General features: G+C 48.1%; 82 protein-coding genes and 1 pseudogene (2 of these 83 only partly in view). 32 read left to right on the forward strand and 51 right to left on the reverse strand.

The genetic code is table 11. The annotated features are described in order from the left end of the window. From tnpC to AYR61_RS00980, 8 genes are all read right to left on the reverse strand, one after another. On the reverse strand, positions 1–1,260 hold the 5' portion of the coding sequence (tnpC, locus tag AYR61_RS00945; RefSeq protein ID WP_225356495.1) for an IS66 family transposase. Its footprint begins 345 nt before the window's first position; 1,260 of the gene's 1,605 nt are visible here — the first part of the coding sequence; it begins with the start codon at positions 1,258–1,260; the stop codon falls past the left edge of the window. A 69-nt stretch (positions 1,261–1,329) separates the two neighbouring features. Continuing rightward, entirely contained in the window at positions 1,330–1,683 is a 354-nt protein-coding gene (tnpB, locus tag AYR61_RS00950; protein ID WP_054712984.1) for an IS66 family insertion sequence element accessory protein TnpB, read from the reverse strand. Beyond that, a complete protein-coding gene (locus AYR61_RS00955; protein ID WP_054712986.1) occupies positions 1,664–1,855 on the reverse strand; it encodes a hypothetical protein in 192 nt (63 codons plus the stop codon). Before AYR61_RS00955 ends, tnpB begins: the two co-directional genes overlap by 20 nt. A gap of 595 nt (positions 1,856–2,450) precedes the next feature. Further along, the gene (locus AYR61_RS00960) at positions 2,451–2,993 is read right to left on the reverse strand and encodes a TetR/AcrR family transcriptional regulator (RefSeq protein WP_065901014.1); all 543 of its coding nucleotides are present in this window, start codon (positions 2,991–2,993) and stop codon (positions 2,451–2,453) included. An 83-nt stretch (positions 2,994–3,076) separates the two neighbouring features. Continuing rightward, positions 3,077–4,297, reverse strand: coding sequence for a multidrug efflux MFS transporter (locus tag AYR61_RS00965; RefSeq protein ID WP_056987584.1), 1,221 nt, complete (start codon positions 4,295–4,297; stop codon positions 3,077–3,079). A gap of 353 nt (positions 4,298–4,650) precedes the next feature. After that, the gene (locus tag AYR61_RS00970) at positions 4,651–5,439 is read right to left on the reverse strand and encodes a DUF975 family protein (RefSeq protein ID WP_065901025.1); all 789 of its coding nucleotides are present in this window, start codon (positions 5,437–5,439) and stop codon (positions 4,651–4,653) included. A 281-nt stretch (positions 5,440–5,720) separates the two neighbouring features. After that, positions 5,721–6,047 (reverse strand): AzlD domain-containing protein, encoded by a 327-nt coding sequence (locus tag AYR61_RS00975; protein ID WP_056987583.1) that lies wholly within the window; start codon positions 6,045–6,047, stop codon positions 5,721–5,723. Continuing rightward, on the reverse strand, positions 6,034–6,741 hold the full coding sequence (locus AYR61_RS00980; protein ID WP_065901028.1) for an AzlC family ABC transporter permease: 708 nt from the start codon (positions 6,739–6,741) through the stop codon (positions 6,034–6,036). Before AYR61_RS00980 ends, AYR61_RS00975 begins: the two co-directional genes overlap by 14 nt. A 217-nt stretch (positions 6,742–6,958) precedes the next feature. Between AYR61_RS00980 and AYR61_RS00985 the strand changes: the two genes are divergently transcribed. Further along, positions 6,959–7,969, forward strand: coding sequence for an aldo/keto reductase (locus tag AYR61_RS00985; protein ID WP_065901031.1), 1,011 nt, complete (start codon positions 6,959–6,961; stop codon positions 7,967–7,969). A 633-nt stretch (positions 7,970–8,602) separates the two neighbouring features. Here AYR61_RS00985 and AYR61_RS00990 read toward each other — a convergent pair. The 6 genes and pseudogenes from AYR61_RS00990 to AYR61_RS01015 form a co-directional block, all read right to left on the reverse strand. Beyond that, positions 8,603–10,825: an alpha-galactosidase gene (locus AYR61_RS00990; protein ID WP_065901036.1), complete on the reverse strand. Its 2,223-nt coding sequence runs from the start codon at positions 10,823–10,825 to the stop codon at positions 8,603–8,605. A 674-nt stretch (positions 10,826–11,499) separates the two neighbouring features. Then, positions 11,500–13,409, reverse strand: a pseudogene (locus tag AYR61_RS00995) (glycoside-pentoside-hexuronide (GPH):cation symporter). Positions 13,410–13,642: 233 nt separating this feature from the next. Continuing rightward, complete coding sequence (gene ppdK, locus AYR61_RS01000) at positions 13,643–16,282, reverse strand: pyruvate, phosphate dikinase (protein WP_065901039.1); 2,640 nt, start codon at positions 16,280–16,282, stop codon at positions 13,643–13,645. A gap of 590 nt (positions 16,283–16,872) precedes the next feature. Further along, positions 16,873–17,484 carry a helix-turn-helix transcriptional regulator gene (locus tag AYR61_RS01005; protein WP_054709700.1) on the reverse strand — a complete coding sequence of 204 codons (612 nt, stop codon included), beginning with the start codon at positions 17,482–17,484 and terminating at the stop codon, positions 16,873–16,875. A gap of 192 nt (positions 17,485–17,676) precedes the next feature. Continuing rightward, positions 17,677–18,654 carry an aldo/keto reductase gene (locus tag AYR61_RS01010; RefSeq protein ID WP_065901043.1) on the reverse strand — a complete coding sequence of 326 codons (978 nt, stop codon included), beginning with the start codon at positions 18,652–18,654 and terminating at the stop codon, positions 17,677–17,679. A 338-nt stretch (positions 18,655–18,992) separates the two neighbouring features. After that, entirely contained in the window at positions 18,993–19,454 is a 462-nt protein-coding gene (locus AYR61_RS01015) for an AP2 domain-containing protein (protein ID WP_054709697.1), read from the reverse strand. Positions 19,455–19,696: 242 nt separating this feature from the next. On the opposite strand from AYR61_RS01015, the gene AYR61_RS15270 reads away from it, so the two are divergent. Both AYR61_RS15270 and AYR61_RS01020 read left to right on the forward strand, forming a co-directional pair. Further along, complete coding sequence (locus AYR61_RS15270) at positions 19,697–19,852, forward strand: hypothetical protein (RefSeq protein ID WP_169790389.1); 156 nt, start codon at positions 19,697–19,699, stop codon at positions 19,850–19,852. Between the two features lie 87 nt (positions 19,853–19,939). Then, complete coding sequence (locus AYR61_RS01020) at positions 19,940–21,472, forward strand: multicopper oxidase family protein (RefSeq protein ID WP_054709694.1); 1,533 nt, start codon at positions 19,940–19,942, stop codon at positions 21,470–21,472. A gap of 772 nt (positions 21,473–22,244) precedes the next feature. On the opposite strand, the gene AYR61_RS01025 is transcribed toward AYR61_RS01020, so the two are convergent. The 3 genes from AYR61_RS01025 to AYR61_RS01035 all read right to left on the reverse strand — a co-directional run bounded on the left by AYR61_RS01025 (position 22,245) and on the right by AYR61_RS01035 (position 26,700). Beyond that, complete coding sequence (locus AYR61_RS01025; RefSeq protein WP_056987586.1) at positions 22,245–24,842, reverse strand: ABC transporter permease; 2,598 nt, start codon at positions 24,840–24,842, stop codon at positions 22,245–22,247. A gap of 9 nt (positions 24,843–24,851) precedes the next feature. Further along, a complete protein-coding gene (locus AYR61_RS01030) occupies positions 24,852–25,553 on the reverse strand; it encodes an ABC transporter ATP-binding protein (protein WP_054709692.1) in 702 nt (233 codons plus the stop codon). 178 nt (positions 25,554–25,731) lie between these two features. Then, entirely contained in the window at positions 25,732–26,700 is a 969-nt protein-coding gene (locus AYR61_RS01035; protein ID WP_065901045.1) for an NAD(P)H-dependent flavin oxidoreductase, read from the reverse strand. A gap of 166 nt (positions 26,701–26,866) precedes the next feature. Here AYR61_RS01035 and AYR61_RS01040 point away from each other — a divergent pair, with 166 nt between their 5' ends. Continuing rightward, the gene (locus tag AYR61_RS01040) at positions 26,867–27,802 is read left to right on the forward strand and encodes a LysR family transcriptional regulator (protein WP_056987577.1); all 936 of its coding nucleotides are present in this window, start codon (positions 26,867–26,869) and stop codon (positions 27,800–27,802) included. 683 nt (positions 27,803–28,485) lie between these two features. Here AYR61_RS01040 and AYR61_RS01045 read toward each other — a convergent pair. From AYR61_RS01045 to AYR61_RS01065, 5 genes are all read right to left on the reverse strand, one after another. Then, the gene (locus AYR61_RS01045; protein ID WP_065901047.1) at positions 28,486–29,274 is read right to left on the reverse strand and encodes a hypothetical protein; all 789 of its coding nucleotides are present in this window, start codon (positions 29,272–29,274) and stop codon (positions 28,486–28,488) included. A gap of 179 nt (positions 29,275–29,453) precedes the next feature. After that, a complete protein-coding gene (locus AYR61_RS01050) occupies positions 29,454–30,290 on the reverse strand; it encodes an undecaprenyl-diphosphate phosphatase (protein ID WP_318529592.1) in 837 nt (278 codons plus the stop codon). A 219-nt stretch (positions 30,291–30,509) separates the two neighbouring features. Next, positions 30,510–31,397, reverse strand: a complete 888-nt coding sequence (locus AYR61_RS01055) for a 3-hydroxyacyl-CoA dehydrogenase (protein ID WP_054709676.1) — start codon at positions 31,395–31,397, stop codon at positions 30,510–30,512. A gap of 286 nt (positions 31,398–31,683) precedes the next feature. Then, positions 31,684–32,475 carry an alpha/beta hydrolase family protein gene (locus tag AYR61_RS01060; protein ID WP_156652880.1) on the reverse strand — a complete coding sequence of 264 codons (792 nt, stop codon included), beginning with the start codon at positions 32,473–32,475 and terminating at the stop codon, positions 31,684–31,686. A 164-nt stretch (positions 32,476–32,639) separates the two neighbouring features. Continuing rightward, positions 32,640–34,016, reverse strand: coding sequence for an FAD-dependent oxidoreductase (locus AYR61_RS01065; RefSeq protein ID WP_065901051.1), 1,377 nt, complete (start codon positions 34,014–34,016; stop codon positions 32,640–32,642). A gap of 386 nt (positions 34,017–34,402) precedes the next feature. On the opposite strand from AYR61_RS01065, the gene AYR61_RS01070 reads away from it, so the two are divergent. Continuing rightward, on the forward strand, positions 34,403–34,858 hold the full coding sequence (locus AYR61_RS01070) for a MerR family transcriptional regulator (RefSeq protein ID WP_056987572.1): 456 nt from the start codon (positions 34,403–34,405) through the stop codon (positions 34,856–34,858). A gap of 38 nt (positions 34,859–34,896) precedes the next feature. Here AYR61_RS01070 and AYR61_RS01075 read toward each other — a convergent pair whose 3' ends face one another. Then, positions 34,897–35,268, reverse strand: a complete 372-nt coding sequence (locus tag AYR61_RS01075) for a PaaI family thioesterase (protein WP_065901055.1) — start codon at positions 35,266–35,268, stop codon at positions 34,897–34,899. 34 nt (positions 35,269–35,302) lie between these two features. Between AYR61_RS01075 and menB the strand changes: the two genes are divergently transcribed. Then, a complete protein-coding gene (gene menB, locus AYR61_RS01080) occupies positions 35,303–36,124 on the forward strand; it encodes a 1,4-dihydroxy-2-naphthoyl-CoA synthase (RefSeq protein WP_065901058.1) in 822 nt (273 codons plus the stop codon). A 12-nt stretch (positions 36,125–36,136) separates the two neighbouring features. After that, positions 36,137–37,552, forward strand: a complete 1,416-nt coding sequence (locus tag AYR61_RS01085) for an o-succinylbenzoate--CoA ligase (RefSeq protein WP_065901068.1) — start codon at positions 36,137–36,139, stop codon at positions 37,550–37,552. A gap of 495 nt (positions 37,553–38,047) precedes the next feature. Here the strand turns inward: AYR61_RS01085 and AYR61_RS01095 are convergent, their stop codons facing one another. The 3 genes from AYR61_RS01095 to AYR61_RS01105 form a co-directional block, all read right to left on the reverse strand. Beyond that, positions 38,048–39,001: an aldo/keto reductase gene (locus AYR61_RS01095; RefSeq protein WP_056987408.1), complete on the reverse strand. Its 954-nt coding sequence runs from the start codon at positions 38,999–39,001 to the stop codon at positions 38,048–38,050. Between the two features lie 431 nt (positions 39,002–39,432). Continuing rightward, positions 39,433–40,398 (reverse strand): beta-galactosidase small subunit, encoded by a 966-nt coding sequence (locus AYR61_RS01100; protein WP_054709667.1) that lies wholly within the window; start codon positions 40,396–40,398, stop codon positions 39,433–39,435. After that, positions 40,379–42,274 (reverse strand): glycoside hydrolase family 2 TIM barrel-domain containing protein, encoded by a 1,896-nt coding sequence (locus AYR61_RS01105; protein ID WP_065901084.1) that lies wholly within the window; start codon positions 42,272–42,274, stop codon positions 40,379–40,381. Before AYR61_RS01105 ends, AYR61_RS01100 begins: the two co-directional genes overlap by 20 nt. Positions 42,275–43,116: 842 nt before the next feature. Between AYR61_RS01105 and AYR61_RS01110 the strand changes: the two genes are divergently transcribed. From AYR61_RS01110 to AYR61_RS01120, 3 genes are all read left to right on the forward strand, one after another. Further along, entirely contained in the window at positions 43,117–44,742 is a 1,626-nt protein-coding gene (locus AYR61_RS01110; protein WP_054709660.1) for a peptide ABC transporter substrate-binding protein, read from the forward strand. Positions 44,743–45,262: 520 nt separating this feature from the next. After that, complete coding sequence (locus tag AYR61_RS01115; RefSeq protein ID WP_083215440.1) at positions 45,263–47,824, forward strand: DUF5776 domain-containing protein; 2,562 nt, start codon at positions 45,263–45,265, stop codon at positions 47,822–47,824. A 150-nt stretch (positions 47,825–47,974) separates the two neighbouring features. Next, on the forward strand, positions 47,975–48,370 hold the full coding sequence (locus tag AYR61_RS01120; protein ID WP_054709654.1) for a hypothetical protein: 396 nt from the start codon (positions 47,975–47,977) through the stop codon (positions 48,368–48,370). 95 nt (positions 48,371–48,465) lie between these two features. Here the strand turns inward: AYR61_RS01120 and AYR61_RS01125 are convergent, their stop codons facing one another. The 5 genes from AYR61_RS01125 to AYR61_RS01145 form a co-directional block, all read right to left on the reverse strand. Continuing rightward, entirely contained in the window at positions 48,466–49,008 is a 543-nt protein-coding gene (locus AYR61_RS01125) for a phosphoribosyltransferase family protein (protein WP_054709651.1), read from the reverse strand. Between the two features lie 3 nt (positions 49,009–49,011). After that, positions 49,012–50,088 (reverse strand): hypothetical protein, encoded by a 1,077-nt coding sequence (locus tag AYR61_RS01130; RefSeq protein WP_054709649.1) that lies wholly within the window; start codon positions 50,086–50,088, stop codon positions 49,012–49,014. A 138-nt stretch (positions 50,089–50,226) separates the two neighbouring features. Further along, positions 50,227–52,548, reverse strand: coding sequence for a KxYKxGKxW signal peptide domain-containing protein (locus AYR61_RS01135; protein WP_065901093.1), 2,322 nt, complete (start codon positions 52,546–52,548; stop codon positions 50,227–50,229). A gap of 641 nt (positions 52,549–53,189) precedes the next feature. Next, positions 53,190–54,023 (reverse strand): ethanolamine ammonia-lyase subunit EutC, encoded by an 834-nt coding sequence (gene eutC, locus AYR61_RS01140; RefSeq protein ID WP_225356496.1) that lies wholly within the window; start codon positions 54,021–54,023, stop codon positions 53,190–53,192. A 23-nt stretch (positions 54,024–54,046) separates the two neighbouring features. Next, the gene (locus AYR61_RS01145) at positions 54,047–55,435 is read right to left on the reverse strand and encodes an ethanolamine ammonia-lyase subunit EutB (RefSeq protein WP_065901095.1); all 1,389 of its coding nucleotides are present in this window, start codon (positions 55,433–55,435) and stop codon (positions 54,047–54,049) included. Positions 55,436–55,841: 406 nt separating this feature from the next. On the opposite strand from AYR61_RS01145, the gene AYR61_RS01150 reads away from it, so the two are divergent. Continuing rightward, positions 55,842–57,503 carry an amino acid permease gene (locus AYR61_RS01150; protein WP_082615632.1) on the forward strand — a complete coding sequence of 554 codons (1,662 nt, stop codon included), beginning with the start codon at positions 55,842–55,844 and terminating at the stop codon, positions 57,501–57,503. A gap of 622 nt (positions 57,504–58,125) precedes the next feature. Here AYR61_RS01150 and AYR61_RS01155 read toward each other — a convergent pair. Further along, positions 58,126–63,561, reverse strand: coding sequence for an Ig-like domain-containing protein (locus tag AYR61_RS01155; RefSeq protein WP_065901103.1), 5,436 nt, complete (start codon positions 63,559–63,561; stop codon positions 58,126–58,128). An 830-nt stretch (positions 63,562–64,391) separates the two neighbouring features. Between AYR61_RS01155 and AYR61_RS01165 the strand changes: the two genes are divergently transcribed. Further along, on the forward strand, positions 64,392–65,153 hold the full coding sequence (locus AYR61_RS01165) for a serine hydrolase (protein ID WP_056987401.1): 762 nt from the start codon (positions 64,392–64,394) through the stop codon (positions 65,151–65,153). A 200-nt stretch (positions 65,154–65,353) separates the two neighbouring features. Here AYR61_RS01165 and AYR61_RS01170 read toward each other — a convergent pair whose 3' ends face one another. Next, positions 65,354–65,827, reverse strand: a complete 474-nt coding sequence (locus AYR61_RS01170) for a Dps family protein (protein WP_056987400.1) — start codon at positions 65,825–65,827, stop codon at positions 65,354–65,356. A 597-nt stretch (positions 65,828–66,424) separates the two neighbouring features. Here AYR61_RS01170 and AYR61_RS01175 point away from each other — a divergent pair. Next, entirely contained in the window at positions 66,425–67,777 is a 1,353-nt protein-coding gene (locus tag AYR61_RS01175; protein WP_065901111.1) for a gluconate:H+ symporter, read from the forward strand. A 430-nt stretch (positions 67,778–68,207) separates the two neighbouring features. Continuing rightward, positions 68,208–68,825 carry an isochorismatase family protein gene (locus tag AYR61_RS01180; protein ID WP_054712280.1) on the forward strand — a complete coding sequence of 206 codons (618 nt, stop codon included), beginning with the start codon at positions 68,208–68,210 and terminating at the stop codon, positions 68,823–68,825. A gap of 505 nt (positions 68,826–69,330) precedes the next feature. Here the strand turns inward: AYR61_RS01180 and yjeM are convergent. After that, the gene (gene yjeM, locus AYR61_RS01185) at positions 69,331–70,818 is read right to left on the reverse strand and encodes a glutamate/gamma-aminobutyrate family transporter YjeM (RefSeq protein ID WP_054712284.1); all 1,488 of its coding nucleotides are present in this window, start codon (positions 70,816–70,818) and stop codon (positions 69,331–69,333) included. 322 nt (positions 70,819–71,140) lie between these two features. Continuing rightward, positions 71,141–74,071, reverse strand: a complete 2,931-nt coding sequence (locus AYR61_RS01190; RefSeq protein WP_065901114.1) for a mucin-binding protein — start codon at positions 74,069–74,071, stop codon at positions 71,141–71,143. A gap of 660 nt (positions 74,072–74,731) precedes the next feature. On the opposite strand from AYR61_RS01190, the gene gshAB reads away from it, so the two are divergent. From gshAB to AYR61_RS01210, 4 genes are all read left to right on the forward strand, one after another. After that, the gene (gene gshAB, locus AYR61_RS01195; protein WP_065901117.1) at positions 74,732–76,255 is read left to right on the forward strand and encodes a bifunctional glutamate--cysteine ligase GshA/glutathione synthetase GshB; all 1,524 of its coding nucleotides are present in this window, start codon (positions 74,732–74,734) and stop codon (positions 76,253–76,255) included. 718 nt (positions 76,256–76,973) lie between these two features. Further along, a complete protein-coding gene (locus AYR61_RS01200; protein ID WP_065901130.1) occupies positions 76,974–77,966 on the forward strand; it encodes a ketopantoate reductase family protein in 993 nt (330 codons plus the stop codon). 400 nt (positions 77,967–78,366) lie between these two features. Beyond that, on the forward strand, positions 78,367–78,777 hold the full coding sequence (locus AYR61_RS01205) for a peptide deformylase (protein WP_054712293.1): 411 nt from the start codon (positions 78,367–78,369) through the stop codon (positions 78,775–78,777). 1,202 nt (positions 78,778–79,979) lie between these two features. Then, positions 79,980–81,188, forward strand: coding sequence for an LCP family protein (locus AYR61_RS01210; protein WP_065901133.1), 1,209 nt, complete (start codon positions 79,980–79,982; stop codon positions 81,186–81,188). A 380-nt stretch (positions 81,189–81,568) separates the two neighbouring features. Here the strand turns inward: AYR61_RS01210 and AYR61_RS01215 are convergent, their stop codons facing one another. The 3 genes from AYR61_RS01215 to AYR61_RS01225 all read right to left on the reverse strand — a co-directional run bounded on the left by AYR61_RS01215 (position 81,569) and on the right by AYR61_RS01225 (position 87,539). Further along, a complete protein-coding gene (locus AYR61_RS01215) occupies positions 81,569–83,203 on the reverse strand; it encodes a peptide ABC transporter substrate-binding protein (protein ID WP_065901136.1) in 1,635 nt (544 codons plus the stop codon). Positions 83,204–84,055: 852 nt separating this feature from the next. Then, entirely contained in the window at positions 84,056–85,465 is a 1,410-nt protein-coding gene (locus AYR61_RS01220) for an APC family permease (RefSeq protein WP_065901138.1), read from the reverse strand. 964 nt (positions 85,466–86,429) lie between these two features. Then, complete coding sequence (locus AYR61_RS01225) at positions 86,430–87,539, reverse strand: lactate oxidase (RefSeq protein WP_056987380.1); 1,110 nt, start codon at positions 87,537–87,539, stop codon at positions 86,430–86,432. A 192-nt stretch (positions 87,540–87,731) separates the two neighbouring features. Here AYR61_RS01225 and AYR61_RS01230 point away from each other — a divergent pair, with 192 nt between their 5' ends. The 3 genes from AYR61_RS01230 to AYR61_RS15275 all read left to right on the forward strand — a co-directional run bounded on the left by AYR61_RS01230 (position 87,732) and on the right by AYR61_RS15275 (position 90,087). Next, positions 87,732–88,268, forward strand: a complete 537-nt coding sequence (locus AYR61_RS01230; RefSeq protein ID WP_054708815.1) for a TetR-like C-terminal domain-containing protein — start codon at positions 87,732–87,734, stop codon at positions 88,266–88,268. Between the two features lie 105 nt (positions 88,269–88,373). Continuing rightward, positions 88,374–89,402, forward strand: coding sequence for an amidohydrolase family protein (locus tag AYR61_RS01235; RefSeq protein WP_065901149.1), 1,029 nt, complete (start codon positions 88,374–88,376; stop codon positions 89,400–89,402). A gap of 85 nt (positions 89,403–89,487) precedes the next feature. Continuing rightward, complete coding sequence (locus AYR61_RS15275; RefSeq protein ID WP_065901152.1) at positions 89,488–90,087, forward strand: hypothetical protein; 600 nt, start codon at positions 89,488–89,490, stop codon at positions 90,085–90,087. Between the two features lie 635 nt (positions 90,088–90,722). Here the strand turns inward: AYR61_RS15275 and dltD are convergent. The 7 genes from dltD to AYR61_RS01275 form a co-directional block, all read right to left on the reverse strand. Further along, positions 90,723–91,985 carry a D-alanyl-lipoteichoic acid biosynthesis protein DltD gene (gene dltD / locus AYR61_RS01245; protein WP_065901155.1) on the reverse strand — a complete coding sequence of 421 codons (1,263 nt, stop codon included), beginning with the start codon at positions 91,983–91,985 and terminating at the stop codon, positions 90,723–90,725. Next, positions 91,982–92,215: a D-alanine--poly(phosphoribitol) ligase subunit DltC gene (gene dltC, locus AYR61_RS01250; RefSeq protein WP_054708825.1), complete on the reverse strand. Its 234-nt coding sequence runs from the start codon at positions 92,213–92,215 to the stop codon at positions 91,982–91,984. Before dltC ends, dltD begins: the two co-directional genes overlap by 4 nt. A gap of 11 nt (positions 92,216–92,226) precedes the next feature. Continuing rightward, positions 92,227–93,444, reverse strand: coding sequence for a D-alanyl-lipoteichoic acid biosynthesis protein DltB (dltB, locus tag AYR61_RS01255; protein WP_065901156.1), 1,218 nt, complete (start codon positions 93,442–93,444; stop codon positions 92,227–92,229). Further along, on the reverse strand, positions 93,437–94,924 hold the full coding sequence (dltA, locus tag AYR61_RS01260; RefSeq protein ID WP_056987381.1) for a D-alanine--poly(phosphoribitol) ligase subunit DltA: 1,488 nt from the start codon (positions 94,922–94,924) through the stop codon (positions 93,437–93,439). The genes dltB and dltA overlap by 8 nt, the downstream gene beginning before the upstream one ends. A gap of 32 nt (positions 94,925–94,956) precedes the next feature. Beyond that, positions 94,957–95,145, reverse strand: coding sequence for a teichoic acid D-Ala incorporation-associated protein DltX (locus tag AYR61_RS01265; RefSeq protein WP_054708830.1), 189 nt, complete (start codon positions 95,143–95,145; stop codon positions 94,957–94,959). A gap of 1,037 nt (positions 95,146–96,182) precedes the next feature. Then, positions 96,183–97,571, reverse strand: a complete 1,389-nt coding sequence (locus tag AYR61_RS01270; protein WP_065901157.1) for a sensor histidine kinase — start codon at positions 97,569–97,571, stop codon at positions 96,183–96,185. Further along, positions 97,568–98,263 (reverse strand): response regulator transcription factor, encoded by a 696-nt coding sequence (locus tag AYR61_RS01275; protein ID WP_065901159.1) that lies wholly within the window; start codon positions 98,261–98,263, stop codon positions 97,568–97,570. The genes AYR61_RS01270 and AYR61_RS01275 overlap by 4 nt, the downstream gene beginning before the upstream one ends. Positions 98,264–98,439: 176 nt before the next feature. Here AYR61_RS01275 and AYR61_RS15670 point away from each other — a divergent pair, with 176 nt between their 5' ends. Continuing rightward, complete coding sequence (locus AYR61_RS15670) at positions 98,440–98,565, forward strand: hypothetical protein (protein ID WP_263850007.1); 126 nt, start codon at positions 98,440–98,442, stop codon at positions 98,563–98,565. Between the two features lie 202 nt (positions 98,566–98,767). Here the strand turns inward: AYR61_RS15670 and AYR61_RS01280 are convergent, their stop codons facing one another. Beyond that, complete coding sequence (locus tag AYR61_RS01280) at positions 98,768–100,546, reverse strand: ABC transporter ATP-binding protein (protein WP_065903696.1); 1,779 nt, start codon at positions 100,544–100,546, stop codon at positions 98,768–98,770. Positions 100,547–100,993: 447 nt separating this feature from the next. Between AYR61_RS01280 and AYR61_RS01285 the strand changes: the two genes are divergently transcribed. The 4 genes from AYR61_RS01285 to AYR61_RS01300 all read left to right on the forward strand — a co-directional run bounded on the left by AYR61_RS01285 (position 100,994) and on the right by AYR61_RS01300 (position 104,354). Continuing rightward, complete coding sequence (locus AYR61_RS01285) at positions 100,994–101,719, forward strand: hypothetical protein (RefSeq protein ID WP_083220015.1); 726 nt, start codon at positions 100,994–100,996, stop codon at positions 101,717–101,719. Continuing rightward, positions 101,716–102,549: a glycosyltransferase family 8 protein gene (locus AYR61_RS01290; RefSeq protein ID WP_065901162.1), complete on the forward strand. Its 834-nt coding sequence runs from the start codon at positions 101,716–101,718 to the stop codon at positions 102,547–102,549. Before AYR61_RS01285 ends, AYR61_RS01290 begins: the two co-directional genes overlap by 4 nt. Before the next feature lie 150 nt (positions 102,550–102,699). Continuing rightward, complete coding sequence (locus AYR61_RS01295; protein WP_191982267.1) at positions 102,700–103,497, forward strand: glycosyltransferase family 8 protein; 798 nt, start codon at positions 102,700–102,702, stop codon at positions 103,495–103,497. Further along, the gene (locus AYR61_RS01300; RefSeq protein ID WP_065901164.1) at positions 103,494–104,354 is read left to right on the forward strand and encodes a lysophospholipid acyltransferase family protein; all 861 of its coding nucleotides are present in this window, start codon (positions 103,494–103,496) and stop codon (positions 104,352–104,354) included. The genes AYR61_RS01295 and AYR61_RS01300 overlap by 4 nt, the downstream gene beginning before the upstream one ends. Before the next feature lie 589 nt (positions 104,355–104,943). Here the strand turns inward: AYR61_RS01300 and AYR61_RS01305 are convergent. Beyond that, entirely contained in the window at positions 104,944–105,969 is a 1,026-nt protein-coding gene (locus AYR61_RS01305; RefSeq protein ID WP_065901166.1) for a threonine aldolase family protein, read from the reverse strand. A 208-nt stretch (positions 105,970–106,177) separates the two neighbouring features. Between AYR61_RS01305 and AYR61_RS01310 the strand changes: the two genes are divergently transcribed. Beyond that, positions 106,178–106,813 carry a nitroreductase family protein gene (locus AYR61_RS01310; protein WP_065901173.1) on the forward strand — a complete coding sequence of 212 codons (636 nt, stop codon included), beginning with the start codon at positions 106,178–106,180 and terminating at the stop codon, positions 106,811–106,813. A 135-nt stretch (positions 106,814–106,948) separates the two neighbouring features. Here the strand turns inward: AYR61_RS01310 and AYR61_RS01315 are convergent, their stop codons facing one another. Together AYR61_RS01315 and AYR61_RS01320 are read right to left on the reverse strand one after the other, a co-directional pair. Then, positions 106,949–107,416 carry a prolyl-tRNA synthetase associated domain-containing protein gene (locus tag AYR61_RS01315; protein WP_065903697.1) on the reverse strand — a complete coding sequence of 156 codons (468 nt, stop codon included), beginning with the start codon at positions 107,414–107,416 and terminating at the stop codon, positions 106,949–106,951. A 24-nt stretch (positions 107,417–107,440) separates the two neighbouring features. Then, positions 107,441–107,947, reverse strand: coding sequence for a transcription repressor NadR (locus AYR61_RS01320; RefSeq protein WP_065901175.1), 507 nt, complete (start codon positions 107,945–107,947; stop codon positions 107,441–107,443). 137 nt (positions 107,948–108,084) lie between these two features. Here AYR61_RS01320 and AYR61_RS01325 point away from each other — a divergent pair, with 137 nt between their 5' ends. The 3 genes from AYR61_RS01325 to AYR61_RS15435 all read left to right on the forward strand — a co-directional run bounded on the left by AYR61_RS01325 (position 108,085) and on the right by AYR61_RS15435 (position 110,613). Then, complete coding sequence (locus AYR61_RS01325) at positions 108,085–109,500, forward strand: nicotinate phosphoribosyltransferase (protein WP_065901178.1); 1,416 nt, start codon at positions 108,085–108,087, stop codon at positions 109,498–109,500. A 144-nt stretch (positions 109,501–109,644) separates the two neighbouring features. After that, complete coding sequence (locus AYR61_RS15430; protein ID WP_225356497.1) at positions 109,645–110,226, forward strand: alcohol dehydrogenase catalytic domain-containing protein; 582 nt, start codon at positions 109,645–109,647, stop codon at positions 110,224–110,226. A 12-nt stretch (positions 110,227–110,238) separates the two neighbouring features. Continuing rightward, positions 110,239–110,613, forward strand: a complete 375-nt coding sequence (locus AYR61_RS15435) for a zinc-binding dehydrogenase (protein ID WP_225356498.1) — start codon at positions 110,239–110,241, stop codon at positions 110,611–110,613. Positions 110,614–111,085: 472 nt separating this feature from the next. Here the strand turns inward: AYR61_RS15435 and AYR61_RS01335 are convergent, their stop codons facing one another. Continuing rightward, complete coding sequence (locus tag AYR61_RS01335; RefSeq protein WP_054708867.1) at positions 111,086–111,754, reverse strand: hypothetical protein; 669 nt, start codon at positions 111,752–111,754, stop codon at positions 111,086–111,088. A gap of 341 nt (positions 111,755–112,095) precedes the next feature. On the opposite strand from AYR61_RS01335, the gene AYR61_RS01340 reads away from it, so the two are divergent. Further along, positions 112,096–113,157: an Ldh family oxidoreductase gene (locus tag AYR61_RS01340; RefSeq protein WP_065901181.1), complete on the forward strand. Its 1,062-nt coding sequence runs from the start codon at positions 112,096–112,098 to the stop codon at positions 113,155–113,157. 84 nt (positions 113,158–113,241) lie between these two features. Here AYR61_RS01340 and AYR61_RS01345 read toward each other — a convergent pair whose 3' ends face one another. Further along, entirely contained in the window at positions 113,242–113,625 is a 384-nt protein-coding gene (locus AYR61_RS01345) for an acylphosphatase (RefSeq protein WP_054708869.1), read from the reverse strand. 701 nt (positions 113,626–114,326) lie between these two features. Between AYR61_RS01345 and AYR61_RS01350 the strand changes: the two genes are divergently transcribed. Beyond that, positions 114,327–115,343 carry the 5' portion of a Na+/H+ antiporter NhaC family protein gene (locus AYR61_RS01350; RefSeq protein ID WP_065901184.1) on the forward strand. It continues 240 nt past the right edge of the window, so the window shows 1,017 of its 1,257 coding nt (coding positions 1–1,017); the start codon lies at positions 114,327–114,329; its stop codon lies off the right edge, out of view.

Genomic DNA, 115,343 nt, shown 5'->3' on the forward strand with positions numbered 1-115,343 from the left:
GATTCGGCTCAGATACATGCGTTGATCAGCCGCGTAAGTCACGGCTTTACCTAGTCGGGACTTAGCTAGCCCGTCATAGTGATCGACCCACTGCCAGAACTGTTTTAAAAGCGGTCTTATTTTACTACGCCGACGTCGCTGGCGTACTCGTGGAGAAAAGTGTTGCCAGGTCTTTTCGAGTCGAAACATGCTGTTGATCAATCGCAAGGGTGTTTCAACGTACTGTTTATCGGCATCAAACGCATCTTTGAACTTTCGCCGGACGTGCGCCCAACAGCCGACGCGCTTGATTGCCTGATCACCAAGCAGATTATAGCCCGCATATCCGTCGCATTGTAACACACCTTGATACGTGCTATAGAGTTGTTTCTGCGCGAATGAACCAGCTCTGGTCTGGCTATAAGCATAGTACACAATCCGATTGGTTAGCTTCAAAGGGATGGTCGCGACCCACATGTAAGATCTTGACTTTGCTGCCCGACCAGGCTCGTTAATAACTTGGATTAGTGTTTCATCACCTTGAAGGTGATGACGGGCAATTAATTCTCGGTGGATCAGACCATACAATGGTTCTATCAGTTGGCTAGTTTTGATGATCCAATTAGCTAAGGTCCCCTCTGAAACATTAAAGCCGCCCTGTTTAAGGGCTCTTTGTTGTCGATACAAGGGCAGATCTAACAGAAACTTGTCACTGATCACATGCGCTGCCAGCGATGCTGACAATGGACTATGGGCTAATAAACCATGCGGCGCCTGGCTCTGAAACATATAAGTAAGGCCAGTTTGTCTTTCACATTCACTGCAGGTGCCAGTTTCTATGTAGATTCTTTTAACGTACAGGCGTCCCGGTTCGTAACAGACTTCTTGGCGGACAAATTTTTTGCCGACGATGAGCCAGTCAGAGTGTCCGTGAGGACACTGACTGGCATCGAATGGAATTAAAACGTCCTGAACCGGCAGGTCAGGACTGATTGTTTGTTTGCGTGTCTTCTGTTTCGACCTGATCTTGGTTATTACTTGGTAGGTCTCTTCGCTTTGGTTCCCAGTTTGCTCTGGTTCGGTAAAAACACCACTTTGTCCGAATAATGACAATTGATCAGAATTAATTCTTTCAGAGCTTTGGCCATAGATCTTTTTGGTTAAAAATGCCACCTGTTCTTCCAGAAGTAGAATCGTCTGTTTTAGTTCGTGCACTTCTTGTTTTAGCTCAGTGTTCTGTCGAATTAGTTCGGCTTCAATATTTTTTACGTGCTTAGCCATCGCATTCACTCCTTTCCGTATATAAGAGTTGTTGAAATGAGTTTACCACTCGCTAAACGGGTTTAAAAGCTATTTTTTGTGACCCGGTGGGGTCACTTGATGAATGGTCGACTCCAGCGACCACCCGCTCAGGAGACGAAGTAACTGTTTGGGATTTAGCTTACGAATTGCAGCTTGATCAACTGGCCATTGGAGTCGACCATTCTCAATTCGTTTGTATAATAACAGGAATCCGTCACCATCCCAGTACAGTGCTTTGAATCGGTCTTTACGACTCCCGCAGAACAAATATAACGCGCTGTTATATGGGTCCAAATCAAATTGATCTTGAACCACCCCAGCTAGACCATCAATTCCTTTTCTTAAATCTGTTTTTCCGCAGACCAGAAAGATCTGATGAAGCTTATTTTGGTCGATTATCATCGCTAAACACCGCCTTTAGGAATGCATCTAAAATATAACCATTAATGTGATTGTAGATAATGACAGATTTGTTGGTGCCGACTTTGATGTGCATTGCTTTCGTCGTAACCGTTGGTTGCGACTGTGGCGTTTGACCCATGCGAATTTGAACAATATCAGGTTTTTCAGTCATAAAAAATTACCTCACCAATTTTATTTGATGAGGTAATCGTAAATCATTTTAGAGTTGATTTGAATACGGTCGGTTATCTACTGCTTACGTGAGAAACGCTGTTGTGTTGGGGATTGGATAGAAAAAGCGTTCAGAATGGTTTTCTGAACGCTTTTTTCTAATTTATTTTTCTATTGGTAATTGCTTAGGCTGGGAAAGTGTGTGGTTAGTGAGTGTTTTCTTGGCAAGAATGCCAAAACGTGTTCCACAAGCGGGGCTAACGTGTAACGGACTCTGGCAAAAAAGTCAGACCCAGGATTGTACTTTCTATCAGCCGACTGGTTACGGCTACTGACTTTCTTGGCAACCGTGCCGAAACGTGTTCCGCAAGGCAAGAGGCGACCATGTAACGGTCTCTGGCAAAAAAGTCAGACCCGGGATTGTGTCTTTTTGGTCCGCCGACTGGTTATGGTTACGGCTTTCTTGGCAACCGTGCCGAAACGTGTTCCGCAAGGCAAGGGATGGCCATGTAACGGACTCTGGCAGAAAAGTCAGACCCGGACTTTTCTGCCAGAGTCCGTTACATTCTGCCCCTTAACCGCCTTGCTCCACACTCTTACTTTGTCAACTTCCCCACAATATCCGACATTGTATCTTCAAGCTCTTGCTTATCGATTTTTTCAACGTCGTTTTGCACATAATACTCCATGACGCCCATCATCATGCCTTCTACGACACTGATCATGAGGTCTGGGTGCTCCGCCGTTACCATGAGTTGGATCATTGGGTCCGTGTCCGTTGGAGTCTCCTTGACCCTTCTATGGACCATATCCCACAAAATCTGGTTTAAGATATCATTTAAGTTTGACCGGCTTTGGCGACTTGGTGACAAGTGCCGCAACAGTGGCCAGTATGCTTCCACATAATTCACAAATTGGTTCATCAGCGCTTGGTCTGGAACCGATTGGCTGATGGTGCTTTCAATCGCGTTAAACAGCAGGTCGTTTTTGTCCTTAAAATACCGATAAAAGGTACTGCGGGTCACAAAACTGGCATCCGATACTTTTGAGACACTGATGGTGTCAAAATACTGTTCTGCTAATAAGTCTAAAAACGCAGTAATAATTTGATGCCGCGTCCGTTCTTGTGCTCTGCCCATAAATTGACACTCCTACTTATTAATTTAATCCAAATTCAATTTTACTGAATCGCTGTGACGCTTTCAAGTGATTGTCTCGTTTCTTACGCGGTTTTAACCGTTTTCCGGTCGTGGCGATACGCCAATCCCACGACTGCCAAGTTAATGAGAACCAATCCAGTAGTCATTAAGAAAACGTAACGGTAGTCTAGAACACCAGCTACAAGTGAGGCAAGCATTGGACCGACAACCGACCCAATGGCCTGTGAGGACTGGTTGTAACTAAAGATTCGACTGATGGCTTCCGACGGTGTATCCAGCGTCATGACCGTTTGGGTAACTGGTAGTAACGCTGCATCCGAAATCCCCACCAGAAACCTGAAGATGCCCAGCGTGAACACACTCGTCACAAAGTACATCGGCAGGAACATGCAACCGCAGAAAATCAATCCGGCAATGAGCACCTTCTGTGGGCCAATATGATCACTTAGCGCCCCAAGCCGGGAAGCGGCCAGCAGAGTGGCAATCCCGGGCAGCGCGGCAATCACCCCACTGGTCATGGCAACGTTGCCGTGACCATGCATCAGTTCTTTCACAAACAAACTGATAATGGGATTGATCGACGTTGTTGCGGCTTGAATCAGCATTGATGAAATAATCATCGCCCAAACAATACTCTTGTGTTTGATGCCCGCAAACGCGTTTTTATTGGCCAACGGGTTGTGCACGTCCATCGGCTTAAAGTCTTCCTTCACGAAGAACAGCGTCACGATTGTCGCAATAAACATCAGGCCCCCAAAAATAAAGAATGGCACTTGATATCCGAATAAGCCGGCAATGTAACCACCAAAAATTGGGCCGATCAATTGACCGCCGATATTGCCAGTAGTGAGCGTCCCCATCGTCTGACCGCTCTTATCATTCGGTACCTCACTAGCAATCAGCGCATACGCGTTGTTGATGTAGCCCGAAAAACAGCCCTGTAATAACCGCAGTCCAATCAGGACCCAGACGTTTGGCGAAAAGCCCGTTAACGTTGCTGTAATGGTCATCCCAGCTGCCGCGCGCATCAACATGGGTTTCCGGCCAGTCCGGTCAGCCAGTTTGCCCCAAAGCGGGGACACGATGGCTTGACTTAAAAACGTGACCGAAAACGCCAACCCGGCGTATAAGTTCAGTTGAAACTTTGAAAAATGATCCATGGTGCTAATAAAGAGCGGCAAGAATGGCAAGCTCATACTAGCACCGGCACCCGTAATAAAGTTACCCAGCCACAGCGCATACAGGTTTTTTTGCCACTGTGGCTTTCGATTTGTGTCAGCCAATTTTTCTCTCCTAATTAAATTAATCCTGATTAGTGTATCATGGATTAACGTTTGAGATAAGGGCGGTCAGAATCGAGTTTGGGTTGTAACCGTACCACTGACTGGCTAAAACAAGACACTCGTCTTAATTTCTAATCGTTAAAATTTGTTTGCTTGGCTACCTTGCCGAAACGCGTTACAGAAGGCAGAGGGCTACAGCGTAAGCCGACTCTGGCACAAATGCCAAACCCGGCATTTCTGCCAGAGTCGGCTTACGCTCCGCCCTCTAAACGCCTTCTTCCACGCTCTGCCTCACAAAAAAGACCCGCTGGTGACACTTAAACAAGCGTACGAACAGGTCTTTATTTTTGCTACTAGTCGTCCTTCGGCGTATCAGTTGGTTTATCAGCATCTGGTTGGTTATCAGGCGCCGTTGTCTCATCCGTCTCTGATGGTGTGTCACCATCGTCGGCAGTCGTTTCATCGACTGGTGTTTCTTCACCAACGACCGTTACGGGCTCGTCCGTGGTCTCACGCTGACCATCAGCTAGGTGCACGTAATAGTTTGCCATGGTCTGCTGATAGTATGGTTCTACCCAGAAGAATGGCAAGATAACGATACATGACAGCCACCAGAGAATGAAACTCAGTTGGAGCACAAAGTACTCTGCCTTGTGTCCGTCCATCATCTCACGACTCTTCGTAATGGCTTCTAAAAAGCTGATCTTGTGGCCCTGGTCTAAATAGTCACGATAAATATAAATCGCTTGAGAATAAGAAAAGCTCTTAATAATACCAGGAATAACAAATAGCAGTGACCACAGGAACGTTAAGATGAACATGACGATCGATAAGCCAATCGTCCCGATGAAATAGTCCCCTCGGTTGGCGATGGTAAACGACTTGCTAACGGGCGCTTCATAGTCCCCGACCCCACGCGCAAGGTCAATCATGACAAAGGTGATACCGACCATGAGCAATGAGCTGGCAAACGTAATGATCCACGACCAAGACAAGGTCTGGGTGTTATCAACCCGCTCAATGGTCTGGGTAATGCCTGAGGCAATATCCAAAATATAAAATGGTAGCAACAAGACCAAGTAAAACTTAAAGTGTCCATTCAATAAGTCCTTGGCCTGTGCCTTTAATTCAGCACGATCCATGAGTCTTCCCCTTTCAAAACTTCACTGTGTTTTAAGTGTACCAAACTTTTTTCAAAACCCCTAGTAACTAGACGATGTCAACGATGCTTAGATTTTAAGACACGTACTATTCCCTGATATAACACCGTTTTTCAAAAATAACCTCCCTCATAATAGTGCCCTTACCAAGCCCTTCAAGCAACCATTAATTCCCCTTAAATTTGTCGGTAAATAGCTGGGTTCACGCCTTAATAACGCAAAAAAGCCTGATTCGTTTTTTTAAACCAGACTTTTTTCAGCATCTACATCACGAATTTGATGACACCCAGTGAAATGACGCCGACGATCACAATGATCATTAAATTTTTAGAAATCACCGCGCTAATAACGGTTGGCACACTCGCAATGACATTTTCAACATTGAGACTTGGCAGCGATCCTAAATGTTGCACGAGGAGACTCTCTACCCAGAGCGCTGTCATAATACTAATTGGCACAAAGCTGAGAAAGTTGACCACGATCTTGGGTAACGTAAACTTCTTCAATAACACGAACGGCAGGATTCGAGAAAGCCAGGTCACCAGACCGCTGAATATAATCACCAGTAAAACGTACTTATCTAAGGACATGTTTTAAAGTCACCCCAAACGTGCACCCTAACAGGGCAGCAATTAATAGTAGGATATTTTCTGGAATAACCGCGAGTCCAAGGTACATTACCACGGCCACAAAGCCCACAACGCCCAGTTGAATCCCCAACCGGATCGTTTTGTCAGTAATGATCTGCAAGTACAGCAGCCCAATGAACATTGCGACCAGCGCAAACCCAAGGCCAAACTGTTCCGGATTCGTAATGAGATTACCAAGCGCCCCACCGATACCAGAGGCGGCAAACCAGGTCAAATAAGCCGTTAAGTTGGCGCTATTAAACCACGAATAGGAAAGCCGGTGGTCCGTGTAATTCAACTTATTCATACTCAACGCAAAGGTCTCATCGGTCAGCAATGTCCCGATCCAAACGTTCCGCAATAGACTTTCCTTTTTCATGTACGGCGCGATAACGGTGCTCATTAGTATCATTCGCGAATTCACCAGAAAAACGGACAGGACGATGGATAAAATATTAGCGTGCAGCGCGGCCATGCTGACGATTACAAACTGGGCTGACCCCGCATATGTAATGAGTGACATGAGTATGATCTCCAGCACACTCAAATGGTTGGACTGGCCAATGATCCCAAATGCTATCCCGATGCCAATGTAGCCGAATGCAGTTGGAATCGTGTCTTTAAACCCGACCCGGGCAGTTAATTCACCGGTCATTTTCATCATCCCTTAATTTAGTCATAGTCCTATCTTATGGGACGAGGGTCAGTCATGTCAACGGTAATTGTCGAATTGATCATCCAATTATCGGGCACGAGTCTAGGATAAGATTAATATTCAATAAGAACAGTTATTTCTGGCAAAGGTCGTCCCAGCAGTTTACACAAGTGTATACTGAATGTAACCGATTTCTTATTATGAAAGGGGAACATTCATGTATACAGCAAATCCAACCCGTTACGACAAGATGGTCTACAATCACCTTGGCAATAGCGGTCTTCAACTCTCCGCCCTTGGACTCGGGCTATGGCACAATTTTGGCAGCGTCGATCCGTATGACAATCAGCGCGCCATCATTCAACAGGCATTTGACCTGGGCATTACCTACTTTGACCTCGCCAATAACTATGGCCCCATTCCCGGCAGCGCTGAAGAAAATTTCGGCCACATTTTGGCGACTGATCTTAAACCCTACCGCGACGAGATCGTCATCGCTAGCAAAGCCGGCTACGACATGTGGCCCGGCCCGTATGGGAACTGGGGCTCGCGCAAATCGATCATTGCCAGCGCGGACCAATCCCTGAAACGCATGGGACTGGACTACGTGGATATTTTCTACACGCACCGGCCAGATCCTAATACGGACGTCTTTGAAACGGCCCAAGCGCTTGACACCTTGGTTCGTCAAGGTAAGGCACTTTACGTGGGAATCTCAAACTATAACGGCGCCCAAACCGAAGCCATTATGAAATGCTTCAAGGAGCTGCATACGCCGTTTGTGATTCACCAGCCGCGCTACAACATGTTTAACCGGCAACCAGAAACTGACCTCTTCCCCGTTCTGAAGGCAAACCATAAGGCCGCGGTCGGCTTCAGTTCTCTGTGTCAGGGCCTGCTGACTGATAAATATCTCAACGGCATCCCGGAGAATTCCCGAGCTGCCAGCAGCAACAGCCCATTCCTGCACCCAAGTCAGGTTGAACAGACCTTAAAGACCGTCAAGGCGTTAAACGAGGTGGCACATGCCCGTAACCAAGCCTTGGCAGAAATGGCGCTGGCATGGAACCTGCGCAATCCAGAAATGGCCTGTGTCCTGATTGGGGCTAGTCGACCTGAACAGTTGTTGGATAATGTGAAGGCACTGGATAACCTGGCGTTTTCTGATGATGAGTTGAGTGAGATAGATCGGATTTTGGGGGAACAGGATGGGGTGAACTGGGGCTAGAGTGTGGAGCAAGGCGGTTAAGGGGCAGAATGTAACGGACTCTGGCAGAAAATCCTGGGTCTGGATTTTTTGCCAGAGTCCGTTACATGGCCGCCCCTTGCCTTGCGGAACACGTTTCGGCACCGTTGCCTAGAAAGTTGTCGCGAGAACACCTTCAGAATCAAGCCACGCAATTCTGAATTTCATAGATTTAAATGAATTAACTTATATTCAAAGAATTATCGACAAATAAAAGTCAAAAAAAGGAATCAGGCAATTGCTCGATTCCTTTTTTGGCTGTAAAACTGTAATTTATATTTGCTATATTACCAAAATTACATAATTGGCAAGCCGATGGATTTAACTGGCATTTATTTAGAGAAGTCCTTGCGATGTTGTCCTATGCTTCATAGCCGAAACGTGTTCCAGAAAACAGAAAGCTGCGTGTAAGCCAACTCTGGCCAAAAAGTCAGACCCGGACTTTATGGTTTTAGCTCTCGTGCCGTCCTTGCGACGTTGTCCTATGCTTCATAGCCGAAACGTGTTCCGCAAGGCACGGGGCTAACGTGTAACGGACTCTGACCAAAAAGTCAGGCCCAGACTTTTCGGTCAGAGTCCGTTACACACCGCCCCTAAACCGCCTTGCTCCACACTCTAAACTTCATCCACCAAAAACAACCGCGAACTAAAATCCGCATCCTTCCGTGAACCAGCCGTCCCATCGAAATTATGGTCCAGAAACAATCCTGCGTTCATCAGTTCGTCACCGTAGTATGTCCGCTGACCCTCATTCACGCGATACTGCTTATCTGGATCCAGCCCCTTCAGCTTCAATCGCAGATATGGTGCGTTTGGTCGGTTCAAGATCTGATACCGCACAGCGATGGCATGGCTCTTCGTTTCATCGACTGCGATCCAGCTCATCACGTTATGGTCCTTTTCAAACGGACTAGTGATTCGGTACAGTTTCCCGAACTGGAAAACGGACCGATGTGCCTTATAGAACGCGACCTGGTGCTGAATCGTTGCACTGTCGGCTACTGATAACTTGGAGATGTCCAGTTCATAACCGAAAGCACCGAAGAACGCAACGTTCGCTCTTGTTTCAAGTGGCGTGTACCGGCCAATCTGTTCGTTTGGCGACACCGACACGTGAGCACCCATCATCGACTGCGGATAGCCATACGAGGTCCCATACTGAATCTTGATCCGCTCAACGGCATCCGTATCATCGCTAGTCCAAGCTTGAGGCGCGTAGTACATCATCCCAAGGTCAAACCGCCCGCCACCAGAAGCGCAGGATTCAAACAACACATCAGGAAACGCCTTTGTCAGTCGCTCATACAGTTGGTAAACGCCTAAAATGTAACGGTGCGGCAACTCTAACTGTTGATCCACTGGCAAGCTGCAGCTAAACAACTCTGTGATGTAGCGGTTCATATCCCATTTCACATAGTCAAGCTTCGTATCCGCCATGACCTTGCTCATCATGTCATACAAGTAATCCACAACTTCTTGCCGACTAAAATCAAGGACGTATTGATTCCGACCCGGCGTCATTCGCCGATCTGGCGCGTGAATCACCCATTCTGGATGCGTGCGATACAGCTCACTGTCAATCGAAATCATCTCGGGTTCAAACCAGAGGCCGAATTGGAGGCCTAGGTGATGCACCTTCCCCGCAAAATCGCCAATGCCATTGGGTAACTTGCTGTGGTCAACGAACCAATCACCTAACGAGGTGTGATCATCATCACGGTGACCGAACCAGCCGTCATCCAGCACAAACATTTCAATGCCAAGTTCCTTTGCTTTACGCACGATCTTCAGCAATTTTTCTTCATCGAAATCAAAGTATGTCGCTTCCCAGTTATTGACTAGAATCGGCCGTTCCTTCTTCACATACTGTGAGTTCACTAAATGTTCTGAATAGAACGTCGCCAGTTGTTGACTCAATTGGTTCATCCCGTTCGCAGTATAACTGAACACACACTCAGGCGTCTGAAAACTCTTGTCTGGCATTAACTGCCAAGCAAACGTTTCAGGATTGATACCAACCAACACCCGTGTCGTGTCATAGTGATCCACTTCGACTTGATCTAAGAAGTTCCCAGAATAGACAAGGTTAAACCCAAAGACGCCGCCAGCATCCTCAGTCGTTTCCGGTCGGGCAAGCATCATAAATGGATTTTGCTGCGGACTCGAGGATCCACGAACACTGTCAATGGCTTGAATGCCTGAGCGCAAGTGCGTTCGGATCAGATGACGTTCACGCGCCCAACCGCCTGAGAATTGCACCATATCATAGTCGGCGTCAGGCAGGTCTAACTGCCCACTCAAGGCACTGTTGAGTGTCACGGCATCAGTGCCGTGGTTGAGGAAGGTTGCGCTGCGCACGATCACATCCTGATTGGGAAAAACCGTGTAGTTTAACGCAATCTCAAGTTTCGTCACTTCGTCATGCAGATAAATGACCAGGGTCTCAACATCATCACCACTGTCGTCAAAGGTCGAAGGAAAGCCCGTTAAACGCTGTTTGCCCTGTTTAACTTCATAGTGATCGTAAATAAAATCAGTGATCCGGCTGCCATTTGTCTGTGTTACCTGATACGCTGGCCGGTGATAATCACCGGTACCAAACGCGGCGTACTCTTGTTTGATTGCATCCAACTGATACGTTGGCTGGTCTAACGCATACGCTGGCATGGAGTTTTTCAGCTCACGCTTCGTTAAATTCGCGTACTCTGGCCGAACATGAACCTGACTGCCATAGTACAACTGGCCTAACTGACCGTTAGCTAACACTTGAAAAATATAACTTGTAGTTGCTGTCTGTAAGTGGAATAACTGGTGTGCTTCATCAACATGAATTGCCACAATGATTCCTCCTAAAATTTATTTACGTCTCCATTATCAAGCCAATTACCCCTAATCTCAATCCTGAAATTAGGGGTAATTGGTGGTTAAAGCTCTAAATTACCGCTGCGTTGCGCTGTTCGGCCCTGCCGGCTGAGGTGGGGTCGCTTTGGGGGAGTTGTTGAATGTCTGTGTAGAAATTCAAGTATCTCAACGTCTCCCGTATTAGTAACCGACCAAGATACGGTCGCCAACTAATACCGACACCACAGCCTGCAATGCCGAACAGCTCCACTACGCTACATTGTGGAACTGTCCCAGCAGATAACAACCCAACAAATTTCTATCGTCCATTCAGGTGATGAGTTGTCATTACTTCCCCGAACAACGTTTGAAGCATTGCTGTCCATAACCTTAGTTGCAGTCGAGGGCGGATTCTCTTCGAACTCGGGTTGCTGCAATTGGTCATGCTTAATCAGCGGTTAAAGTAAGCGCTATGTGAGTGGAATGAAGCAATTTGGCACGGCATCGTGGTGTCGATGGCACTTGATGGCCGTATTTTGGCCATTTAGTGCCATGCGAGTCGAATGAGATCCACTCGAGAGCTGCGCAGCAGAAATCGAGTTAGCTCATTCGCGAGCCACTTCGATGCCGTGCCAAATTGCGGAATGCAACGCACTCTCCCCCTGGATTAATTAATCCGTTGAAACAGTCAGCAGCGTTTCCCCATGGGCAATCAAACCAGTTACATGTGTCAGGGCGAGATTCTTGGCGTGGTCGGTCATGACGACCATGACGGTGTCATCGTACCCGGCTTTTTCAATGGCTGGCCGCCAGAATTCAATCAGGAGGTCGCCCTTTTTAACGTGCTGATTCTTTTCAACGTAGGACACAAATCCAGTACCGCGCATGTTGACTGTGCCAATACCAATGTGGATCAGGGTTGCGACACCGTTTTCCGCTACCAACCCAATTGCATGCCGCGTCGGGAACGTCACCTTCACATCGCCGTCAAAAGGCGCATAGATGCGACCATCACTTGGTTTGATGGCAATCCCCTGACCCATCTTACCAGAAGCGAAGTTTTCATCTGAAACCGTGTTGAGTGGGACTAACTCGCCGTCGATCGGTGCTGCGTAGTCAAGAGCGATCGCACCATCCGTAGCGCTAATGAAGTCCACGTCTTCCCCTAATGTCTTGCCCCAGGTCTTTTCAAGTTCTTCAACGATCTTAGCGTGTTCCGCTTCATCAGGGTCACCTTCTTAAAGAAAATGAACGTCCCAAGCAGGACAAGCGCTAATGGCACACCAAACATCATAAGTTTAAAAACCGTGTGACCGTGCGTTGTAATGTTAGAAGCTGAGGCGCCGGCAGTCATTCCTGCCCAAACAGCTGTCAGCCCAACGACACCGTTGGAAATCGCGCCACCCATTTTGTCCAGTAGCGGCCGAACAGAAAGTGTCAGTGATTCGTCACGATGGCCGAACTTTAACTGGCCGTATTCAACAGAGTCGGTGATGATCATCAAAACGACTAAGAAAACGAGTGGTTGTGGAATGTAGAACAACACTGCCGCGAGGAGGACAAGGGTCAATGAGTTGCCGGCAAATAAGAAAATGGCAAGGGCAACGACCATGATACTGATGGAAATAAAGAACACGTTTCGTCGACTGAACTTCTGCGCCATTGGTGGGAAGGCCAGCACGGCGAAGATCCCGATCACTGCGTTGATGGAGGCCAGAATACTAAACTGCGATGCATCCCCTAAAATGTAGGTGAAGTAGTAGAGTTCCAGCGCGTTGGTGATCTGAATACCTGACGTGTACAGTGCGTATGTCAGTGATAACCACATTAACTGGTCGTTTCGGGTCAGTACCTTTAAGACGCCTCTAAACGTGGTCTTCTCCTTGTTTTTCCGCAACTCTGAATGTTTTTCCTTCGTTCCTAGGCCAACAACAACGGCCGAGACAAAGGACACCGTCGCAACGACCAGAGCAAAGGCGAACCAACCGCGATTGTCCCCCTGACCATTGTTGGACACTTGTGAGAACATCAGCACAATCGGCATCACCATAATACCGACAATGTTGGAGCCGATATTGGACCCAACCCGCGCATAGGTCGCGGTTTTTTCACGTTCCCGCGAATCAAAGGAAATGGCGGGAATCATGGACCAGAACCCGACGTCTTTAAACGAGTAGAAGATGTCCATCGTGATGTACAGAATGGTAAAAATCACCAGGTACAACATTGGGTTGGAGGCGTTCAGGCCACCCATGTTCGTAAATAAAATGGCGATCGTAATGGCACTGATCAGGCCACCGCCAACGATCCACGGCTTGAAATTCCCCCAGCGCGTCGACGTATTGTCGATCGTGTTCCCAATGAATGGGTCGATGGCGAGTTCAACGAACCGTAAGATCATAATGATCAGCGTGATATACCCGATCATTTTGGCCCCGTTAGCGCCCGAACTCTTATCGAACAGGTGCGCCGTAACGAACATAATGAAGTACGTTGACAGTGTTGCGTAAAACATATCATGACCAAACGCCCCAAACGCGTATGAGAGACGTGAGGTAAGGACTTGTCCTTTTCTTTCCATGAGAAACTCCTCTAACTAAACAGTATTGTGGTTCGCGTGAATAATGTGGTGCAAATAAGTGCAACGCGGTACCGATAATAATGGGCTGTCGCAGGTACCGCGAGTGCCTGCTAGGCTGCATCACTGCAGGATAAGCGGGCGTGGGCTTGTAGCTGACTGTTACCGACAACATCGTTTATTAGAAGGTTCCTAACACAAGTGTAATCGCTTTCAATCAACTTAACTCCTCCTGATCAGACAGTGGCCTTCTTCAGGGCTTGCGTCGCCTTTAGGGTGGCCTGTGCCGAAGCTAGGCGTGCCACTGGGACCCGGTAAGGCGAACAGGATACATAGGTAATGCCAATGGTGTTGAAGAACCCAATTGATGCCGGGTCGCCGCCAACTTCGCCACAAACGCCAATTGGCAATTCGGGCTTGGTACTGCGCCCCTTTTCAATGGCGATCTTCATCAACGCACCAACCCCTTCAACGTCCACCGTCTGGAACGGATCCGCTGGCAAGATACCCTGCTTGATGTATTCAGGCATGAATGAGCCAACGTCGTCACGTGAGTAGCCAAAGGTCAGCTGAGTGAGGTCGTTTGTCCCAAAACTAAAGAAGTCCGACGCTTCAGCAACCTGGTCTGCGGTCACACAGGCCCGCGGCATCTCCATCATCGTGCCAACCGTGTACGCCAATTTAAAGTCCTGGTCAGCCATCATCGCTGTTAATTGATCTTCAACAAGCTGGCGGACCCATCCCATTTCTGACTTCGAATCGGTGAGCGGAATCATGATATGCGGGTGCACTTCAAGCCCCTCATCATGGAGTCGCAACACTGCCGTCATAATGGCCCGAACCTGCATCTGATAAATGTCCGGGAAAGTAACCGCCAGCCGGTCGCCCCGATGTCCCAGCATGGGATTCAATTCCTTCAGGGCGTTGGTACGGTCGCGTAATCGTTCGGGCGTAATGCCGGTTTGGTGCGACACCGCCTGGATCTCATTTTCATCGTGTGGCAAAAATTCATGCAGCGGCGGATCAAGCAGTCGAATCGTAACTGACTTATCGCCCGCCAATTTGTACAACTGGTAGAAATCGTCCTGCTGCATCCGTTGCAGTTCAACCAACGGCGCCTTTCTGCCTTCAGCATCCTCAGCTAAGATCAACCGGCGCATTTGCAGGAGCCGTTCTGGTTTAAAAAACATGTGCTCCGTTCGCGTCAGCCCGATGCCATCAGCATCAAAATCGAGCGCTTTTTGGAAATCTTGCGGCGTATCCGCATTCGTATAAACGCCCATCGAGGCTGTGTCCTTGGCCCAGTCTAGCAGGGTCGACAGGTCGCCCTTCACCGTGGCATCACTGGTTGCTAACTGACCTAAATACAGGTCACCAGTGGTACCGTTAACCGAGACCCAGTCGCCTTCGTGAATCTCTTGATGATTCACTACGGCCTTTTTCGCCTGGTAATCAACCGTGATCTCATGAGCACCAACCACCCCCGTCGATCCCATGCCACGAGCAACCACCGCTGCGTGCGAGGTCATCCCGCCACGGGAAGTCACGATGGCTTTGCTGGCAATCATCCCCTCAATGTCTTCCGGCGAGGTGTCCTGACGCATCAAGATCACCTGTTTACCCGTTTCAGCAGCAGCCTTTGCTTCAGCAGCCGTGAAGTAAACTTGACCAGTCGCAGCGCCTGGTGACGCTGGCAGCCCAGTAGTGAGCACAGTTTGTTTGGCTAGGGTTTCTGGATCGAATTCAGGGTGCAGCATTGCTGAAACAGACTCTGGATTGATCCGTAATAGTGCTTCCGCCTCGCTGATGAGTCCCTCATGCACCAAATCAACCGCAATTTTGACTGCCGCATACGGCGTTCGTTTCCCATTTCGCGCCTGCAACAGGTAGAGCTTGCCGTGTTCGATCGTAAATTCCAGATCTTGCATATCGCGATAGTGCGTTTCCAGTTTGGTCGCAATCGTTGCGAACTGGGCGTACATCTCCGGCATCTCTTTTTTGAGCACATCGATCGACTGCGGGGTTCGAATCCCGGCCACCACGTCCTCGCCCTGCGCGTTCAGCAGGTACTCGGCGAACAGCTGCTTCTCGCCGGTTGCGGGGTTACGGGTGAAGGCAACGCCAGTTCCGGAATCCTCACCAGCGTTCCCAAAGACCATTTCTTGAACGTTCACCGCAGTCCCCAGGTCTTCAGCAATATGATTTTGTTTGCGGTAGACCTGAGCCCGGTGGTTATTCCAGGATTCAAACACCGCATTGATGGCGGCCAATAGCTGGTCCTTAGGCGCCTGTGGAAACTCGGGGACGTTATCCGTGCCATACAGTGCCTTGAATTGTTGGACGATTTGTTTAAGGTCCTCCGCTGTCAGTTCAAGGTCGCTGGCATAGCCGTGCTGCTGTTTGATGGTGGTAAGGATCTGGTCAAACCCATCCTCGGACAAGCCGTACACCACATTGCCGAACATCGCAAGCAAGCGGCGATAACTATCGTAGGCAAACCGCTCGTTGTGCGTCAGGTCAGCGAGTGCGACAACGGTCTCATCATTGAGACCAATGTTTAAAATGGTATCCATCATCCCCGGCATCGAAATGGCGGCACCGGAACGGACAGAAATCAGCAACGGCTCAGTCTGGCTGTTAAATGTCTTGCCAGTAACCTGTCGCAGCTGATCCAGTGCGGTATCCAGCTCCGTCAGTAACGCGTCACTTAGCTTCTGGTGTTCTTGATAATCATGACAAGCTTCCGTTGTTAGCGTGAAGCCGTGAGGGACTGGCAAACCCAGGTTGGTCATCTCAGCAAGGTTGGCACCCTTCCCGCCGAGCAACCCACGCATATTCATATTACCTTCCGAAAACGCATAGATTTGTTTTGTCATATAATCACTCTTTCTGCAAATAACACGTTATATTTTCCTGATTACACTTTATATTAAACGTGATTAAAAAACAAGGTATTTTCGATAGAAGATGCTTCAAGCGTTGACATAATGGGATATGTAAATTTTAGAGGTGGTTTAATTATTACGTTATGTTTTTGGAAACAACTAACTGTTATGACATTATTATTGTTTGGTTGGGAAATAGCGGTGTTTTTCATCGCACATTTTTGGCGTTTAGTTGTTTTCAAAGGGAAAATAAAAGTGCATGCGATTGGATTCGCATGCGGCTTTTTGACTTTTTGATTGTGATAATTCTGATTTACTTGGGTTGATGGCTTTCTTTGCTGCTTTGCCGAAACATGTTCCGCAAGGCTGAGGGCTACTCGTAAGCAACTCTGGTCACAAAAGTCAGACCCGGATTTCCTCGCCATAGTGCCTGTTGCGACGAGCTTTCTGACCTCATAGCTGAAACGTGTTCCGCATGGCTGAGGGCTACTGCGTAAGCAACTCTGGTCAGAAAAGTCAGGCCCGGACTTTTCTGACCAGAGTTACTGACGCTCCGCCCTCAAAACGCCTTGCTCCACACTCTATCCCTGCTCAATAAAATACTGAAAAATCCGATTCTTAGTAATTCTTCCAACCAATTTTTGCGGATCCTGCTTATCCACGATTGGCAGTGAATCCACCATATGCGTCAGCAACAACTGTCCCACCGCTACGAGCGTCATTTCCGCTGTCACCGTCACAATGTTTGGCATTCTTGTCATAATGACACTCACCAGCATCGACTCGGCGTTGTTGTTATTAAAACTGGCCCTTAGCAGATCCTTTCGTGACATCAGACCCACTAACCGGCCGTCCTGATCCACGACGTACAATGAGCCAACATCGTCTAAAAATAACTTGCTGACTGCTTCCGCCAGCGTTGCGTTATCCCGAATGGTCACTGGTGCCTGCATAATATCCGCAATTGGTTTTTCAAACAGTTCGCCGTAGTTTAATCCGACCTGTTGTTCGCCGCGATACACATAACCCACCTTGGGTCTGGCATCTAAGATCTCCACGGCCGTTAACAGTCGCAGATCACCACGGATCGTTGGTACGCTCAGATTAAGCTGGGTTGCAATCTCTTCACCAGTCAACGGGCTGGTTTCCTTTAACATTTTGATAATGGTTTGTTGCCGTTCTGTGAGTTCCACAATTCCGCCCCCGCGTCCTGCTGTCGTAACGGATGATCCGATTCTCTTTATCCCGGCAGCACATTTAATACCGCAATTATAACATTATTATGACGTTCTATTACAACTGATTCCTCATTTTGAACCAAAAATAACCGTGACCCTCGCTGATAGCGGGATTTCACGGTTACTAAGAGTTAAACTACAACTAGTTTACCAGAGATAATCAACGGGATTCTTAATTTCGGCATCGTAAATATCTTGAACGATACCCATTTCCTCAGCCGACAATGCAGGTAAATCAGATGCCCGCGTGTTGCGCTCGATTTGGCTTGGTGTGCTGGCGCCCGGAATGACGGCAGATACAGCATCATACATCAAAATGTAACGGAGTGCCTTTCCAGCGAGATCATCAGTCCCAAGCTTAGTCTTTAAGTCTTGGGCGGCTTTCACACCAGTCAAATAATCAACCCCGGAGAAGGTCTCACCCTTATCAAATAGCTCACCGTTTCGGTTGGTTGTCCGATGATCTTCGGGACCGAATTGAGTATCAGCCGTAAATTTACCCGTCAAGAGGCCACTGGCCAGCGGCACACGTGCGAGAATGCCGACGTTATTTTTCTTTGCGAGGTCAAAAAACAGCTTTGCTGGACGTAATCGGAACATGTTGAAGATGATTTCAACTGCTGAAATGTCATAGTCCATTGCCTTAATGGCTTCTTCGACCCGTTCAACACTGACACCGTAATTTTTGATCTTACCACTCTTTTTCAGATCGTCTAAGGCAAAGAAGACTTCCGGATCGTAGTAACTCATCATTGGCGGACAATGTAACAGCACCATATCCAGAGCATCAACGCCCATATTTTCTAATGATTCATCCACGTAACGACGCAGGTGTTCCGGGTTGAAATGTTCGGCAGTCAACGGCATTTCCTTACGGCCAATCTTCGTCGTAAAGTGCACATCTGGATGTGCGGTGACAAACCGCCCCACAGCCTGTTCACTGTGCCCGTCCTGATAGCCATCCGCTGTATCAAAGAAATTCACGCCCTGCGCATATGCTTCAGCTAACGTGTCGTCGGCATCCTTTTCACTGAATGGATCACCCCACTTGCCGCCTAATTGCCAAGTGCCAAGTGATACTTCACTAATTTTAAAACCTGTTTTGCCTAAGGTTCGATAGTTCATATTTAAGTTCCTCCCGTGTATGTCTTGTGGGTCTATCATCGCACAATTTACAATTCTGTGAAAGGGGTTTCTGAAGGTGTTTTCCTTGTGTTAACAAGTGCTTTTTAATACCACACAAAAACAGCAACCTGGAGAGGGTTGCTGTTTTTGTGGTGTTGGTTTGGATGTTGGTTTGTGTTTTAAATCTGGTGGTTTTGGCTTTCTTGGCCACCGTGCCGAAACGCGTTCCAGAAAACTGAGGGCTAATGCCTAAGGGACTCTGGCAAAAATGCCCAAGCCCAGGCATTTCTGCCAGAGTCCCTTAGGCTCCGCCCTCAAACCGTTTTCTTCCACGCTCTCTACTTCAAATACACCCTCTCCGCTTCCTTCCTTGCCTCAATCGCTTCTCCCATAGTCGGGAAGCTCTTCATCAACACGTAATGCTTATGCACCATCAATCTTGCGAACCACTTGCCCGTTTGTTTGTCGAATGACACCCCCACGACACCGGACTTGTTTCTGCTTGATTGACGCACTGAGCTGTACGCCACACCTTTTTTGGTCGTCAGCTGATCCGTTTGGCCAACATAATGTTGGAACTGATCATTTTGACGCACCCGCTTTTTCGATAATTCTCGTCGTAAACAGCCGCAGCTCTTTGTTGTTCCTGAGCGTAGCCGGACCCCATCAACCACTACCCGCTCGCCACAGTCGCACTGGCACAACCACATTGCATTCTGGTTGACCGCGTTGCGACCGCCAAATTGAAGGACCACTAACCGGCCAAAGCGCCGGTCGGTCAAGTCAATTCGCTTGCTCACGATGGGTTACCTCTATTCTTTTTTGCCGTAATCAATCTGCGATACGGTTTCGGTTTTCAAGTTGACTTGAATCGCCAAGAAATATTATGACATGTCAAAAACACAATTGCAATCGCATTTTCAGGTTTTATTTCAGAATAATATCATATGAAAATTCAGGCCTTGAAACTTAGGATGGATGCGTTATAATTTGTAATGGTTCTAAACAAGAAAATGATACAGGTTAATTAAGGAGGCATTTGATGTCAAAGTTTTGGTCCTGTTTCTTTTTTGCGTTCTATCTGGTTTTGATCTGGGCTGTTTTCACGATGCACACCATGTTTGCCATGCAGCTGATGGCGATCGGTATGTTGCTGGAAGCAACAATTGGCCTTGTCCACGCCTTTCGACCTAGGTGAGCCACGCTCATTTCACTACGTCTGTGCGTTGTGTTAAATTGAAACTGATGTTGATTTAAAAATTGATTCTATACTGGAGGATTTTCTATGACAGAAAAAGTCTACACCGACTACTTCTATAACGAATCGGCCTATAACACGCATGACGGCGGCTATATTCCGCTGGAAGTGCCCGACATCCCGCAACAACCACTTCGGATTCCTGAGTTGTTAAAACCAGATCAAGAAACTGATACAGATATGTACTACACCTTGACTGCCCAAGAAGGCGAAACTCAGCTCTTACCGGGAGCTAAAACAAAGACCTGGGGCTTTAGCGCGCCACTTCTAGGCAAAGCCATTGTGATGAAAAATGGTAAGACAATTCACATGCACCTGCAAAACCATCTGCCTGAAATGACCACCTTTCACTGGCATGGCTTAAACATTCCGGGTCCAATTGAAGACGGTGGGTGTCACGCCCCCGTCTATCCCGATGGCCACCGCGACATTCAGTTTAAGATTCACCAACCAGCTGCAACGGTCTGGCTCCACGCGCATCCGTGCCCAGAAACAGCCTACCAGGTCTGGCGCGGACTTGCCGCACCAGTCATCGTCCAGGATGATGTCGAAGCCAAGCTGCCCTTCCCACGCAACTATGGTGTGGATGACATTCCACTCATTTTACAAGACCGTCACTTCCATGAAAATAATCAGTGGGATTATCGTGCGGATTATGATCCTGATGGCGTCCAAGGGCCAACACCCATGATCAACGGGACGATCAACCCGTACTTTGACGTCACCACCCAACGACTGCGGTTACGGATTCTCGATGGTGCCAACCGGCGCGAGTGGCGACTGCACTTTAGCGACGACCTTGAATTCACCCAAATTGGCTCTGACGATGGCATTTTACCAGAACCCGTCCACTTTACGCACTTAATGACGACCTGCGCGGAACGTCACGAAATCATCGTCGATTTCAGCAATTACAAGCCTGGCGACGAAGTCATTCTCTATTCAGACGACACACCGTTGGTCCATTTTAGAATTCACGAGTTCGCACCTGACCACACACAGTTGCCAGAACACCTCGTCGATATTCCAGATTACGAACCAGACTTGCCGCTACATAAGGTAGTCATGTCTGGTATGGATGAGTACGTGATGATCGACGGCAAAAAGTTCAGTATGCAGCGAATCGACTACAAGATGCCGATCAATAAGACTCAGCTTTGGGACATTACGAATACAAATGACATGGATGGCGGCATGATCCATCCATTCCACATGCACGGCCTGGCCTTTACCATCGTGTCGAGAAACGGCCACGCTCCTTACCCAAACGAAAGGGGACTGAAGGACGTCATCGCGGTCAACCCCGACGAACATGTGGTGATCAAGGTACGCTTTACGGTCCCTGGCGTCTTCATGTACCACTGCCACATCATTGAGCACGAAGATGGCGGCATGATGGCCCAGATTCAAGTCTACGACCCAAAGGACCCAGATAAGCAATACGACCTCATGGATCACGAAACCTTGATGAAGGCCTTCGCGGAGGAACGTGGTGTGGATATGAAGGACCTTTGGTTAGGTGGTATGGGGAGTTATGAGAAGATGGGGATGACGATGTAGAGAGCGTGGAAGGAGCCCTCTGCCTCCTGGAACGCGTTTGGGCAATGTGAACAAGAAGCACGTCGCAAGCCCTACTCATCAGATTAAATCTCAATACACAAACCCACTTAACAGATTTGACAATAGTATCAAAGAACCCAAAAAGGTTCAGTGAAAATGCCAACCGGCACTCTTCACTGAACCTTTTTCTTTTAACAACGATTTAATTGTTTTATTCTTTTAAGTCATTTTCCAGACTCAAGGATTGCGTTAAGGACTGAGGGTTATCTCTGTGTGGTTTTTACTGCTGGCTTTCTTGGCCTCTGTGCCGAGACTTGTTCGGCAAGTAAGACTGTGTATCGGACTCTGACCAAAAAGTCAGACCCGGGATTTTGCGCCTGAGTGCTCAAGTCGACGCGCTTGGCCCTTCTCTAGTGGAAACGCGTTCCGCAAGGCAAGGGGCTACTGTGTAACGGACTCTGGCAAAAAAGTCAGACCCGGACTTTGCTCCTGAGTGCATAAGTCGACGCGCTTTGCCCTTCTCTAGTGGAAACGCGTTCCGCAAGGCAAGGGGCTAACGTGTAAGGGACTCTGGCAAAAAAGTCAGACCCGGGATTTTGCACCTGAGAGCGTAAGCCGACGCGCTTTCCCCATCTCTAGTGGAAACGCGTTCCGCAAGGCAAGGGGCTACTGTGTAACGAACTCTGGCAAAAAAGTCAGACCCGGACTTTTCTGCCAGAGTCCGTTACACTCCGCCCCTTAGGCGCCTTGCTCCACGCTCTGCCTTCACGCTCTACTCACTTGAACTCAAAGCCCCCACCATATCAATCTTCTGCAGTCGCTTATGCGTCACAAACATCACAATGGCCGTAAATGCCGCCATCAACACAGTTGCGACGATGAAACCTGTCAGATGGATCGTTAGTGGGAAAATGACCTGAGCCGTCGCCGCCTGCTTCATGATATACCCTGTCAGCAGTTCGCCGACGCCGTAGCCCACGATAATGCCGGCAATCGTCAGCACGATATTTTCGCGCACAATGTACATTGTCACTTCGTTATCGTAGAAGCCCAGCACCTTAATGGTCGACAGCTCACGGATTCGTTCCGACACATTGATATTGGTCAAATTATACAGCACAACGAATGACAGGATGCCTGATAGCAAAATGAAGATGGCCACCACCGGTTTTAGCGATCCAGACATCGTCGAAACTGTCGTCTGCTGATCCTTGGTGTAGCTGGTCCCCATAACACCACCGTGATTAATGAGCTTATGCGCCAGAGATTTACGTTGTTTGTCAGTTTGATGATTAAACTGGACCAGCAAAGTATTCATGGTTGGTGTTTCATGCAACAGCTGTTTGTATGCCGCACGGCTGAGATACATAAAATGCCCCATGTAGTTTTCGGTGATGCCCGTCACCTTAGCTGTGCCCTGCTTGTTGTCGGTGGTCGTGACCTTAATGTGGTCGCCCACTTTGACGTGCAGCAGGTCCGCTGTCTTTTCAGTGAGGACAACACCATTCTTCGGCAGCGACAATGATTTACCAGTGTTGGCGTTTCGAACCGTCACGTAGCGTTTAAACTGGGCAACGTTGTCGGGTGCGTAAATGTTCACATCATTGACCTGGTGCCCATTTGTCTTGAGGTCGCCCACGTTAGCGGCAACGTCCGTGTGGCTGTGGTACTGGTCGTTGTTGTTCAAAATCTGATCAGCCTTATCTTCCTGCCCAGCCGTGCGCAGACGCATCGTGGCTTGGTAGTGGATAATGTCGTTGTACTGTCGGGTTCCGCTGGCGCCGATTGAATCCTGAATCCCAAAACCGGTCAGGATCAGTGCGGTTCCGCCTGCGATCCCAATAATGGTCATGAACATCCGTGATTTAAATCGAAACAGGTTCCGGTAACTCACTTTTCGGTTGAAGCTCAGCCGATTCCAGAGCGGTGTGATGCGTTCAAGCATGATTCGTTTAGCCGATTTTGGCGACCGTGGCCGCATCAGGTCTGCCGGTCCTTCCGTCAGTTCACGCCAAACGACATAGGCAGCTGCACCCACCGTGGCAATCATAGAAAAGAGTAGCGCCCAGCCAATATCGCCCCACTGAAATTTCACGACCCATTTCAACGGAATGTACGTCTTGTATAAGGCCAGCACGATTCGCGGTAACGTGGTGTTCCCAATAAGAGCACCAAGTACCGTCCCAATCAGACCCGCCGTTAACGCATAGGCCAAGTAGTTTTTCGCAATAGCCCACTTCGAATAGCCCAACGCCTTAAACGTCCCAATTTGACTGCGGGCTTCTTCGACCATCCGCGTGATCGTCGTAAAGGTGATCAGCGCGGCAATGAGGAAGAAAAACACCGGGAAAACGTTGGCAATGGCCGCAATCCGGTCGGAACTTTCACCATAGGCTTGGAACCCTGGCAGATCATTGCGGTCCTGCCACGTGTAGGTGGTTTTGCCAGCCGCCAGTGCCTTAGTCTTCGCGGCTTTCAGCTGAGCGGCCTCCTTGGTCAGGGTAACATCTTGTTGTCCCGCCAAATTAGCGGCACTGCCCCCCTGTTGACCGGCTTGTTGCAGCTGCTTCTTAGCAGCAGTGATTTTGGCTAACTGTTGATCAAGCGTGACAACTGTATTGCCAAGAAGGGCCTTCGTCCGTGATGCTGCCCGGGGCTTGAAGACCTTCTTAAGGGCGGTCACCTTAGCGTTAACTGCGTCACTGTAACCATCCGTAAAGGTGCCCTTTGACTGCAGATTGTGAAACCCAATGTTCAGCATCATAGCCACTTTCAGGTTCATCTCACGCTGCGGGATATAGGCGAGGTAGCGCACAGTGCCATCGCCAACATCGGCCGAGCCTCGGGTGGAATCGTCAATGTACATCGGCGAATCCGCAAAGCCGACGATCTTGTAAGACCGGTGTTTGAGTTTCGCTGATTTACTGAAGGTATACGTTTGGCCGAGCTTATACCCGTCGTTGTCCTTCGCCAGTTCATCTAAAACGATTTCGTGCCCGTTTCGTGGCATGTGCCCTGAGCGAAGGGACAGTTTGTTGTAGCGCGCGTCCTTGGTGTAACCGTACAACGCCACAGCGGCCTGGTCTTTGCCACCGACAACATCCTTAAACTTAACCAGCTCAGCCTTCGCACCAGCCACTTTCTCAGCCAGTTGAACGTCTTTGTGCGTAAACCCAGTAGTCGAAAACGCCTGCACGTCGCTGAGTTTCGCATCCTTGACCGTTTTATCCGCAGAATCGTTTAACGTCGGACCCGCTGCCTTAATGCCAACAAAAATTTGGACACCCAGCAAAATAATTAAAATGATCGCGATAAATCGGCCCTTACCGTGACTGATCTCACGCCACATGTTCTTAGTCATTGGTTTCAATCTCGTCACCTACCATTCAATCTCATCGATAGGTGTTGGGGTCGGATTATCCTCAACGCTGCGCACTTTAGCATCGTTAATGCGGATGACCCGGTCAGCCATTTTAGCGAGCGCCGCGTTATGCGTGATGATCAACACCGTTTTACCCTCTTGGCGGCTGGCGGACTCTAATAATTTGAGCACTTGCTTACCAGTCTTATAATCCAGAGCACCTGTGGGTTCATCACACAGTAACAGTTTCGGATTCTTTGCCAAAGCCCGGGCAATGGCGACCCGTTGCTGCTCACCACCGGAAAGCTGCGATGGAAAATTATCCAATCGCTCGCCCAGCCCCACTTGTTTAAGCACCGTTGCGGCATCCAACGCATCGGCTACGATCGAAGAGGCGAGTTCAACGTTTTCCTTGGTCGTTAAGTTCGGAATCAGATTATAAAATTGAAAAACAAACCCAACGTTGTGCCGCCGATATTCGGTCAGTTGTTTATCATTGAACTTAGCAATATCAGTCCCATCAATGATCACTTGGCCATCGCTTGGATTGTCCATCCCGCCAAGAATGTTTAGAACGGTCGACTTCCCCGCACCACTTGGCCCAAGGATAACGGTCAGCTGACCCTGTTCCGCTTCAAAAGAAACATCATTATTGGCAATAATTTGGGTCTCACCCATTTGATAACGTTTAAATTCATGTTTAACTTCTATGTAAGCCACGAAAAATCCCTCCATCATACTCACGCGTCTTAGAACTATTAAGGCGGTAAATGAAAGGCCTGACAACCGGTAATTCAGTGGGTTAATGATTTTTTAAGTCTGGCAGGTGGGTACCAAACCGCATTAAAAAGGGACTTGAACGGCCAACATTCACCGTTCAGGTCCCAAATATTACAGTTTAGTCGAGGTCAGCAGTCAGTGTGTCAATGATCGCGCTGACTGGCTTAATGTCATGAATTAACGAAATCCCGGTGCCGACTGAAATATAGCCTTTGTCAATATCACCGTCCAGCATCCCGACCTTCATGTTTCGAATACCGCCTTGTAACTTCGCCAGTTCTTCACGCGTGGCGCCTTCGGCATCGCGCTTGACGAGCTCATCAGCTAATGCGCCAGGCAGTGACCGGTAGTAGGATGGCCAGGTCTTGTACATGCCGAGGTCAACGGCATTGTTGGTGATAATAGCCTGCTTCACATTATCGGGCACCCGACACTCCTGGCTGGCGATGAAGGCCGTGCCACAATAGAGGCCTTCAGCACCCAGATCAAAGGCTGCCTTTGCGGTGCGGGCGTCCGAAACGGCCCCGGCTGCCAAGACGGGAATAGAAACAGCATCCGCCAGCATCGGCACAATTGAAAAGGTGCCGATCACGCGACCAGGCAGGGTACCACCCTCATCAAAGCCGGTGGCAACGATGGCATCAGCGCCAGCTGCCTCGGCCTGTTGTGCGCCTTCAACAGTTGGATTCAGTTCCCGATAGATGACTTTCATATCGTGAGCCTTCATGTCTTTAATCAGGTCAGTATCGATCTCACCTGAATAAAGAGCAACGGGGACGTGTTCTTCGTAAACAACTTTTAAAATGGGTTCCGCAAATGTATTCGGGAAACTGGTCATCCAGCCAATGTTAACGGCAAACGGTTTGTCACTCAGCTGGCGAACTTTGCGAATCTCGTCACGCATCCGTTCTGCTGTTTCACCAGGATCAGGTGTGACCGTTGTTTGACCAGCGTTGAGGCCAAGGACACCCATTCCGCCCGCATTGCCAACGGCAGCGACTAGTTTAGCATCCGTCAACCAGGCTAAGGCACCCTGAATCACTGGCTTTTCAATTCCTAACACATCACAAAGACGATTTTTACTCATTTTAATAGGCCTCCTATATTACTAAAAAGAAATAATAACTTGTCAACGTTGATTGTTCATTAATGAACTTCTATGGTACAATGCCATTATTAATTGGAGTGTCTCAAAAGTCTAATTCATATTTTGAAAGTCATTATTACTTTTTAGAAATAATGGGAGGCAACTGATGCACAACACGCAACTCTTACTTAACATTTTGAATACGGTCCGCTATGAGGACACCCTCACCACAGTGGCTGCCCGCCTCTATTTGAGTCAACCCTACGTTTCCAAGATCATCAAGGAAGCTGAACAAAAATATGGCATGACACTCATTTTGAGAAACAAAGTGCCAATCACGCTAACCGACGCGGGTACCGTTTTGTTACAAAGTCTTACCCAAATTGAAAATACGAATCAAGCGTTGGCGCAACGACTAGAGACGCTCAAGCGTCACGAAAATGAGACCATCAACATTGCGTTTAATCAACCCGTTGCCAGTGCAGAATTGGCCCAACTTGCAACGCAATTAAAGGCCAGTTTTCCAGACAACCGGTTGAATTTCTTTGAACGGAGTACCAGTAGTTCGGAAAATCTACTGCTGAGCCAGCAAATGGATATCGTCGTGGGTCCACGCCAAAACAACCCAGCGTTTGTTTGCCAGTCGCTGGACCAAACTCAAGTCGGCTTTTTAATTTCAAACGAGTGCCGCGTCTATGAACCAGGCCGGTTTATCTACCCCTATTCCGCTGCCGACCTCAGTGAACTTAGTCACTATGACTATATCGGATTGTCAGACCGCTCATTGCTTCAACAACAGCTCAACGCGTTATTTGAACAGCATCACATTCAAGTTGAAGAAATTCTAAGTCTACCGGATATCTTTACGGCAACCCGCGCCGCCTATGATCTCAAAACAACCACGTTGACAACGATGGCCATCGCAGCCACCGTTATTCAACCGGATGAGCCCTATAATCTCATGATGTTGCCACCTGAGATCATCGCGCTGGATAACACGGTCATCCACACGAATAAGGCCAGTACCCTAGTTGCGGCTTGTAGTCATGCGCTTTGGCAGCTATTGTCTCAAACACGATCTGCATTAGTCGACAACCGGTAACGCTGTGATTACTGGAGCACTATGACCAAACAAAAGACTCATCATTTTTTAGACTGCCGCGCCGTAACGCGTTCTGCCGCACTCATCAAAAAAAGTCAGCACCCAAGTCATTGACGCGACTTGATTACTGACCAGTACCGTTATAGAAACAATGTTGCTTCATTCAGTTCTCCAACTAGTATCCTTTACCGAAGTGACGTCTGCAAAATAACAATCAGGCTCCCCAGCCTAACAGTCAACAGGTCGTCCAAAGTAACGTGCGTAAGTTTGTGGGTGTCACGTCCCTATAACCTGGCACTCGGTGAAACCTACTCATGCCCCCGCTAAATCCCACTAACAGGGTAACTACATGCATTACCTATTCCCCAGCACACAGTTGCTGTTCTTAAGTCAAACAACTGGTGGTGAACTTGATCACGGTCATAGTATAACATCTTGTGAACTGTTTAACAATAATTATTTTTACAGAATTGTTGTTTTGTCTTGTTGTTGTTTGATTGGGGTGGAACAGGTTTGTGGCTGTGATTTTTTGATATGGCGCTTGGCTTTCTAGGCTACCGTGCCGAAACGCGTTCCAGAAGGCAAAAGGTTGCACACAAGCAGACTCTGACACAAATTCCAAACCCAGGAATTTCTGTCAGAGTCTGCTTGTGCTCCACCTTTTAACCGCCTTCTTCCACGCTCTACTTCCTTCTATCATCAAACCCACAAACACTCACCAACCCAATCACACCAGCCAGCAATCCCCAGCCGCTAAATGACGCGATACTGCCCGCTGCTTCGCTAGTTTGGGGCAACGTCTTATTTGTTGTTGGCGTGACCTTAATGCTTGGGTATGCGTCGGGTGTAGTTGCAGCGTATGAACCCTTGGCATTTGAAGAGTCCTGCTTTACTGTTGTCACCTTACTCGACCGACTTGTTCCTCGAGTTACAGGTTGTTCCTGCTGGTCAGACGACTTAGCCGTTGCACCTGATGCTTTTGCGGTTGTTGTACCAGGCGTCACCACAGTCATAATATCCGACGTCGTTTGCCCACTCGTCTGTGCCAGATCTGCCGTTTTTTCAACGGTAATTGTGGCAGCACGTTGTCCGGGTTGGATAAACCCATAATATGTTCCACTTAGCAAAGAATACCCAGCAGGCACAATACTAGAAACACTTGGCAGTAGCTGACCCACCGGCCCATTATAATAAACCGGTGATCCAATCAGCCGACCAGCAGTGTCCTGAAATGTAATCGTCAGACTGCCCATCTTCGCTGCCTGTGTCGTCGTTGTTTGCGTGCTACTAGCCGCTGCCGTTTGGGCTTGCTGTGACCCACTTGACATGCCTGCTTGCGGCGTGGGTGTCACCGCCAAGCTTGTGTTGCTCGCAGCATTAGTTGCTGCTCGCCCCGTTATGGTACCAGTAAGACCCAAGCCGAATAATACAGCTGTTCCGAGCACAAGTCCCCGTTTCAAAATCACCCTCATGCCTGCTCCTCCTTCTTTCCAGCACTGCGTCTAATTCCCCCGAATGAACCGCAACTGCTGACCGATAAATGATGGTTTCATTATGGCATGAAATATCAGTAATAGCTAGCTTAATCAAGGGATTTAGCCGGGTAAATTTTACTATTTATATTTTGAAGCACGTAGCCACTGTTCACCGATTATTTGATAAGCTGTTGAAGACCAAAATAGCCAAAAATGATCAGGCCTAATGCAATTCGGTACCACCCGAAAATTTTAAAATCATGGTATTGAATGAACCGCATCAAAAACTTGATCGCGGCGTATGCAACAACGAATGAGACAATCACACCTACTGCTAAGACAAAACTCTCTGGGCCAGTCAGATGATTACCATGCAGGGTAAACTTAAGCACCTTCAAGGCGCTGGCGCCAACCATGGTTGGAATCGCCAGAAAGAAGGAGAATTCTGTGGCAACAAACCGACTCGTTCCCAGTACCATGGCGCCCAAAATAGTTGCGCCTGAACGCGACGTCCCAGGCACTAGCGATAAGAGTTGGCAAAGACCGATCGTAAAGGCGAGTGGTAGAGAGAGACGGTTCAGCGCTGTTGTTTTAGGTCTTCGATTGGCGTTGATCTGCTCAACGACAATAAATAGCACACCATACACGATCAAAGTAGTCGTAATGACTGGCCAGGTGGTCAGATGTGCATCCATGAAATCGTCGACGAATGGCCCAACCACTAAACTGGGCAACATCGCAACCACCACTTTTACCCAAAGTACCCAAGTCGCATGACGTTCGGTCGTTGTCTTACCGGGTGCGATTGGATTCAACTTATGAAAATACAGCACGACAACAGCCATGATGGCGCCAAGTTGAATGACAACCATGAAGAGGTTGATAAACGCGACAGGCTCATGAAGATGGATAAAGGCGTTCGCAAGGTAGAGGTGGCCCGTCGAACTGACGGGTAGAAATTCAGTAATCCCCTCGATCACACCAAGAATAATGGCTTGCATTACAGTTACTATCATAAAAATGGGTCGCTCCTTTAGCCTATTTTTGTGGGTCACTCTATAACTACGCAATGTATCGTGATTGTTCGAATTTTTTTTCAGACCATTAAAAGCACAGAAAACCGTAAACAAGCCACCTGCACTACGCTGTTTTCTGATGAGAAAACCAGCCTGGTTCAGGTGGCTTATTTATGCTATCTAACGGGTATCAGTAAGCTTGTTACCCCAGACAGTCTATGCCAGAAAATCCGTTTGTTGATAAGCCGGGTCTGGATACGTGTAGAATCCATGACCGCTTTCCAACCCCAAATTACCGTCATCGATCATCTGCTGCACCTTGGCTAACGTCTTCTTAAACGCTGGATTGTCGCCCTGACGTTCCTGCGTGATATTGAAGAAGGTGCGTAAGCCAACAAGGTCAATCGTTGCGAATGGCCCCATGGGTGCCCCGCCATCGATCATCCAGGTCTTATCCACTGTCTGCGGTGTCGCAATATCTTCGCCCCAAAGATAAGCGGCGTTTTCCAGGAATGGTGTTAACAGTGAATTTAAAACGTAACCCGGCTGTTCTTTTTGCACCACGATCGGCACCATCGAAATCTCATGCGCAAACGTGGTTAACGTAGCGATGACCTTCGGATCAGTCCCAGGGTGGCCCATAATCTCAGCCGTATTATGCTTCCAGATCTGGTTGGCAAAGTGCAAATTAGCAAACTGGCTCGGCCGGTCTGTCTGATCTGCAAATTGCGATGGCAGAAAGGTAGATGAATTTGACGCAAAGATCGTTCTGGCATCGGCAATGCCCGAAATGAGATGGTAAAAATCGGTTTTGATAGTGGTCACTTCAGGAATTGCTTCAATAACCAAGTCGACATTACCGAACGCAGTGTTTGGGTCACTCGTAACCTGTATCCGCGCATGCGTCTCGTCCAGGTCTGCCTGAGTCGCATGCATATCGCCCTGATACGATGCGTCCAGCCGTTGGAGTCGATTCTTTGCCGCGGTCAAGGCCTCGTCATTGATATCATAAATCGTGACGTGCTTACCAGCATATGCTGTTTGGTACGCAATTTGACTGCCCAATGTGCCGCCACCAGCAACCGTTACCGTTTGAATCCTCATATCGTTCACCCCTATGTGTAGTTTTGGAAATTAATTCCAACCTCACTGTAGCATAATTAGTTAACCCCATTCATTAACTAGCCATGATAATTAACTGACAGTCCGGCCATTAAAAAACGGCCGAGCAATCAAATAGCCACGGCCGTTTCTTATTTCATTAGTTGTCTCAGTTAGTCCAACCGTTCAAAAGGTTGATGGTTAAACAAGTTAACTAGTTTTTGTTTCTCAGTAATTTCTTAGAGAATTTAAGAATTATCTTAGCGATTCATTAAATACGCATAATGTCTTATTTTTCTAAATGAGCATCTAAAAACAGCATTGTCTGGTTAAAAACGTCATCCAAATACCCCTTAGCGTGCCGCGTTCCCGGAATCATCATCATCAGCTCAAACGGTCGTTGATGATACGTCATCGCTTGCGCAACCTGTAACACGCCGCTGGTAGGCACAAATTCGTTTAATGAGTTCGCCAAGAATAGCGGCCCCGTCGTGTCGCTAATGCGATGCACCGGCGTTGCCGCCTGCCACTCAGAGGTTTCACCGTTAAAGTAGTTGGTCACAAACCACTTATAAAAACTGTCGTTGTGCCCGTCCTGATTAATCTGGGCGCTGGCCGTGCTGTTGAAACTGCTCGTGTCACCCTCTGCCGCAACAACATCTTCGTGGTGCTCAAGCCAGTCATCAATGTCGAGAATACCAGATAATGACACCGCAGGCATCCCCGTTTGAATGGCTAATTCAACCGACATGTTTCCGCCGGCCGATGAGCCGACAACAGCGGTTTGTTGCGGCAGATCCTGAGTCTTCAGCCAGGCTACCAGTGTCGCCATGTCTTCTAAGGGTGCCGGGTAATAAGCTTCAGGTGTAATCCGATAATTCGGCACCACTGCCGCATAGCCGCCAGCAACCAGTCGTTCAGCCCAGTCAGCATCCTTGCCCTTGTCTCCGCGGAACCAGCCACCGCCATGAATATCAATGATCGTCGCCCGTGCTGGTTTACTGTCATCGTAATAAAGATCTGTTTTTAACTCGTGCTCTGGATCGTACACTACGTCAGTTTTTGTAATCAACCCCATCAAAATGCACTTCCTTTCAGATTTCACAGTGAGTATCGCGCGATTAGCTGACCAGGTCAATAATTTGAACTTGGTTATCGTTGACCTAAATGTCGTAAATAAGGGCATCAAAAAACAGCCATCAGGATTTAATTCCGCCTGACAGCTGCTAAAATGATCGTTTTATTTTATTTAGTAAATTCTGGTTCGCCCAGTGCGTGTTGTGCAGCTAGGTTCAACAAGCTCCATTGACGATCAAAGCCTGGTTGGAAGAAGAAGTCAGCTTGTGCGAGGTCTTCCAAACGCAATCCTTGTTGCACAGCCAAGGCAATCACGTTCTCTTGAGCCGTAATGTCATAGGTTGATAAGACGGCACCACCCAAGATCTTGTGAGTCTGTGGGTCAAAGTCTAACCCAACATAGACATCCGGGTTGCCCTTTTCAGTAGGGACATAAGCTGGCCGCAAGGTATCCTTGTAGAAGGAAGTCTTGATGGTCACACCAGCTTTTTTAGCAGTGGTTGTGTTTAAGCCAGATGAAGCAAAGTGGTAATCAAACACACTCAGTGCTGATGAACCGACCACACCTTGGAATGGTACTGAAGGTGTGTTTTCGAAGATGTGATCGACCACGTAACGCGCTTCACGACGAACGACAGTGGCCAAAGCAATTGGCATCTTGGTTTGAGCAGGGATCGAGTAAGCTAACACAGCGTCACCCATGGCGTAAACGTCAGGAACGTTTGTGCGCAGATATTCATCCGTTTCGATCCAGCCACGGTCATCCAAATCGATGGTTCCCTTTAACCAAGCAGTGTTTGGCTTAACGCCGGCTGCTTGAATGACCAAGTCACTTGGATATTCAGCATCGCTCGTCTTCACAGCGGTAACCTTACCAGAACCTTCATAGGATTCAATGTGGGCGCCCGTAACGACGTCAACGCCCTTATCAGCTAATTTCTTAGCCAAAACATCGGTCAAATCAGCATCCAGGTAGTTGCCCAGAGGCCGGTCGATCATGTCGATCAAGGTCACGTGCTTGCCGGCTTTGGTGCTGGCCTCAGCAGCTTCAACACCAATGTAACCAGCACCGATAACGGTAATGTTTTTAACGGTTGGATCAGCGAGCTTTGCCTTGATCTTTTCGGCCCAGTCCTTACCCCGCATCAGATAAACATTTTCCAAATCGTGGCCAGGAACCGGTAAATCGTTTGGCGTTACCCCTGAACTCAGGATCAACTTATCGTAGTCATAATTCTGCGTTTCGCCAGACTTTAAGTCCTTAACAGCAACCTGCTTGTGATCAGTATCGATCTTGGTTACTTCGTGGTTAGCGTATACTTCTGCGCCGCGTTTTTCCAGGTCTTCTGGCCGGAAATTACGGACGTCATTGACATCTGTGACACTGTTTTCAAGATATAATTCCATCCCACATGACATAAATGAAATGAAGTCGCCTGCTTCAAATAATTTGATGTCGAGATCTTTATACTTGCGTGTTAATTCCAAAACAGATTGGTGACCACCATGTGATGCACCAACAACAATAACCTTTGTCTTTGACATAAAAATATAGCCTCCCAATGATTCGTCAGCCCACTAATCCTGTCAGCCCGCTCACGAACCAGCTTTTTCGTTTCGCCTTCTATGTTAGAATGATTCTAAACAATAGTCAACCGCTTTCAAGAAAAAATATGAATAAGTTTCTTATTCATATTTTATATCGGAATTTCAAACCTACTCCGTTGTAACTGTCGCTTTGTTCTGTCAGCCTGCTAAAATCACAGCATAATCGACTTCATAGCCTACAGTTAAACCGCTTTCTTGAACACTCTTACCTTAACACACTATATTCCAATTTTGCAAAACTAAATAACACACAATGTAAGTTTACTTAGAGTCGACTCTAAGTGGTAAACTAGACCCACTACTACTTAAGGGGGAAACCACCCATGATGTATTCAATCGGGCAAGTTGCTGAAAGATCAGGCCTCAGCAGCTACACGCTGCGCTACTACGACCACGAAGGCCTCATGCCCTTCGTTCACCGCAATAAAGCTGGTCGGCGCGAATTTTCTGAGCATGACCTTGATTTCATCGACCTCATTACGTGTTTAAAAGGCACTGGCATGCAGCTTAGCGAAATCCGAAAATTCGTGGAAATGTCGATGGCTGGCGACGAAACGTTAGCCGACCGTTTGGCCATTTTTAAAGCTCAGCAAGAAGCCGTTCACGACCAAATGGCACAGCTGCAAAAACATCTCGACAAACTCAATTTTAAAGTACGCTACTTCGAAGCTGCCTGTGACGCAGGCACTGAGGATGCGGTCATCGCGAACTGCGACATTCCGAATTCGCCCATCACAATTGATGACTCAAAACGGGTTAAACCAAACAAAGTCAGCTAATCAAAAATGGCCCGGTACATTACGCACCGATGCCATTTTTAGGCTGGTTTGACCGTGACCGCCAACGTCACCGTACTAAAGCTGGTCAAGGTTTCTCCGACTCGGGTCTCAACCTGCCAGACCTGCGTCGTGCGGCCAATTCTAATTGGCGTCGCGCTGGCAACGAGCTCGCCAGTTGCAGCTGGTTTTAAATGATGCGTATGCACATCCAGCCCCACCGCAACGTGCGTGTCATCCAAATTTGCGTTACCACCGATGGACGCAGCACTTTCTGCTAACACAGCGTTAATGCCGCCATGAACGATTCCGTACGGTTGTTTAATCGCATCCGTTATATTTAGTGATATAATAACGTTGTTTTTTGAAACTGAAACCTGCTTTATCCCTAACGTTTCTAATAAATTATGCATCATAATAACCTCAAATCTGAAAGGATGAGTTAAATTGACATCAGTGACATGGGAGACTGTAAAAACCTACGACTGGATCTTCTTTGAACGCGCAGATAAAATTGCGAAGATCACCATGAACCAGCCCGACAAATTGAATGCGTTTACGCCTGGCATGGTTCAGGACATGATCGACGCGTTTACTTACTGTCGTGATGATACCACAATTGGCGTGATTATTTTAACCGGTGCGGGCGACAAGGCCTTTTCTTCCGGTGGCGACCAGTCCGTTCGCGGCAACGGCGGGTATGTCGGCAACGACCACATTGCCCGACTCAACGTGCTGGACCTGCAACACCTGATTCGGATCATTCCAAAACCGGTCATCGCAATGGTGAAAGGCTGGTCAGTCGGCGGTGGAAACATTCTCCAGCTGGTCTGTGACCTGACCATTGCTGCTGACAACGCCCAGTTCGGCCAAACTGGTCCCAAGGTCGGTAGTTTTGACGCCGGCTACGGTTCCGGCTATCTGGCACGTGTCATCGGCCATAAACGGGCTAAGGAAGTCTGGTTCCTCAACCATTTCTACAGCGCGGAAGAAGCCTACCAAATGAACTGGATCAATAAAGTCGCCCCACTGGCTGACGTCGAATCTGTCACGCTGGACTGGTGTAATGAAATTTTGACGAAATCACCGACTGCCCTGCGGTTTATTAAGGCAGCCATGAACGCTGATACGGACGGTTTGGCCGGGTTGCAGCAACTTGGCGGTGACGCGACGATGCTGTTTTACCAAACGGATGAGGGTAAGGAAGGCCGCGATGCGTTTAACGAAAAGCGCAAGCCAGATTTCGATAAGTACCCAAAGTTCCCATAGGAAGGCGATCGTTTGGATAATTGGTTATGTAAACAAGCACGCCTCAGCCCTGACCGAATCGCGGTGACGGACGGCAAACAACAACTGAGCTTTCAGGCGCTCGCGACTGATGCCGGCCATATTGCCGGTCAATTAACCGCCAACAATATCCCGGCTCAAACGCGGGTCGCCGTTCTAGCAAACAATACACTGGCAGGCTACCGAATCGCCATGGCGCTCCTAGGCTCTGGTAGGACGATCGTCTGGCTCAACAAACGGCTTACGACGGCGGAACTGTTGCGTGAATTTGTCGACTGCCAGGCCAGCACTTGTCTAGTCGCAGACGATTTATGGCGGACTGATTTTCCTGAGGCGTTTATTCAATTCAGTGTTTTATTGGCAACGGCCGCCGATCCCGAATCATTGCAATCAGACTTTGATCTGCCGCAAGTTGCCAGCATCATGTATACTTCTGGGACAACGGGTGCCCCAAAAGGTGTCTTACAGACGTTTGGCAACCATTACAATTCAGCTTTAGCTTCAGCACTGAATCTTGGTCTGACGCCAAATGATGACTGGCTCTGTGCGGTACCGATCTTTCACATCAGCGGTTTTTCAATCATGATGCGCGGACTGATCTACGGCATGACGGTGCGCTTAACTGAACGGTTTGACGCTGAAGCCATTAACACGATTCTGGTCAACGAACCGGTCACTGCAATGTCGGTCGTCCCCTACATGCTGAAAAAGTTATTGGCGTTTCAAGAAACGAACTCAGCCCCATATAATGCTCACTTTAGAACCATGTTGCTTGGTGGCGGGCCAATTGATCGCACCACGCTTAAACGCTGCGAGCAGCTGCATATCAGCGTTGTCCAGTCGTACGGGATGACGGAGACGTGTTCGCAAATCGTCGCGCTAAGCAACCAGGATGCGGCCGCTAAGATTGGGTCAGCGGGTCAGCCGTTATTTAGCACGCAACTCATGATCAGCGATGACAACGAGATTCTGTTGAAGACCCCCGCCCTGACGCCAGGTTACCTCAACCGGCCAACCGCCCTATTTGACAAAACAACTGCGGATGGTTGGTACAAAACTGGCGATGTGGGTCAACTGGATGACGATGGCTTCCTCTTTGTCGACGGCCGGCTGGATGACATGATCATTTCGGGTGGCGAAAATATTTTCCCGGATGAGATTGAAGCAGTCTACCAAAACTGCCCCGGAATCCGTGATATTGCGGTGGTTGGCGAACCCAACGACACTTGGGGCATGGTACCCGTAGCGTTCGTGGTGGCAGATGAACCGCTGGACACGCTGACGTTTAAGCAGTATGGTCGCGACCATTTGGCCCACTATAAGGTGCCAAAACGGTTTATTGCGATTGATGCGCTGCCGGTGAATGCTGGTGGGAAGGTGCAGCGGGTGGTGTTGAGGAAACTATTGTAGAGTGCGGAGGAAAACGGGTTGAGGGCGGAGCCTAAGCCAACTCTGGCAGAAATGCCTGAACTTGGCATTTTTGCCAGAGTTGGCTTAGGCTCCGCCCTCAGTTTTCTGGAGCACGTTTCCGCTCGGTGGCCTAGAAATGCCTTCAATACTAACTTTAAATCAAAAAACAGTCTCGAACCGACAATCACATGTCGATCCGGGGCTGTTTTTAGTTTTTAGCTACTTTAATTTTTAGCTTTCTTGGCTACCATGCCGAAACGTGTTCAGCAAGGCACGGGGCGGCCATGTAACGGACTATGACCAAAAAGTCAGAACCGGACTTTGGTGTATTTCTGCTATGAAGTGGTCTTGGCAACGTGCGCTACTTTTACATTGCTGAAACGTGTTCAGCAAGGCACGGGGCGGCCATGTAACGGACTCTGGCAAAAATGCCAAACCCAGGCATTTCTGCCAGAGTCCGTTACATTCTGCCCCTAAACCGCCTTACCTCACACTCTACGGCAAATCATTCCCAGCCGCAAAATACAAATCATACCACTCCTGCTTCGTCAGCTGAACATCGGCACCGGCAATACTTTCTGTCAGGTGTTCCTTGTTCATTGACCCCAAGATCACCTGCATATTTGCTGGGTGACGGAGGATCCAGGCCGTTGCAATACCGTTTTTGGTACTGCCCTTTGCATCAGCCAACTCTTGGAGCTTCTTGTTTAATTCAGGGAACTTTGGGTTATCAATATATGGACCTTCAAACAGGCCATACTGGTATGGAGACCATGCTTGGATCGTCATGTTGTGTAACCGTGAGTATTCAATCATGCCGCCATCGTGGTCGACACTGGCATCGTCTTCCATGTTCACGTGCAACCCGGCACGAATGGCGCCAGCATGCATGACACTAAACTGCAACTGGTTCACCATCAATTTTTGGTCAACCGCAGATTGAATCAGGTTAACCTGGTTAGGGTTACAGTTAGAAACACCGAAGTGGCGGACTTTGCCAGCCGCCTGCAGTTCGTCAAATGCCGCAGCAATTTCGTCTGGTTCCATCAGTGGGTCTGGTCGGTGTAACAGGAAAAAGTCCAAATAATCGATCTGCATCCGTTTCAAAATACCGTCGACAGCTTCAATCAAATGGTCCTTAGAAAAATCATACCGCATCCCAAACACAAGGTCATCGTGACTGCGTTTAGGATCTAAAATGATGCCACCCTTTGACTGGATGATCAGGTCTTCACGCTTAACGCCAGCTTTCTTCAACGCTTCGCCAAAGACCTCTTCAGATTGACCTGAGCCATAAATATCAGCTGAGTCGATAAAGTTAACACCGTGATCATGAACGGTGTCCAAAACGGACGCAGCCTCATCAGAATTCAACTTCAGCATGCGCATGATGCCAAGCGCAACGGCTGAAGTCTTTAAATTGGAATTGCCAATCGCAACTTCTTTCATATCTGAAACCCTCCTAAATAGTGAAGTTTCTTTACACCGTATATTATAGGAGTTAGAGGGTACTGTAAGTCAAGTAGAGTGTGAGGCAAGGCGGTTAGAGGGCTCCTGTGTAAGTAACTCTGGTCAGAAAAGTCCGGGCCTGACTTTTTTGACCAGAGTTACTTACACAGGAGCCCTCTGCCTTGCCGAACACGTTTAGTCTATATATCAAGGATGCGTAGGAGCCGGCACCACTCATTTACCGAACACCCTAAAAGTCCGGGTCTGACTTTTCTGATCAGAGTTGCTTACACAGAGGCCTTCTACCTCGGTAAACACGTCACGACAATATAAAAGATAACCCTAGCATCCTAATCCCCCACCTGACACGCAACCCTCCCACCAAAAAAAGAGCAGCAACCAAAGTCACCGCTCCAAAAATACCTATCTAATTACTGCTCAGGTCCATCGATCACAAACCCAAACGCAATATCCTGCTCAGCACTCACATGGTATTGCTCCTCCACGTCAGCACCCCAGGAATCGATCCCACCAACACCACGAGTCGCACCGTAAATCGTCAGAATGGTCCGACGTTTCAATGGCAGTTCCTCGATATGTGTCGCGTTTTCCAGTTCTTCAGGTGTGTAGGGCAGACAGCTAAATGCAAACGGCTTGTTAGCCTTGCTGAAGTGCAATGAGAAGTTGGCACGCGAGGTATCAGCGTTGTTTAACGTTTGGTCGCGGTTGACTGTCACACTGTCAGTCGCCATGTGCATGCCGCATTCCTGTGGCACCATGTAGGGTGAAACGGGCAGGCCGTCAACGTGGTAGGTGCCGGGAACGCCGCCAGCCATCCGGTCGGGATAGGTTTCGCCTGACAGCCCTTGGTAGTCGAACCCAGTTGCGGCCGTGGGCATGGTGAAACGCAATCCAAAGACGGGCAGCTGTGGCAGCCCTTTGGCACCATTGTAGTAGGCGGCCACTTGGATGCTGCCGGAACCGTCGACCGTGTAGCGCACTGTTACAGTAGTAGCGGGGGTCGTGGTCGTTTGATACGTGTATTCAACTGCGGCCTCATCCGCGTATTCCTGATTTGAGTATTTGTTGTTTTCTGGTGAGATCGGGAACCCCACACTCTGGCCGTCGATGAAGACTTCGATCTTCACACACTGACTGAACATGTCAGCCGCTAACCATTGGGCAGATTTTACGTAGAACTGGTTACCACGATCATTATCCGTTGTTGCCCGCCAAAATGCTGGGCGCGGGATCCGGTAACACCATTCCTTGCCATTTTGAACAAGTGATTCCAGACCACCCCGGTCATAGCTAAAGATATAGCCGAAGTTGGTGCCACGCAGGCCCAACGAGGCATCACCAAAGATCACCTTTACCTTAGTTGATGTGTTTGCCATAGTAGTACTTCACCTCCTGCATTGCTGGTTTTGGTGTCCGGTCTGCAAATAACAGTCCGTCACCTGAGAATTCATAATCTGAATGGCGATCATCAAAGTCCCCGCCGTAACGAAGCACTGGTTCGCCAGTCACTTCGTCTTCCGTCCACAGCGCTTGGTCGATGTAATCCCAGATAAACCCGCCTTGATACATTGGATACTTATCAATGAGCGCATCGTAGGAACTCATGCCGCCAAGGGAATTGCCCATGTCATGCATGTATTCACAGTTCACAAACGGCTTTTTCGGATCATTTTCAAGATACTTCGCAATTTCGACTGGCGGATCATACATCATGGATTCCATGTCAGAAATCTGATCCTCGTACTTTCGATTACGACAGACGCCTTCATAGTGGGTCAAGCGGGTGTCATCGTGGTCCTTGTAGAATTTATTCATGGCCGCAATATCATCGCCGGCATAAGATTCGTTCCCAAGGGACCAGAATAGGACAGCCGTGTGGTTCTTAAAGGCTTCATAGTTGCTGCGCGCCCGGTCAATAACAGCGGCTTTCCACTGTGGCACTGACCCCGGTACGTTGTAGGACGGCTCAACTGCACCCATTTTCTGCCAGGAACCATGTGATTCCAAATTATTTTCAGCCATCATGTAGATGCCCTCGTGGTCACACAGGAAGTACCACGGAATTTGGTCTGGATAGTGACACGTCCGAACCGCGTTGATGTTGTTATCATGAAAGACCTGCATGTCGTAATGCATATCTTCATCCGTCACAGCGCGGCCCCGTTTTGCATCCCATTCATGCCGATTGACACCGTTAATAATGATCCGGTTACCGTTTAAGAGCATGATCTTGTTTTTGAGTTCAACCTTACGGAAGCCAAAGTCATATGGCACGACCTCAAGTGTCGTCCCATCCGTTGTTGTGAGTTCAATTTGTAGATGGTACAGATAAGGATCCATGTGATTCCACAAATGGACCTTTTTGAAGACGTTATTTTCAAATGTCACTGATTCAGCTGCTGGCTTCGTGAGTGATAAGACTTCCCGCCCGTCGCCATCCGTGACCTTGACGCGGATCTCAGCGGCTGGTGCGTCGTCCGTTTGTGACAGTTTAAGCGCCAAATTCAGCTTGCCGTCGGTGTAATCAGCTGAAACATCAGGTCGAATCGCCAGGTCTTCTAGGAAGACAGCTGGTTTGCCAGCCAACCGGACACTACGGAAAATACCGGAGAACCGGAACATATCCTGGTCCTCAATAAACGCTGCAGTACTGCGTTTAAAGACTTCGACCGCCATCAGATTCTCGCCGTCTTTCAGGTACGGCGTCAGATCAAATTCAGACCGGGAAAAACTATCTTCAGCGTAGCCGACAAATTGCCCGTTGAGCCAGAGATACATCGCTTCTTCAACACCGTCAAACTGCACGATTACCCGCTTATCACGCAAAGCAGGGTTCAGGATAAAGTTGGTGACATAGGCGCCAACCGTGTTATCTTCACCTTCACTAAACATGCCCTTACCGGTATCGCCATCACCCAGCGCATACGCTGGCCGCCGGAAGTCTTTACCTTCCCACGGATAGGTCGTGTTAATGTATTTTAACTGTCCGTATCCGGCAATCTCAATGTGACCGGGGACAGTAATGGTATCAAAATGAGTCCGGTCATAATCCGGGTCATAGAACCCAACTGGCCGCTCCTGTGGTGTTTGCGCAAATTGAAATTGCCAATCACCATCTAAGGACTGTTCTAAGCTCGATTGCCTAGTTGTCGCTTCCGCCGTGGATTGAAACCCACGGTGGTCGCTGCGAGCAGGTAACTGGTTCACCCGAAACGTTTCCGGATCGTCCAGCCAGCTAATTTCTGCTTTCAAAAAAAGGCCTCCCTTTATATCTCTAGTGTGAGAAACTAAACGACTTGGATGTGACGTTTCACCACCTCTTTCAAGAAATGATGAAGCGCTTACATTTAATATGATAAACTTTTTAGTAAAAAATTACTAGTAGAGAGTGGAGCAAGGCGGGTCAGGGGCGGTGTGTAAGTGACTCTGACCGAAAAGTCCGGTCCTGACTTTTTGGTCAGAGTCACTTACACGTTAGCCCCGTGCCTTGCGAAACTCGTTTAGACACGGTTGCCGAGAACCACATCACTATTACTTCTCATTAGAATGAACCGACATAGAGCTACCTGACTTTTTGGTCATCGTCCACTACACGTTAGCCCCGTGCCTTGCGGAACTCGTTTCCGCACGATTGCCGAGAACCACATCACAATTACCTCTTATTAGTATGGGACAACATAGAACTACCTGACTTTTGGTCAGAGTATCCTCCCCGTTAACCCACGCTCCGCGAAACTAGTTCAGACTCGATTGCCTAACACTGCAAATCAAACCCAATAAAACGCAAAAAAGCACTATCCAACCTAGCATTTCCCAGTCTCCGCACATTGCAATCCCCTACCCATGAAACATGTTTAACCAAATACTGCCTCAAATCACATCAGCACCCTCCTAATATTCTTTTAATATTAAATAATGAATATTTACCCAATAAATACCGAATTCAAGCCATTTAATAGGCCTACAACACTGAATACTGTAAATTTTTATTATTTTACTGCTTAACAATTCTCAAATGTGTGGTAATCTAACATTAAATAAAAATTAAAATATTATGTGATGTCATTGTGAATGTGTGTGAGGAGGACCTTTTTATGAACGTTAAGCATAAATGGCTAGCGACAGTTGGTGTTGCTGGTGCGGCGTTATTGTTGGCAGCCTGTTCTAACAGTAGTTCTAGTTCCAAAAGTAAGTCGATCACGCTTTCGACTGATAGTGAGATTTCAACAATGGATCTGTCAAAATCTACTGCACTGGGAACGTTTAACATGTTAAACAATACCGAGGAAGGCCTGTACCGTCTTGGCAAAAATAGTAAGACGGAAAAGGCAATCGCGAAGACGCTGACCAAGTCAAAGGATGGTAAGACTTACACGATCACCCTTCGTCACGGGGTAAAGTGGAGTAACGGCGACACCGTGACCGCCCACGACTTTGTTTACTCGTGGCAACGGACCGTTGATCCAAAAACGAAGTCCCAATATGGATATCTTTTTAGTGGTATCAAGAACGCAGATGCCATTCAGGATAGTAAAAAGGCAGCCAGTACTCTAGGAATCAAGGCTTTGGGGAAATACAAATTGAAGATCACCCTTGAACAACAGATTCCCTATTTCAAACTCTTGCTTGGGTTCCCAGTCTTCTTCCCACAGGATCAAAAAGTGGTCGAGAAGTATGGTGCTAAGTATGGGACGCGCAGTGACAAAATGGTCTACGATGGCCCGTTTAAGCTCTCCAGCTGGAACGGGACCAGTACAGCATGGAAGTTGACGAAGAATAACACGTATTGGGACAAAAAACATGTCAAACTCAACACGATCAACTACCAGGTCACAAAGGACCCGCAAACCGGCTTGAACCAATACAACTCGAAGAAATTGATTGCCACCAACATTACTGGGAATCAGTCCAAGAACTTGAAGAACAACAAAGCGTTGACGAATTTGCCAACATCAAGTTCTTACTACCTTTCATTGAACCAAAAAATGAAGCTGTTTAAGAACCTGAAGATTCGGGAAGCCATTTCGATGGCCGTTAACCGAAATACCCTGACGCAAAAGGTCTTAGGCGATGGGTCGTTTAATAACGGGAGTTTCGTTTCAAAGGGCCTGGCCGTTAACCCGAAGACGGGAAAAGATTTTACATCTGATGCCACCACCCCTGCTTCCATGAAGTACAACCCAACCGAAGCTAAAAAACTTTGGAAGGAAGGTCTGAAAGAGACTGGGATTTCGAACCCGCACATCACACTGTTAGCTGGTAATTCTTCGGACACTGAACAAGTTACCCAGTACCTGCAAAGTACTTTGGAAAAGAATTTGCCAGGCCTGAAGATAACGGATAAGAACATTCCGTCACAAACGGTATTAGCTGAGCAATCACAACATAACTTCCAGATGACCTTGTCAGACTGGTTCGCTGATTTCTCAGACCCAATCACCTTCCTGAACATTTTGACCACCAACAACGCAAGTAACCAGCCACAGTGGTCAAACAAGACATACGACAAGTTGATTAAGGCCTCCTCAACAACGGACGCCAACGACCCAGAAGCGCGTTGGAACGACATGGTCAAGGCGCAAAACATCCTGTTGAAGGACCAAGGTATCACCCCACTCTATCAATCAGGATCACCGTGGATGATCAGCAGTTCATTTAAGGGCTGGATCTATAATTCAGCCGGTGCCAACTGGAATTTGAAGGAGGCTTATACGAAGTAGAGTGCGGAACAAGGCGTTTTGAGGGCGGAGCATAAGTAACTTTCGGCATAAAATCCCTGGGCTTGGGATTTTGTGCCGGAAGTTGCTTATGCAGGAGCCCTCAGCCTTGTGGAGCACGTTTCAGCTATGTAACTTTCAACAGTAAAAAAACCATTCAAAAAACTGCATACCAAATGCATACAAGAACAGGCCTCCTCACCATCATTTTCGGTGAGGAGGCCTGTTCTTGTTTACCAAACCATAACTACCCATTTCTATACTATTAAATGACAAAATTCAAAATAATATAATTCACAACACCCTCACCAAATACTAGTGTGTAACCATCTTAAAACCCCAACATAACTATCACTAACTCACCCACTATTTACCCCGATTTGCATCAATTATCGTTGAACTGTTGAACATTATTTTTACCGGTTTCCTTTAATTGCTTTTAAATTTTTCCTAAGTTAACATTATTTCTAGGATTACTGGAGAAGTAAACTTAATCCAAAAATATGTATAATTCGGGGGAATTATGATGAAACACAAAACAGCAACAATTAGGATTGCGGGGAAAGTCGGTTTAGTCACTTTGGTAAGCGCTTCGATACTGGGTGCTGGGGAACTCGGATCGACGCAGTTGGGCCACAAATTAGGGTTGAACAACACATCGTTAACTAAACCAACTGTGGCAAAAGCAGACTCGAACAACACGTTTACCTATGATGGCCAGTCCATTACTGTAACGAGTATTTCTGAAGGTGGTACCGTGACACCAAGCAGTACTGTCGGCTCAGATGGTACCCTTAACTATGTTATGTCAGTGCCGATTGGTCATACAATACAAGCCTCTGACTTCATTTCGGCACAAGGAACTGTTGGAGACAGCACTGATGCTCAAGCGTTGACTGCAGATCAAATTAATGCCGCAGTGGCTGCTGGCGTCATTGATGTCAGATACAACCAATCAACAAACATGGGCTATGAGGGTGCTGCGGTATCTGGTTGGGTATACTTTAACGGTGCTGAATACATGCTGTTCTCTTACTCGGCAAGCGCAACGGTTCCAGGAAACGCACAAACCTATACTGATAGCCAGGGCATCATCTATAAAGTTTTTACTGGTGATAGCGGCGATAATATTGCTTACATCAGCGGTGGAACGGCGGCTGCAAAAAAAGGCACCAGCCTGTCAATTCCAGCTACCGTTGACTATAACGGCACAACTTACAAGGTCACAAGTATCCTCAGTAAGGCTTTTGCGGTTGCAAAGCCGATTACAACTTTAGACATGTCTCAAGCTACAAATCTACTCAGCATTGGCCAAGGTGCCTTCATGCAGACCCAAATTGGTCAAGTTATATTACCGGATTCTGTCGTTTCGTTAGGTGCTAACGTTTTCATGAACACAAGTTCTAATACACAATTTATGACAAAATTTGACGGTGGAACAGTTCTAACCATCATGGGTCAAATGGCTTTGGCTGATAATGCATTGAATGATATTACCCTTCCTGCTGATGTGACTTATGGTTCCAGTGCTTTAGGATCTCAGTCACCAACAAAAACGGCCTCAACAACTCCAACCACTGGTCAAGCACTAATAACCAGTACCACTGGCGGTCTACAACTGCCGCTTTCTCAACTCATCACGCTTAATGTTGGCGGGGAATCACAAGTTAATCAGATTGCTGTGAGTGGTATCAAAGGCACTGGTGTCACCTATAACCAAACAACGCAAACTTTTACTGTGGATCCAAGTGTCACCAGTTTTAGCTTTGGGTTTGGTAATTTCTTCGGCAGCTCACTGCCAGGCGGTTACGGCGGTACCTACACCGTCACAGTCAACAACGGTGCAGATACCGTCACACCACAAGACCAGACCATCGATCCAGGTGCTACTCTTCCAGACGCAGCTTCCTACATCAGCTCGATTACCGATGCAAACGGCAATTCGGTTGATCCTGCTACTGCAGCGAGTGACGGCAGCTTAAAGATCACTTATCCAGATGGCACGCCTGATACGAATACGCCGGGCACATACGAAGTTGACATTACCTATAACGATGGCACAAACACCTACAGTGCCGTTGCCCACTTAACGGTCAGCGCACCAGCAGACAGCAGTTCATCAAGCAGTGACAGCTCGTCAGACAGCAGTAGTTCATCAGATTCGAATAGCTCCTCCGACGGCAACAGCTCATCTGACTCAAACAGTTCATCAAACGGCAACACCCCCACCGGTACCGGCAGTTCATCAAACAACAATGGCGGCACTGGTAACAACGGCACAACCGGCAACGGTGGCACCGACACAGGCAGCTCATCCGCAAACAACGTTTCATCAAGCAGCTCGTCCAGTTCAAGCACCACGGGCACAGCAACTGGTACTGATACTGAAACGACAACGTCAGCAAATACCGCTTCAATCGGTGAAAAGGTCTACGCTAAAAAGGCACTCAACCTTTACAGCAAGCCAACGTTCTCGACTAAAAATCGTGTGACCGGTTACGCCAAAAAGACGCGCATCTACGCCCCAATTTTCACCATTAACGGCACGGCAAAATCAGCCAACGGTGTATTGCGGTACAAGGTCACAACTGAGTCTGGCAAGAAGGGGTACATCACGGCGAACGACAGCTACACTGCCCCACTTTACTGGCAAGGTGGCTACAGCAAGCTTTACGTGATCAACCCTGCTGGCACCTACGCCTACAAGACACAGACCTTCAACAAATCACACCGGGCAACGTTGCTCAAGCAAGGGACCGCAGTTAAGGTGACCAAAGTGATCAAGAGCGGCCTTACCACCCGTTACCAGTTAACCAACGGTACCTACATCAGCGGCAACAAGCAATGGACGTCGCCAACCAAGCCGACTTTCCCGGCTAAGGTCGCCAACCGTGGAGCGTTAAATCTCTATTCAGACAAGAATTTGACTCACAAGATCAAGCACTATTCAACGAAGCACGTCTTCACCGTTCAAAAGTGGGACTACTCCAATGGTCGCGCTCAGCACAAAGGTAATGCGTTGCGTTACAAGGTTGCTGGCGGCTACATTAGTGGTAACTCAGCCTTAGTAAAGGCAGTTAAATAACCTATTTAATCACACAAAAACACCCTTGGCTCAAACTGAGTCAGGGTGTTTTTTCGTTTTGCCAACCAGTCAATCCTCATTTGAAGCTATAATAAAGACAACACTTCATTTGAAAGGACCCTGACTACGGCATACTTCTGGCCGCTTATCATGACCATCATCGCAAATGCAGGCTATCACCTGTCCGCACGCAGCGTTTCCAGTAAGGTTGACCCCCTCTTTTCCGTGGTGGTCACTTACGCCGTTGCGCTAGTCGGATCATTGATCTTATTTTTCCTCAGTCATCACCACACCATCGTTACCAATGTGAAACAACTCAACATCGCATCGGTCACCATGGGGTTGGCCATTATCTTCATTGAATTCGGCTACATCCTCTGTTATAAGGTTGGGTGGTCAGCGGGCACCACGGCCGTGACCGTTAACATGGCGATGACCGTTATTCTGATTCCGATCGTGATCGTTGTTTTTCACCAGGGATTTACGGTTAAGAATGCGATTGGTGTTCTATTAGCAATTGTGAGCTTGATTTTGATGAATAGTTAATTATTTTGAGGTATTAAGTGGCTCTTCTACATTTGGAGGAACCGCCTAAGTCTCCTTTTTTTGGGACTTTCTCGGCTACCGTTTCCGGCCACTCTCTAAAATAAAGGCAGCTTCCCCAAAAAGTGGATGTCTTCGCGGTCAGCAGCATCCCCTTCAGCCAGAATCGCCAGCTGCTTAACCACTTTGGCGCCAACCTGATCTAGTAGCTGATGTGCGGTCTCAATTGACCCGCCGCTGCTGATCACATCATCGACAATAAGCACACGCTTCCCCGCCAACAGTTTAGCATCCGTCCCATCCAGTACCAATTTCTGGTCGGCACTGGTTGTAATCGAACTGACGGGCATGTCAATTGGATCAACCATGTAATCCTTCTCAGACTTCCGTAAAACGATATAGCGGTCGTGATGCGTCAGCCAGCTAAGCTCTTGAGCCAACGGAATGCCCTTACTTTCAATGGTGACAATGTAGTCGAAGTCGACATCCGCCACACGTTTCGCCAACTGTTCCGCCGCGTAATGCGTCAACTCGGCGTCGCCTAACAAAACGAACGACGCAATGGTCACCTGATCATTAATCGGAATCAACGGTAATTTGCGGGTCAACGGCCCTAGTTTTAAGTCATACGTCTCGGTCATTTTTTACACTCCTAAGCCAACAAGTGGCAAGACAAATTTCAACACAGCACCAGTCATCAAACCGGCAAATGGATCGAAGACCGCAGTCACAACAAGTGTGATGGCCGGTACCATGATGTGCGCACCGCCCAGGGCCGCAGCCGCGTCTTCTGGAAAGATCACAACCGCGCCAAGAATGAACAAGAACCCGGCAATAGAAGCGCTCGGCACATAGCGACCGATTTTTGGCAACCAGCCCACCAACAAAATAACGGCCATGATCAGCATCATCATAATACCGGCAATCACGGGTTCTGGGGCACTTGCGGTTGCGGAAATAATACTTTCAACGGGCGCCCCGCCCAACAGACTAGTGCCCATATCTGCCAAAGCCTGCGTGCTCGTTAGTAAGTTCAAGTTAACGGGATTCGGTTTGATACCAGTCATTTGTCCGGTGATCAGCCCGTAGGAAATGTTTGCGCCGATGTTCAGGCACGCTAGACTCAGCGCGCCACGAATCACATTTCGATTCACAATCGGCTTCGATAAAAAGAACCGCCGGGCAGTTACATGTTCCGGCAGATCAGCGCGATAATGCTCACCGAACGCCGCGTAAAGGCTAGACAAGACAACTGACAGGACAATCGTCCACACGAGATCCTTGGTCAGGATATAGGTGACAACCGCGACCGCAATCGATAACCAACCCGTTCGTTTCTCTGTTTTGGTCATGTCGATGGCAATCTTAGCCAGCATAATGCCGACCCCTGCCATCATGCCGGACATAATGTCATTCCCCAAAAGGCTCACGATTTTGGATAGCGAGCCCGTCAGCCCAATCACTAACATGATGATGGACCCACCGAAAATAATGGATGTTCGCTCACGGAATGTGCGTCCAAGGTTACCCGTTAACGCCAGTGACTCGGCCTGAAATGAAATTGGTGCAACGGACCCGAACGCGCCGTTGACTGCCGATGCTAAAATGAATGAAAAACTCGTTGGGAAAACCGCGAATCCAAGGGTCATTGCCATGATACCTTGGGGCAGCCCATTGAGCACCACCCCGATTGCGGCGAGTAGATCAGCTAACCAGTGCATGAAATTCCTCCTAATGAAACAAGTTCGTCTCTCACCGTTAGTTTACCGCAGATTAGTTTAAAAATGAAGTTCATTTGAACTAATTAAGAACGTAAATCGTTTTATTAGTCTTTATAGTTCGTGTCTATCTACAAATGTTCAAAAAATAAGCAAAACAAAAACCCAGACAACAGTAGTCGTAAAGGCTTCGTTCATGTTAGCAGCCAGCGCATCAGCAGCTGATTGACCTGATTGGCCAGTAATAACAGCAGATGCAATGTAACCGGCTGGTACTGTGTTAGTGCTTACAACAGCTTGTGGCTTTTCAGCTAAGGCTTTGAATGCAGCGTCAACATCCTTTTGTGAGGCATTTGGGTCAGCCAATACTGTATTAGCAGAAGCTAAGGCGTTTGCGTTTGAAGGATCAGTTGAGGCGTTAGCAATAGCAGCTTTCAAACTAGCCTTGTTGACGTTTTGGTAAACGATCGAGGTGTTTGAATCAGTGGTTGCACCGTAGATGTTGGTAGCAACTGCAATCGTTTCACTCGTGAATGAACCTGGTGTGTTGGTTGACAGATCAGGGTCAGTGTAAGTGATTGGTAATGCAGTGTCGATTTGAACACCCAGACCACCACTGATAGCAGTTTGTACCCAGCCATTCAAGCTGGTTGCTGATTGTGAGTTCAGGTTACTAATAGTCGTAATACCGTTAGCAACAGTGTTTGTAATGCCATTCAGAACAGTAGTGATTGCATCACCAACAAGTCCTAAACCTTGAATGGCATTGTCGCCATTGGCATCTTCCAAAGTCCCTGACAGTGCTTGGAGACTGTCCTTAACACCAGTGGTCCAGCCAGTGATGTAAGTGTTGATAGCGTTAGATACGATAGTTGACAGACTATCAGTCGTCAAAACTTCGTAGGTCCCGTTGCCAAGGTCAACAACTGGTTGAAGGGTGGTAATTGAAATCCCCTTTGAAGCAAGTTGAGTAGCTGAATCAGTCATTGAAGTGATTTCAGCTTGTGCTTGTTGGATACCAGTAGCGTAACGTTCCAATGCTTCCTGAATACCTTGGATCTGGGTAGTGGTACCAGTGGTACTGATGCCCAGCGTATTTAATAATGACAGAATTGGTGCAGCGATTGTGTTAGCACCAGTAATGGCACCGTTCAAGGTATCAGATGCGGTGTTGACTAAGCCAATAATACCGCTACCTGCACTTGCAAGTGAGTTGTCAACGCTGTTAGCAGCGCTGGTAACAGCGGAGAGGGCATTTTGCAATCCGTCACCAGTAATGGTTGTTGTCACAACGGCTTCACCAGTGATCTTGTCACCAACAGCGTACTTTTGTGCGATTGCTGGGTCAGTGATCTGGAAGGTTTCACCAGTTGATTCATCCTTGATGGTCAAGCCAACTGAGCTGGCTTCAGTAACATCAAAGGTACCAATGTTGGCATTAGTTGCAATGTCAGTTGGTAACGTAAAGGTGGTCCCGCTTTCGTTGCTGCCTAATACAGAAAGTGAGATACCTGTGTTTTTACCAGAAGCATACAGAACAGCTGCCCGCGTTTGTGGGTTAGTTGAATCGGTTGAAACGGCACCTTGATCGTTGATAATATCAGCGGCAGTACCGGCAACCGTCTTACCATCCTGAATGGTCGTCCCGGCTAAGTTATCGTTTGAGCTATCAGTAACGTTCAAGTCACCGTAGTCACCGTTTACCCGGTCGTTGGCATTGTTAGCGTTAGTCACGCTTGATAAGTTGCCACTGGCATCAGTTTGGCCTAAGCCAGCTGTTGCACTGTTATCAGCAGTTGTTGATGAAGTGCCGCCAATGGTCGTTTTAATAAGTGCTGAACCTGTAGTTGGATCGACAGCGGTTGCTGCGTCTGAAGTCTTATCTGCACTAGTCGTCCCATTTGAGTCAATGGTGTTTGGCACTGATTTGATTTCAGTTGTTGATGTGGTCTTAGTTGCTGAACCTTGGTCAGTTGCAACGGCTGGTGTTTCGTCGTTCGTTGCAGCGGCCTTAGCAACTGGATCAGTTGGTGTCGTTACGACAGCGGCTTGCTTCGTTGTTGAAGCTGAAGCAGCTTCACTAGTCCCAGTTGTGCTTGCAGCTAGTGCTTGTGCGACAGGGGCAGCTGATTGTGATGATGAGTTAGCTGTGGCTGCAGATGAGCTTTCTGAGCTAGCAGCTGAATTAGTTGAAGCTGAAGATGATGAAGCAGCTGCTGGTGCTGCACTCGAAGTGCTTGATGTCGTGCCAGTTGTTACAGTAGTAGCTGGTTCAGTAGCCGTTGCAGTATCGGCGTGAACAGCTGGTGCTCCCAAGAACGCAATCCCCAGTGAGAACGTTGCAATTCCGGCGACGAGCCATTTTGAACCGCCCTTGTACATCCGGTAATGTACCTTCTCGTTATCGTTAATGGTAGCTAAGTGCCGATTATTCTTCGACAAATTCTTTGAACCTTTTCCCATTGTGTTTTCCTCCCTCGAAAATCCAATTACTCCTAATTGATTTACCGTGCGATGATGAGATACAGCCTACTTCATCGCGTGCACCAAGAGACTAGGTTGTAATCCCTTACGCAGTCTTAATGTACCAAATATTATAAAAAGTTTATATAGTTTTTAAGAGCTTTTTTATGTAAAACTAGGGTGCGATTCAATAAAAAATTAGAGAATTATATAAAGAAATAATGGTTTTATGGTTTTCTTCAGTTCGTCATTATTCTAATAAATTAATAAACGACTTTAAAAATTACCATTTAATCTGTTGGGTATCTTTTGCTTAGTGTTAACGATCCACTAAAATACTGACAAATTAAGGTTTTTTCGACACAGTGTTGTATTTCTTATCAACGTCAAAATAAACTTCAGTTTGCGAATTGTTTTTAAGCCTAATTATTCGCTAACTGAGTCAAATTTATTGGTTACAATTTGTAAATACTATTTTTATAAACACTATGTACGATTATCGATGATTAATGGTCACGTGATTCTACGAAATTAAACGTCAAATATTATAAAGTGTCATCAAACTAAATTGTGTTTATTAAAAAACAAACGGCCTTAACAGTTCTGCCTATCCGCAGTATCTGTTAAGGTCGCTATTAATTTCAAGCAAGTGTATTCAATTTTAGCTGTCGACTGCCCAGTTCAAGGCCCGATGTTTTTTCGGTCAACATTTGGACAATAACTGCTGCAATGGCAGTACCCGCTTTAGTTGCTGGAATGCCATCAGGATGAATATTCGAGATCACGGTTCGCCGTGATTCCGGCATCCCCACAGTAGGTCGATACGCCATGTAGGCGCTCATCGACTTCGCCGTGACCAGGCCGGGGCGTTCGCCAATCAGCAGGCACACAACATCAGCCCTCAAAGCTTCACCCAGATAGTCTTCAGTTGCTACCCGCGCATAGCGGATAAAGGGAATCGGTCCCACTTTGATGTGGTGGTGTGCCAATTCACGTTTAATCACTGGAATTGTCTCACGCACATTGGCTTCGATTGCAGCCGAGCTTAGGCCGTCACCCACGGCAATGAGCACGCGAGGCGGTTTTGGATACGCGTGTCTGACTTTATCCAGCATGGGTGCCGTTATGGCGCGGCCATGGTCTGGTCGTTTGAGATACTCAGTTTCCGTCTGGCAAGTCGACTGAATCGAAATGAATCCCATTTTGTCAATAAACGCCGGCGCCACGTCCGACCAAACAGCATCCTTAGCTGCTGCGTGATCTGCGCGTAATCTAAGCACAGACCGTGTCGTATACCTAGTACCAACCCGCCCCAGTCCTAGTCGGGCATGGGTGGTTTGTTTTAACGCTCGGTAACCCGTAGCGTTGGTCGAATCAGCAACGTCAAGTACCGTCTGTTGCGCAATCGCTCGAATATCAATCAATGCGCCGTCTTCATCTATCGGAATTGGTGCAATTTTCGGTGGTATCAGCATAAGCATGACCTCCTCTTTCTTCATTAAATGAGTGTCCCGTCAGCAACGTGATTCAAAAATAGTGAGGCATCGCCAGCGTGAGCGGTTAGCTGGCCATCGCGGGTAATGCCCATCCGTTCAAGCCAGTCCGCAAACGGTTTTATGGGGCTCGTGCCCATCAGTGCTCTCAACGTGGCCGTTTCCTGATACCCAGTTGACTGGTAGTTCAGCATGATATCGTCCGCTTGAGGGACGCCCATCATGTAGGTGCACCCTGCAGAAGCAAGCAACACCGCCAAATTTTCGATATCATTTTGATCAGCCGCCATGTGGTTGGTGTAGCAGACGTCACACCCCATCGCCAGGCCGCTTAATTTACCCATAAAATGATCTTCCAGGCCGGCCCGAGTGACCTGTTTGGCATCATAGAGGTACTCCGGGCCGATGAACCCGACCACCGTGTTCACGATAAACGGATCGTAGTGGCGAGCAAATCCATAACAGCGCGCCTCCATCGTGACCTGATCATTACCGAAATGAGCATCCGCTGAAAGTTCTGACCCCTGTCCCGTTTCAAAATACATAACGTTAGGACCGGTCGTTTCTAGCATGTCATGCCCCATTTGGTTGGCATCGGCGAGGAGGTGCGCATTAATGCCAAACGCAGTGTTGCCCTTCTCTGAACCGGCAATCGACTGAAAGATCAGTCCAGCCGGCGCCCCCTTTTCAATGGCGGCCATCTGGGTCGTCACGTGGGCTAGCACACAGGTCTGTGTTGGCACTTGCCAGTCGTCGATAAAGGATTGCATCCGATTAAGGATCGCAGTCACATTGTCTGCCGAATCAGTCGCTGGGTTCACGCCGATCACAGCGTCACCGATGCCCATGCTCAACCCCTCCATCGTTGACGCCATGATCCCGCGTACATCATCCGTTGGGTGGTTAGGCTGTAGGCGTGACGAAAACGTTCCCGGCAGGCCAATCGTTGTATTCGCTGTTTTTTCATTAATGATCTTTTTAGCTGCCATAATCAGATCCATGTTCGTCATGAGTTTGCAGACAGCCGCAATCATTTCTGAGGTCAGTCCCCGCGAAATGGTGTGAATCATCTGGTTATCCGTATCAAGTGCAAGCAACCATTCGCGCAGTTGTTCCACCGTCCAGTTTTTGATCTGGGAAAACACCTCGGCATCAATGTCGTCAATGATGAGTCGTGTCACTTCATCGCGGTCATAGTCAACGGCCGGATGTTCGTAGAGATCATTCAGTGTGAGCTGTGATAACACGATCTTTGCCGCCACCCGTTCCTGCATGGTGGCAGCAGCAACACCGGCCAGCTGGTCGCCAGACTTTTCTTCATTGGCTTTCGCCATCACGTCCTTCACTGATTGAAACGTATACCGTTTTCTCGAGAGTGTGACTTTTAAAATCATCTGCTCACCTTCCTATTCAGTTCGACTAACGCGACCCTAGTGGCAGCGGTCGTTTTAACCGGCAGTTTGGGTTGTGCCGTTGTAGCAGTCCCCCCACTGCAAACAATACTAATCATTTTAAAGATTTTGAGGATGAACGTGTCCCCATCCGTCTTCTATGTCATAAATCATAACATGAAATTTTTTGAAAATCAACAGATTTATTCATTTTATTTTAATCTAATTTTAATCAAATTGCTGAAATTATAAAATCATTTCCTTATATAGCAAGCTTTCATGTTTATTTCATCATTTGCATTTATAATAACAGATTTTCAAAATAATATTGCAATCTAATTTTAATGTTATATAATCTAACACGTAATCAATTAAATGTCCGACCTGTTTGTGAAAGGAATGTGATTGAATGGTTTATTTAGGAATGATGATCCTGGTACTCACACTTGGCATGATGGTCTTTATCATGAAAATAGCTAGCCAGTCGGTACGCCGGTGGAAGTCGGCTCAGAATAGTGCGGCTGGTCCTGCAAAATCGTTTGGCTACAAGCAAGAACTCATGCGCGACATGGGCGGATTCTCCAACTTCTCAGTTTCCTTTTCAATTATTTCGATTCTGACTGGTGCCGTTTCCTACTACGGTTACGGGTTTACTCAAGGCGGCCCAGCCATCATGGGCATTGGCTGGCCGCTCGTGACCTTCTTCGTCCTGTTTGTCGCTGCCGCAATGGCCGAACTGACTTCAGCAATTCCAACATCTGGCGCAATTTACCACTGGGCAGCAATTCTCGGCGGTCCAACCTGGGGCTGGTTCACTGGCTGGTTAAACATTGTCGGCCAGGTCACCATCGTGGCCGGAATCGACTACGGGTGTGCGACGTTCTCATCAAATCTGATCTTTGCCAACCCCAGCAAGATGCAATTTCTGTTGACCTACGCCGTTATTCTCGCGAGTCACGCGCTGCTGAACCACGTGGGGATCAACGTGGTGTCAAAACTCAATTCCGTTTCCACTATCTATCACGTTGTTGGCGTCTTTTTAATCATCGGTGTCCTCTTTATCGCCGGTCCGACCCACCATGTCAGTTATCTGTTCACAACTTTTTCAACCGCGACGTCATCTAACATGCCATACTGGGGTGCCTTTCTGATTGGCCTCTTACAAGCACAGTGGACGTTGACCGGGTATGACGCCTCAGCCCACACTAGTGAGGAGACTTTGAATCCCCGGGTTCAGGCACCATGGGGCGTGTTCCTCTCCGTCGCTATTTCTGGGATCTTTGGGTTCGCACTCCTAGCGCTGGTCACCCTATCGATCAAGAACCCCACGGCTGTTGCAGCCGCCGGGAACAACGCGTTCATCGTCGCTATTCAGCAAGCAGTCGGCTCTCGCTTTGGTGGCGTGCTGCTCTGGCTGGTCACCATCGCCATGTGGTTCTGCGGGTGTTCCTCAATCACCTCATCATCGCGGATGGTCTACGCTTTCAGTCGCGACAACGGGTTACCGTTGTCTCACTATTGGAAACGCGTGTCAAAAAAATTTCACACCCCAGCCGTCGCCATTTGGCTGATTGCAGTCATTGCCTTTTTGGCTGGTATTTCCGATGGCATCTATGCCGTCATCGGCACTATGAGTGTGATTGGGCTTTACAGCTCATACTGTATTCCCATTGCGCTAAAACTACGCGCCCAATTTCGCGGCATCTGGACCAGCAAAGAAGATGGGCCTTGGCACCTCGGTAAATGGAGCATCCCCGTTGGCACCATCGCCTGTTTGTGGATCGGATTTCTCATTATTTTAATGGTCGTTTCGCCAACAAACGTTCAACTGACAAGTCACTTGGTGTTGCATTACGCGACTGGCAAGATCATTTTCGCCGTCCTTGTTTTGTTGGTGATCAACTACCTCACCACAGCTCGAAAAACGTTCACTGGCCCACTGTTAGGATCGTATGAATCACTCAGTCGACAGCTTACAAACAACCAAGCTGCAACCCCGTTAGCACAACAGTTAACACCCCATTTTCAACTCAAACGCGATTTATCTAATCAAGAACACCACCAGAACTAAGACCAAACAAAAACCACCCGCAATCAAATTGCAGGTGGTTTTTGCGGCTGTTATCTGAGGGAACAACAGCCAATAGTAGTTGGTAAATATGCACTCAGTAGGCAGAGTGCCTGAGGTCAACTCCAGTCATATTTTTCATCTAATTGGTACTGGAGGGATTGTGGCACCCAGCGTCTAATGACAATCACGAGAGATATTCAGTAACGCTGTTTCGACGATCTGGATGCCCTATCATAAACTTTAAAGCGATTTTAGCTACTCGATCAGGAATAGGAAAGATGTTGCAAACCTTACAGTGTTGTCGTCACATTAACCACTCAGCTGGGGGCTGAATGGCCAAGTGCCAAAAACCGCCTAGAGTTGATCTCAACTGTGATAGCGAATTGGCGTCTTCGTTACCAACACCCGTATTGTAACAAAAATTAAATACTGTTTGAGTATGCCAACAGAAGTTTATTATCGATAATTTAGTTTAGGGGGTTAAAAATGATGGAATACCGGACAACGATGTGCCGGTTATTTCCCCACATCAAAAACCACAGTCAGCCGAATGGCCATCTGTGGTTTCCTTTAGCAGCACTGCCTGAGGGAGCAGCCGCTAGTTTTTAAAATAGTCTTCCTATTAGTTACGACGTTTCTTGGTTCCAGCAAGTCCGAAGAATGAGAGAATGGCCCCAAGTAAGCCTAGGATGGCCAAATTATTCTCAGCCTCATCCGTTTGCGGTAACTGGTTGGCTGTGTTAGCAGTACCGGTTGATGCTGCATCCGCATTGCCAGTATTAGCCGCCATTGTCCCAGTAGTTCCTAATTGCGCGTTTGACGTTTGCGCACCATTAGCTGACTGACCAGTTGTGTCACCAGCTGCCGTTTCAACTAATCCATTGCCGCCATTACCTGAGACATCAGTTCCGGTAGTTGCACCTGAACCAGTATCAGTGCCAGTGGTATCACCAGCGTTTGACGTATCGATTCCGGTATTACCCGTATCGGCCGGCGTTGTATTGGTATCAGTTTGACCAGTCGTCCCGGTTGGCGTCTGACTAGTTGCGGAACCGTTGTTGCCGCCAGTTGTGTTCGTGGCTGAGCCATTACCGCCTGTGATCGTTCCGGTAGTGCCGCCGTTGCCGCCGTCACCAGGAACTTTAGCGGTCACTTGGTCGCCACCCTCAGGTTCAATTGTAATTGGATCACCCGGGTCAACATCGGTAGCTGAAACTGGAATCGTGAAGGTCCCTGAACCAGTAGTTTCACCATGGGCAATCGGGTTACCAGTCTTGTCGTAAATCGTGATTGGCGTATTTGGCGCTGATTTACCAGTCACTTGATACCCATTGTCCTCATTACCAGTAACTTGTGGATTATCAATGGTTGGGTCGCTTGGCACGTTAGCCGTTGCTGGATCGCCGCCGTCCGGTGTTGCCGTAATCTCTTCGTTTGGCGTGACGTCCTTCGCATTGATTGGAATATCAAAATGACAATTTTCGTCTGAAGTGCCAGTACCAATAACCTTACCGCTTGGATCAGTCAGAGTAACTGGTGTCTTAGGATCAGTCTTACCAGTAAAATCGTACCCATCCGTTGAATTTCCAGTAATATTAGGAGTCTGAATCACTGGTTTATCACCATCTGGTACAGTCAACTTGGTTGGATCGCCATCCTTTGGTGTCACCGTAATTGGGTCACCTGGGTCAACGTCACCTGGGTCAACTGGAATTGTAAAGGTACCAGTGCCATCCGTTTCGCCAGTTGCGATTGGGTCACCATTCTTATCCTTAACCGTAATTGGTGTGTTCGGGGCTGACTTACCAGTAATTGTGTACCCAGTCGTTGGATCACCAGTAATACCAATTTCAGTAATCACGGGAACATCCGTATCCGTAGGCACTTTCAAATCAACCGGATCGCCGCCCTCTGGCGTTACGGTAATTGGGTCGCCTGGGTCAACGTCCCCTGGATCCACTGGAATCGTAAAGGTACCAGTACCATCGGTTGTCCCGGTTGCGATTGGGTCGCCATTCTGATTCTTAACCGTAATCGGCGCGTTCGGGGCTGATTTACCTGTAATTGTGTACCCATTCGTTGGATCACCAGTAATACCAACCTCAGTAATCACAGGGACATCCGTATCCGTTGGCACTTTCAAATCAACCGGATCACCGCCCTCTGGCGTTACGGTAATTGGGTCACCTGGGTCAACGTCTTTTGGATCTACTGGAATCGTAAAGGTACCAGTACCATCGCTTGTCCCGGTTGCGATAGGGTCACCATTCTGATTCTTAACCGTAATTGGTGTGTTCGGGGCTGATTTACCTGTAATTGTGTACCCATCTGTTGAATCGCCAGTAATAGTGGCATCCGTTGGCACAGTCAGATCAACTGGATCACCACCCTCTGGCGTTACCGTAATCGCTTCGCCTGGGTCAACGTCCTTTGGATCGACCGGAATCGTAAAGGTGCCGCTGCCATCGGTTGCCCCGGTTGCAACTGGAACGCCATCTTGCCCCTTAACAGTAATTGGGGTGTTTGGTGCTGATTTGCCAGTTACTGAGTACCCGTCTGTTGAATTACCGGTAATTCCGGCATCAGTAATCTCTGGCGTGTCAGTATCGGTATCAGTTGGTGTCGTCAGGTCGTCTGGAACCTCCGCCGTAGTTGGTGTCCCATCCTCTGGCGTGGCAGTTACTTCTTCCCCTGGTGTCACGGTTCCAGTAATCGGGATATCAATGTTTCCTTTGCCATCTGAGTTGCCAGACCCGAGATCATTGCCATTCGGATCAGTCAGTGTCACTGGCGTATTGGGATCGGTGGTGCCGGTGAAATCGTACCCATCCGTCGAATTACCAGTAATCGATGGGTCATTGATTTCTGGTTTATCCGTATCTGTATCAGTGTCAGTTGGTGTCGTTGGGTCGTCAGGAACAATCGCTGTCGTTGACGTCCCATCTTCTGGCGTGGCAGTTACTTCTTCCCCTGGTGTCACGGTTCCGGTAATCGGGATATCAATGTTTCCATTGCCATCTGAGTTGCCGGTGCCAAGGTCTTTACCATCTGGATCTGTCAGCGTCACTGGTGTATTTGGATCGGTGGTGCCGGTGAAATCGTAGCCATCCGTCGAATTACCAGTAATCGATGGGTCGGTAATTTCTGGTTTATCCGTATCTGTATCAGTGTCAGTTGGTGTCGTCGGGTCGTCGGGAACTTTTGCCGTTGTTGGTGTCCCATCCTCTGGCGTGGCTGTGACTTCCTCTCCCGGTGTTACTGTGCCAGTAATCGGGATGTCAATGTTCCCATCGTCATCTGAGTTGCCAGTGCCAAGGTCTTTACCCTCTGGATCTGTCAGCGTCACTGGTGTATTTGGATCGGTGGTACCAGTGAAATCGTACCCATCGGTCGAATTACCAATAATCGATGGGTCATTGATTTCTGGTTTATCCGTATCTGTATCAGTGTCAGTTGGTGTCGTCTGGTCGTCTGGAACTTTTGCCGTTGTTGGTGTCCCATCCTCTGGCGTGGCAGTTACTTCTTCCCCTGGTTTCACTGTTCCAGTAATCGGGATATCAATGTTTCCTTCGCCATCTGAGTTGCCGGTGCCAAGGTCTTTACCATCTGGATCTGTCAGCGTCACTGGTGTATTTGGATCGGTGGTACCAGTGAAATCGTACCCATCGGTCGAATTACCAGTAATCGATGGGTCAGTAATTTCTGGCGTATCCGTATCAGTGTCAGTTGGCGTTGTTGTATCAGCTGAAATTGTAATCGTGCTAGCAACAGCGTCTAACCCTGTAACTGCATAATTGCTGCCCAATGCTGTCACTGCGGACTTAACTTTTGCTTGCCCTTCTGTATTCAATGTGTATGTTGTAACGGAATTGCCATCAGCATCAGTGGTCGCATCCGAGTAATCGAAGTCGCCAGAGGTCAACGTAACAGTTAAGCCATCAACATCCGTTGTAAATGCTTTGTCAGTGTTGGCGTCCAAAGCTTCCTGAGCCGTTTGACCAGTAGTTCCAGTAATTGGCGTAGCAGCAATGTGCCCAACCACTTCCGTCCCATTTGTAATGGTAACGTTCAGTTGTCCTTGAGGGTCAAGTGCCAGGTATGCCTTGTCCACATCTTGTTGTGAGGCATTTGGATCTGCTTGAACTTCTTGGGCAGCTGCTAAATTAGGATCACTGGAAGCAGCATTAGCAATTGCATCCTCTAACTGTGTTTTATCCACGTTTTGGTAAACAAGCGTTGTGTTGGATGCTGTTGAAACATTGTATAGCTTAGTTGACGTTTTAATTGTTTCACCAGTAAATGCGCCTGGCGTATTCTCTGACAGATCTGGGTCGGTGTATTCGATTGGTAAAGCAACTGTTTGAGAAACACCGACACCACCATCAATAGCCTGGGTAATTGCATCACCAATACCACTTGTAGCGGCAGAACTTAGCGCATCAATTGGTGTTGTAATTGCGGTTGCAAAGGTTTGAGCAGCAAGCTTAATTGCCGAACCCGCGAGGCCCAAATCATCTAAGGCATTCGTGCCATCATCGTTGTCTTTAGCACCAACAGCGGATAAAATACCGTTCGAAATTCCAGCTGTCCAGCCCTGAATGTACGAGTCCACCATGTTAGTAATGGACGTTGCAACACCATCACTGCTCATAATCTCGTAGTTGCCATTATTATCAGAAATGGCGTCTTCCAATGTCGTTTGGGTCACCCCATTTTGCATCAGATTTTGACCAGAATCGATCATGGATTCAATTTCCGCAACTTCTTCATCAATGCCTTGAGTATAGGCGTTAATTGCATCAGTGGGTGCCAGGGGGATAAGCCCGGCAGCACTAACAGCTGTTTTAAGTGCCTCTAACGCCGTAGCACCGGCCCCTTCAAACAAATCACTAATCCCATTAATAAAAGTGGTGACAGGCGTCGTAACAAGTTCCATTCCAGAACCATTGAAGTTTGTATCAACTACGGCTTGGCCTGTAATCGTATCCCCAACTTTGTACTGGGCAGCAATCTCAGGGTCAGTAATTTGAAACTCTTCATGTGTAGCTACATCTTGAATGGTCAGCCCAACAGGATTTTGGGTAATGACCGTAAAGGTGCCGACCGTTGCAGTATCAGCAATGTTTTGAGGCAAACTAATTGTTGTCCCATGTTCATTACTCCCACCGGTTGAAATTGAAATTTCTTTGTTCTGACCATTGGCGTAAATGACGGTACCACGCTGCTGAAGATTTTCTGCATCTGTACTAACTGCCCCCTGATCATTGATATCATCTAAAGCGGTAGTGGAGGTAGATTGTTTGTCAACAACGATATCTTCATCCAAGTTATCATTAGATTCCTCCGTCACCGGAATCGTGCCGTATTCACCAGCTTCTCGATCAGTATCTGCGTTGGCTTGAGTCACTGCTGGTAGATTATCATCGTCATCCACTTCGCCTAACCCAGCCGTGCCACTATTGTCAGCAGTGCCAGCAGTGGGTCCAAACGAATTCTTAAACACAGCATTTGACGTGTTCGGATCAGTAGTTGTCCCACTATCCCCGGTTTGATCACCAGCAGTATCCCCATTTTCTAGCGCAGGGTCCGCGGCAACCGTCTGTGAGGCATCAATAGCCGTAGTCGACTTGGTCACTTCTGCTTGGTCATCCGCAACAGTCGTATCGGCGGCCACTGCAGCCACTTGATTACTACCGTTAGCAACCGCGTCCGCTTTCGCTTGCTGAGTTTCTTCCTGAGTCGGATCAACGAGAACCCCATCGTTGTCACCAGTTGCTGTGGCTTCGGTCGAGGTCGTCGTTGTATCCGTAGTAGTTGCTGTAGTACCTGTTTCGCCAGTTGATTGCGTGGCTGTACTTGTGGTCGTGACGGTGGCTGGCGTCGTATCTGCATGTGCATTAGGGGCGCCGATGAAGACGAGTCCTAACGACACTGTCGCGATACTTGCAAAGAGCCACGTCTTTCCGCTCTTGTACATCCGGTAATGCAACATCTCATTCTCGTTCATAGTTGCTAACTGACGATTGTGCTTCGATAAATTCTTTGAGCCTTTTCCCATTATTGGTTCCTCCCTCAAAATAAAGACGTACGTTCCTCCTAGTGGTGAAGTAATACCCCTACTACATCACCCGTTGATCAACAATCTCGCAATCGCTTTCAACTCTCTTACAGTAACAAATTAAAAATAATGTTTGAATAAGGTTTTAGAATTTATTTATTGACTATTTAGATAAAGATTAGGAAAATTGTGGAACAAAATCGAATTAAACCGACAGAAACGGTATTTATGTATTTTATAGCCAACTGTATAAAACAATCAATTTTTACTTTATTTTGTATATTAATGTTTGATATTGAACATCCGTTTTTCAAAGGATCTCCTCACAATTGGTTGCTATTGCGCAATAGTTAGTGATTACAGTAAAAGAAATGCCATTTTAGTAATAATTAGCCTTGCATAATATACATTTCGAAAAATATTAAAAATAGACGTTTCGCACTTTAATATCCGCAACATTGCTGTGAAACAATTCATTCCATTTATGATTTTCGTCATACATTAGGATGTTCTATCGATAAGTTATGTCTTCTCAGTTCAAAAAATGTCAGTAATTTTGCTACCCAAACAACCTTAAATACGTCTATAATGAATCCATAATCTACTCTATAAAGCAAGAGGGTCTCGCCGATGCACAAGCCCAAGCATAGCCGGTCGTCTCAATTACCCCGGCCTAAGCCTAGCTTCTACGTTGCAATTGCACTTATTTTTGGCGTTCTATTCTTTGTTCATCACGTTATTGTTGCGCATCAGAGCGATGCTCAGCACGCTAATGGCCAACCTGACACGTCACAGCTGATTCAAACGCGAAAAAAACCGTTCAAAAAAAATTGACGGCTTACCTTAAAAAGGTCACGGCAGATGGTACAGCGACGGTAAGCTTCTATGATTTGGGCGCTAAATCTGGAAGCAGTGCTGCAAAATCCAAAGTAATGCGTCAGTTTTATAAGCGCGGCGAATTCGCAACCTCCGCACGTGGGCATACCGCTGAAGTGGCTGCCAGCACGTATAAAATTTTCATTGCGGCTTACACGTTCCATATGATTCACGAAAATGCCTTTACGTTCGATGCCACATCCCAAGCCAGCTTTGAGCAAATGATCGTGAACAGCATGAATGACTTTGCTGACGATCACCTTGAAGCTTGGGGTATGACCAATGTTGATGCCTACCTGCAAAAACAGGGCTGGTACAACCCCGTTTTCGTGGCCAATCAAGATGCTGAAACAACTGCGCTTAGTCTCACCAGTGCCCTGCGTGATCTTCACGACGGCACCGGTCCGTTCCAAAATAAAGCAGAGCGCAAGTGGTTGCTGTCGCTCATGGGCAAACAGGTTTACCGCACTGGAATTCCGGCTGGTGTTAAGGAAGCAAAAGCCGGCACGACAGTTACGGATAAGGTTGGGTTCATTGATGATACCAATAATGATGCTGGTATCGTGACGTTACCTAATGGTGAACAGTACATTCTCGTTGTGATGACACATGGTCATGGTCAGAGCGGTTTTTCTGGGTTTCCTCGGATTGCTAAGATTGCCGAGCATGTGCAGAAGATCGTTTATGGGTCGAAGTTGACTCGTGATTTGAATTGATTGGATGGAAATTAAAACACGTTGTTGCCAATGTTGGCAACAACGTGTTTTTTTGTGGTGTTCTACTGTCCTCGAGACTAAACGTGTTCCAGCAGGCAGAGGGCTCCTGCCTAAGCAACTTCCGGCACAAAATCCAAAACCGGGATTTTATGCCGAAAGTTACTTAGGCTCCGCCCTCTAACCGCCTGCTTCCACACTCTCTAGTCTTCCAAAGGCCCCTTCCCCAGATAAGCGGAAATCATCCAAATATCCTTATCAACTGCGGTCTTAAACGCAATCAGGATATCCTGGGTCACGAAGTCTTTTTCTTCATCCGTATCGGTTAATTCAATGCCCTTTTCGTATTCAGCACTCAGATACTTGTACTGGTTATCCAGACGTTGGAGCAATTCTGGTTGTGTGAATTGGTTCCACTTGATCGGGTCATCTGGCAACTTAGTCGTTGCGATAAATTCGTGAGTAGTTGAAATGGGATCACCGCCAATAGCAATCAGTCGTTCAGCAATTTCGTCTAACTGTTCAGCTAATTCATCCGCGTAATCATCCATCAGTGGGTGCAATTTAAAGAACTGTGGGCCCCGCATGTACCAGTGGGTCTGTTGCAAATTAGTTTGTAACTGCGTTAAATCAGCGATGTATTGGTTCAATTGTGCCTTTGTCTTTGTGTTTGCCATAAAAAATACCCTCCAATTAATCACATACTAGTGTTGAATAACAACACATTAATTGTATCAAACTCCTGTGGTTAGGGTATGTAAAACGCTTACGAAATCGTGTCAGCTTTAGTGAAACTTAATCACTTTACCTTGAATTATTGAACAGATGTCGGTTTATTGATAAATACAACGGAAATCTGCACACCGAGAACGAGTCAAATAACCACCCGCCTCAACTAGGGTGTTGATAAAGTTATCGTTACATCATCTATTCACTATATTATGGGAGAAACTCGCAGTTATTTTCAAGATTTCTTTCACTGTTTAAAAGGGAATTGATATGTTTTTCAAGAAAACTAACCCAACATTTATTAAGACAATCTATTATTAATTCGCTTTCAAAAAGTCATGTAAGCGCTATAGTGAGAATTATTCTTAAAGGAAACGTTTTCATGAAAATTTTTCTCAATTATTTAACTTTATTTGAAAACTTTTTACAATTTTGCTTGAATAGCTTACCATATTTAATTACAATTCTTGTGCTGTTCTATTTTTTAAAGTGTCACAAAGAGAGAGCTTGGAAAAAAAAGAAAGAAAGAGAAATGAGGAGACGTTTTGCAATTTGTTGTCTTAATTCTGGGGATTGCCTTGCTGCTATTCCTAATTATCCGCGTTAAATTGAACACCTTCATTTCATTGATTTTAACCGCTGTCCTCGTTGCGTTGGGCTTAGGCATGAGCCCCGCAAAAGTTGCGGACACGATTACTACCGGGATCGGTAGTTCAATGGGTGAGCTGTCCATTGTCTTTGGGTTTGGTGCAATTATCGGCCGTTTGGTATCAGAATCTGGTGGTTCCTACCGAATTGCACAAACATTGATTCGAGTCTTTGGTAAGAAACGATTACAACTCGCTGTTGTGGTTGCTTCCTTCATTCTCGGGATGTCGATGTTCTTCGAAGTTGGTCTGGTCCTCTTGACCCCACTTGTTTTCGCCATCGCCCTTGAAGCTGAAGTACCATTTCTATATCTCGGGCTACCAATGGTTGCCGCACTGTCGACGACCCAGGCCTTCTTGCCACCACAACCAGCACCTACTGCCGTTGCCGGTGCCTTGAACGCCAACGTTGGTCAAGTGCTTGTTTATGGGATCATCGTGGCCATTCCAACGGTTATCGTTGCTGGTCCACTGTTCCAAAAACTTGCCGCCCGTTACGCACCTGAAACGTTTGTCATTAAAAAATCTTTGCCAGCCTTTGGTGAAGTTAAACAATTCAATTTGGAAGATACACCAGGGTTTGGAATTTCACTCTTAACCTCATTGTTCCCAGCCATTTTTATGGCCGCAACTTCCATCTTTGAAATTGCGACAAAAACAACTTCAATAACTGGTGGTCATGGTCTCAAAGCGTATATGGCCATGATCGGTAGTCCTGAAGTCGCGATGTTGATCTCCCTCCTCTTTGCCATTTGGTCAATGGGTCTGCATCAACATCGGAGCATGGCAGACATCAACAAAATCGTCGGTGATTCACTGAAATCAATCGTGATGTTACTGATGATCATCTGTGGTGGTGCTGCCTTCAAACAAGTACTGATCAACGGTGGTGTTGGTACCGCCATTCAACACTTGGTCTCAAACGTCAACATCTCACCACTGATCCTCGGTTGGATCATCGCCGTTATCCTGCGTATTGCGCTGGGTTCAGCAGCCGGCGCAAGTATGACCGCTGCCGGGTTGGTGACACCATTGATGTTAGCCACTCACGCTGACCCAGCCATGATGGTACTCGCCATCGGTGCCGGTTCAGTTGCCGCATCACACGTGAACGATGCTGGCTTCTGGATGTTCCAAGAATACTTCGACTTAACTGTGAAGCAAACGTTGAAGATTTGGACCGTCCTGGAAACGGTATTGTCTGTTGTCGGTTTGTGTTGTGTGCTGATTTTGAATGCGATTGTGCATTAGAGCGTGGAACAAAGCGTTTAAAGACTGGAGCATAAGGGCACTATGATATAAAATCCTGATTTTGGATTTTGTATCATAGTGCCCTTATGTGCAAGTCTTTGCTTTGTGGAGCGCGTTTCCGCTATGTTGCCAAGAAAGAACCATCCAACTGAGCACGTCCCCACAATATCAACTAGAAATAAAAACCAATAACTCAAAAGCGACTAGTCAACCAACTAGTCGCTTTTTGTTGTGTAAATATTCTTTTGAACACCTGTTTATGAACATTTATGCAATCCCAGTTAATCCTCCCGATCGCTATAAAACAGCCATAAATCGCTACATTTAGCTATAATATCAGACACAAATCCACCGTATTTAAATTGACTTACTTCCCAATTTAAACGTAAGCGCTTATACTGTGGCCAGAAACCTGAAAGGACTGATCATAATGACAAGCTTTGACCGACGAGATCCACAAACTGATAACTTACTGACACCAGAAACAAGTGCATTTTTACTAATAGACTACCAACCGACACAGATCAATTCGATCAATTCAATGCCCCATTTTGAATTAGTCCAGCGCATCTCTGCGGTCACCAAGCTCATGAAGGACTTTGAGGTACCAATCATCCTATCAACCGTCAACGTCGCAACTGGCCGTAATAAGGACACAATTCCACAACTCAAGCGCATTACTGGCGACATTCCTTCCTACGACCGAACCACCATCAATGCTTGGGAAGATAAGGAGTTTCTCGGTGCTGTTAAGAGCGTCAACCGTCCTAACCTCATCATCGCTGCATTATGGACCGAAGCCTGTCTCACCTTCCCAACAATTGACGCGTTAAAGGAGGGCTACAAAGTCTTCCCCGTCGTGGATGCCGTGGGTGGGACGAGTGAGGTTGCTCACGAGGCTGCTCTCCGGCGTGTTGAACAGGCTGGCGCCACCCCCGTTTCCTACGCCCAACTCGCCTGCGAATTCCAGCGGGATTGGAGCCGTGACGAGACAGTGAATACATTCTTTAATGACTTAGACCAAGCCGGCATCTTCTTGGAACTCTAACAAAATAAAATCCTGCACCGATTGGCGCCGTCACAAGGCGCTAACCTACATACCTTCGACACACCATAACCTTTGCCTGACAATGCAACATCGTCGAAGGTCTGTGCCTCTTGTTTCACATTGTCACATAGTGTCTTTGTACCGTCACCTAGTAGTACCAACGGCTTACTCACCCCCGAATAAGCGTTGGTGGGTGACGGTTTTTAGAGTGTGAGGAAAGGCGGGTTAGGGGCGGTGTGTAACGGACTCTGACCGAAAAGTCCGGGCCTGACTTTTTGGTCAGAGTCCGTTACACACCGCCCCGTGCCTTTCCGAACACGTTTCAGCTAGATAACAGTAGAAAACGCCGCCACTTAATCATTAGTACATAATAAGCACTAAAAAAGCGGATCTGCCTTTTCACAGACCCCAGCCCCCTGACCTTTCCGAACAAATGTATCTCCAAAAGCAAAAAAAAGAGACCGCCCATCACCCCAGACAGTCTCTTTAACACGCCAAAATAAACCTAATCCCGCGCCTGTTTCCGCGTTTGATAACTCAGAAAGATCCAAGCAATCGTCCCAAAGAACACAGGTCCAATGATCGTCCAGAACGCAGTCACATAATCGTGCGTAATAATCGGGTAAGCACAGGTAAAGCCAATGCCCCCAACAAGGACGATCAACACAATGGTCACAATGATGTTCGTCAGCGTTTTATTATTGTAAACATGGAAACTATAGTCCAGATCTGTCCGGCGTTTAAAGAACGGAAAGGCGCCGATCAGAAACAGATATGGAAACGACGTCGACACGTTCGACATATCGGTGAGAATCATGTAGAACCGTTGGGCCGTTGACCCACCAAAGGCAATGAGAAAGATCAGCACACAGACAATGGTTGCCTGCGTCCACATCGCATAGCTTGGCATTTCTTTGCCGTTTAACTTGGTCATTTTCTTAGGCCAGAACTTTGGGTTGGACCCCATAATAAACGACTTCAGCGGCGAGTAAATCAAGACGGAGAACGACCCCAGGTAAGCAATAAACATGCCCAGTCCGGCGAACCTTGCAAACAAAGCCCCAATGATGCTAGCCGTGTGTGCAGATAAGTTTAAGCTCGTCGCTAAGGATACCCCAAGGTTATTCATCAAAACATACGTAATGTTCCCAAGGTTCACCTGGTTGCCTGATAGCACCTGGTGCCAATTTGTGCTGACACCCCAGAGGAAAATCGAGAGCGAATAGGCAATCGTGATGGCAATCGTTGAAAAGATCAATCCCCGTGGGAACGTCTTTTCCGGCTTATCCAAACTATCAGTCACGCCACCTAGAGATTCCGCGCCAGCATAAGCGAAAATGGCGTAGACGATAAACGAAATAAACGCAATCGGCGACTGGAACTCTGGATTAGGCGAATGAATGAAACTCCCAATACCGTGAATCGGTTGGGCCAACTGGCCGTGGTTTGCGATCCAAACCGTTAGACTTGCGAGCACAAAAATCGCGGTGAGCAGCGTGACGAAGATGCCCCCAATGGAAGATAAACGCGCAATCATATCCATCCCGTGACTCGCTGACCAGGTAATGAAGATGATCCATAGGATGGCCAGCACCCCGATCACCTGGGTAGAAGCGAGCCCCATGATGTGCCAACTCGGCGTGGCATCATGGCCGGCAAAAATCGTTGAAAATGGAATCCAGACTCTCGAAGCCGTTGAAACCATCCAGATGATCCAGGACGACAGCCAGATAAACGTACCGATGAACGCGAGTCGTTCACCGATGGACTCGGCCAACCACGAATAAATCCCCCCGTGGGCGTCCTTAAACGCAGACCCATACTCAGCAAACATCAGCGAACTTGGCAGCATGAAAAATAACGCCGCAAGGATATACCAGATAATGCTGGCGTACCCCATCTGATCAAAGGCAATGGTGGTGTTGGCGAATCCGTAGATCGTCGTAAACACCATCAGAATCAACCCGATCAGTGTAATTTTCTTCTTTCCCATAATCTTACCTCAACCTCAACATAGAATAAGTGCATGATAATCCTCTTTAAATGTACCCTTTAATGTATAACTACTCAATATTTATGAAAGAAGATTTAGTTTCTCATGTGATTCAAAGATTAAGTGCTTGAGTATATCGTTGATATTATGCAGTTTTAAATAACAAACAGTTTAACCGTGATTGTATAATATTCCAATTAAGCTGAACAATGATTAGGTACTTGCATAGATTAATCGGGTTATTCATCATTTCACAATTCAAAAAAGCACTGCGATGACCGATCATCGCAGTGCCTTTTAATTAGGATCTCATTGACTTCATTTAGTCATGTTTCCGTTTCTCAAACCCAAGCCAGCCGGCCATTGTGGTTGCCAGAGCCAGTAAGCCAAAAACCCCAGCGTTCTCCTGTGTTTCGGAGGTCTGCGGTAGTTTGTGATACCGTCCCATCCGTGAGTCGTTGGCTGTACCAGCCTGAGTGGTTGCCGACCCAACGCTGTTTGCGGTTGTGGTCAACCCAACGCCATTCTCAGGGGTTCCAGATTGCCCGTTACCAGTTGCTGTATTACCAGTCGTAGCGGTCGTTGTGCCAGAATTGCCACCAGTCGAGTTCCCGCCATTTGGTACAACAGCAGGCTGCTGCCCGGTCGTAACGTCGCCTGGATTGGTCGTTGTGGTACCCGTGTTGCCATCAGTTCCAGTGCTAGTCGTATCACCAGGTGTGGTCCCGGTATCTGTTCCAGTCCCATTTCCAGTGTCGGTCCCTGGATTTGAATTGTTGCCCGTATCAGTACCGCTATTACCATTACCGTTGCCGTTATCAGGCGGGGTAACGGCATCCTTTTCGTAAACCACGGTCAGTTCAAGGTTGCTATCGCCGTAGTGGACGGTCTGCGAACTAGTTGCCTGGTCAGAATCTGTGCTGACGACCACGTGGTAGCCTGGAATCGTTGGCAACGTAACACCAGCAAGCGTCCGGCTTTCCGGTGTAATGGTAACTTCACCAGTAGCTGCATCCGTCGTCTTGGTAAACCCAACGGCCACCGTGACTTCAGGACTCAACGTGTTGCCGTTTTGGTCAACGAACGTCACTTGCTTAGCGACTACGTCAGTCTCCATTGCAGGCGCATCCTTTTCATAAACCACGGTGTAGGTAAGGTCAGGGTCGCCAAATGCGACTGTTTCTGACTTTCGTGCACCGGATAAGTCGGCACTTTGGACAACGTGGTAGCCGGTGATGGTTGGCATCGTGACAGCATCTAACGTGCCAGGATCCGGGGTATAAGTGATGTCACCAGTCACAGCATCGACACTCTTTGTGATTCCAAGGTTCTGGGTGACTGAAGGTGCAATCGTGTTGCCATCCTGATCAACGAAGTTAACGGTCTTTGAGACAATATCCGTTGTCACTGTTGGATCATTCTTAGTGTAGTAATAGGTCACTTGCTGACCAAACGGACCATAAGTGCCAGTTGCGTTTCCAACCACTTCTTTAAGTGTATAACCCGTGAACGATTCAGCAGTCGTTGTGTAGGTTCCTAAAGAGTGTGTCTGTGTAGCCGTTGCCCCAGCATTTGATACTGTTTGAGTATCCAGTGATGTCGTACTGCCGTCTGGATTGATTGCCGTGTAGTTAACGGTTACGTCTGCATTTGGTAAGAAATAGAATCTGATATATTCACCATTGCTGCTCATGACTCCGCTGGGATCACCTTGGCTGGTGACAAGCGTGTATCCTGTAGCCGTTTTGGCATCGAGAGCAGCCTGAAGGCCATTGTTATACAAATTATATGTCTGACCAGTGGCACCTGGATAAGTGGTTGCCACACCACTAGTCGGCGCTGATGGTGCTGAGGTGTAATCTTCATCATCTGAAGTAGCTGTATTCTTGTACAAATATTGTACAAGAATTGGATTACTATCTGTGGCACTCAGTTGTGTTTGGTCAAACGTCCCTGTTGCGTCCGTTGGTGTTGAAACTAAGGTGTATCCTGGAACCACAACAGATGCCAAAGCTGATGTATCATAGCCGTTAGCTGGATGAGTCCCATCTGAAGCATTCATCGAACTGCCAGGTAGTGTTTGTTGAAAAATAACATCGCCAGTATCTTCATCCACCATTTGCACAATGACATCAGAAAGCGGGACGTAATACAAGGTTACAGACTGCGCACCTGCTTTGTTCTTGGTTGCTGCAAGCGTAGAAATATCACTAATCAAGACATAACCTTGCAAGTTAACCGCGTTATTTGCAACGTTGACGTCTGAACTCAAATTACCATAAGCATATGCTTCTGTGTTTGTCCCATCTAACGTTGGCTTTTTGCCGTTAACTGCTGCTTGAAACGGATTAGGCACACCAGTAATCGTCTCGCCAGTCAACGCATCAACATAGTGATACGTAATAATACCAGCTTCGCCAGTTGGTACTGTTGTAGTTGAATCAGCAGTCATTTTGGCAACTAAATCGTCAGCAGTGATTCCTTCCGCCAACGTATACGGCACATCAACCGCCGCGTCAACCGCCGTAATCATCTGCGCGACCCCACTTGCTGCGTAAGTGGCAGCCGCCTGAGTCTTCGCATCAGCCAGCGTCGCGGCATCCGTGGCGCCCAGATTTGTGACCGTTACTTCATCAGGGTTATCAGTAGTCGATGATGCCGGTGCTTCCGTATCTGGTTGCGACTGAGTTGTTTCCGTTTCAGCTGGCGTGACTGCTGCTTTCACATCAGTTGCCGCCGTTGTTGAATCGGTTGCCGTTTTTGCTGAAGCAGCAGGTGCAGTCGTATCTGTAGTGCTCGTCTCGCTTGCCTGCTTCTCAGTGCTGGTGGCAGCCGTTGAAGTTGTTGCAGCAGTTTTCGCAGTGGTATCAGGTGCTGTTGTCGTCTCTGAAGCTGTCTTCGTATCACTAGTAGCAGTTGTCGTTGTGCTTGTTGCAGCCTCAGGAGTATCTGAGGCACTGCTTTCAGTTGTTGAACCTGCAGTGCTCTCAGAGTTGCTTGTTAAAACGGCACTGTCACTGGCCGTCGTCGAAGTGGTACTACTTGAGTCACTAGTCGTAACCGCGGTCGTATCCGCATCAGCCGTCGTTGTGTCCGCTTTAGCTACTGAAGCCCCCGCGACACCAGCTAATCCGATCGACAATGTTGTGACACCAGCAACCAGCCAACGTTTACCGGCCTTATAAAGTTTTGGCCGAACAATAATCGTGTTTTCATCATGCATTAATTTCCGATACTCTGATCGTTTCAGCATTATGATTCCCCCATGTCTACCTACGCCACAATACACATCAAATTATTGTCAGTAACCAGGATAATCATCCAGTGGTTACTCCTCCAATGTAATTATAACTTGTTTACAAATCGTTAAGGTGATGTATGAATTAAAATGATTATATAGTTTTCAAACTAACCCAACAATTTACGGTGATTTATTTGTAAAAATAGCCGACTCCGCTAGATAAATGTGGCGTTACCTGAACCTCTTCAATGATTGCTTGCTCGCTGGATTTGAAACTACTAAAATGGTGCGACTATCGCGTCATAATTATAGTTGTTTCACAGCTTTCTTAGACAATTTTAGCGAATTGTATTATCATCTTTTGGAACACGTGCATCAAAATACATGTAATCATTATCTACACAATCGGTGCTATCTGTATTTCATGATTCAGGTTTCGACACCGATTAAATTGATATATAATAACCATAAAGGCGGGACTATTAATAAAAAAATTCTATGAAGCCTTGCGTAATACAAATGCATGACATTTTCGGTTGTTCGCTTGTCGCTCATTTGTTTTCGCGCTAGAATCATGACTACTTAAACTAAAAACGCACCTTATTAACGACTTAATTTAAAAAAGCACCACCTTGATCTTGACACTAGACGACACTTAGGGGGATTTATGTCATGAACATGCAAGAAATGCTGCGCCATACAAATGTGGCCGGCAGTTTTGCCCAGTGTAAGATGGGCATTGAACGCGAGGGGCAACGCGCCACGCTTCAAGGGCAATTAGCCACAACTGACCACCCACAAACACTGGGTAGCCGGGCTTATCACCCCTATATTCAAACAGATTTTGCGGAAACGCAGCTGGAATTGATCACGCCGATCTGTACGCGGACGACAGACCTGACCAACTGGCTGGAATTGTTGCACACGACGGCTGAAACGGCAATGGCCCCCAACGAGGTACTTTGGCCGATCAGCATGCCGCCAGCGCTGCCTAAGGACGAGCAGGACATCCAATTGGCTAAGCTGAGTGACCCGCACGATGTGGCATACCGGTCACATTTGGCGGCAGTTTACGGCCGTCGCAAGCAAATGGTCAGTGGAATCCATTTCAACTTCGAATTTGACCCGGCGCTGGTAAAACAGCTCTTTGACCAGCAAAATGACATTCCTGATTTTGGCGACTTCAAGACAGCCCTCTACTTTAAGGTGACCCGCAACTATTTGCGGTACCAGTGGTTGATCACCTACCTCATGGGCGCATCGCCAACGAGTGAACCGGGCTATTTTACGGATGATGACCGGCCAACAAAACCGGTTCGCAGCATCCGGAACAGCCACTATGGCTACACCAACGGCCCAGATGTGCACGTGTCATACGCGGACATGCCCCATTATTTAGCCGACTTAGACCGGCTTGAAGCGGCTGGTACACTGTCGCAGGATAAGGAATTCTACGCTCCAGTCCGACTACGCGGTGGCCATGAAGTTCATGACCTGCGCACGGCTGGCGTTGAGTATCTGGAATTGCGTAACATCGACCTGAACCCCTTCTCGCCATATGGCATTAATAGTGCCCAAATTACGTTTTTGCGGTGCTTCTTACTGACCCTGTTGTGGCTGGATGAGGAACAACCCGCAGATGACTGGGTAGCTACGGGGACGGCCGCCAACGATGCAGTCGCGCTTGAAGATCCCACGACGATTTCCGCCAGAGTTGAAGAAGGCGAAATGCTCGTGAACACAATGGAAGAAATGAGCCATGCGTTGCAGTTGCCGCTTTCCGCAACCCTCTTTAATGACGCAAGGTACACCCTGCATCGTCCAGAAAAAACGCCGGCGTACATGCTGTACACACAGAGTCGGCTCAGCAGTCAGGAGCGGTTTGCCACCGGCATTGCCATGCGTAATAAACAGTCTGCGAACACGGCTACCGACCGTTTTATGGCCACAAATGTCCAGCTGCGCATCCTGCTCATCAACGCTGTGAAACGCGGCATCACGGTGACGTTTACCAACCGGACGAAAACAGCATTCAAATTAAGCTTCAACGACCGAACCATCTACGTCAGCGACCGCGGCACCAGCAACGATGGTGACCACTGGCAACCAGTGACAACTGAAAATCCATTGCCGGTGACGGTGGCGCATGCGCTGGATATGATCTGGCGTGGCGAAAAGCACGAGGATGAGGAATAAACCAACTGTTCTCAGTTTTGTAGCAACGAATACTGATGTCAAGTCTTTCATGGCTGCTTAGTACCATTCGATGAACACCAAGGGCATTCTTAACTACGTGATGATGACCTAAGGTGCTCGTTGAGGATTTTTATGCCACATTGAATGATCACTACTATGTAGCGGAGTGGAGCCGGTTGGCATTGCAGGCAGTAGTGAAAGCATGAGTTGATGACCGTTTTTGGGTCATTTACTCATGCGGGCGTGAGGGAGATCCACTTTTGGCAACGCCAAAAATTAGCTTCCTCGCGACCCCACTACAGTCTGCAGAGCCAACCGGCGGAACGCAGCGACAATTAACAACTCCTAAAATAATTAAATTAAAATGAGAATTCCTCTTGACGTTTCTCATCAAGGTGTTATGATAATGTCAACTTGATAGAGCAATGCGTTTACGAGGACAACGTTCAGCCGCTATACAGCGATCCCGGGTTGGTGCAAGCGGGAAATAGGCTGAACAAATCACCTCTAGGCATTTAGCGCGAACTTGAGTAACGCTAAACGGAGTCACACTCCGTTACCAAAATGGATCTGTGAATACGCAGATCGTAAGTCCTGTTCGGTGACGGATGGGAAGCTAAAAGGTGGTAAAGCACATAAGGGTGCCCTTTAAGATCATGACTCATGGTCTTTGGGGCACCCTTTTTCTATCAAAATATAATTTTGGGAGATCATACATATGAAGTTTACAGTTGTTGGCGCAGGCGCCATGGGATTACGTTACGGGTTATTGTTACAGGATGCGGGCAACGAAGTCGATTTTGTGGATGGCTGGGAAAAGAATGTCGAAACCATGCATGAACAAGGCGGCGTTTACGTGTCACGAGATCACGAAAACAAGCATCTAGTCCCGCTGAATGTTTACTACCCTGAAGGCTATACGGGCGATCCAGACTGTTACGTGTTCTTCTTAAAACAGATGCAGTTGGCTGACATGTTGGAACGGTGTGCGCACTTCTTCAAGCCAAACCAGTACGCCTTTACCTGCATGAACGGGATGGGACACGTTGAAAAATTATTGAAGTACTTTAAGCCGGAAAAGGTCGTTGCTGGGACCGCCCTCGTGGCAACTGTTTTAAACGGGGCTGGCGACGTCGACTTTATCGGCAAGCGCGGTGCGGGATCAATGAAGCTTGCGAACTATACCGAAAAAACGGACGAATTCACCCACAAACTGGTTGAACAGCTCAAAAAAGCCCAGTTCAATCCAGAGTTGACGACGAACTTCCGTGGTACCCTGATGGTCAAAGTCGTTTTCAATTCCGTGGTCAACACGCTTTGCACGATGTTTGAAATGACCATGGGCGAATACGCTGACTACGAAGGCGCCGATGAGATGAGTCGTCAGCTGATCGATGAAGCCTACGACGTGTGTGAGCGCGATGGCGTGCAGATGATCACCACTCGGCAGGAGGAACTGGACAGCGTTAACTACGTCAGCAAGGTTGCCAATCCCCTCCACTACCCGTCTATGTATCAGGATATGCATAACTACCGGCCAACCGAAGTCGACTACATTAACGGGTATCTGGTTAAACTGGGGCAAAAGCACGGGTATAACGCCAAGACTCACGCGTTCTTGACTCACGAAGTTCATTTGGCAGAACGCGGCAAGCAACGGGAATTGAAACGTCTCCAAGCGGCCAAGGAAGCCACTGCCGTAAAGGCCTAACCCGTAAATAATATCCTGGTTGTCAGCAACACTCGCGCAGGTCGGCCGCTTCGATTTGAAGCGAATTGGTGCGCGGGCCTTACTGGCAACCAGTGCGCAATCGTCCAGCGCATCCGTTTTCTGAATGGACACGTCCAGCGAGGTCATCAGGGCATCCTGCCCAACTCGATGATGACTGGTAAGCTGGTGCAACCCTCGTGTAGCGGGACGCAACCTCGTACTACATATGCCGCTACCCCGTGTGTCATTGCAGCACCCCCTAGCACTGACGATTACGACAACCACGACTGAAGTCAGCGTGCCAACAGCTGCCACACAATGATTTCAGTTCTATCTAGCTTGCATGGAGAGCGTTTTCTCGGCTATAATAGCGATATTATTTAAACTGAGGAGCGAAACCATGATCAAACAAATTAACCACGATGAGGGTTTCCTGAAGCGCAAGGCCGTTAAAGCCACGCGCCAGGATGCCGCTACCGTTACCGACCTGATGGACACGTTACGGGCCAACCAGGACCGGTGCGTCGGCATGGCCGCCAACATGATTGGCGTCAACAAACGCATCATCGCCGTTCAAATGGGCATCCTATCAGTGCCCATGATCAATCCTGAAATTACGAAGACGTCTGATCCTTACACGGCTAAGGAAGGCTGTCTTTCACTTGTCGGGCAGCGGTCAGCCAAACGTTACGGTACGATCGAAGTGACATTCTTGGACCAAAAATTCCAGGAACACACCCAGACCTTTAGTGATTTTATCGCGCAAACGATTCAACACGAAATCGACCACTGCAACGGCATTATCATTTAATCACAAACCGCTTGATCTACTATGTATTTACCGCTTGATTTAATAAAACACCTCAGACTGTCAAGGTTGCTGACGATCCGAGGTGTTTTTTGTGTCAAAAAAAGCACCACTAAACCGTTTAATCTGGTGGTGCTGGGTATGGTTAGAAACTGATTACTACTCCTATGCAATATGACGACCAATACAACTGCGCGTTATCGTTTACGATAACTCCCCGGCGGCGGCATCGTTTTGACCATAATCGGTTTCCCCTGATTATGGGTCACATTCGTGTTTCATGAGTTGCCTAACCCACACAGTTAACGGTAATCCCCACCGAAACCCGTGCTATATCTGAAAGTGACAAGCAAATGGTGTTATGGCAACGCTGCTCGTTAAACTCAATAGTATAAACCAGCAAAACGGTGCAATAAACACACGCTTACTAAGAGTGACTGACATCTAATAAGTTGTGTACAATTAAATCGATAAGAAACACTTAACTTATAAAGCATTTAAATGCAAGCATTTTTTGAACATTGTGTCGGTTTTTTATTTTTTTTTAGAATCGCAGGTTATTTTAAGGTTCAGTGATTAGAATATGGCTTGTTGTTTTTTTCGATGGTTTGTTATTGATTTATCACAGCACGAACAAGTGCAACAGATATTGGACACTTGTCTGTTTGCGAGAAATGTGTATAATTGTCTTTCTACTGTTTCGTGTTTTTTGAAACGGGAACATTTCCTATAGTTTTGAATATGCTTCTGAAGTGCTCTTGTGTGAGCGACTTCGGCACAAACGCCAGGTACGGGATGTGCTTTTTCAGTTTCTTGAGTGCGCCTTGCTACGTGGGGACATTTCACATTGCCGAAACGTGCTCCAGGGCAAGGAGCTGCACCTAAGGGGACTTCGGCACAAACGCCAGGTACGGGATGTGCCTTTTCAGTTTCTTGAGTGCGCCTTGCGACGTGGGGACATTTTATATTGCCGAAACGTGCTCCCGAGGGGCAAGGAGCTGCACCTAAGGGGACTTCGGCACAAACGCCAGGAACGGGCGTTTATGCCAAAGTCCCCTTAGGCTCCGCTCCTTAACCGCCCCTTTTCCGCACTCTAATCCTTAACAAACTAATAAGGAACTTATGATTCACTGAATACTGTCTTTATTTTGTCACATATCTGTCATTTTTCTGTATACTATTCCAGTAACTTGAAGGAGGACCCCATGAATAATCAATTACCACCACGTCACCGACAGCGTCGTCGGACATTTTCTCGCATTCGGACCATCGTTTTGTCCGCAATCATTGTATTACTGTTAGGTGTTGGGGCCAGTGCCGCCTACGTTTATTATCAGGCTAAGGGCACCCTATCCGGCTCCTACTCTGCTGTCAATAATAGCAATAAAACGGCTATTACGAAGAATAAACCCATTAGCGTCCTCCTCATGGGAACCGATACCGGTGCACTCGGGCGGACTTTTAAGGGTCGGACCGACACCATGATCGTTGTCACAATTAATCCAAAAACAAAAAAGACCACTATGGTCAGCATCCCACGAGACACCGTTGCTAAGATCTATTCATCTTCCGGTCAATCGCAAGGCGTTCAAAAGATCAACGCTGCTTACACGATTGGCGGGGCTGGCGGGGCCATCAAGACCGTTGAAAAATTAACAAACGTTCCTATTAATTACTACGTTACGATGAACATGGGCGGTTTGGAAAAGGTTGTCAACGCGATTGGCGGCATCACCGTCAAAGCAGACTTCTCATGGACCGACAGCGCAACCCACAGCTCATTTACCAAGGGTACCCACCACGTAAACGGGAAACGCGCACTTGCCTTTGCCCGGATGCGTAACGAAGACCCTCAAGGCGATTACGGTCGACAGAAACGTCAACAACAAGTCATCACGGCCATTATTAAAAAGGTCATGGCAACGAAGTCCGTATCGACTTACCACAAACTGCTGTCACTGGTTTCAAGCAATATGAAGACTGATTTATCCTTTAACAACATGCTTGAATTGGCTAAGGATGATCGTCAGGCTGGCCAAAAAGTTAAGAAAACAACCTTGCAAGGGACTGGCGCCTATATCGAAGAGTCCTCATATCAGGTTCCTTCTACTAAGGAACTGAACCGGGTCTCAAAGATGTTGCGTGCCTCGTTAGGCCTTTCAGCTAAGACGGTAAGTAACTACAATACCAAAGAAAATAAGCTCAATGTGGCGGCTGGGTTTGACTTCTCAAACGGAAATAACCCAACTTATACGCTGTATGATGCATCCGGTAATGCATCCACTTCCGATGATACGACCACCACGGCTGCTGGCAGTACGACTACCGGCGGGACTACTGATACCACTGGCGGTGCTACTGGCGGAACCACTGGTGGCGGTTATGGTGGCGGGGCTACGCAGGGAGGGTATTAGAGATAGAGAGTGGAACAAGGCGGTTTAGGGGCGGTGTGTAACGGACTCTGACCGAAAAGTCCGGGCCTGACTTTTTGGTCAGAGTCCGTTACACGTTAGCCCCGTGCCTTGTGGAACTCGTTTCGACGTGGTTGCCTAGAAAGTTCACGCTAGGAACTTTAACCCTTAACTACTTGTATTACCAGAAACTTTACAACACTCAAAAAAGACCAACACATCTCTGTGTTGGTCTTTGGCGACGTGGGGACATGTTCTATTGCCGAAACGTGCTCCACAAGCCAAGAGGTTGCATGTAAGCGACTTCCGTCACCAAATCCAAACCCGGGATTTGATGACGAAAGTCACTTACACTCCACCTCTTAAGCGGCTTGTTCCGCACTCTACTTCAAGTAAGTACTCTTAAAATTCCACTCCTCACCAGCAGTGTTATGAATAATCCCCTTCACCTTAGGATTCTGCAAGTAAGATGTCGTTTGCTGATACAGTGGCGTCATCCCTTGATCCTTGGTAAACAGGCAGCTGGCCTTCACGAGGTCGTTCCAACGAGCTTCCTTATTGTTGGCATCCTGGTTTTCCGACTTCTTGATCAGCGCATCATACGCCTTGTTGCTGTATTTACCGTAATTGTATGAGGTTCCCGTTTCTGGAATCTGCAGGAAGGTAATTGGGTCCTTGAAATCAGCACCCCAGCTAGAAACAGTCATGTCAAATTGGCCTTTTTGCCCATCTGAATCAGCAATCTGTTGAGGGACTAGTTGAAGATTCAGCGTAAACCCAGGTAAAACAGACTGTAATTGTGCTTTAAGATATTGCGTTAAAGGACTTGAAGCCGTAACATCACTGGCAGCAATCACACTCAGGGTCAACTTCTTCATCCCAAGTTGTTTCATCCCCTTCTTCCAGTAGTACTGGGCCATCTTCTTATCGTATACGACACGGTCCTTGACCTTTTGTTCCTGGCCGAAGTCCTTACCAGTTTTTGGATCAGAAGCTAAGCCACTCGTTACGAACCCGGTTGGGGTGGTTGAGCCGTCGCCCAGAACCTTCTTGGTCAGCTGATTACGGTCAATAGCCAGCGAAATCGCCAACCGAATGTTGCGATTATTGATGGCTGCCCGGCGCGTCTTGTTAGGATCCTTGAAGTTGTACTTGAGATACGTGATGTACGCAAAGGCATACTGCTTAAACGCTTTGTTGTTTTGGTAGTTCTTAACCTGTTCACTCGACAACGGTGTCAGGTCCAGTTTATTTTGCTGGTAGAGATCCAATCCCGTTGAGTTGCTGGAAACGATTTGGTAATTGATCTTACTGAGTTTCACAACTTTTTTATCCCAGTAATCGTTATTCTTGACGAAGGACCACTTGTTGCCGGTACCGGTCCAATCCTTGACCTTAAATGGTCCAGAATACACGTTGTATTGGGACTTAGTTGCGTACTTCTTGCCATACTTGTCGACCACTTTTTGACTCTGTGGTGCAAACAGCGAGTACGTCATCAAGACTTTAAAATAGGCCACCGGCTTCGTCAATGAAACGACAACGGTGTGCTTACCTTCCGCCTTGATGCCCAGTGTATCGGGGTTAGCGTTACCCGCATTGATCTTGGTCGCGTTCTTAATGCTGCTGAATAAATAGGCATACTGCGACTTAGTAGCTGGATTAACAGTCCGGCGCCACGAATAAACGAAATCCTTCGCGGTGATGGGAGTGCCGTTGCTCCACTTGGCATTACGCAATTTGAACGTCCAGGTCTTCCCGTCCTTAGAAACTGTACCGGACTTTGCTAATCCCGGCGTTACTTTCCCATTTTTGCCCAAACGATAAAAACTTTCGTAGACGTTCCCAGTCTGACTAAAATCTGTCGACTTTGAAATATCCAGTGACCCGATCGGTGCGGACATGCTGAGATTCAGCACCTGCTTGTTACTCGTGCTGGACTGTTTACCACAAGCGGCCAGCAATACTGCGGCGCCCGCCACCATGAGCGTGGCGAGTAATTTTGTTTTCTTAACCATTTTTACCATCTATCTCCTATTGACCCAAATTATGACGCAAAACACCTCTCCGAAACGCCACACCTCCACCAACGACGGCACGAAAAAAGTGCCCCAAGACCACCACTGGCCCTGAGACACTTCCCCTGTTCACGCATCTTCTTCATCCGTATTTTAGGACGATAAGAAGGCAACCTCATGAACGTTTTGGAAATCACGGTCAGCAAGCTTGTTGTTTTGACACAAACACATTTGACAACATACTGATAACATGTGATTTCCTCCCGGCTTCGTTTTTTTGATAGGTTAAGCATAGACGCTTGGTTATGAATAGTCAACAAAATTCTGAAAGCGGTTTTTGACTCAATACTTCTGCGGTGATGCCGTTTCGTTCCACTGGTCGGCCCTGCAGGCTGTAGTCAGATTGTGGAGCAGGCCGGGTAACTCCCAGAGTGTAAGGCCGAACGGCTCCACTACGCTACGATACTTGTTATCGTTAACGTAGATGATAAGACTGCATGAGCGGTGCTATAAAACCTGCTAATTGAACGTCATTAATGAGTAGTACACTTTAAGAAGCATTGCTGTCAATAGGCTGACTGGCAGTCAAGGACGGATTCTCTACAAACTCGTTTTAACGCCATTGTGATGCTTAACCAGTGGTAAAAAGTAAGCTCAATGTCAGTGGAATGCAGCAATTTGGCACGGAGCTGTGGTGTCGACGTCAGTTAGCGACCGTCCTTGGGTCGGTTACTGATGTGCGAGACGATGAAGATCCATTCGAGAGCTGCGCAGCAGAAATCGAATTAGCTTCATCGCGAGCCACTCTCAGCAGAGTGCCAAATTGCAGAATGCAACGGACTAACAGTCAGATTAATCTTTCTGCAACTGGCTGTGCCAAATGCCATAGGCAAAGTAAAGCACCATCCCAAAGGCAAACCAAATTCCTGAAACGATCCAGGTTTCCAACGGTAACTGTGACAGCATCCAGATGCAAAGCAGGGCCGAAATAATTGGCAACACTGGGTACCACGGGACACGGAAGCCGTCGTTTTTAATGTCCTTGCGCCGCCGCAATGGAATAACCCCGATGGACATCATTGTGAAGGCAATCAACGTCCCGATATTGACTAATTGGGTCAACCGGTCCAGTGAAACAAGGCCGCCCATGACGGCGATGACAATGGTCACCGCTGTTAAACTGACAGTTGGTACTTGATGTTTTTCTGAAATCTTCCCTAACCGTTTTGGTAACAGACCGTCCCGACCAATCGAGTAGATCAAGCGTGATGAACTGTAGATCATAGACAACATCATGGTGAACATGCCGGCCATGGCACCCACGGAAATGATACCGGCGACCCAGTTTTGATTGACCAGCTGCAGCGCATATGAAACCGGTGCGGCAACGTTGAGTTTCGTGTAGGAGACCATTCCAGTCAGTACCCCAGCAACCGCCACGTAGAGCACAGTACAGATGATCAGCGTCCCAAGGATCCCAATCGGCATGTTTTTCTTCGGGTTCTTAACTTCAGCCGCCGAAGCAGAAACGCAGTCAAACCCCAGGTAAGCATAGAATACCAGTGACGCACCCCGCATCACACCGTGAGGCCCGTATGGCAAGAATGGGTGCCAGTTGCTTGTTTTGACGTAAAACATCCCAACAATGACGAATAAAATAATAATGGCAATTTTGGCAACCACGATAATGTTATTAATGCGCGTGGTCGTTTTCACGCCCTGCGTCAGCAATAAACTAATGGCCAGCACGATCACGACCGCAAAGATGTTAATGTAGGTGCCGTGCGCCGGGTCAAAGCTCCCCGTCAGCGCTTTGGGAACGGTAATGCCAAACCCTTTGAGAAATGAGATCAAGTAGGCTGACCACCCAGTAGACACGGCCGCCACGGACAACATGTACTCTAGCACCAGCGCCCAGCCGATGATCCAGCCAATGAACTCGCCGAAAATGATGTTGCCGTAGGAGTACGCGCTCCCAGCAACGGGCAGCGCAGACGAGAATTCCGCGTAACACATCGCAGCGGTGGCACACACTAATGTTGCGAGCACGAATGACAAGACGATACCAGGGCCGCTGTACAGCGCAGCCACGGTGCCGGGAAGAATGAAGATCCCAGTTCCGATAACTGTCCCGACTCCCAACAACAGTAAATCCTTTGCGTCCATCGTTTTTGTCAGTCGTTTATCCTTATCTAAGTATCGATCCAGTGTCTCGCGCTTTGTTAACCGCCCAACTAGTCGCGTTATCCCTGTATTTTCCATGTTTTCACAATCCTTTCATTTGCCCACCACGATCATCCGCCCAAACAAAAACGCACCGGGGAATAGTCCGCCGGTGCGTTAAATCACCGGAAAGACAGCCGAAGCGTTACGCCTAGCCGTCTTCCCGATCCGTTAAGAGAGTGCCATGTTAAGACCTCTTCTTTAACTGGACTGGACGATAGCCAGGCTCGTTAAAGAAGAAGCTAAATCGATTCAATTGATGTAATTGCGTCGTTAACATGGTCATACCCCTTTCGTTAATTGATTGTCGTTATTATACCTGATTGGGGAGATTAAAGTCAAATGAGAAAACAAGAGAGTGCGGAGCAAGCCGGTTAGGAGGCGGAGTGTAAGTAACTCTGGTCAAAAAAGTCCGGGTCTGACTTTTTTGACCAGAGTTGCTTACACAGCAGCCTCCTGCCTTGCGGAGCACGTTTCGGCAATGTAAAAGTAGCGCTCTGGAATGCCGCTCCACTCCGCTGATATTTGCGGTTAGCTATAGAAAAGGGCTATCAACTACGCCGCGAAACATAATGTTACTTATACTTAACTACAGTAACTAATTTACACCCATCAATAATCACCATAACTAGGTTCGCTGCCTTTCGATGCTTCGCAGTCGAGGGCGGATAATCTTCGAACTGTCTTTGACTGTATGCTGATATTTAACCAACGTCACCAATATGCTCATAGTTAGTGGAATACAGCAATTTGGCAGGCTGTCGTGGTGTCGACATCAGTTAGCGACCGTTCTTTGGTCGGTTACTGATGTGCGAGACGATGGAGATCCATTCGAGTGGCGCACAACGACAATCGAATTAGCTTCATCGCGAGCCACTTCGACTGCCTGCCAAATTGCGGAATGCAACGCACTTGCCCACCAAACTATAAATTGACCACTTTACGCAACAAAAAAACGACCAAGCATCGCTCAGTCGTTTTTGAAATTCAATTGAATTGTTCACTAATACTTAATATCCAGCAACGGTGCATGCTTCACATCCGCAATGGTCTTGGTACCAGCCAATTGCATGATGATCTTCAGTTCATCGTTTAGATGGGTAAAGACGGATTCAACACCTTGAGCACCACCGAGTGCCAAACCGTAAATGGCTGGGCGACCCATGGCTACCAGGTCTGCACCTGATGCCAGTGCCTTAAAAACGTCTGAACCGCGACGGACGCCGGAATCAAAGATGACAGGGACACGATGGTTAACGGCTTTTGCGACGCTTTCCAAAACGTCGAAGCTGGCCGGGCCACCGTTTAATTGACGGCCACCATGGTTTGAAACGTAGATACCAGCGGCGCCAGCACCGATTGCGTATAAGGCGTCCTCTGGTGATTCAACACCCTTAACGATAACGGGCAGATCCGTGTATTCGGCAATGCGACGCACGTCGTCTGGGCCGATCTTTTGAGCAGCAGCGGCATAGATATCAGCAATACCCTTCCCCTTACCGTCGCCTTCACTGAACTTGGTCAGGTTAGCCATTGGAATTGGGAACTGGAAGTTGTTAATGATATCTGCTTCACGGTAACCATCAACAGTGGCATCGACGGTGAGGATGATGCCCTTCACGCCTGCCTTCTTTGCTTCATCCAACAGGGATTCGTTGAAGCTCCAGTCCTTGCTCATGTAGAGCTGGAAGAATTGAGGAGCGCCATGACCGCCAGCTGCTGTGTCAGCAATTGATGTTGATGAATAAGTGCTTTGCGCCATCAAGCCACCAGCTGCGGCAACCCCAGCAGCCGTATCCACTTCACCTTTTGCGTGGGCTAAGCCCTGTGCTGCGGTTGGTGCCATCATGATGGGTGTCTTCAAATCGATACCAAAAACAGTGGTGTCTGTAGATGGATTTTCAATGTTGCTGAGGGCCTTTGGAACGATCTGCCGGTGCTGGAATGCCGTCCGGTTTGCACGTAGCGTCCATTCGTCTTCTGAACCACCTGAGATATAGCCAAACCCGCCAGTAGGAATGATAGCCTTTGCTTTTCCTTCCAACTCAGTTAAGTTTAAAATGTCCAATGGGTTTTCATTTTCGTTTTGTTCGTAACCGTTTGTTAATACCATAGTGTAAGCCCTCCAAATGTGTGATGTCGTTTGTCTTAATGTCATCTACTCTATCACTTACATTTAGTAAGCCAATAGTTTTACACTTACTTTTTGTAAATAAAATAAGCTTAACTGTTAAAATGACCTCTACGCCATTAAAATAGAAGGTAACCGGAAACACAATCCCTCAGCGCTAGAAAGGAACCCACCATGACCTACGACTCGCAAAAAATGAACGACCGCCGAGACGCGCTGTTCGCAGCGCTGCTCATCCTGCTCAAGACCAAACCGTTATCAAAGATCAGCGTGACCCAGCTTTGTCAGGAAGCGCACGTCTCGCGGATGTTTTATTATCGCAACTACACGAGCTTTGAGGACGTGATTACTGAAAAACTGGAACGTATTTTTAGAAACCAGATGCGGTTTATGGAAAAACACCATTTCACCGATCCAATCCAGTTTGGCACCCTCTTCTTTTCGTTTTACCGGACATATGTTGATGAACTCAAAACGTTTATCCGCTCCGACCTTAAATATTTGATCTACTACATTTTTAAGGATGATATCATCCAGCTCTTTCAACACGGAATGCTGCCAGAGAATCGGCTGATGAGTGACCACTACTGGCAGGCCTTTGTTTCTGCCGGATTAACGGAAACCCTATTTGACTGGGTGATCAACGGGGCGGTCGAATCAGACGCCGAAATGGGCGAGAAAATTGCTCAGATCATTCACAATCCGAATTAGAAAGATGTTACATATTGTCGATAACCGTCACTTATTGATTGTCTCGCAGGACATTTGGCACTAAGATAATGCCTGTTCAATCAATACAGAAAATAGGTGATATCAATGAAATTAATTACATTAGAGGAACACGTTGGTTTTGATTACGCCAACAAAGAAATTACCGACTATTTAATGGCCCACCCAACGATGACGCCGGCTGAAATGAAGGAAATGGGACAGTCCTTCCAAGAAGGCCCTGTCGCTTACGCCCCTTCCGCCGACGACATGCAGGCCTTGGACGACCAGCGCATCGCCTACATGGATGCCAATGGGATCGACATGGAGGTCCTCTCGTACGGCGATGCCAGCACCAACCCTGACCTGTTACCAACGGATCTATCCGTGCCGCTGACCCAACGGATCAACGACGACATCGCGGCCACGATAAAACGGCATCCAGACCGCTACGCCGGCTTTGCGACCCTGCCAGTATCCGACCCCGAGGCCGCTGCAGCTGAATTAGAACGTTCGGTTACTAAACTAGGATTAAAGGGTGCCCTCCTGCTGGGAACGGACAACCAGAATAACTTCTTAGACGCAGATAAATTCTTCCCAATCTTTGAAATGGCCGCCAAACTTGATGTGCCGCTTTACATCCACCCATCCTTACCAAGTCCTGAAATTCAGAAAAACTATTACTCAGGCATGAATCCCAAGGGCTTGAACGCTGTGATGTCAACACCCGCATGGGGGTGGCACATGGAAGCTGGCTTACACGTGGCACGGTTGATCTTTTCTGGCCTCTTTGATAAGTTGCCTAACCTCAAGCTGATCTCAGGTCACTGGGGCGAGTTTATCCCTTACTGGTTAGACCGGTTGGATGAAGCCACGAACCCTGTTACCGAGAAGACATTAGCACACCCCTTCTCTTACTACTACAAGAACAACGTTTACGTGACCCCAAGCGGCATGTTCACCTGGCCGCAAATGCAGCTGGTGCTGAATTACATGGGACCCGACCACGTGCTCTGGGCACAAGACTATCCTTACATTAAAGGTAACGCCGAAGACTTCCTGCTTGGCACATCAATTTCTGATGCTGACAAGGAAAAAATCGCCCACTCAAACGCCGAAGGCTTACTTAAGTTGTAATTTAAAGTGTTTTATTCTTGAGTTTCTAATTGAACAGTTGTATTATTAACAATATTTAATCTAAACCTCAGGGAGGATTTAACTTATGACCCAAGATACTGCTGAAATTAGTGAATTAGTTGCCCGCGAACGGCTCTTTCGAGCACGCGGCAACGACGCGATTGCCGACTGTTACTACCCGGATGCCATCATCCAGACCAGCTGGCAATCAGGTCAACTTGATACCTTTATCCATTCAGAATCAAAAGAAGTCGACCACCGGTTCCCAATTATTGGCGCGACCAGCCCAGCAACCATTCACCAAAATGGCAACAAGGCCTACGTCGAAGTGCCAACGAACACGCGGATGCGCATGGTGATCAACGGTGTCGTTGGTGAAATCGAATCCTTTCGCAGACTGATCGACTACGTTGAAAATCGTAACGGCGAGTGGAAAATTGCCCGCATGATCTCCATCAACGAAAGCGACAACCTGCGCCCCGTTGTTCCCGGAACCGATCTAGGCATCACCCCCGATGACCTAAAAGACTTCCGCCCCTCCTATCAATTCCTATCCTACGTCCGAATCGCCGCTGGCGGCAGCATCAGCCAAGATCTGCTTGGCACTGACCGTCCTGAAGACGTCGCCAAACTCTACGGTGACGCCGAGGCATGGCTGGCTGAACCTTTGATGCCAGCTAAGTAAACAGTAAAGTGCCCCACTGTCGCTGCGTTCCGTCGGTCGGCCCTGCAGGCTGTAGTGGGTCGCTCCGGAGCTATTGAATTTTCTTCAGAAATTCAAGGATCTCCTCCGTCTCCCGTGTTTGTAGGTGAGGAAAAGACCCTCACCAACAAACACCGACACTACTGCCTGCAATGCCGACCGACTCCACTCCGCTGATAGTTGCTGATAAATGGGTATAGACTGTATCGCCTGCAACAACGTCAACTTGCAACTCTCAGATATCTGACCATTAACCTCGATCATCAATTGGTTAGCTGACGGCGGACAATCAGCAGTCGAGTGCGGGTAATCCGCGAACTGTCATCGACTGTATGTTGATGTTTAACCAACGTCAACACTAGGCTCATGGGTAGTGGAATGCAGCAATTTGGCAAGCCGTCGTGGTGTCGACATCAGTTAGCGACCGTTCTTTGGTCGGTTACTGATGTGCGAGACGATGGAGATCCATTCGAGTGGCGCACAGCGACAATCGAATTAGCTTCATCGCGAGCCACTTCGACGGCCTGCCAAATTGCGGAATGCAACGAACTACAACCTCAACCTTTTACAACTCATAAAACGCGCACTACCATCCCCCGGTAGTGCGCGTTTTGACGTTAGTGAACGATATGATTAGCCCAAGTCTTGCTGAGATAATAGTCCTTGATGTGCATATGCGGCGTGGGTTGTTTTTGGGTGAGAAACGGTTTGACATGCTGGTCGACTGCGAGCCAACCGCGCCAGCCGAGGTGGATGGTGTCGGACATGAAGTATTTTTGACCGCCCTGGTTGCTGAGATCAACAACATTGGTGAAGCCTTGACTTGCCAGCTGTTGCTTAAGTTTGGCATTGGTCTGCCGCAACATCGTCTGTGAAAGCCCCGTGTAGGCCGCCCACTTGTTGTTGACCGGTGGCAGAATAAACATGGTGTTGGTGTGGTGAGACGCAAACTGGTTCAGCACGAGTTCAAAATCCGTGTACTCCGGCGAGCGCCGATAGTCAAAGTTGCGCTGACTATTCTTGAAGTGGCGAATACCCGCGGGTTTTAACCGGTGACGGTAGAACGCGTTGCTGATGTCAAATCGATTGTGCGTGTCGCGCTTACCTAGCCTATCCGCAAGTCTAGTCAACGCCGCGTTGTTATCCGTGGCTGGTAGTTGTTTTTCCGCCTTCGCAAGTTTAACCATACGATTAGTGACCATCAGTTGATCAAAATAGTGGTCTTCGTTTTGCAGGACGTGCAGCCGGGCTTCAAAGTAGGCGCGCTGGTTGCCTGTCAGGTTTTCTCCTCGCGCAAGGCGCTTCCAGGCACTGCGCTGCATTGTGCCACCGCCCTTGCCGGCAACTTTCAGCAGCCGTTTAGCCGTGATCCGGTCGACCTTGGTATTGGTCGCTCGCAGCGTCCAAGAAATGTCGCCGATTGATGTCTTGTAAAAGTTAAACGCCTGGTGATTCTGGCCCTGTTTAGTGAACCACTGCGGTGACAGTATGAAGACCACCTTTTTGTGATCCAAATTGTTGCCGAACGTCTGCATGGCCATCAGTTGACTGAGCGACTGCGTCCCGGGTTTTCCCAGCAGAAACGGCTGGTAATCGCGGTCATACTTATCGGCCAGCACACTTGGGTGCAGCGGATCCATCCGCGACAGTTCAGATGACCCGAAAAACGGCACGTACCCCAGTTCCAGTGCTTCGTTTTTCAGCGCCTGACCGCGGTAAACATTGCTCGATAGCGATACGGCTGCCTTATTGATCAGTGAGGCATCCGCCTGCGCGCCAGCTTCGTCTGTCTTGTGGTGCGGTGCAAACAGCAACAGTGCCACACCAATAACGGCGATGACCAGCGGCCCAATCAGTTGCCAAATGGGATGGCGTTTCATTGTAACGCGGTCACTTTCTCCACGATTTTTTCTGGGGTGTCCCACTGATTCCGGTCGAATTCAGAAATTGGGATGTCGATGTGGCACTGCTCATTTAATTCCATAACCATCTGAACGGTCGCCATGGAATCCAAGAGCCCCGTTGTAAAGAGGTTGGTGGTCATTTGGGCACTGAGATCAGTTGCCGTGAGGTCTTGTAAAACGTTTAAAACAATTTGTTCGTTTGACATAGTTTTTCTCCTTAATGTGTAAACCAAAGTGTATTGAGTTCGCCTGAAAAGATCAGGAAACTGAAACAGACAACGTTAAAGGTGATGCATACAGCTAACGCCTGCGTCCAGCGGTTATGCGGCAATTGGGTGCCGTGTCGTTTTTTAAACCGCAACCAAATGTCGTTAATAATAATGGCCGTCGCGTGAAACAGGCCGTAAACGATGTAGTACCAGGTCACCCCGTGCCAGAAGCCCATGATGAGAAAGTTCACCAAGTAGGCCAGTTGCGACACGCGGATCCGGTTCTTGACCAGCCGGTGCTTCATGACGAAAAAGGTAAATCGCATGAAAACGAAATCCCGGAACCAAAACGACAGCGACATGTGCCAACGATTCCAAAAATCCTTGATATTTTGCGACTTAAACGGTGCGTTAAAGTTCATCGGAGTCTTAACGCCCATGAGGTTTGAGACCCCCACCGCAAACAAGCTATAGCCGGCAAAGTCGAAGAACAGATACAGACTGTAGACGTACATATAAGCGACAAGCGACCACGACAACCCGGTACCAAAGAAGGCACCCCGGTTAGCTAACACGTGGTGGGCAACGTGCGGCAGCATCAACGTACCAAACACGTAACCGATAATGAACTTGTAGACGAAGCCCTGGAAAATGCGGATGATGCCCTGATTAACCAGTGTCAGATAATCCGCCCGGGCCGGAACCGCAACGTCATCTTGCTGAAAGCGCCGATAGCGGTCGATCGGCCCCGAAGTAATGGTTGGAAAGAACAGCAGAAATCTTAGAAATAAAAACGGCGAGACCTGTTTAATGGTGCCATCGCGCAGTTCCATGATGACCTGAACGGTTTTGAACGTCAGGTAGCTGATGCCAAGGAACCCCAATAGTGCCAGCTTTGGTAAATGTACCGCTGGCGATAGTTTAACAAGGGCTAATGGCAGGGCGCTGAGGACGACCAAGCTTATAAAGACGGCCGTTTGGTTGTGATGTTTGCGGTACCGGTCATAACCCAGCACTAGCGCCAATTGGTACACGACATACCCCACCAGCATGACGCCCTGGTGCCACTTTACACCGCCAAAGGTCAGCAATAAAAACGCCGCTGTCCATAGCGTCTCGTACCACCGCAGTCGTTTGCCGTAATACAGCCCGACCATCGCTGGCAACAATGTCACCACCAGAAGCACAAAGTACTGCGGATCCGCGTACGGTGACAAATTAGGCATGTGCGTTGACCTCGCTGATCAGCGCCTTGATGTCCACCTTACCATTGACGTTGTGCGGCAGTGAGTCGCGGAAAATGAACCGTTGTGGCACCATGTACGGCATTAATTTACCGGCCAATGCTTGGCGCAACGCAACCTGACTAGGCTGTTGGGCGCTCTTCGGGACGACCACCGCCAGCAGTTGGCTAACTTTGTGATTTTGATCATACTTCGGCACCGCCACCCCCTGCTTAAGCAAGGTCACTTCCGACAAAAAGTGGTTCACTTCTTCCAGTTCGATCCGGTACCCGTTTAATTTGATTTGAAAATCGACACGCCCCTTATAGAACAGCAGATTGTGGTCAAAATACCCAAGGTCGCCGGTGCAGTATGCCTGCAGACCGTTCGTCTCAAAGAAGGCAGATTTTGTTTTGGCCGGATTGTTAAGGTACCCCTTTGAAACGTTGAAGCCAGCAATGATGATCTCACCCGGTTCGTTAACGCTCGCACTGTCGATGGTCACCTGGGTTCCCGGTTTCACGTAACCAATCGGCAACCGGTCGTACGTTTGGAGGATTTCCGGTGTGATTTCAACAGCCGTCATCGCCACCGTGGCCTCGGTTGGGCCATACGTGTTCACAATATGCGCCTGTGGGAAACGCTGGTTGAGCTTGCTGGCGGTCTGGGGGGTCAACTCCTCGCCACAGAATAAGAAAGTGGAAAGTTCTGGATAGTGCTGCTGGTCAAAGTACGGATCAAGCAAGCAGATATCAACCAATGACGGTGTGGAGACCCAGATTTGAAGTGGCAGACTCGCCAAAGTCGTAAACATTGTGCTGAAGTTGGCGGTAACCGTCTGCGGCAAAACGCGCAGTGTCCCGCCATTCATCAGCGTGGGATACAGTGCCATGACAGAAAGGTCAAACGAGAATGGCGGCTGCAGCAGCACATCTCGTTTCATAAAGTTAAAGTCCGCGCTCATCCAGTTCACAAAACTCAACAGATTACGCTGAGTAATTTGAACGCCCTTGGGATTCCCCGTAGTCCCGGACGTAAAAATGATATAGAACGTGTCATCCAACGCTGTCTTGGACTTAAAATTGATTGGTAATGTTTGATAGATATTATTCAAATCGGCGTGGGTCGTCACTGGCACCGTCACTTTAATTGGCAACGGTTCAACCGCAATCACGAGCTCCGGTCTCGCCGTGTGCATGATACTGGTCAAGCGATCCGTCGACGAGTTGGTGTCGACCGGAATATAAGCGTGGCCCGCTTTGGCACAGCCGATAAAGGCGACCAGCATATCAAACGTCTGACCCCCATACACCATTACCGGTGACTTGGCCGTCAGGTGACAGGTCTTCAGGTAATTAGCCACGCTGTTGGACCGGTGCTCTAAGTCAGCGTAAGTATTCGTCTGTCCCAGATAATCAAATGCGAGTTGATCTGGCTGAGCCGTTGCTTGTTGCGTCAATGTTGTTAAAATATTTTTAATCATGATTTTGTCTCCTTGAACCCCAATTTGGCAATTTAAAATTCGTTATAAATGAAATGGGCGCCGTTAACGCCGCAGTAATCGTACAGATAAACCAGCGCTAAAATAATAACAAAGTAGCTAACGGTCTTGGCCGTAAAGGACAAAACTGCTGTGTGCTGGCTTGCCCAAGCGGTCAGTCTTGTGAGCAGCCGGCCGCGGACGTTTAGTAGTGAATTCACCATTGGTCATCCGTCCTTTCCTTATGAACTGACATCATTCTAGCCGGTCTTTATATCCCGCACTATTCACAGTTGGTAAGCATCATCTTAGAATTTCTAAGAATTGGGCTCAGACAAACTTAGAATTTCCTGACAATGCCTGTTTTATCGGTATTACGGGTTATTTACTGTCAGCAAAATAAGTGCAAAAAAAGCCCCACATTTCCCTTTTTTAGAAATGTGGGACTTAGTATGTTTTTCTCATTGTCAGATAACGAGTCCGTTGCATTCCGCAATTCGGCGCTCCGTGTAGTGGCTCGCGATGAAGCTAATTCGATTGTCGTCGTGCGCCACTCGAATGGATCTCCATCGTCTCGCACATCAGTAACCGACCAAAGTACGGTCGCTAACTGATGTCGACACCACAGCTCCGCGCCGAATTGCTGCATTCCACTCAGTTTGGATACACTTATTTCTTTGGTTAAGCATCTCAATGGCGTTAACCCTAGTTCGAAGAGAAATCCGCCCTCGACTGGTTTTTAGCCCATGATCAGTAATGCTTCACACTACGTTGCCGTGCTAGTATTTACTGATTTACAGCTTATCAAGCAACAGCTATGATGTTTTCAACCTAATGCTGCATTTACAGCATAGTGGCTATTTGTAAAAGTGACAACAATCAGACATAGGTCACTTTGGGACTTACTTGTATGCCTTTACCGCTATGATAAATATCGTAAAAAGTATCGCTAACAATGGACGAATTAGTAGTCGAGAGCGGATTCCTGCGCGAACTTGGTTTAATACTACTTTGATACTTAACCAGCGAATGCAGTTTACTCAAAGTGAGTGGAATGCAGTAATTTGGCACGGTATCGTGGTGTCGATGTCACTTGATAGCCGTCCTTTGGCCATTTAGTGACATGCGAGACGATGGAGATCCATTTGGATGGCGCACTGCGACGGCCAAATTAGCTTTATCGCGAGCCACTTCGATGCCGTGCCAAATTGCGGAATGCAACGGACAGCTATCTGTTATGCTTTCCTGGTTAACCACTCAACTAGCTATTAAGCGGAAAGGACACCTGAAAGATACTGCCTTGCGGTGCGTTGTCGACGATTTTGATTTGGCCGTGATTGGATACGACGAGTTGTTTGACGATGGCTAGGCCAAGGCCGTTCCCTGGGGTTGCTTGGTCAACGCGGTAAAACCGATCAAAGACTTTGGTCTTCTGGTCATCCGTGATCCCGCGTCCCTGGTCAGCGACGGTCATGATGGCGTATTGGCCGTCCGTTGCAAGCCCCACACGGATCTCGCTGCCGTCTGGCGAATACTTCTGTGCGTTGTCAAGTAGACTGACGAGAATCTGTTGGACGCTGTCCGGATTCGTTTTGGCTGTAATGCCCGGCGCAACGTTTAAGTCGATCGACCGTCGCATGCCATCCCGGTAGCGGTCGACGATACCGGTGACCGTTTCACTCAGGTCCACGTCGCTCAATGCTAGCGACTGCTGGCTTGCTCTGGAAAGTTTCAGCAGATTTTCAATCATAACCTGCATCCGCTTGGACTCCTTATCGATGAAATCCAGCGATGTGGGAATGATTTCTGGGTGGTCATCGCCGTGCCGTTTGATCATTTCGACATGCCCGCGAATGCCCGCAATGGGCGTCCGTAATTCATGCGATGCGTTGGAAACAAATTGCCTGTTAGCTTCCGACCGTTGGTTTAGTGACGCCAATAGGTGGTTAAATTCAATGGAAAGGTCGTGGACTTCCTGGGGCGTTTTCGGTACCGGCAACTGGGCGCTGCCCGCTGTCGCCACGTCCTTTGTATGCACCTTAGAACTGCGCGTCAGCTCTACCAGTGGCCGGTTCAACCGTTTGGCGACCAAGTAGATCAGTGCGGTGCCAATGATAAAACTCAATAGCGCGATGCCCAAGATAGTCGCGACAATTTTGCCTAACAGGTCAATCACGTCGTCCAGTCTGAGCCAGACGTCGTATTGAACGCCCGTTTCGTTTTGTTTTACATTTTGTTTCGTCACTGATTTCAAATGGTAGTAGTACACATTCTTAGACGACCGCGCAATGTGTCCCAGCAAGATGGGGTCGCTTGGTTTGGCCTGACTCTTCTTTAAAAAGCGCTGGGCATTTTTAGAATAGAAGGTCTGTCCTTTCTTATGCACCGGATTCGTGCGGACGCGAATGAACGTATTCTTAGTATCATTCGCCCGGCTGAACCGCCACCAGTTCCACATGGACCGGTCGCCGATAAACGACCGTTTCAGACCCTCCATCGTACTTTCAGTGGCTTCCTTGTGCACGTGGATCAGGTTGGCGCCCGCATACGAGATCACCGCCACACTGGTCAGCAGCGTCACGATCACCAGCATCAGTGCATACACTCGGGTAATTCGCGCCGCACTGGAATTAAACAATTTTTTGGTCATTTTGCATCCTCGCCTAACCGGTAGCCGACACCGCGAATCGTTTCAATCAGCGGCTTATCAGCGTACTTATCCAGCTTCGTTCTCAAGTAGCGGACATAGACGTCTACGATGTTCACTTGACCCTCAAAGTTCACGCCCCAAACGAGATCCAATAATTCATCCCGCGTGAGCGCCTCACCCTGATGCTGAATCAGGACCAGCAACAGTTCATACTCCCGCTGTGTCAGCTGGACGACGTTATCGGCATACGTGACCTGTCGCGCCTTGGCGTCTAATGTGAGGTTCCCCAGTTGATAAGTGTCATCACGATTTTCATGTTGCTGACTGTGCCGTAAAATGACCCGGATGCGTGCTAACAGTTCTTCAATATCAAATGGCTTCGTAATGTAGTCGTCAGCGCCTGCGTCCAGGCCGGACACCTTATCGCCAACGTAATCACGGGCGGTCATCATGATGATCGGCACGTCATCATTTTGTTTGCGGATCCGGCGAATGACCGCCAGCCCATCAAGCCCCGGCAGCATCCAGTCAAGGATCAGCAGTGAAATCTCATCCTTATGTGCGGCATACTGTTCAAGGGTGTCCTCACCCCGCGTGGCCGTGATCACGTCATAGTCTTCGAATTGCAGTTCCTGTTGCAGATATGAGATTAGGCTATCCTCATCTTCTACGAGTAAGATCGTTACTTTCATGGTTTAAACCCCTTTTTACTTGTGAGACAGGCCTGAAGGACACTCACAGGCCTGTCTCACGCGTTCATTTTTTTGATTTAGCGTGGTTCCCAGTGCCACGTTGCTTAACTTTACTCAATCATCCCAATATGGGATTCTTCATCTATTTAACCACGAGGTAGTAGGGTGCGTACAGGATGAGTGGGGGGATTTTAGGGTTTATTATTGTTTTTATGGGTAAGAAAAAGCACCCTGTCGTTGGCTTTGTGGCCTTGATGGGTGCTTCTCTGGTGGTGATGTTAATTTCTTTCAATGTTTATTAGTTAGGTTGGTTTGTAATTGGGTTGTGGGTTTTTGATTCTAGGGAGATTTGGGCTACTGGCTTTCTATTAGCCTCGAGCCGAAACGTGTTCCGAAAGGCACGGGGCTAACGTGTAACGGACTCTGACCAAAAAGTCAGGCCCGGACTTTTCGGTCAGAGTCCGTTACACACCGCCCCTAAACCGCCTTTCTCCACACTTTACTCTACTCAAACTGCGCATTATAAAGCCCCGCATAAGTCCCATTCTTCTCCATCAAACTATCATGCGTCCCCTGCTCCACAACCTCGTCCGCGGCCATCACCACTATCTTATCCGCGTTATGAATCGTTGAAAGTCGGTGCGCAATTACCAACGATGTTCTTGATTTCAACAAATTATCCAACGCGTGCTGGATCGCCTTTTCCGACTCATTATCCAGACTTGCCGTTGCCTCATCCAGGATAATGATCGGCGCGTCCTTCAACAAGGCACGCGCAATTGACAGGCGCTGTTTTTGACCGCCAGACAACTTCACGCCCCGTTCACCAACCTGGGTCCCAAGCTGGTCCGGCATCTGTTTCACAAAAGTTATCAGATCCGCCATCTCAATGACTTGCCAGACCTCTTCATCCGTTGCATCCGTCCGGCCATACAGTATATTGTCTTTAATGCTGCCATCCAAAATAAACACGTCCTGCGACACGATCGCAATGTGCCGTCGCAGATCAGCCATTTTAATTTTCTTAATTGGCACCCCGTCAAAGGTAATATCGCCGCTTTGCAGATCATAGAAGCGGTCGATCAATCGCGTGATCGTCGTTTTTCCGGAACCAGAATGGCCGACTAACGCAGTCGTCTTACCATAGGGAATGGTAAAACTAATGTCACGCAACGTTGGCTCGTCCCGTTTTTCGTTATCCTTCGCGTCGTATGAGAAATTGACCTTATCCAGATCAATCCCCGTTTTTAGCGTCGGAAACGCCACTGGATCAGTATCGTCCACAATTGTCGGTTCTTCCTTTAAAATCGTTTGAATTCGGCCGTATGAAACCAGTGCTTGCTGCAGTTGGTTCAACAGTCTGGTAAACGACTGAATTGGCGTCTGCACCATGGCAACGTACGTGATGTAGGCAACCAAGGCCCCAACAGTAAGTTGACCGTGCATGATAAAGTACGCGCCAAGCAACAGAATGATTGCCGTACCAACATAGCTAATGCCGTCGATCAGCGGGTTAAAAATCGCTTGATTACGTCCGGCATCGATCAGGTCTTTTCGGTTGGTTTGCGCCACCTTATCGAACCGTTTTGATTCCAACCCCTCACTCGTAAAACTCTTAATGAGGTCGATCTGGGTCAGGGTCTGCTGCATCTGGTTCGACATTCTTGCTTGGGATGCCCGCGCACGGTGAAAGGCATCGCGAATCCGTTTCCGGAACACGCGGTACACCAGAAATTCAAACGGGAAGGTCAAGCTCACCGCCAGCGCCATTTGCCAGTTAATATAAAAAATGAGTCCCAGCACACCGACAAACGTGAAGACGTTACCGATCATGCTCAGCATGTTGGCTGAGATCAGACTTTGCAGGTTGTTAATATCACTCGTCAGCCGGGTCATGAGATCCCCAGTTTTGCTAGATTCAAAGAACTTGGTATCCATTTTCAATAAATATTGGTACAACTGATTTCGCAGGTCCGTGATGGCATTTTGACTCATCACGCTCATGTAGTAGGTCGATAAATAGTTAAAAATACCGAGCACGAGCGCGGTCACCAGTAACCCGCCAATCGCCATAAACAGCCAACGATAATCCTTTTGCGGAATGACCTTATCAATGATAAATTGCTCGATCTGCGGCATGACGAACTGCAGTAAGGTGATAATGGTCAGTGCAATCACGTTGATGACGAGCAGCCAGCGTTTATTCAGCACCTTACCAAAAACAAATTTGAACATGTCCCACAGCGAGTTGTCGTTTGTCTCGGGATCATCTTGCGGCCCCATTTGCTTTCCGCTAGCATTGGATGATGCCTGCATATCATATGCCCCCTTTGTTCTTTCAGATTACACTATTCATTCATAGCTGATGTGAAAGTTACTATTAGTCGTTATTTTCTACAATATGCACAGTTTTGACTAAAAGAGTTTACAGCCGCAGACACCTAATTACCAGTAATTAGCTCTATTTTGTGTGTCTTAACCATCAGTTGTTCATGAACTGTAAATTATTTTATTGGGGATGCCTAACAATACTTGTAACTCAAGTAAAAGGTGGTATACTGATTTTGTAAGAAAGAGATGGTAGGTGTTTCAAAAAGTTGAGTGAGTGCTCAGCACATCATTTTAACCAGAACTGTCTCTTTTCTCAAAACCATCACATGGAGGTGAATTCCCCTGAATCAAACAGCAGCGCATCAAACCAGATATTATCGCAGTTACACTGATGACTTTGTGACCAATAAGCAGCAACATCAAAAGCTGGCTGCCAATTTCAAATGGGTGCACACCAATCCTTGCTATCGGGTGCTGGCTAGTGTGATTTACCGGCTCTTTCAATTTATTGGCTGGTGCTACTGGCGACTGTGGCGCGGCGTTCGGATCAAAAATCGCGACGTGCTGACTCCGTTTCGTCATACCGGCATCGTCCTCTATGGCAACCACACGCAACCCGTTGGCGATGTGTTTATGCCGATGATCGTCACCGGCGCGCATCGGGTGGACACACTGGCAGCACCGGCCAATCTGGGTGTGCCCGTCATTGGCAAAGTGGTGCCCATGGGCGCGCTTATCGTGCCTTCGGATTTCCATCAAATGCCAGCATTTGCCAAAGCCATCGCTACCCGTCTTAACCAACACCGGGCCAAACATGGTTTATCCAGAAGCCCATGTTTGGCCCTACTATACCGGAATTCGGCCCTTCTCACGGCAACGTTTCACTACCCGGTGGCAGCCAAGGCACCAACGTTTGCGGTCACCACGACCTACCAAGCTTCTCGGTGGCGGCATCATCCCGCTATGACCGTTTTCGTTGATGGGCCGTTCTTTCCGGATACGACACTGCGGCCAGCTCAACAACAAGAACAGTTGTGCCAACAGGTCACTGACCAGCTGAAAATCCGGGCGCGGGAAAACAATACAACTGAATATATCCACTATGAAAGGGAGGCGTCAAAATGAACATTCTTTACTGTGGCGACGCCAATATGGCAGACGGACTATTACTTTCGATCCTATCGCTGCGCCACCACCATCAGCAATCATTGCACATTTATATTCTTACGGCGGCGTTGCAGACAGCTCGAAAGAAATACGAGCCGTTATCCGACCAAACTGTGGCGTTTTTAACCCAACAACTGCATCAAGACGATCCAAACAGCACCATTACGAAGATCGACATCAGCGCGCAGTTCAACCGTGAAGCCCCTACTGCGAACATGGAGACCCTGTTTACCCCCTATTGTATGTTGCGTCTTTTCAGTGACCAACTACCGGCATTGCCAGACCGGATCCTCTACCTGGATACCGATGTCATTTGCCGAAGATCGCTGGATGATCTGTATAATCAAGATCTTACAGGCGTGGAAATTGCTGGCGTGCCGGACTATTACGGGCGCTGGTTCTTCCACAACCGGGTCACCCACTTCGACTATTTAAATTCGGGTGTGCTCCTGATGAATTTAAAGTTCATCCGGCAAACCGGACTGCTCGCCCGGTGCCGCCAGCTTTGCCGTAACAAGCAACTCTTTATGCCCGACCAATCCGCACTGAACAAGCTGGCCGTCGCTAAGCGGATCCTACCGCGCCGCTACAACGAACAACGTCGGCTACACGCTGGCACAGTGTTGCAACATTTCACCACTAGTTTTCGCCTGTTTCCGTGGGTGCACACGCTCACCGTAAAGCCCTGGCAGGTCACTAAAATGCATGACGAATTAGGACTGCACGAATACGATGCCCTACTTGCCCAGTATCAGGCACTGGCACCCAAACTCAAGGAGGTGGCCTAAATGACCATACCAATTTTCTACGCCGTCGATAACCATTACGCACCCTATTTAGCTGTTTCACTCAAGTCACTGATGGCAAATGCCAGTCCGGACAACACGTACGAGATCGTTGTGATGTAGGAAAAATTGTCCGAGACAAACCGCATCAATTTGCAATCTTTAGTGACGGACAGCCGATTCCATCTCACCTTTAAGCAGATCAATCCCGACCTGCTGGCAGAGATCACCGATACCGGCAATAAGCTGCGAATGGACTACTTCACGTTTACCATTTACTTCCGGTTATTCATCGCCGACCTCTTTCCACAATACGATAAAGCGGTCTACCTCGACGCCGACACGGTGGTGCTTGACGACATCAGTGCGCTCTATGCAACACCGTTAAACGACAATCTGATTGCGGCTGCCATGGACCCGACGATTGCAGGCAAACCAGTCACGGCAGCCTATGCAACTGACGCGATCGGCGTCGCTGCCAATCGTTACATCAACTCAGGTGTGCTGGTCATGAACCTGCAGGCGTTGCGCGACATGCATTTCAGCCAATCCTTCTTAAACTTGTTGAACGCCTATCATGTCACCTGCTTAGCGCCTGACCAGGACTACCTGAACGCCATGTGTCAACAGCGCACAACTATCCTGGATCCAAGCTGGAATGTGCAAATGGAAACGGATCCGCAAATTCATCAATCCTTGATTCACTTCAACCTGTTTGCCAAGCCATGGCACTATACGAATGTGGCAAACGAAGGTTATTTCTGGGACTACGCCAAGCAAACCCCGTACTATGACGAGATGCAAGCTGGTTTAGCCGCCTACAATGATGCCGCAAAGGAAGCCGACCGCGCCAATTTTGACCGGATCTTAAAGGTGGCTGAAACGCAAGCCACCGCAACAAACACCTTCCGCCAAATTCGCAACAAGAACCGCGAGGAGGTGGTGATATGAGTGCTATCACTGACCTGCCAAATCGCGAACCTGTGATTGCCAACATTCAGCAAGCTGTGCAGCATCAAGATTTCAACGCGAAAGTGGAACTCGGCGACCCACAGTTGGATGCGACCCAGGCCAAGCATGAATTATCGGCCTACCTAGACCACCAATCCCGGTTCTCCTATCGCGTTAACAACCTTGTCGCCCGCACGATGCTCAACGTAGACACCCGCTGGCAGACGCGACACCTCAACGTGGTCGGTAAGGAAAACCTAGCCGGCCTGCACCAGGGCGCCGTTGTCACCAGCAATCATTTCAGCCCCTACGAAAACATGGTCGTGCGTCGCGGTCTGAACATGAAACGGCTCTATCTCATCAGCCAGCTGACCAACTTCGACATGAACGGCCTGCTGGGCTACATGATGCGCAACATCGACACGATTCCGCTCACCGACAGCATCAGCTACATCGGCAAAACGCTGCCGAATCTGATGGCCAACGTTTTGGATGCCGGCCACAACATTCTGATCTACCCGGAACAAGAAATGTGGTTCAACTACCGCAAACCGCGACCGCCAAAGCGCGGGGCCTACCAGTACGCTGCTCAGTTACAAGCACCGATCATTTCCTGCTTCGTCGAAATGACAGACACCGACCAACCTAAGAGCACCAATTTTTACGACGTGACTTACACCCTGCACATTCTGCCAGTTATCTATCCCGATCCACAAAAGACCGTTCGCGAAAACAGTTTTGCCATGATGCAAACCGATTACGAGCAGAAATGTGCCGCTTACGAAACAGCCTATCAGCAACGATTGACCTATGATTTTCAACCTAGCGACATCGCTGGCTGGACACCGCGGGGATAACGTTTCGTTTGTTACTTGACCGTGTTTTGGTTAAGTGCTTTAGTCCGTTGCATTCCGCAATTCGGCAGGCCGTCGTAGTGGCTCGCGACAACCTGCCGAATTGCTGCATTCCACTGAGGTAGAGCTTACTTTTACTATTAGCTAAGTATCACAATGGCGTTAACCCTAGTTTGCAGTGAATCCGCCCTCGACTGCTAATCGGACCACTGACAGCAATGCTTCACACCATGGTAGCGTGCTGGTGTCTACTAATGAACAGATAATGGCACAACAATTATGATACAGTATCGCTGTCAGTGAACTTGTTCCACAATGTAGCGTAGTGGAGCCGGTCGGCATTGCAGGCTGTGGTGTCGGTGCTCGTTAGCGACCGTTTTTTGGTCGGTTACGAACACGGGAGACGTAGGAGATCCTTGAATTTCTGGAAAGAAATTCAATAGCTCCGGAGCGACCCCACCTCAGCCTGCAGGGCCGAACGGTGGAACGCAGCGGCATGTAACCACCCAAAATTTCAACAGCAATCATTCGTCCAAAAAAGGACATAAAATCCCCGGCGCAAGTCACTTGCACCGGGGATTTTGCTATGCCATTACAGCACCTGTTTCAATTGTTCAATTTCATCTTCAGTAGTTGACCAGCTTGTCACTAGCCGAATTGCGGTGTGGGTGTCGTCAATCTTTTCCCAGAAGCTGAAATCAACATCATTCTTCAGTGTTGCCATCTTGGCGTTATCGACCACCACGAACTGTTGATTAGTTGGCGAGTCAATGAAGAACTGGTAGCCCTTCTCAGTCAAGGCTGCTTTCAGTTGTTTGGCCATTTCGATTGCGTGGGCACTGATCTTAAAGTACAGGTCATCCGTAAACAAGGCCTCAAACTGGACCCCGATCAACCGGCCCTTCGCTAATTGCGCGCCGCGACGCTTGACCCGGTTGTTGAAGAACTCCGGCTGATTATCATGCGTGAAGACCACAGCTTCCCCACATAACGCACCAACCTTCGTCCCACCGATGTAGAACACATCCACGAGTTTGGCAAGTTCGGGCAGCGTGATGTCGTTTGCGGGGCTCATTAGCCCATATCCCAAGCGGGCACCGTCCATAAACAACGGGATGTCATACTGGCGGCAAACGGCTGAAATGGCCGTCAGCTCCGCCTTTGAATACAGTGTCCCATATTCTGTCGGCTGTGAAATATAGACCATGCCGGGATACACCATTTGAATGTGGTTATCGTCCTCGTAAAAGCCCTTGATGTACTCAGCCAACTCGTGCGCATCGATCTTCCCATCATGTCCCGGAATTGTCAGGACCTTGTGGCCAGTGTATTCGATCGACCCAGCTTCATGAATGCTGACGTGACCCGTGTCGGCCGCAACGACCCCCTGGTAATCCTTTAACACCGTGGAAATAATCACCGCGTTGGCCTGGGTGCCGCCCGAAATGTAGGTCACCTGCGCATCAGGACAGTCACACGCCCGGCGAATTTTTTCAGTCGCGCTGGCGGAATAGGCATCCTGGCCGTACCCGGGTTGCGGATCAAGATTCGTATCAATGAAACGTTGTAAAATGGCGGGATGAGCGCCCTTTGAATAGTCGTTCGCAAATGCTAACATGTTGTCTGCCTCCGAAAGTTGCTTGATTAAAAATAAATGAAACTCCGAGAACTAGTTTACCATATATCGGCAACTGATTTTTGTATAAGTAAGCGTTACCATCGCTGCAATATAGGCTCACTTCAGGGATTGACAATTCACATGAAATTAGTATGATAGATGCAGACAACGCGCTGTTGCGGATTCTAAATAAAAGAGGTCGATCATCATGTCATCATTTAAAGAAAATGATTTTCAAAAAATTATCGAGGGGCGTCACGCTGTTCACGATTTCGACCCCGCCGTCAAAATCAACCGGACTGAACTCACGCAAATGATTACCGAATCGATCTCCTCGCCATCAGCACTCAATGTGCAGCCGTGGCGAATCGTCATCGTCGACTCACCAGAGGCCAAGGCAAAGATCAAACCGCTGATGCCCGCCAACGCCCATCAAAACGAAACAGCGTCAGCGCTGGTCTTTTTCTTTGCGGATCTCAAAGCGGCTGAAAATGCGCAGGACATCTACGACCAGACCGTGAAAGCGGGTAAGATGCCGCAGGAAGTCAGTGATCATTTAGTCACCATCATCAAAAATGTGTACGATGAAATGCCAACTTCAGCTCTCGTCGCCACGTTCACACTGGACGTCGCGCTACCAGCCATGCAATTCATGCTGATTGCCCGGGCACACGGGTATGAGACTGGCCCAATGACAGGGTTTGACCACGATAAGATTGCGGCGGCCCTGGACCTCGACCCAACTCGCTACGTGCCAGTACTGCTGGTGGCAATCGGCAAAGCAGCCCAACTCTCGGCCGGTTCTGTACGCTTACCCGCAGAGAAAATTCTCAGTTTTCGATAGTCAGATAGCATTTTTAAAAAAATAAGCGACTCACGGCTAAACGCAAATTAAGGCTTAGCTGTGAGTCGCTTTTAGTTTACTTGTGATATCTCAAGCGTCATCTATACCTCGTCAGACAACTCAAGAATTTTTGGCTCAACCCCCCTGCGACTTCACAAACGCCAATACATCGTCGGTTGCTACAAAGATCGTTCGGGTGTTCACGTTGGGATGAAAACTCATCCGTGCTTCCGACAGGATCGCCTTGTCAAAATAAACCTGAACGTCCCGGTCTTGGTTATTGAGCAACCCAAAAATCGAGACCACGCCGGGTTCAAGGCCTAGTTTTTCCTTCAGTGCTTCTGACGATGCCATTTTGACCCGTTTGGCGCCAGTCAGGTCTTTAAATTCATGAAAATCTAGCCGTTTGGCGTCGTCCATGACCAGCAGATAAAAGGCCGTTTTCTTCTTGTTCGTCAAGAACATCGTCTTGGTGCGAACCCCTTCAATGCCTTCAATATAGGCATCCGCCGCCTCAGTGGTCGTCACTGCCGGATGGCTCACGATCTGGTACTGAATCCCCATTTGATCCAGTGTTGTGGTGACTAAGGTTAATTGATCCATCATCAAAACTCCCTTCAGGTCAGGTTACTCGTACAGGTAGCCCGCCTCACGCAATGTGGTTTGAATAGCTGTTAATTGTGCAGGCGTTTCATAAGCCACAGTATGTGTATGGACACCATCTGTTAACTCTGATAATAAATGCCCCTGCTGTTCCTTCAACTTGCCCACAAATAAGTTCACATCGGCGACCGTTTTGATCTGCAACATGCCCTTTAACTGACCATACAGCGGATGGCTGACCTCAGCGTCCACAATGGTGCCGCCCGCATTAACGATCCGCGTCAGTTCATCGGCCGTATCGTTCGGAAAATGCCGGCAAACGATAATGGCTTTGTGGGTGTATTGTGCCTCGTATTCATAGCCCTTTAACGTGGCCACAATGGGTTCACCTTCGGCCCGCAACAACGCTACGTCACCCACCACCGTTTGGCGGCTGACCCGCAATTTTTTGGCAATTTGGCTGGCACTGATCGGTGTCGGTCCCGTTGTCAGCATTGCTTGAATTCGTGCTCGTCGTGCATTACTATCCATGTCATCGCGTCCTTTTTCGTTATAGTCTTAGTCTACCACACCTCATCAGTCTTGACAGGAGGCGAATTCGTGGTAGAATAGCACTAATCAATCAGGTGTCTTGACACCTGTCCTACAAAATCGAACGGATGATGATCATGCGCAATTTATCCTTACTGACCGACCTTTATGAATACTCAATGGCAAACGGGTTTGATGCTGAGCTGCCAAACACGCGGGCAACCTTTGATGTGTTCTACCGCAAAGTCCCTGACCAGGGCAGTTTTGTGCTGGCTGCCGGACTTAAACAAATTATTGACCAACTCGCTGACTTTCATTTTTCAGACAGTGACCTGACCTATTTTCGCAGTCTAAACCTGTGGCGACCGGCGTTTATCGACCACCTGGCCACCCTCACCCTGGACTGTCACGTCCACGCCGTTCCGGAGGGGACACCTGTCTTTCCACGCGAACCGCTGATGACAATCGAGGGGCCAATTGCACAAGCGCAACTCCTGGAAACCTTAATTTTAAACATCCTTAATCACCAGTCACTCATTGCCACGAAAACGCGGCGGATGGTGTTTGCTGCCAAGGGTCGGCCGATCATGGAATTTGGCGCCCGACGCGCACAGGGCCCCGACAGCGCCGTCTACGGTGCCCGGGCAGCCGTCATTGGCGGTGCTGCCAGCACGTCTGACGTGTTAGCCGCTAAGTTGTTTCACATTCCAGTCGCCGGCACCATGGCGCATAGTTGGATCGAAGCCTTTCCAGATGAGCTGACCGCGTTTCGCAAATGGGCAGCCCTCTACCCCGACAACAGCGCGTTACTCGTGGACACCTACGATGTGCTCACGTCTGGTGTGCCGAACGCCATCACTGTCTTTAAAGAATTGCGAGCTGCCGGTCATCACCCCGTGGGGATTCACATTGATTCCGGTGACATTGCCACCCTATCCCGCGACGCCCGTCACCTCTTGGACGCAGCCGGCTTTCAAGACACTAAGATCACCATTTCAAATGCTCTGGACGAATCTGTGATGACATCGTTGCTGGACCAAGGTGCCCCCATCGATAATTTTGGGATCGGTGAAAAACTCATTACCAGCGCCTCGGCACCGGTACTCAGCGGCGTTTACAAGCTGGCAGCCATCGAAACGGATGGTCAGGTCATTCCAAAAATCAAGATCAGTGACAGCCGTGAAAAGGTGACGATTCCTGGGCAAAAACAGCTTTATCGGCTCTATCGGAAAAGCACGCGCGAAGCATTTGCCGACCTCATTACCGGCAGTGATGAACAGCTGAGCAACACCGTGGCCGTTGTAGATAGCAACCCGCTGAGCGTGAATCGCGTGCATCATTTAAGCAGCTTTGATGCTGAACTGATCCTGTTAGAAACGCCGATTGATCCAGCGCAGTGTCCCAGTGATGTGCACGCAATCCGGCAGTACAGTCAACAGCGCCTTGCTGAACTGCCCGCCGCGACTCAACGGTTGGTGAATCCGGATAGCTATCACGTTTATATGACGACCGGGCTGGCGGATTTACAACATAACTTGATTGCCCGTGCTTAAGTGTGTGACGGACATTTAGCAACTTAAAAATGGCAGTTCATTGCTTTCTCGCCAACATCAGTCTACTATTAAATTAACAGAAAGTAAGCGCTACACACATCGTGGCGCTTTTGTTTTCGACTTGATAGGAGAGGTGGTCGCATCATGAAAGCACTTGTCGTTCCAGAACCAGCAGCAAAAACGCTCCAACAACTTGAATGGACGAACCGTTCCATGCCCAACCCGCGCGCAAACGAGGTCCTGATCCGCACCCGGGCCGTTGGATTGAATCCCGTTGACGCTAAGATCGTTGCTAACGGTTATTTTGATTGGACTTACCCGCACACTTTAGGGTTAGATGTGGCCGGCGAGATCATGGGGCTTGGTGACCGGGTCAAAGGCTTCAACGTTGGCGATCGGGTTGCTGGCCACGCAAACTTTGCCGAAGATGGTGCGTTTGCAGAATATGTGACCTACCCCGCTGCCGCTTTGGCACGCATTCCTGAAACCGTCGACTACGAATCGGCTGCTGGCTCCTTGTGTGCCGGTATGACAGCCTACCAAGCACTCTTTCGAAAGGCACAATTAAATAACGTCGAGACCGTCCTGATTCACGCGGGGGCAGGTGGTGTCGGCAGCATGGCCATCCAGCTCGCAAACGCTGCTGGTAAACACGTCATCACAACGGTGTCGGCAACTAAGCGAGACTTCGTTGCTGCGCTAAATCCTGACGCCATTATCGATTAACAAGAAGAAAACGTGACGCAACGCGTGCTCGAGCTGACACGTGGACTTGGTGCGGACCTGATCATCAACGCCATTGGCGACCCGGAAGCTGACTTTGAGCGCATTGCCTACAATGGTCAGCTCGTCTGTGTGTTGGCAACCCCAACGGATGCGCCCGCTGATAAAGCATTGTCGATCAGTAAACTCGACTTAGGCGGTGCTCACCGCAGCGGCGACCCTCGGCAGGTTGCTGACCTTGGGCGAATGGCTGGCGAACTGTTGGCGTTGGTTACTGACGGTAAGGTGAATCCGCTGATTACTAAGCGCTATGCCAGTGATGAGATTGCTGAGGGCTTACGGGCGCTTGAAGCGCATGAGATCGTTGGGAAGGCGATTGCGGTTTTCTAACATTTAGAATTTGACCATTTTAATCCAAAAATAGCCGTCCTTAACGATATTTCGTTTGGATGGCTATTTTTTAGGGTTTTAATTAAGGGCTTGATTGATAGGTTGGAATCGTGTACCAATATTGCTCAGATGCACTGTTTGTTTTTTGGTTAAATTGTCCTTGCGACGTGGGTCTATCTTAGATAGCCGAAACGTGTTCCGCAGGCAAGGGGCGGCCATGTAACGGACTCTGGCAAAAAATCCAGGCCCGAGATTTACCATTCTTATTAGTCTAAGTGCTTGGTTGCGACGTGGGTCTATTTTAGATAGCCGAAACGTGTTCCGCAGGGCAAGGGGCGGCCATGTAACGGACTCTGGCAAAAATTCAGGCCCGGGATTTACCATTCTTATTAGTCTACGTGCTTGGTTGCGACGTGGGTCTATCTTATATTGCCGAAACGTGTTCCGCCCTCAAAACGCCCTGCTCCACACTCTAACTTAGCCACGAATCCAACCAAAACTTCTTCTGAATAAACACTTCACTCGCAGTGGCTGTCAATTCCTGGATCACCTCAAAGTACGGGTCGCGATCCACGATTGCGTGAAACTGGGCTAAGAGTTGGTTTCGTTCTTCCGCATCCGGAATCAGCCACTTTAACGCATCCTGCTGCTCTAGAATTGCTACCAGATGCATGGTCACGTGCGGCACATCCAATTGCATCGTTTGTTTCAAATCGTTAATGGCACCGTTGCGGCTGCCATCCGTTGGCACATAAATGATGTGCGGCTCTAGATTATTTTGGAAGGTCACCTTCTCAACAACCTTTTGTTGCAACAGTTCTGGCCCGATACCATCATATAAGTCGTTCGCAATATCCCAGCTGGTTAAGAACTGTAACTGTTTGGCTAACGGTTCCGTTTTCGTTAGCGTGTCCCGAAATTGTTTTTGGAAGTTCGCCAAAAATGCTGGTAACGCATCGAACTTGGCTTCATCCGCAATCGTTAGCTGACCGCCATCCTGCACCAGAACACCCTGGTCCAGTAAGTCCATGACCATCGCTAACACGAAGTAAGCCTGCGATGTGAACCGCGTCCGCAACACGGGCTTTTTGTGAATCGCCTCAGTAATGAGTAAGTCTGTTTTTGCCGTATTTAATGCCATTTTTATGACCCCCGTTGATTAGTTTCAATAAGAAAATGATACGCTTAATCATCTCGACAACCAAGTGATATGGTTGCTTAAGCTCACTTTAAGTTTGCGCTGGTATCTTGTAATTCTAAGGTTACAACTTTCAGCTCAATAACTGGCAAGAAATGGATTAGTTCGTGCTGACACAAGCTGCAAATATGACAGGATCATTAAAATTAATAAACGATTAACAATTCATTAAAATAACGTTGACAAGGCCGGTAGACTACTCTACCATTTACATTGTGACTTTTAATAAAGTTTCATTGTTCAAAATCTAACGAGTGTGGTGAAATACATATGATAGCGATAAGATCAAGGAATTAGTGTTTCATATTTATCAAGGTTACGGGTTTACCGATGACCAAGCACATAAGGTTGCTGAAACCTTAATTTACACCGACTTACACGGCATCCAATCCCACGGGGTCCAACGGATGTTTATGTACGACCACTTTATTCAAAACGGGAAGATCCGGGTGAAGAGCCGGCCGGAAATTGTAAAAGAGACGCCCGTCAGCGCAGTGGTTGACGCCAACTTCGGGTTAGGTCAGTTAAACGGGATCTACAGTATGGAAATTGCCATCGAAAAGGCGAAAAAAAGCGGCATTGGGATCGTTACGACCCGGCACTCTGGCCACTATGGCATTGCCGGTTACTACGCCAACATGGCTGCTGAACAAGGCCTGATCGGGATGTCCTCATGTAACTCGCGGCCAGCCATGTTACCGACCTTCTCCATGCAGGCGTTTGTCGGGACCAATCCCATTGCCTTTGCAATGCCAGCCAACCCACACAACTACATCTTTGACGCCGCCACAACGACGGTGCCTCAAGGCAAGGTTGAGGTTTATCGTAAATTGGGCAAGGATCTGCCGGCACTCTGGGTGGCTAAGGACGGGCAAACACCTGTCTACGACCACAACGACACGGAAACCTTAAACAAGACTCGTGACCCAGAAGCCTACGTTGGGCTGACCCCACTTGGCGGTGTCACCGAAGAAACTGGGAGCCACAAAGGCTTTGGTTTAGGTGTTATGGTCGAAGTCTTCACGTCGATTCTTTCAATGGGAAACACCTCCGTTGAAATCACGCCAGAAGACCTCTCCGTTGGTCCAGCACAAAGCTTCATCGCCATCGACCCATCGATCTTCGGCGACAAAGATGCCATCATTGAGAAGTTCTCCGATTACCTGCAACAAATTCGTGAATTGCCAGCCGTACCTGGTAAGACGATCTACGTTGCTGGTGATAAGGAAGCCCTCGCCTATGACGACCGGAAGGCAAACGGGATTATCATTGATGATCATACCTTAGAAGAAGTGACCGATATCGCTAAACGATTGGGTATTGATTATGAACAATATATCAAATAATGATTAGAAGAACAGCGTCATCAAACTCCCCTATTCTGGCAAGTTTGATGACGCTGTTTTTTAATTTGCTAAGCATTTATGTTGCTATTTAATAATGAATTGATGCTCATTCAACGCAATGTCAGCCTGTCGCTCCTCAATTTGCGCGACCTGAATGCGTTTGACTCCCGTCGACAAATAGTGCTTGATAAACGCCAACTGAGTCGGAGTACCCTGCACTTCCGCCACCACATCCAAATTGTCATTGTTCATGACCCAGCCCGTTAAATGCATCCGGTCAGCGATGGTTTTCAACAACAACCGAAAACCAACCTTTTGCACCTTTCCATGAAACACATAATGGACGCGCGTAATTGGTTCCGTCGTCGTTTCTGGCAGGGTCACCCCATTTGCTTGGGTGATCACGTACCAGTCGCGTAATTTTCTTAATTTGTGTAATAGTGCCACCACGGTACGATTTGTTGTCATGTCATTGTCACTCCTATGGTTCCGTTTAATCGTATCTCACCTATCCTGAACGCTTAACCCTAGCATATTTTCCGTCAAAATAGTCCGCCTATTTAAAGGATTTAAACAAGTTTTAGATTATCATCATCATACACTGCCAATCAACAATCGTCAGTTGGCCTTGCATTTTCTAATAATCAGCGATATACTCTCATTAATATTTAATGTCGGATAACACAAGTAGGACGTTACCTGGGTGTCAGGAAGTTGGCGGGTGCTGCGAGCCAATCAGGGTAACTGTTTCGAAATACCGTTCCTTTGCCGGCGCTGGTTGCACTGAGACCATTATCCTTCAGAGAGAGGTGTCTTTTTTGAGGCACAATCTGGGTGGTACCGCGGTATAAGTCTAATCGTCCCTGTTGCATTTGTGCAATGGGGACGATTTTTTGTATTTAAGGAGGATTTAAAGATCGCAAAAGCAGTCAGTGACAGTTTCCAGAAAAATTTGCCTTCAACTTCTCATCAAGCTATCAAGAGCAATACATCAAGAGTTACATCGCTGAGTTGTAGCTTCTGATTTACACAATGCACAATATCAGACTGAAACAGTATAACTAAAAGTCGACAATTTCCCGCATCGTAACGAAGCGTCATTCAAGAGCACGGTTAGAAAATCCATACAACTATCAAATGTACATAATAAATTATTGAGGGTGAATAAAATGATGAAGGTAAAACTAAGTTTAAGGGAAGCAATTATCGTGCTAGTCATTGATCTGGCAATCATGGGCAGCGGCGTTATTGGCCTTGGGCTATCGCCGCAGGTACCAGTGCTGCTGGCCATCACGGTCACGATTTTCTGGGCTAAATTCAAGGGGCTGGACTGGGATCAAATCAACGCCGGAATCAAGGACGGCATCGATAAGGGAATTATCCCCATCGTGATCTTCATTCTAATTGGGGCCATGATCAGCACCTGGATTGCAGCCGGCACCATCCCAACGTTGATGGTCATTGGGTTTAAAGCCATCAGCGCGCAATGGTTCTTGCCCACTGTCTTTGGCGACAAACTCTCCCCGTTATCTGAAACAAACAACCTAGCCGCGGCCGTGGTGGACACCGACCTGTTTGACCACATGAAAACGATTCTGTGGTCGACCCTGCCAGCAGCCGCAATTTCAACAGTCGCTTTCGCGGTCCTGAGCTTAGGTCACAGCCACGCCAACATGGGCAAGATCAACACTACGGTAGCCGCCCTCTCTGGTGATTTTCATATCTCGATTATCTCTCTGATTCCGATCGTCCTCGTTTTCGTCTGTGCCGGCTTTAAAATGGCAGCCATTCCAACCATGCTGTTAAACGTCTTCGTCTCAGCTGGCATGATGTTCATCAACCAGCCGAGTCTCTCAATTACGAAAGCAACGGACATCATCACTAACGGCTACGTTGCCAAGACCGCTAACTCAGAAGTAAACTTACTCCTGTCCCGTGGCGGTATCGTCAGCATGATGCCAACGGTCGCTTTAATCGTTTTGACTTTGTCACTTGGTGGCTTACTGGTGAACTTTGGGTTGATTGGCGCCATCATGACGCCGCTGGCAACCAAGCTCAACAGCCACGCGAAACTGGTTACCGCAGCCATTGCGTCCTGCATCGGCGTCAACATCTTCGTCGGTGAACAATTCCTCTCCATCATTTTGCCAGGGCGGTCATTCAAGGACGCCTTCAATAATGGCGGT

Source organism: Secundilactobacillus paracollinoides, from assembly GCF_001702155.1.
In the GTDB taxonomy this organism is placed as follows: Bacteria; Bacillota; Bacilli; order Lactobacillales; family Lactobacillaceae; genus Secundilactobacillus; species Secundilactobacillus paracollinoides.

Coding starts and splice junctions, on each gene's coding strand:
- tnpB (WP_054712984.1), bottom strand. CDS start 1,683: ATGATAATCGACCAAAATAAGCTTCATCAGATCTTTCTGGTCTGCGGA.
- AYR61_RS00955 (WP_054712986.1), bottom strand. CDS start 1,855: ATGACTGAAAAACCTGATATTGTTCAAATTCGCATGGGTCAAACGCCA.
- AYR61_RS00960 (WP_065901014.1), bottom strand. CDS start 2,993: ATGGGCAGAGCACAAGAACGGACGCGGCATCAAATTATTACTGCGTTT.
- AYR61_RS00970 (WP_065901025.1), bottom strand. CDS start 5,439: ATGGATCGTGCTGAATTAAAGGCACAGGCCAAGGACTTATTGAATGGA.
- AYR61_RS00975 (WP_056987583.1), bottom strand. CDS start 6,047: ATGTCCTTAGATAAGTACGTTTTACTGGTGATTATATTCAGCGGTCTG.
- AYR61_RS00980 (WP_065901028.1), bottom strand. CDS start 6,741: ATGACCGGTGAATTAACTGCCCGGGTCGGGTTTAAAGACACGATTCCA.
- AYR61_RS00985 (WP_065901031.1), top strand. CDS start 6,959: ATGTATACAGCAAATCCAACCCGTTACGACAAGATGGTCTACAATCAC.
- ppdK (WP_065901039.1), bottom strand. CDS start 16,282: ATGACAAAACAAATCTATGCGTTTTCGGAAGGTAATATGAATATGCGT.
- AYR61_RS01010 (WP_065901043.1), bottom strand. CDS start 18,654: ATGAACTATCGAACCTTAGGCAAAACAGGTTTTAAAATTAGTGAAGTA.
- AYR61_RS15270 (WP_169790389.1), top strand. CDS start 19,697: ATGTCAAAGTTTTGGTCCTGTTTCTTTTTTGCGTTCTATCTGGTTTTG.
- AYR61_RS01020 (WP_054709694.1), top strand. CDS start 19,940: ATGACAGAAAAAGTCTACACCGACTACTTCTATAACGAATCGGCCTAT.
- AYR61_RS01035 (WP_065901045.1), bottom strand. CDS start 26,700: ATGAGTAAAAATCGTCTTTGTGATGTGTTAGGAATTGAAAAGCCAGTG.
- AYR61_RS01040 (WP_056987577.1), top strand. CDS start 26,867: ATGCACAACACGCAACTCTTACTTAACATTTTGAATACGGTCCGCTAT.
- AYR61_RS01045 (WP_065901047.1), bottom strand. CDS start 29,274: ATGAGGGTGATTTTGAAACGGGGACTTGTGCTCGGAACAGCTGTATTA.
- AYR61_RS01055 (WP_054709676.1), bottom strand. CDS start 31,397: ATGAGGATTCAAACGGTAACGGTTGCTGGTGGCGGCACATTGGGCAGT.
- AYR61_RS01065 (WP_065901051.1), bottom strand. CDS start 34,016: ATGTCAAAGACAAAGGTTATTGTTGTTGGTGCATCACATGGTGGTCAC.
- AYR61_RS01070 (WP_056987572.1), top strand. CDS start 34,403: ATGATGTATTCAATCGGGCAAGTTGCTGAAAGATCAGGCCTCAGCAGC.
- AYR61_RS01075 (WP_065901055.1), bottom strand. CDS start 35,268: ATGCATAATTTATTAGAAACGTTAGGGATAAAGCAGGTTTCAGTTTCA.
- AYR61_RS01095 (WP_056987408.1), bottom strand. CDS start 39,001: ATGAAAGAAGTTGCGATTGGCAATTCCAATTTAAAGACTTCAGCCGTT.
- AYR61_RS01100 (WP_054709667.1), bottom strand. CDS start 40,398: ATGGCAAACACATCAACTAAGGTAAAGGTGATCTTTGGTGATGCCTCG.
- AYR61_RS01110 (WP_054709660.1), top strand. CDS start 43,117: ATGAACGTTAAGCATAAATGGCTAGCGACAGTTGGTGTTGCTGGTGCG.
- AYR61_RS01115 (WP_083215440.1), top strand. CDS start 45,263: ATGATGAAACACAAAACAGCAACAATTAGGATTGCGGGGAAAGTCGGT.
- AYR61_RS01120 (WP_054709654.1), top strand. CDS start 47,975: ATGACCATCATCGCAAATGCAGGCTATCACCTGTCCGCACGCAGCGTT.
- AYR61_RS01125 (WP_054709651.1), bottom strand. CDS start 49,008: ATGACCGAGACGTATGACTTAAAACTAGGGCCGTTGACCCGCAAATTA.
- AYR61_RS01130 (WP_054709649.1), bottom strand. CDS start 50,088: ATGCACTGGTTAGCTGATCTACTCGCCGCAATCGGGGTGGTGCTCAAT.
- AYR61_RS01135 (WP_065901093.1), bottom strand. CDS start 52,548: ATGGGAAAAGGTTCAAAGAATTTGTCGAAGAATAATCGGCACTTAGCT.
- eutC (WP_225356496.1), bottom strand. CDS start 54,023: ATGCTGATACCACCGAAAATTGCACCAATTCCGATAGATGAAGACGGC.
- AYR61_RS01145 (WP_065901095.1), bottom strand. CDS start 55,435: ATGATTTTAAAAGTCACACTCTCGAGAAAACGGTATACGTTTCAATCA.
- AYR61_RS01150 (WP_082615632.1), top strand. CDS start 55,842: ATGGTTTATTTAGGAATGATGATCCTGGTACTCACACTTGGCATGATG.
- AYR61_RS01155 (WP_065901103.1), bottom strand. CDS start 63,561: ATGGGAAAAGGCTCAAAGAATTTATCGAAGCACAATCGTCAGTTAGCA.
- AYR61_RS01170 (WP_056987400.1), bottom strand. CDS start 65,827: ATGGCAAACACAAAGACAAAGGCACAATTGAACCAATACATCGCTGAT.
- AYR61_RS01180 (WP_054712280.1), top strand. CDS start 68,208: ATGACAAGCTTTGACCGACGAGATCCACAAACTGATAACTTACTGACA.
- yjeM (WP_054712284.1), bottom strand. CDS start 70,818: ATGGGAAAGAAGAAAATTACACTGATCGGGTTGATTCTGATGGTGTTT.
- AYR61_RS01190 (WP_065901114.1), bottom strand. CDS start 74,071: ATGCTGAAACGATCAGAGTATCGGAAATTAATGCATGATGAAAACACG.
- gshAB (WP_065901117.1), top strand. CDS start 74,732: ATGAACATGCAAGAAATGCTGCGCCATACAAATGTGGCCGGCAGTTTT.
- AYR61_RS01200 (WP_065901130.1), top strand. CDS start 76,974: ATGAAGTTTACAGTTGTTGGCGCAGGCGCCATGGGATTACGTTACGGG.
- AYR61_RS01205 (WP_054712293.1), top strand. CDS start 78,367: ATGATCAAACAAATTAACCACGATGAGGGTTTCCTGAAGCGCAAGGCC.
- AYR61_RS01210 (WP_065901133.1), top strand. CDS start 79,980: ATGAATAATCAATTACCACCACGTCACCGACAGCGTCGTCGGACATTT.
- AYR61_RS01215 (WP_065901136.1), bottom strand. CDS start 83,203: ATGGTTAAGAAAACAAAATTACTCGCCACGCTCATGGTGGCGGGCGCC.
- AYR61_RS01220 (WP_065901138.1), bottom strand. CDS start 85,465: ATGGAAAATACAGGGATAACGCGACTAGTTGGGCGGTTAACAAAGCGC.
- AYR61_RS01225 (WP_056987380.1), bottom strand. CDS start 87,539: ATGGTATTAACAAACGGTTACGAACAAAACGAAAATGAAAACCCATTG.
- AYR61_RS01230 (WP_054708815.1), top strand. CDS start 87,732: ATGACCTACGACTCGCAAAAAATGAACGACCGCCGAGACGCGCTGTTC.
- AYR61_RS01235 (WP_065901149.1), top strand. CDS start 88,374: ATGAAATTAATTACATTAGAGGAACACGTTGGTTTTGATTACGCCAAC.
- AYR61_RS15275 (WP_065901152.1), top strand. CDS start 89,488: ATGACCCAAGATACTGCTGAAATTAGTGAATTAGTTGCCCGCGAACGG.
- dltD (WP_065901155.1), bottom strand. CDS start 91,985: ATGAAACGCCATCCCATTTGGCAACTGATTGGGCCGCTGGTCATCGCC.
- dltC (WP_054708825.1), bottom strand. CDS start 92,215: ATGTCAAACGAACAAATTGTTTTAAACGTTTTACAAGACCTCACGGCA.
- dltB (WP_065901156.1), bottom strand. CDS start 93,444: ATGCCTAATTTGTCACCGTACGCGGATCCGCAGTACTTTGTGCTTCTG.
- dltA (WP_056987381.1), bottom strand. CDS start 94,924: ATGATTAAAAATATTTTAACAACATTGACGCAACAAGCAACGGCTCAG.
- AYR61_RS01265 (WP_054708830.1), bottom strand. CDS start 95,145: ATGGTGAATTCACTACTAAACGTCCGCGGCCGGCTGCTCACAAGACTG.
- AYR61_RS01270 (WP_065901157.1), bottom strand. CDS start 97,571: ATGACCAAAAAATTGTTTAATTCCAGTGCGGCGCGAATTACCCGAGTG.
- AYR61_RS01275 (WP_065901159.1), bottom strand. CDS start 98,263: ATGAAAGTAACGATCTTACTCGTAGAAGATGAGGATAGCCTAATCTCA.
- AYR61_RS15670 (WP_263850007.1), top strand. CDS start 98,440: ATGAGTGGGGGGATTTTAGGGTTTATTATTGTTTTTATGGGTAAGAAA.
- AYR61_RS01280 (WP_065903696.1), bottom strand. CDS start 100,546: ATGGGGCCGCAAGATGATCCCGAGACAAACGACAACTCGCTGTGGGAC.
- AYR61_RS01290 (WP_065901162.1), top strand. CDS start 101,716: ATGAACATTCTTTACTGTGGCGACGCCAATATGGCAGACGGACTATTA.
- AYR61_RS01300 (WP_065901164.1), top strand. CDS start 103,494: ATGAGTGCTATCACTGACCTGCCAAATCGCGAACCTGTGATTGCCAAC.
- AYR61_RS01305 (WP_065901166.1), bottom strand. CDS start 105,969: ATGTTAGCATTTGCGAACGACTATTCAAAGGGCGCTCATCCCGCCATT.
- AYR61_RS01310 (WP_065901173.1), top strand. CDS start 106,178: ATGTCATCATTTAAAGAAAATGATTTTCAAAAAATTATCGAGGGGCGT.
- AYR61_RS01315 (WP_065903697.1), bottom strand. CDS start 107,416: ATGGATCAATTAACCTTAGTCACCACAACACTGGATCAAATGGGGATT.
- AYR61_RS01320 (WP_065901175.1), bottom strand. CDS start 107,947: ATGGATAGTAATGCACGACGAGCACGAATTCAAGCAATGCTGACAACG.
- AYR61_RS01325 (WP_065901178.1), top strand. CDS start 108,085: ATGCGCAATTTATCCTTACTGACCGACCTTTATGAATACTCAATGGCA.
- AYR61_RS15430 (WP_225356497.1), top strand. CDS start 109,645: ATGAAAGCACTTGTCGTTCCAGAACCAGCAGCAAAAACGCTCCAACAA.
- AYR61_RS01335 (WP_054708867.1), bottom strand. CDS start 111,754: ATGGCATTAAATACGGCAAAAACAGACTTACTCATTACTGAGGCGATT.
- AYR61_RS01345 (WP_054708869.1), bottom strand. CDS start 113,625: ATGACAACAAATCGTACCGTGGTGGCACTATTACACAAATTAAGAAAA.